Below are 109,137 nucleotides of genomic sequence, written 5' to 3'. Positions count from 1 at the left end.
TGAACCCTTGAAAAAAGAGGTTGATATAGGAAAACTGATTGATAAGTTAATATCGCCTGGATTAGATTGCAGACAAGAAATTATAGATAAATGTCACAGCTTAGGTATCACAAAAGCTAATGCTTTATTTTGGTATGAAGCAAGTGAATTAACACTAAAAAAACCATACAAAGAAAACTATAACGGACTTAAATATATCGGAATATTTAATATTTAAGTTTTATTATTAACATACAAATTATTGATAATAGTTGAGATTATATATAGAAGCCTAAATTATTTTGCTTAGGCTTTTGATTAGAAAATATTTATTATCTGTTTGAATTTATATACAACTATAGTTATTAACCCTCCTCTACTTCAGGCTAAGGACGCTACCAGTACGACAACCTCGACCGACTGGTGAGTAAAAAACATACTCAGCAAGGACAGACCGATTACCACTATGACCGCACCGGCCTAATCGAAAGCTGTCGTAACCAAGCCTATTTGGAAACCTGCAATACGATGCCGAACACCGCCTGACCGAAGTTTGTATCGAAAATTAAACTGTACCGAACGCTACGGCTATGTCTACGATGCCTTAGGCCGACGTATCGAAAAGCACCAGATAGACCGAGCGGGCAAAGCCTGCAACCGTACCCACTTCCTGTGGGACGGGCTGAGAATGATTCAGGAAACCCGTACCGACAGAAGCAAAAGCGTCTATATCTACACGGATGAGAGCGGCGATGAACCCTTAGCCAACCACCGGTACGGAACAAAAAGTGCTGTACTACCACACCGATGTCAATGGTGCCCCAGAAGAACTTACTGATGAAGACGGTCATATTGTATGGGCATGCAGCTATCAGCTGTGGGGCAAACCGATACAGGAAATCGAACACAGCCAGATACAACAGAATCTAAGGTATCAGGGACAATATTTAGACAGAGAAACGGGCTTATATTACAATACTTTCAGTTACTATGACTCGGATATAGGCAGATTTACGCAACCGGATCCGATTGGGTTGTTGGGTGGATTTAATCTGTATCAGTATGCACCTAATGGGTTGACTTGGATTGATCCGTGGGGTTGGAACGGAAAACAAATAGGTACCGAAGATAACCCTTTTAATTCATCGCGTGCAGCGCGACGTGATGCTATGAGGCAAGTAGGTATTCCCACAAGTCAGCAACCAATTAGCCAATCAAAAAATAAGTCAGGACGAGAATATAGTTATATGACATCCAAAAGAATTGGTGGTGGAATAACAATATCTTCTGTCCAAGAACAAACGATGGATATAAGCCATCCAGGTAAACCGCACTGGGAAGCAGGACAGGTTGAAATAAATGATAGAGGAGAACCTATACATAATAGGTATAAAAGACCTCAATTGCGTAATGGAAAAGGTAAAGCATACTATTTGAAATCGAGTAATATATGTAATAGTAAAGGGAAAATGTAAATGAAATTTTCTGAAAATAAGCGCCAATTACTTCATAATAAACGTGAAAAATTATATAGAAAGGCGCAAGGAAAAATATATAAAGACAGTTATTTTAGCAAAATTAGCAAATTTACAAATAAAGAAGTTGTTATTAACAATTTTCTTAGTTTAGAAGAAACTGATATTTTGATTGACAAAATTAATTGCAAAAAAATTTTTTGGATTAAAAAAAAATATAATTGCTCTTATAAAGAAGTCATTGCTTTTATTCAATCGAAAATGAATAATCAGTTTTTTTATTTATTGATTGATACAGAATGGAAGTATTGTGGAGCATATATTGTCATGAATGAGATTGCTGAAGAATATGATTTTGATAAATTAATTTCTGATGAAATAAGAATTTTTCCCAACAACTTATCATTTCAAATTCGAATAGATTATGATTTCAACGAAATAGAATGTGAATATATTTCATATAAATAACTGAATTAATAAACTGTAGCGATAATTTTAAAACGACTACTAAATGTAGACTGCTAAGATTAATAAAAGAAAAAAGTCCAAAATTTCTCTATAAAATAAATATCTATATAGATTTAGTTTTCCAAGTTTTTGGTAAGCATCGATAAAAATTCTCAACACAAAACAAAAAGTGCTGTACTACCACACCGATGTCAATGGAGCCCCGGAAGAACTCACTGATGAAGACGGTCACATTGTATGGGCATGCAGTTATCAGCTGTGGGGCAAACCGATACAGGAAATCGAACACAGCCAGATACAACAGAACCTAAGGTATCAGGGGCAGTATTTAGACAGAGAAACGGGCTTACATTACAATACTTTCAGGTACTATGACCCGGATATAGGCAGATTTACGCAGCCGGACCCGATTGGGTTGCTGGGTGGGTTTAATTTGTATCAGTATGCACCTAATGGGTTGATGTGGATTGACTCTTTAGGGTTAATCAAATGTGGTTTGACAGGAAATGAGGTTAGTAAAGCAAGTAATTTATCTATCATTAAACGCGGTAGCTCAGAATGGAAAATAGCAACTGAAAAAATCAAAGCAGGAGGCAAATCCAATTTTAGAGTAAAAGATAAATTAACTGCTGAACAGTTATTAACAGATGCAAAAGGAAAGTTAGATTACCAGCCTACTTATACAGGAAAACCCTATAAAAAAGGTTATGAACATCATCCAAATGAATCACACACAATAAATGCACCGGATAATGACCTTCCCCATATAAAATGGAAAGATTGGAGTTTAGGTAAAAAATCTGGTGGTACTGGACATATATTTTATGAATAATAAAATTTTTACTATAGATGAAAAAAAATATCCGATTGGTTGGAGATTTAACTCTAAGGATTGCATATTATCTTTTGAAGAAAAAAAGAAGATAATTTTTCTTGATGAAAATGAATCTAGTAGCTTTTGGGATATAATATTTCCATTTGAACATTTAATAAAAATGGAGTCATCATTTTGTTCTATTAAAAAAAAAGTTGATTTAAATTTTGAATATCCAAAAAAATCTTCCCTTTTTTTTGAAAATATATTGAAAGATATATCATTTGTGTTTTTCTTCTGGAGTAAAAAAGCTAGTGCAATTGTCCCAGTAAATATTTTTATAAAGTCATGGAATGATTTTTTTTATCCTAGTGACGAAACAAGTATTCTTTTAATCGCTAATAGAAACCAAATGATATTTTCTTATGAAGAGACATTTTTTTACGTTGATATATTAAATCATGAAAACAAATAGATTGATTAGTTACCAATTTAAAAAACTATATTATTCAATTTAACTTGAGCTAAAACAGAAAATTTAACAAGAGTAGGATAAATAATTCTGCCTTTATATATAAAGATACCATATATACATCATAATATTACTGTAACTTAAAATTATATACATTATCTAAAAGAAATAAATTTCAAACGACCAATTTAACCGAAAAATACTTAATAAAAGTACGTATCGAAAAACACCAGATAGACCGAGCGGGCAAAGCCTGCAACCGTACCCACTTCCTGTGGGACGGGCTGAGAATGATTCAGGAAACCCGTACCGACAGAAGCAAAAGCGTCTATATCTACACGGATGAAAGCGGCTATGAACCCTTAGCCAGAGTAGAGACCACTACCGGTACGGAACAGAAAGTGCTGTACTACCACACCGATGTCAACGGCGCCCCGGAAGAACTCACTGATGAAACCGGTCATATTGTATGGGCATGCAGCTATCAGCTGTGGGGTAAATCTACGCAATTATTAAAATACGCTTAGACAATATAAAAACATCTTAGAAATTGGAAGCACATCAACACATTGAAATGTGTCGTCGCCTACTAATATGTTTAGATTAAAAATGGTGATTAATCCATAAAATATTTGCTCAATAAAAAATACTTGAATTAAAGTGAACTTGAAGTTTTATACTTAATCATCAAAACATTTCAAGATAAAAACCATGAATTTATCATTTAAACAAATCTTTCCACTAGGTGAAGAAAATATTAACTATGCTCAATATTTTATTGGTCAGAGCTATTTAGCTAATCTGGCTGCTATTGATGACGATGTCGATGTAGACGTTAGTAATGTTACTTTCGAGCCCGGCTGCCACAACCATTGGCACAAGCATTTAAATGGCTATCAAATTTTACTTGCTACTGCCGGTCAGGGTTGGTATCAAGAAGCAGGCAAACCGGCACAATTACTTAATCCTGGCGATGTAGTGGTTATTCATGCGGGGGTCAAACATTGGCATGGAGCGACGAAAGATAGTTGGTTCAGTCATGTGGCCATTACCAAAGGTCAAAGCGAATGGCTGGAACCCGTAGCAAGCAGCGATTACAACGCTCTGTAATTTTTAATCTAGAGGAGTACGGCAATGAAAAAACAGACAGCAGGTCATGAACTTTTAGGCGAATTTGCACCTCAGTTTGCTCATTTTAATGATGATGTTTTATTTGGTGAAGTTTGGTCACGAGAACAACAATTGCCAGCACATCAGCGCAGCATGATTACTATTGCAGCATTAATTAGTGCCGGTAATTTCGAGCAATTAAGTGCCCATCTGAATATTGGCAGACAAAATGGCATCACTAAAGATGAAATTGTTGAAATTATTACTCATTTGTCTTTTTATGTGGGCTGGCCGAAGGCCTGGTCTGCATTTAATCTAGCCAAGCAAATTTATCAAGACAATGAAAAGTAATTTGCGCTAAACTTCAAATGTATTCAGGTGTTTGATAATTTTGGATTTTTTCCTTGGTCAAACATAAGCTCAGACACTATAGCTAATTTGCCAGCTAATATTTATATACCTGTCATTTAATCTTAACAAAACAGCAATCGGTGTTTGAGCACTAAACGGAACTAATCAAAGGAGTAAAACATGGCTGTTCAAAATAAAGTAGTCATCATAACCGGTGCATCATCAGGTATTGGCGCAGCAACTGCACGCTTACTAGCTCAAAACGGAGCAAAAGTCGTACTTGCTGCGCGCCGCGAATTACAGCTTCAACAACTACAACAACAGATTACTCAGTCTGGCGGTGAGGCCGTTTATCAAGTTACAGATGTGCGCCAGCCGGAAGAGATGCATGCATTAGTTGAGCTGGCTAAAAAACATTTTCAGGGTGTAGATGTGATATTTAATAACGCCGGTATTATGCCCAACTCCCCTATCAGTGCTCTTCAGACAAACGATTGGAATAATATGATTGATATTAATCTGAAGGGTGTGCTAAATGGAATTGCTGCGGTCATGCCTATTTTCGCGAAACAGAAATCTGGCCATATCATTACTACCTCTTCAATTGCTGGCTTTAAAAGCTTCATGGGCTGTGGTGTTTATGGCGCAACTAAATTTGCTGTACGTAATCTGATGGAAGTTATTCGGCAGGAAAGTGCCACTGAACAAACCAATATCCGTACTACTACTTTGTATCCTGCAGCGATCAACACAGAGCTGTTACAAAGTATTTCTGATGCAAATGTGCTGCAAAGTATGACTCAATTATACAATCAGGTTGGCATCAGCCCTGATGCCATTGCTCGTGCTGTTAACTTTGCCATTGAGCAGCCCGAAGATACTAATATTAGTGAGCTGACTATCTATCCAACTAAACAAGCTTAATCAAATTATCTGGAATACAATATTTGTAGTAAATACGAAAGCAAAAGCTTTATGCTTTTGCTTTTGCTTTTGCTTTTGCTTTTTGTATATCAATTTAATTTGTTACTGCAGAAATCAACAATAATTACTGAATTAGTTTAACTTATTATTTAATAGTGCATTTTACAGATCAATACCATATCAATAAGCTTTTAAAAAGTTTATAGTATTTTTATTACAATTAAATATTTGTTTACTGGTCTCAATGATTTTTTTTGATGTATCAGCTCTTATCATTAATTTATAAATGACATATGCTTTGAAGTTTAAAACATTATACTGAGAAATACTTTCTCATGGTTGAACTTAAGTAATAGAAAAGCCCAAGCAATGCTCGGGCTTAAAACATTTTTTATTACAATCAGATTATTTATCTGATTATATCAATCAATGTTATTTTCGATGAGTGCGCAGGTAATCCAGAGTTTTCAGTTGAGCAATCGCCGCAGCTAAAGCTACATGAGCTTTGGCCAGTGAAACATCATCCTTGGCCTCATGGATACCGGATTCGGCTGCTTTTTTGGCTTCTTCGGCACGCTGCTGATCCATTTCTTCACTGCGAACGGCCACATCTGCCAAAAGCGTAAGCTTATTCGGCTGTACTTCCAGAACACCGCCTGATACTGCTACCAGAATTTCTTCTCTCTGGTCAGGTACGGTCAAACGAAGAGCACCAGGACGCACCAAGCTCATAATGGGTTCATGGCGAGGGTAAATACCTAGCTCACCTTCCAGAGTCGGCACAACAACAAAGCTGGCTTCACCTGAATAGATGTTTTCTTCGTTACTCACCACTTCCACTTGCATGGTACTCATCAAGCGCTCCTTAGTTTAGGGTTTTCGCTTTTTCAGCAGCTTCTTCAATATTGCCTACCATGTAAAAAGCTTGTTCAGGCAGGTGATCGTACTCACCATTCAGAATAGCTTTAAAGCCGGCAATGGTATCACGCAGTGAAACATATTTACCCGGCGCGCCGGTAAACACTTCTGCTACGTGGAATGGCTGTGACAAAAAGCGCTGGATTTTACGTGCGCGGTTTACGGTCAGTTTGTCTTCATCAGACAATTCATCCATACCCAGAATCGCAATGATATCGTTCAACTCTTTGTATTTTTGCAAAGTAGTCTGTACACCACGTGCAACGTCATAATGCTCCTGACCAATTACAGCGGGGTCTAGCTGGCGGGAAGTAGAGTCCAGCGGATCCACTGCCGGATAAATACCTAAAGAAGCAATATCACGGCTTAAAACCACGGTTGCATCCAAGTGGGCAAATGTTGTGGCCGGAGATGGGTCAGTCAGGTCATCCGCAGGTACATATACGGCTTGGATAGAAGTAATGGAACCAGTTTTAGTAGAAGCAATCCGCTCCTGTAGACGACCCATTTCTTCAGCCAGTGTTGGCTGATAACCCACAGCAGACGGCATACGTCCTAGCAAAGCTGATACTTCGGTACCGGCCAGTGTGTAACGGTAAATGTTGTCGATGAACAGCAGTACGTCACGACCTTTACCATTTTCATCTTTTTCATCACGGAAGTATTCCGCCATGGTCAGACCAGTTAAAGCTACACGCAGACGGTTACCAGGTGGTTCGTTCATCTGACCATACACCATGGCCACTTTATCCAGTACGTTGGAGTCTTTCATCTCGTGATAGAAGTCATTACCTTCACGAGTACGTTCTCCTACACCGGCAAACACAGACAAACCACTGTGTGCTTTGGCAATGTTGTTAATCAGTTCCATCATGTTAACGGTTTTACCAACGCCGGCACCACCAAACAAGCCAACTTTACCGCCTTTGGCAAATGGACACAGCAGGTCAATCACCTTGATACCCGTTTCCAGCAATTCAGTTGAGCTGGAAAGCTCATCAAATTTCGGTGCCTGTTGGTGAATGGAGCGGGTAGTACTGGTCTGAATTTCGCCAGCTTCATCCACCGGATGACCCAAAACGTCCATAATCCGACCCAATGTAGCAGTACCAACCGGTACAGTAATCGGTGCGCCGGTATTAACTACGGCCATACCGCGTTTCAGACCATCGGAAGTACCCATAGGGATGGTACGCACGATACCATCACCCAGTAACTGTTCAACTTCAAGAGTCAAATCAGTATCAACCAGTTTAAGAGCGTCATACACATTGGGTATGGAATCATGTGGGAATTCTACGTCCACTACCGCACCAATGATTTGTACGATTTTGCCTTGGCTCATTATCGCATCCTAAGTTTATTTGACCTGTACTGCTTAAACAGCAGCAGCACCGGCCACAATTTCTGACAACTCTGTGGTAATCGCTGCCTGACGCGATTTGTTATACACCAGACGCAATTCTTTAATGGCATTGCTCGCATTATCGGTAGCAGCTTTCATTGCTACCATACGCGCAGCCTGCTCGGCAGCCATATTTTCAGATAAGGCCTGATAAACCACAGACTCTAAATAACGGCGGACTAAAAATTCCAGCACCTGTTGTGGCGAGGGTTCGTATACATATTCCCAGCTGTATTCCTTACTTTCAGATACCTGATCCAGAACATTCTGCCCGATGGGCAGCAGTGTTTCCAGACGCGGTTCCTGACGCATGGTATTGATAAAGCCGGCATAAACCAGATAAATGGCATCCAGTTTACCTTCTGCATAACGCTGAAAAATTTCCGTTAACGGACCCAGCAATGTAGCCACTCTAGGTGTATCACCTAGACCCACAGCACTGGCAATGACATTCAAACCCACTCGGTTACAGGCGGCCAGTCCTTTACTGCCGAGACATACAACTTCGGCCTCAAGCCCCTGCTGATTGCATTTTTGCACTTTACTGAAGAATGCTTTAAGGATATTGGCATTCAGACCACCACATAGTCCTTTATCAGTCGTAATAACAATAAATCCTACTCGCTTACTGTCATTATTACTGCGCAACAGCGGGACGTTGTGATTAGAATGGGTTTGTGCCAGATGGCTCATCACCAGACGAATTTTATCGGCATACGGACGCGCCTGACGCATCCGTTCCTGAGTCTTCCGCATTTTAGAGGTTGACACCATCTGCATCGCTTTAGTGATCTTTTGGGTATTTTGAACACTGCGAATTCGGGTGAGAATCTCTTTTCCTACTGCCATTTCAGACTCCTTTCAATGACACGTTTACGCCTGATAGCCGTAAGACGATTTGAAGGTCTTCATGGCGTTGTCCAATGCTTTGGCATTGTCATCGCTTAATGCACCGGTGGCATCGATGTCCTGTAATACATTTGGACACTGAGTACGCACATAGCCCAAAAATTCTGACTCAAAATTCAATGCCTTGGACACAGGAACATCATCATATGAGCCATTATTGATTGCCCACAGAGTTAGTGCCATTTCACCTGTACTCAACGTGCTGAACTGTTTCTGTTTCATCAGTTCGGTCACAACTTCACCATGACGCAACTGTTTGCGTGTTGCTTCGTCCAAATCAGAAGCAAACTGAGAAAACGCCGCAAGTTCTCGATACTGAGCCAATGCCAGACGAATACCACCACCCAGTTTTTTGATAACTTTAGTCTGAGCAGCTCCACCTACGCGGGATACAGAGATACCAGCATTAATGGCCGGACGAATACCGGAGTTAAACAGGTCGGTTTCTAGGAATATCTGTCCGTCAGTAATGGAAATTACATTGGTCGGTACAAATGCAGACACGTCACCAGCCTGTGTTTCAATAATTGGCAATGCAGTTAATGAACCGGTTTTGCCTTTTACTGCACCTTTGGTCAGCTCTTCTACTTCATGTGCGTTAATACGGGAAGCACGTTCTAGCAGACGTGAGTGCAGATAGAATACGTCACCCGGATAAGCTTCGCGGCCAGGTGGACGGCGCAATAGCAGGGAAATTTGACGATAGGCTACGGCCTGTTTGGACAAGTCATCATAGACAATCAGGGCATCTTCACCATTATCACGGAAGAATTCACCCATACTACAACCAGCATACGGAGCGATATATTGCAGCGCAGCTGCTTCAGAGGCAGTAGCTGCTACAATAATGGTATGATCCATCGCACCATGTTCTTCCAGTTTGCGCACTACGCTAGCAATGGAAGAAGCTTTCTGGCCGATGGCTACATAAATACAGATTACGCCGGTATCTTTCTGGTTAACAATAGCATCCAGAGCCACGGCTGTTTTACCTGTCTGGCGGTCACCGATAATTAATTCACGCTGTCCGCGGCCAATAGGCACCATTGAATCAATGGCTTTCAGACCGGTTTGCATTGGCTGATCAACAGATTGACGTGCAATTACACCCGGAGCAATTTTTTCTACCGGAGCAGTATGTGTAGCATTAATCGGTCCCTTACCATCAATGGGGCGACCCAGTGCATCTACGACGCGGCCTACCAGCTCACGGCCTACTGGCACTTCCAGAATGCGACCAGTACAGGTAACTTCGTCACCTTCTTTAATGTGTTCGGATTCGCCCAGAATCACGGCACCTACAGAATCGCGCTCCAGGTTCATGGCGAGACCAAATGTATTGCCGGGAAACTCGAGCATTTCACCTTGCATCACGTCTGACAAGCCATGTACGCGCACAATCCCGTCAGTTACAGACATTACGGTACCACGGGTACGTAATTCTGTATCTACGTTCAGGTTTGCGATTTTAGCTTTAATCAAATCGCTAATTTCAGCAGGATTAAGCTGCATGAAAACTCTCCTAATTCATCAATGCCGTATGCAGGCTGTTTAATCTACCCTGCACCGACAAATCCAATACTCGGTCACCAACTTCTACTTTTATGCCACCAATTAATTCTGGGGCAACCACCTGATGCGCTTTCAACCGTGTGTTGAAATGGGCTTCCAGATCCACTACTACTTGTGCAAACTGCGCTTTATCAATAGGGTAGGCTGTATATACGGTGGCTTCTTTTATGTCGTTAAGGGACAAAGTATAGTCTTGGAATAACGTATAAATTTCTGGCAAAACTGTTAAGCGTTTGTTCTGCGCCAGCACAAAAATGAAGTTTTTCAAATCTTCTGCGGGCGTAAAATCCACTAAAGACAGGATTTCTTTTGCCTTTTCAGTGTATTCGCATTCCGGCTCATCTATTAGTAACTGCACTTTCGGTTGCAGTATGATTTCAGCCAGTGTTTTCAGTTCGTCCAACCAAGACTCAATCTGATTCTGTTCTTGCGCCAGACTAAACAATGCCTTGGCATAAGGTCTGGCTATGGTTGCGAACTCAGCCATGGGATTACAGCTCCTGTTTCAGGTTCGCCAGTAAATCAGCGTGACGTGAAGGATTAACTTCACTGCGCAGGATAGATTCGGCACCTTTTACAACCAAATCTGCTACCTGCTGCCGCAGCGCTTCACGGGCTCGGTTAGCTTCCTGCTCTACATCAGCTTTTGCCTGAGCCATGATACGGGCAGCTTCTTCGGATGCCTGTGTTTTGGCATCCTCAACAATCTGCGCGGCACGCTTTTCCGCATTGGCCACCATTTCGGAGACCTGACTGCGACCCTCGGCCAAGATATCAGCAACACGTTTTTCCGCCTGAGCAAAATCGTTTTTTCCACGTTCGGCAGCTGCCAAACCTTCGGCAATTTTGTCGGCACGGGCATCAAGTACTTTGACGATGGGTGGCCATACGAATTTCATCGTAAATAGCACAAACATGACAAAAACAAGTACTTGTGCAATTAGGGTTGCGTTGATATTCACGATTAAACCTTTAGAATTTGTGTTTATTAATTAATACAGTTAACAACCAGCAAATCTAAGTTTATCAGCCGCCAATTTTGAGGTAGTACATGAATGAAATGCCCAAAGAAATAATGAACGCAGCATCAATCATACCCATGATAATGAAGAATTTAATCAGCAATGAGTTCATTAATTCCGGCTGACGGGCAGAAGATTCCATGTATTTTGCGCCCAGCATACCGATACCGATAGATGCACCCATGGCAGAAATACCAATCATCAAACCACAAGCGATAGCGATTAAACCACCCATTTACTTCACTCCTTAAATAAAAGAAAAGAATACTACAATAAATAAATTACCCTTAATGGGAATCATGAGCCTGACCCAAATATACGAAGGTCAGCACCATAAAGAGATATGCCTGTAAGGCAATGACCAAAATGTGGAATATGGCCCAAGCCAGACCTGCAATAATCTGGAGAATAAATAAAACTACATCGCTTACACCAGCAGCACCGGACATACCCCAAGCGCCGCCCATCAGGGCGATCACCATAAACAAAATTTCACCGGCATACATATTACCAAACAGTCGCATACCGTGAGATAGAGTTTTGGAAAAAAATTCGATAACGTTTATCAGAAAATTAGGGATGAATAACCAGACTTTGTTACCAAAAGGTGCACTGAATAATTCGTGTATCCAGCCACCCAATCCTTTGATTTTGATATTATAAACAATACACAGAAACAAAACTGATATCGCCATAGCCATGGTGGTGTTCAGATCAGCCGTGGGAACGACGCGGAGAAACGCATGATGGTCACCCGTAGCATGCTGCCATGCCCAAGGCAATAAATCTACAGGTAGCAGATCCATAATATTCATGAACAGAATCCACATGAATACAGTTAAGCCCAAAGGAGCAATGGTTTTTCTGGATTTCTCATTGTGAACCATATCTTTGCAGATACCGCCAACAAATTCAATTAAGAGTTCTACAGCGGCTTGAAAACGGGTAGGCACACCTACTCTCATACGACGAGCAGCTACAAATAGAATAGCTGAGGCGATGATGCCAGTCAGTATGGAAAAAAATAGGGTATCCAGATTCAGAAAGGAAAAATCAACCATATTGGTCTGGTAATCTGGTGATTTCTGAGTGTAATTGATTAAGTGATGGCTAATATATTCGCCCGGAGTCATCTCTGTGCCGCTCATAGTAACAATCTTTTTCTAAATGTGAACAATCCAGCCTGACTGACTAATATAAGCCCAGTCAGGAAAGCAAACCAGTTAACAGCGGAATAGCACACATAAACCAGCAACATCATTAGACAACTCATGAAAATTTTGCTGATTTCGGCCATTAATAGTGTTGCCGGCAATAGCGCCGGTAATTTTTTTGCAGCGATTATGGTTATCAACGCCAGTAAGGTAGGTATCAGGTAACTCAGTCCACCCAATACTGCCGACCAGATAGCAGAATATTTCCATAACCATGCGGACACACAAATTGCGGCAAACAACATGACTGTTTGCCAGAACATGATCCACTTCATTCTGTTACCTTAAAAAACACTGCGGTAAGCTGTCCTAATATAATCAACTAATACTATATCGTCAAGTGATTTTGTGAAATTTTGTTAAATAAATTTTAACTAATTTATTAATTTTTCTATATATTTCTTTAATATTGCCAAATTTGATAACTGAATTAAACAGTTTTGCCACAGTTAATCTGTAATTGCAGGATTTATTCCAGTCCCATTTTTTGTAATATATGACTCAAAGTTTCGGGATTATCAAACTGTAAGATGATACGCCCACTGCGCTGGTTGCGGCTTTGTACTTTCACGGGTACGCCAAAACATTGTTCCAGTGCAGCCTCAATCGATTGAACTTCGCTGCTTTTTTCAGCCGGATGGGGAGTGGCGGTTTCTGGTTTGGCCTGTGCTTGCTGGCAACGGCGCTCCACTTCGCGCACTGACCAGCCATTCTGGGCTGCTTTCTGAGCCAGATCAATCTGCTGGATAACAGGTAAAGTCAATAAAGCACGGGCATGACCCATTTCTAACTGCCGGCTGTACATTAAGTCTTGTACTGGTTGCGGCAGATTGAGTAAGCGCAGACTATTGGAAATACTGCTGCGGCTGCGTCCTACAGCTTTGGCCACTGTTTCATGAGTGAGTCCAAATTCATCTACCAGTCGCTTCAGGCCTTGTGCTTCTTCAATCGGATTGAGATTTTCGCGCTGAATGTTTTCAATGAGTCCCATTGCCAGTGCTGCTTCGTCAGAAATGCTTTTGACGACTACTGGAATTTCCGCCAGTTCGGCTAGACGGGCAGCTCGCCAGCGGCGTTCACCGGCAATCAGCTCATATTGCTGCAGTCCCATTTCCCGTACAATCACTGGCTGAATGACACCTTGCGCGCGTATGGATTCAGCCAGCTCTTGCAATGATTCGTCATCAATTTGAGTACGTGGTTGATAACGTCCGGGAATAATATCGCTAATTGCGACTTTGGTTAAACGGTCGCCACCGGTGATATCACTGCCGGAACCAAGTAGGGCGTCTAGCCCTGCACCCAAACCTTTTGCTTTAACCATGTATCGCTCTTTAATTTATTGGTTGACACTTATTGTTGTGCTGATGTTATTACCATGAAAATGAATAATTCTATGTCTGTTTAGTGGCTGTGCGCTGCAAAATTTCGTCAGCCAGCGCGAGATATGCTTTGGTACCTGTGGCTCGCGGGTCGTACTGCAATGCAGGCATGCCATGACTGGGAGCTTCGGCCAATCGGATATTACGCGGGATAGGGGTACTGAACAGCTGATCAGGAAAATGAGTCATTAACTGTTCATCCACCTGTTTGGCCAGTAGGCTGCGTGGGTCATATAATGTGCGAACAATACCCAGTATTTCGAGCTGAGGGTTGATGGCCTGACGGATTTTACGCACGGTAGCAATAAGATCGGAAATCCCTTCCAGTGCATAATATTCGCATACCATTGGTACTATGATGTGACGTGCAGCTACTAATCCGTTGATGGTTAATAGGGTTAATGTGGGCGGGCAATCAACAATGATGTAATCGTATTTATCGGCCACCTGCGCCAGCGCATTTTTCAAACGCATTTCTCGTGCCAGCTCTTGTACCAGCTCGACTTCAGCACCAGCCAGAGCTCTATTTGCAGGCAGAACATCAAAGCCGCCATGTTGTGCAGTAATTATGGCGTTGTTTATATCTTCATTACCCAACAATACGGCATAGACGCCGTTGGTGACGTTGCCTTTATTGATGCCGCTGCCAGTTGTGGCATTACCCTGCGGGTCGAGGTCAACAATCAATACTGTGGACTTTTTTTCCACCAGTGAGGCTGCCAGATTAACAACGGTGGTAGTTTTCCCCACACCACCCTTCTGATTGGCTACGGCAATAATATGTGCACTCATGCATGCTCTTTCTTGCGGACAATCACCATGTGACGTTCTGCATCCAGATGGGGGACACTGAGTTTGTCCACACGTACCAGCTCAACATTTTCAGGCAAACGTTCGATTTCCTCATACGGATACACGCCTTTCATAGCCGCCCAATATCCACCTTTTGCCATTAGTTGTTTGGTAATGGTGACAAAATCGTTTAATTCGGCAAACGCACGGCTAGTGATTACATCAAACTGTTCACCCACCATGGCTTCTACGCGAGCGGTAATCACTTGTACGTTAGTTAAGCCCAGTTCGATTACTGCCTGTTGCAGAAATGAGGTTTTTTTGCTGTTGGCATCCAGCAAAGCAACAGGCAAATCCGGACGGGAGATAGCTACAGGGATGCCTGGCATACCACCGCCGCTGCCAACATCTATCAGACCACGGGCTTTTTCCACATAGGGCAGTAGCGTCAGGCTATCGAGGATATGATGACTAATAACATCCTGATCATTACGCAACGCGGTGAGGTTGTAAGTGCTGTTCCATTTTTTTAATAGTTCTACAAAAGCAAGCAGTTGTAATTGCTGTGGTACGGTCAGGTTGATATTCATTTGCTGCAAACCTTGTTGCAGCATAGTTTTCATGTCGCTCATGCTGTTTTTGCTCCCTCAAAGCCCCGTTTTAGGTGAACCATCAGTAAAGCAACCGCTGCCGGTGTGATACCGGAAATACGGGACGCCTGTCCTACAGTTTCGGGACGATACTGATTTAATTTTTGTTGTACTTCGGCGGAAAGGCCTTTTACCAATGAGTAATCGATGCTATCTGGCAGTTTCATTTTTTCCAGATTCTGGCGATGGCTGATTTCTTCGTTTTGTCGTTCAATATAACCCTGATATTTTGCCTGAATTTCCACTTGTTCTGCCGCATCACTATTCAGTATTTCCTGTTGTGCATTGGGCAGAGTCATTAAGTCAGCATAGCAAACGTTTGGCCGGCGCAACATGTCCAGCAGGCTGGATTCTTTGCTTAAAGGCTGACCGAGTACGCGTTGTTGCTCAGCTATCGGCAGATTAAGTGGTGTATACCAGACATGGCTCAGGCGTTGGAGTTCGCGTGCGACAGCTTCCTGCTTGTGCTGAAATATTTGCCACTGTTCATCATTCACCAATCCTACGCTGCGCCCCAGCTCGGTAAGCCGCATATCGGCGTTGTCTTCACGCAGTTGTAGGCGGTATTCAGCACGGCTAGTAAACATGCGATAAGGTTCGGTAACGCCTTTAGTAATGAGATCGTCAACGAGTACGCCTAAATAAGCCTGATCACGTTGCAATAATAGGGGTTCAGTTTCTCGGGTATACAATACGGCATTAGCACCGGCAAGTAACCCTTGTGCAGCAGCTTCTTCATAACCAGTTGTCCCGTTGATTTGTCCAGCAAAAAATAGGCCGGAAACAGTTTTGGTTTCAAGACTTGACTTAAGGTTACGAGGGTCAAAATAGTCGTATTCAATGGCGTAACCAGGACGTAAGACATGGGCATTCTGCAAACCGGGCATGGAATGAACCAGTTGCAGTTGGATATCAAACGGCAGGCTGGTGGAAATACCATTAGGGTAATATTCGTGTGTAGTTAGCCCTTCCGGTTCCAGAAAAATTTGGTGACTGTCTTTGTCTGCAAAGCGATTGATTTTATCTTCAATAGACGGACAGTAACGCGGGCCGACGCCTTCAATTTTGCCGGTGAACATCGGGCTACGGTCAAAACCGCTGCGAATAATGTCGTGGGTTGCGCTATTAGTATGGGTAATCCAGCAAGATATCTGTTGTGGGTGCATAGCAAGGTTGCCACGTACAGAAAATACTGGAGCAGGATTGTCTCCTGGCTGTTCCTGCAATTGACTGAAATCAATGCTGCGCCCGTCTATCCGCGGCGGTGTACCGGTTTTCAATCGTCCCTGCGGTAAATTCAAATCTCTGAGACATCCAGATAAGTGTTGTGCTGCGGGGTCTCCGGCACGGCCACCAGCATAATTTTCTAATCCGATGTGAATTTTTCCGGCCAAAAATGTACCCGCAGTCAACACAATAGCGCGGCTGCGAAAGGAAACTCCCATAGAGGTCATAACGCCAACGGCTCGGCCGTTTTCAACAATAATATCTTCTACTTGCTGCTGAAATAATTGCAGGTTAGGCTGGTTTTCCAGCATGGAACGGATGGCCGCTTTATATAGAATGCGATCAGCCTGCGCCCGTGTTGCACGTACTGCCGGCCCTTTTGATGCATTCAGACGTCTGAACTGAATCCCGCTCTTATCTGCTGCCAATGCCATTGCGCCACCCAGTGCATCCAGCTCACGCACCAGATGGCCTTTGCCTATGCCGCCGATAGACGGATTACAAGACATTTGTCCCAGCGTTTCGATATTGTGAGTCAGTAATAATGTGCTTGCACCCATGCGCGCAGCAGCCAGAGCGGCTTCTGTACCTGCATGGCCGCCACCAACCACAATCACATCGTATTCAATCGGATAGTTCATTTTGACAACAGTTGATTCCATAACGTTGTTTTTTCACGGAACAACGCTTAAGCAAAAGTGTATTATTTTACGCGAGCTGCAGCTGTTTGTCAGGCCGATAAATTGATAAACGGATTTTACTTCCAGTAGTTGCCTGCACGGTGCATTGATTTAACGGCTGTGCACAGCCTGCCAAGCCGCATCCAGTCTGGCACCGGCGGCCTGCAATGCTGCATCAGCTTGCTGCCGCTGCACATCGGCCTGATTAAAATCACTTTGCAAGCGGGTAACATTATCCTGTGCATTCTTCAACTGTAGCTGTGCTGACTGCAACTGGGTTTGCAGCTGTAAGGCACGGCTCTGGCTGGCACTTTGCCCAGACAATGCGGCCTGATAGGCTTTCTGTGCGCTGAGCAATTCTACATCTGCTGGAGATTCTGCCCATGCCGATACGGCCAAACCTAAAATTATCCATAAGCTGTATTTTGCTTTCATGCCTGATTACTTTCTATTAGCAAAATTAATGGCTACATACGTGCTGATATTGCTGCTCGGCAGCAGAACCACTGGTGATACCCATCGGACGCAGATCGGTTTCGCCAAAATGATCCTGACGAATCAGCTCACCATGCGCATCCAGCAATTCGACATCAAGCACGCGGAACAATTTGCGGCTGCAGTCTATCTGAGTAGTGCTCAATGCGGTTTTATAGGCTGGTGTGTTGCTGTAATACTGCTGTTTCGGGTCGATAACGGTTTTACGGTCACGAAAGGTTACCATATTACCCTGACGTTTAATGCTGCCGCTATCCAGTGCATATTGAATATTACCGCTGGCTGATACACCCAGCTCAATCCAGCTGCCGCTGGCTTTGGGCACGTTGGTGGTGGTACAGGCAGCCAAAATAGTAGATATAGCCATACTGGCTGTTAGGTGACGGATACTAATGATTTTCATGCTGATTCCTTATAACAGCAATTGGTTGGCTGTCGGAAATAGAGGTAAGTTGCAGTACAATACCCGTTTCAGATTCAGTGTAACAGGTGTTTTGTGACTCATGCCGTGCAAATTCTACACGATGTTTTCGGCTATCCCGAATTTCGCGGGCAACAGGCTGAAATCATCGACACGGTGGCCAGTGGCCATCATGCACTGGTATTAATGCCTACCGGCGCAGGTAAGTCTTTATGTTATCAAATTCCAGCCTTAATGCGCGATGGTGTGGCCATCGTTGTGTCACCGCTGATTGCACTAATGCAGGATCAAGTCACAGCTTTGAATGTAAATGGAATTGCAGCTGCTTGTGTTCACGGTGGTACAAGTGGCGAAGAGATACGGCGTATTGCCGATGATATTGCTTCTGAACACCTGAAATTATTGTATGTAGCACCGGAACGGCTGGTTATGCCACGCTTTTTACAGTTTCTACACCAAACGCCTATCAGTCTGTTTGCTATTGATGAGGCACATTGTGTGAGTCAGTGGGGACATGATTTCCGCCCCGAGTATCAGCAGCTGGCAATACTAGCAGATGAGTTTGCCTTTGTACCACGGATTGCGCTAACGGCTACCGCAGACAGCGCTACCCGTGCTGATATTCAGCATTATCTGGCTTTAAATGATGCACGCCTTTTTGTTTCCAGCTTTAATCGTCCCAACATTGATTATCAGGTTGTGGAAAAAAACAATGGCAAAAAACAGCTATTACAGTTTATCCGCAGCCAGATGCCGGGGGAAAATGGCATTGTTTACTGTCTCTCGCGCAAGCGAGTGGAAGATATTGCTGCTTTTCTGACAGAAAACGGTCTGACCGCTCTGCCCTATCATGCCGGACTGGACTGGGAGACCCGCAGCCACAACCAACGCCGTTTTACACAGGAAGATGGCATTATTGTGGTGGCGACAGTGGCTTTTGGAATGGGTATCGATAAACCTGATGTGCGTTTTGTCGCCCATTTGGATATGCCAGCCAGTATTGAACATTTTTATCAGGAATCGGGCCGCGCTGGCCGTGATGGCCTGCCTGCTACCAGCTGGCTGTGTTATGGCCTGAATGACTGGGTATTACTGCGTGAGCGGATTCAGCTGGCTGAGCGTGATGAAGCGCAAAAACTCATTGATTTGCAAAAACTGGATGCGATGCTGGCTTTCTGTGAAACGGCCGATTGCCGACGCCAGCTGTTATTGCGCTATTTTGGCGAAGACAGCCAGCCATGCGGCCATTGTGACAACTGTACTGACCCACCAACTCGTTTTGACGGTACTGTATTGGCGCAAAAGCTGCTGTCCTGTGTGTATCGAGTGGGACAGCGTTTTGCCACCGGCCATGTGATTGATGTGTTACGTGGGCGTGAATCAGAATGGGTTTTACGCTTTGGCCATCAGCAGTTATCCACTTTTGGAATCGGCAATAAACTGACTGTTAAGGAATGGCGTACGGTGGTACGGCAATGTGTTGCTGCTGGTTACCTAAATGTGGATATAGCCAATCAGGCATTACAGTTAACGGAACAAGCACGCGCGGTACTGAAGAATGAACAACAGGTGTGGCTTCGTCCACTTAAGCATGACAAAATCCGCAGCAGCCGTAATAATGACACATGGCTGCGTACAGAACGTGAAGAGCGTCTGTGGCAAAACCTGCGCCGCTGGCGCAAAGAACGTGCCAGTGAAAATAACGTCCCTGCTTACACCATTTTTGCTGACCGCACCTTGCAGGATCTGGTACGGCATCCTCCGGCAACAATGGCAGATTTAAACCAGATTTATGGACTGGGAGAAAGTAAAATCAGGAATTTTGGTGCTGACATACTTTCCATATGTCGCGAATGGGCACAAATATAGTTCATTCATGAGTACCACCGAACTCACGGTTAAATATCGCTGTTTATACTATCCACCTTCTCTCATACGTTCATCATTCTACCTTTAGTATCTTATCCATATACGAATGTTCGATATTTATGAACTTGACGAGATCGGTGTTTATTTCCTCAATATCTTTTACGCATTAATCGTTGTTTTTTTAATTTGATTATCCGCAGTAATTTCACCTTGCATCCGCCAGCACGCTTTTGGCTTCGTTTAATGCCTATCTGCAACTTAACTGAACAGAATAGTTCTATCACCATTATCTGATTGTTACCCTATCATTTCATTCTTTCTTGGCAGTCTTTTACTTTTTTTAAAGCACTCACGCATCCGACCGGCTGATTCGTGCGCCAATATCCCATAGCTGCAACAACAACTTGAATCACTTTTTCTGCTCGATATCTAGGTACTTTATCCTAGGCCTCTTTCATTATGCAAGAAATGACTATTTTTTACACAGCACTTTCATTTTTCTAAATATATGATTTTTATAAATTAAAAATCAATGTCAACCTTATTTGATGCGCTATATCAAATAACAGTAAAAAATGATGCTTTATTGAACATACCAATCCCATATATAGTAAAAAAAGTGTCTATAAATAAAATTTAATACTAAATATAGTATTTTAAAGTTTATACATTTCAACAGGCCCAATTGTTATACCGGAAAGATAAGCAGTAACTGCTGCCTGATGCTACCGGCAGCAGCAGAAGGACTATCAACATGAAACCCATTGTTATTAAGAGAGATGGTTGCCGCGTTCCCTTTGATGCGGCGCGAATTCAGGATGCCGTAGAGCGTGCCGCCCGTGCCGTGGACATTACCGACATTGCCTATTGCGCGCAGGTAGCTGCACAAGTGGGCAGCCTCATGGCTAACCGTGAATGTGTGGATATTCATGATATTCAGCAGGCAGTAGAAGACCAGTTAATGGCCGGTCAGTATAAAGAACTGGCACGAGCCTATATTGAATACCGTCATTCGCGCGATGTTGCGCGCGAATCTCGCGGACATCTCAATCGCGAAATTCAGGGTTTGGTAGAACAAACCAATTTCAGTCTGCTTAACGAAAATGCGAACAAAGACAGCAAGGTGATTCCCACCCAGCGCGACCTACTGGCTGGCATTGTCGCCAGACATTATGCTCAGCAACACTTGTTACCGCGCGATGTGGTATTGGCACATGAGCGGGGAGAAATTCATTATCACGATTTAGACTACGCACCTTTTTTTCCGATGTTCAACTGCATGTTGATAGATCTAAAAGGCATGCTGACCAATGGATTTAAAATGGGCAATGCTGAAATCGAACCTCCTAAATCTATTGCCACAGCTACTGCTGTTACCGCACAGATTATCGCGCAGGTGGCTAGCCACATTTACGGCGGCAGCACTATAAACCGGATTGATGAAGTGCTGGCACCTTTTGTCCGTACCAGCTACGACAAACACTTTGCCGTAGCTCAGGAATGGCAGATTGCCAATGCTGAAGACTACGCCCGTACTCGCACCGAAAAAGAATGCTACGACGCTTTTCAGTCACTGGAATACGAAGTCAACACCTTGCATACTGCTAATGGTCAGACTCCTTTTGTCACTTTCGGCTTTGGTCTGGGCATCAGCTGGGAAAGCCGGCTGATTCAAACCGCTATTCTGCGCAATCGATTAGCTGGACTGGGCAAAAATGGCAAAACGGCTGTCTTTCCAAAACTGGTTTTCAGTATTAAAGACGGCGTGAACCACAAAGCGTCAGACATTAACTACGACATCAAGCAACTGGCTCTCGAATGCGCCTCCAAACGTATGTATCCGGATATTCTCAACTACGAGCAGGTTGTAGCTGTGACTGGTTCTTTCAAAACGCCGATGGGCTGCCGCAGCTTCCTCAGTCGTTATGAAGAAAACGGTCAGGAAATTCATGAAGGACGGAATAATCTGGGCGTAATCAGCCTGAACCTGCCACGTATTGCCATCGAAGCCAAACACGATGAAGCACGGTTCTGGCAACTGCTGGAAGAGCGCCTGCAACTTTGCCGCAAAGCCCTGATGACCCGCATTGCCCGTTTTGAAAACGTCAAAGCACGAGTGGCACCAATTCTGTATATGGAAGGAGCCTGCGGCGTGCGTTTGCAAGCCGATGAACCCGTAGCACATATATTCAAAAATGGCCGTGCCTCCATTTCTCTGGGCTATATCGGCCTGCATGAAACCATCTATGCCCTGTACGGCAGCAACATCCATGTGTTTGACAGTGACCACCTGCGTCAGAAAGCCATAGCCATTGTCGAGAAACTGCGCCGTACTGCCGACCAGTGGAAAACTGAGACCGGCTATGGCTTCAGCCTTTACAGTACTCCGAGCGAAAACTTGTGTGACCGCTTCTGTCGTCTTGATACCGCTGAATTCGGCGTAATTGACGGTGTAACCGACAAAGGCTACTACACCAACAGCTTTCATCTAGATGTAGAAAAAAAAGTTAATCCATACGACAAAATCGATTTCGAAGCACCCTACCCGAAAATGGCCAGTGGTGGCTTTATTTGTTACGGCGAATACCCTAATCTGCAACACAATCTCAAAGCATTAGAGGACGTATGGGATTACAGCTACCGTCATGTACCTTATTACGGCACCAATACGCCTATCGACGAATGTTATGAATGCGGTTTTAGTGGTGAATTTTCCTGTACCAGCAAAGGCTTTGTCTGCCCCAAATGCGGCAACCATGATCCGGCACGCGTATCCGTCACCCGACGTGTCTGCGGCTATCTCGGTAGCCCCGACGCCAGACCGTTTAACACCGGCAAACAGGAAGAAGTGAAAAGACGAGTCAAACATCTCGGCCAGCAGTGTGGTGCTCTGTAAACATGAATTACCATCAGTACTATCCGGTAGATGTCGTCAACGGTCCTGGTACGCGCTGCACCTTATTTGTTGCTGGCTGCGAACATAAATGCCGCGGCTGCTATAACGCAACCACATGGCGAACCGACTCCGGCAAGCCATTTGACCAGCAGTTGGAAGACCGCATCATCAGCGATCTTAACGACACACGTATTATCCGGCAAGGACTGTCACTCAGCGGTGGCGACCCACTGCATCCACATAACCTTAGCGCTATTTTGCATCTGGTGAAGCGAGTGCGGCAGGAAACAGAGCATAAAGACATCTGGCTTTGGACCGGCTACACACTGGCAGAACTATCAGTAGCGCAACAACAGGTGGTAGCAGAAATAAACACCTTGGTTGATGGTAAATTCATAAAGGAACTGCGAGATCCAGCATTAATTTGGCGTGGAAGTAGCAACCAGCAGATTCATTATCTGCGCCCAGCGTGATTCTTAATTCAGCATCGTTGAGATGCGCATTATTCAGCGCATCTCAACGATGCTTTTAAACAAACACTACAAATAAATTCTATTAATAAACCATCAACTTAGCCTGCAATACCAGTTCCTCCCTGCCAAATGTAGCGGAAATTGGCATAAAATTTGCCTTCGCTGAATAAATTTTTGGGATAATTTACGCTTCATTTTGCTTACAATCGCGAATTTAACTCTACCATAGTGCTATTTCCCTCAATTGATACAGCACATATTTACCCAAATAAACCCTAGCCTACACCGTCTGCTTCTATGCTGTGTCTATAACCGACAACCGACCAGCAACAGAACCCAAACGGTTTTTACGCACAGACACGGACACCACCGATGAGCATAATTGATTTAACCGCCAAACGCGCTGAAACACAGGCCATGCTAGATACAGCAGAGCTGCTGTTTGACCGCAACACCTGTGAAGCGAAACTGGAACAGATGGCTGCGGACATCACAGCCGCACTCAGTGACAAATATCCACTGGTATTACCGGTAATGGGTGGCGCAGTAGTATTTACTGGGAAATTATTGCCATTGCTGCGTTTTCCATTGGATTTTGACTATATTCATATTTCACGTTATGGCGATAAACTGCAAGGTGGTAACTATCAGTGGCTGAGAGCACCACAAAACGCCGTAGTTGGACGCCATATACTGGTACTGGATGATATTCTTGATGAAGGGCATACACTAGCAGCCGTCAAAAAACAGATACAGGAAATGGGTGCAGCCAGCTGCGCCACCGCTGTATTTGCCAATAAACTGATTAATAAAGACAAGCCGATTACAGCTGATTTTGTCGGACTGGATGTCCCCAACCGTTATGTCTTTGGCTATGGCATGGATGCTGAAGGAAAATGGCGTAATCTAGATGAAATTTACGCACTGGCAGAAGATTAGTAACTTTGCTGCAAACAAAAACTCTTCGTTATGATTTGCCACTGTCTGGATATTAGAATTGGAAAATAGAATATTTTGGCTAAAAATATGGTAATAAAATATTAAGTGCTAACAGCCACCAACTCAAATTTTAAAATCATCTTTCTAATCTTTCCCTCAACTAATACCCGTAAATTCAAGCTACTATATTCAATCAGCTTTTCAGGTCTGTGCCTGATAAGCTGCTTGTAATATGTAAAATCAGGCCAGATATAAAATATAAAATCAGCAGCAATCTTTATCCTAAGCGCTAAAATTAATTCTACCGTAGCAGCATGCCAATCAACTGCAAATCAGTTACATGCAAAAAATTGGGCTAATAAAAAATTCTGCAAGCTATCGCTTAAATCTAAGCGTATAGAAGATTCATTTTGATTATTAATAATAAATATATCCAATCAGCATTTACACAAGGAGTATCAAAATAAAAAACCAGTATGGATTATAAAGCCAATATAAAATTGCTCATAAAGTAAATTTTTTTATGCAGATTTAGATAAAAATTTTAATTTTAAATTTTTAGCATATTTCTGCCATATTTATATAATAACATTCACTATTATGCAAACAGCAATACATAATAATCAAATAATATAAATATTTATATTATTCATATTATTTTTTTACATTAGTCAGTCTGCTCAATCTATAATTACATTAATTAGTAAATCATAATATTTACTTAACACATTCTTGACAAATATAAATATCCGACAGTATGATGGCCGAGCCGTATTCAATAGTACGGCCAGCTCTGGAAGGCTGTTTTATCAGACAGATAAACCATTGAATTTTTGCAATAAATGGTTTTTAAATCTGTATACCAAGTCATTGACATACCTTTTCCATGGTAGACAATGGCAGGGAGGCATCATGCCTGCCGGTTCTGATTAACGGTCTTCCAGCCTTGCCATTCTTCTGCCGCCACATGCGTCTGGAAGCGCAAAGCGGTGTTGGTAGAATAATCAGGAAAGGCAGTGTTAATGACTATTTTTTTGGCAGTAAACCGCCATCTGGAGGCGTATATGTTACGCCTGTTTCCGCCAGCGAAATTTACAATAGGCGGAAAACAGGCAGTATTGGGATTTGTCATATCAATTGGCGTAAAAACAACACCTTTGGGTAAGATGAACCGGCAATTTTCAGCATCAGCCTAAAATACCCCAGAAAACCGATTATTTACCTAATGAAACCTGACAACGTAGCAAATTGAGTATTATAATCAATAATGAAGTAGTTAAATTTTAATAACACTAAATTTATTGTATAAAGTATATTTTTTTCATTACTACAATTTTATCTGATTGTAAAAAGGGGTTGAAAAAATGCTTCAGAAAAAAGCTTACCTATCGAATTTCGGATGATGCCAGTATAGCAATAAAATACTGAGCATCTTCTACCGATTAATGTTTATTTGTCTATGTTTCCTGGTTCTTTAGCTTTTAAGGGGCGGAACCAGGCTTTTTGCATTTTGGTACAACGTTATAATTTTAACATATCATCTGCATAATCCACAGTCATTTCAGTGCTTCATGGCTGCATGCCCCTCATCTCGCAACTGCAGAATTTTTCTGCCCTCGGTTTTGGCTTCAGCCAGTTTGCCGGCATTCACCAACTTACCAGTTTTATCAATTTCAGCAATCAACCTATCTATTTCAGACTGATAAACTTTCAGTTTCGGATTATTAGTCGGTGCCTTGGCCAGAGCGGATGGTTTTTGTGCCCGTGCAGCCACGGCCGCCGTACGCATATTAGCTAAAGCCTTCCGCGCATCTACAACGGTCTGAGCAGCATTGAATCGTGCATAGCTCATAGTAATCGCCCCCATATACATATTCACTTCATTCGCCTGTACAGTTACACTGGATACGGTCAGCGATAAACACAATATTCCTACTGACACGAAATCTTTTGTCTTCATTTGATTTTCCCATTATTACAATCATTGGTAGCATTGCATATGCAGCTACATACGCGGAACAACAGAGCAGCTTTATCCACTGTGGTGAATCAGGAAAGCGTACATCTCCTGACAAATTATTTTAACAAGTGCTCATCTTGATACAGAATCGGCCTAAGATATCTCTTTTAATAGCGCTTACATACTTTGTATCTGAATCAGTTTGCGCAGAAAAACATCACAGCGACTAAGCTGCTCTAATTCAATATATTCGTTAGCCTTGTGTGCCACCGTAATACTGCCAGGACCACACACTACGGTATTGATACCACTATTTTGAAACTGCCCCCCCTCAGTAGCGTAAGCTACTTTAGCCTGTTGTTCAACATCCACAAGACCAGCAATCAGCTTATGCAGGTAATGATTATTTGCATCATTTAAAGGAGGAACATTCACGACATGGTTTAGTTTGATAGCAGCTTCCGGCGCCACTTTGCGCATAGCCGGCAAAAGTTGGGTCGAAATATATTGCCGGATAGGCTCAATTAGTTCGTCGACTGTCATATGTGGAAGATTACGGTAATCAAATTCAAAAGCACAGTAATCAGGTACAATATTAATAGCTGTACCACCACGAATTAGGCCAGTAGAAACAGTAGCAAACGGAACATCAAATGCATGATCCAAATCAGCACGTTGCTGCAATTGCTGAGCCAGCTGATTAATAAAGACAATTAAACGAGCGGCATACTCAATTGCGTTTACTCCATCCGGAGTCAGTGAAGAATGTGCGTTTTTACCCTGTACCTCGCAGCAGAATGTATGAATTCCTTTATGTGCCACCACCATCTGCATCGATGTAGGTTCGCCAACAATACACGACTCAGGCTGTAGCCCCCTTCTCTCCAGTTCTGCCAGCATCACCGGTGCACCCAAACATCCCACCTCCTCATCAAAAGACAAAGCAATATGCAAGGGTGCTTTCAGTCTCGCTGTCTGCATGGCAGGCACCGCAGCAAGCACACTGGCAATAAAACCTTTCATGTCACTGCTGCCTCTGCCATAAACACAGCCATCCCGCACATCGGCCACAAACGGGTCTGACAGCCAGTTCTGTCCATCTACCGGTACCACATCAGTATGGCCTGAAAATATCAATCCACCGGAAATACGACCATCTGTGGCAGGGATCGTTACAAACAGATTAGCTTTATCACCAGCAACATTTTGTGCCAGCCAAGGAGACAATTTCCGGCTTTCCAAATAATCTGCTACATAATTAATCAAGGCTAAATTACTCTGACGACTGGTGGTATCAAATGAAATAAGCTGACATAACCAGGAAAGGGTATCCACAAATAAATCTCCAAAAAATTTCCGGCTTAATAAGCCCCTATTTTATGCTTTTAACTTAGCATTGACATCAAACAATACACTGCTTGATGCTGATAATCGCTACAATATACATTTACTGAAAGGCACCACACATGAAACAGCATTTTGATTTAGCAGGACATCCATATGTAGCTTTATGTGATTTACTCAAACTGACCGGACTGGCAGAAAGTGGAGGCCGAGCCAAACAAATGATTGCTGAAGGCCTGGTTCAACGTAATCAGCAGCCAGAGACACGTAAAACGGCCAAAATTATCGTCGGAGACTGTATCGGCGTGGATAACACTGAAATCTACGTGATTAACACTCAGGTATGAATACGCTATCATCATTAACACCACCAGTACCACCGGAAGACTGGGAGTGCTGCAACAGCGATTGTGGCGAGGCCTGCGTCTGGCAGATTTATTATCGTGAAAAAGCCAATTATGAGGCACATCTGGCTCAACTCACCTCATCTTCTTGCGACCAATAATATTTATTCATGAGTATTGATTTACATTGCCATTCAACCATTTCCGATGGGGCGCTGACTCCAGCAGAAGTTGTTCAACGTGCACATTCCAACGGTTGCACGATGCTGGCGCTGACTGACCACGACCACACCGGCGGGCTGGCGGCAGCTCGTAAACAGGCAGAATTATGTGGCATCCAATTAATCAATGGCGTAGAAATTTCCGTAAGCTGGCGCGGGCGAACTATACACATCGTTGGCCTGAATATTGTACCTGAAGATGAGCTGTTGCAAACCTTGCTGCTGCGCCTACGCAGCGGCCGGCTACAACGATTACAGGCCATTGCCAATAAACTGGAAAAAAAAGGTATCAGGGGTGCCTATGAAGGCACACTGGCACAGGCCACTAATATTGACATGGTAACACGCACCCATATAGCTGATTTTCTGGTTAATAGCGGCCATGTAAATAAAAAAGCAGATGCTTTCCGCAAATATCTTGCCGATGGTAAATCGTGCAGTGTCCGTCATCAATGGGCAGAACTGACCGAGGTTGTTGCTGCCATTCGCCATGCAGGAGGCATTGCAGTGATAGCTCACCCCATGCGTTATGAACTTTCGGCTACGGCACGACGTAATCTATTCAGTGAATTCAAAGCTTGTGGTGGAGTAGCTATAGAAGTACACAGTGGACGTTCTGGACTCAACGATCGTCTAAACTATGCCTTAATGGCACAACAATTCGGATTTTTGGCCAGCTGTGGCAGCGATTTTCATCGAGATGGTGATTTCGGCGGAGGCTTACTAGGCTGCTGCCCAGAATTACCACCTATCTGCGTACCAGTCTGGCATCATCTGACAGATTAACGGCATATGTGATTTAATTCAGACAAGTAAAATCTTATAGGCATGGATCACCAAATGCATATTGACGGTTTACTTAGTGCAAACAAAGTTTATCAAGCATTGTGTTATTGCAGCAGAAATACCCTCCGTTTGCTGCCCGCCCAGAGGCACACAAACAATAATGCAAAATTGTTAAACCGTCTTCCCGCTTTTTATTCGATGTCAATACAATTCAAATATTTGTATGCATAAAAACAGCGCATCATTCAACAAAGCAAATAAATTATACCGATGGGCACCCTGACTATCATCAACGCATTACCTCAAAAATAATAAAGCTACATTTCTAACGGATACTGGCATCATTTTTCTGATTATATTTCACAATCCATAGCAGCAATCACAAATAAGATAGCTGTTATACTGAGAGCATTTGGCTGGTTCAGCTAAACTCTCAATATAATCAACCCTGAGGATAAAGAATGAAATCTCGTGCCGCCGTGGCCTTCGCACCGGGTGAAGCATTAAAAATTGTAGAAGTAGATGTTGCACCGCCCAAAGCGGGAGAAGTTCTCGTCAGAATTACCCATACCGGTGTCTGTCATACCGATGCTTTTACTTTGTCGGGTGCCGATCCAGAGGGTGTATTTCCGACGATTCTAGGCCATGAAGGCGCTGGTATTGTGGTAGAGGTAGGTGCAGGGGTAACTTCGGTCAAACCAGGTGACCATGTGATTCCTCTCTATACCGCTGAATGTGGTAAATGCTTATTTTGCCGCTCAGGCAAAACCAATTTATGCACCGCAGTGCGCTCTACTCAGGGTAAAGGACTGATGCCAGATGGCACCACACGTTTTACCTATCAGGGTCAACCCATTTATCATTACATGGGCTGTTCAACATTTAGTGAATATACCGTTGTAGCGGAAGTTTCATTGGCTAAAATCAATCCAGCCGCCAGACCGGAAGAAGTGTGTCTGCTCGGCTGCGGCGTCACCACCGGCATTGGTGCGGTACACAACACGGCTAAAGTACAAGCAGGCGATAGTGTGGCCGTATTCGGGCTGGGTGGTATTGGGTTGGCTGTGGTTCAAGGGGCACGGCAGGCTGGTGCTGGACGGATTATCGCCATTGATACCAATCCGGCCAAATTCACGCTAGCCAGACATTTCGGCGCTACCGAATGCATCAATCCTGATGATTATGAAGAGCCCATCCAGCAGGTTATTATCCGTCTCACCGAATGGGGTGTGGACCATAGCTTTGAATGCATCGGCAATGTGGACGTAATGCGAGCAGCACTAGAATGTGCTCATCGTGGCTGGGGGCAAAGTATTATCATCGGTGTAGCTGGTGCCGGCCTAGAAATCGCCACACGCCCTTTTCAGCTGGTTACCGGACGTATTTGGAAAGGTTCTGCATTTGGCGGCGTGAAAGGACGATCACAACTTCCGCGTATGGTGGAAGAAGCCATGCAAGGCAAAATTGAGCTATCTCCTTTCATTACCCATACCTTGCCACTAGCTGACATCAATCATGCTTTTGAGCTAATGCACAGCGGAGAATCTATCCGCACCGTGATTTACTATTGAATCCACACCTTGCTATGGTTTCAATTTTAATCATAATACTGCGGTAAATCATATTCATCCAACGAGCAGAACGGATAAGCTACCATGACTGAAATCACACTGCTGAACAAACATAAACTTTTTAATGGCGAACAACGGCGCTACCAACATTACAGCCACTTCAACCACTGCAACATGACTTTTTCTATATATTTGCCATCACGTGCATTACAAGGGTACGCGCTGCCCGTAATCTATTGTCTTGCTGGCCTTACCTGCACTGATGAAAATTTTTCCATTAAAAGTGGCGCCCAGCGTTTTGCTGCTGAGTGGGGCATCGTTCTGGTAATGCCCGATACTAGCCCACGCGGAGCAGAAGTTGCCAACGCCGATAGTTACAGTCTGGGACAGGGTGCCGGTTTCTACCTCAATGCCACTCAACAACCTTGGGCACAAAATTATCAAATGTACGATTATGTAGTCACAGAACTACCCGAACTTATTGAAAAGCATTTTCCTGTTACTAGTCAGCGCAGCCTGTGTGGGCATAGCATGGGCGGCCATGGTGCATTAATGATTGCACTGAAAAATCCACAACGCTATCTTGCTGCATCAGCATTTGCTCCCATTGCCCATCCCATGAACAGTGCATGGGGAAAAGAAGCATTTAGCACTTATCTGGGCAATAATCAGGCTGAATGGGCAGCTTACGACAGCACTGAGCTTATTCAGCTATACCCACCATCCTTACCCATTCTGATTGATCAAGGTAGTGTAGATGAATTTTACCCTGAACAATTACATCCGCAGGATTTCATAGTAGCAGCTAAAAGCAAAGGAGCTAATATCCGTTATCACCTACGTGAACATTACGATCACAGCTATTATTTTGTCAGTACCTTTATCGAAAGTCATATCAGCTTTCATGCTGAAGCCTTCGGTCTATAGGTCATCAGGCTTCAATCACAGATTCGCGCGTAAAGGTTTTCTCACAATAATGACAGCGTAAACGGGTTTCGCCATGGCTCAACCGCACTGTAAAACGGCTTTGTACCGGTTCACCATGGCTGGCACAATTGCTGTTCGGACAGCGAAAAACCTCAGTAATGGCTTCTGGCAGCGTGAGCATGCGTTTACGCACCACTTTAAAATTTTCAATATCATTGACAGTTGCTCGAGGTGCAAACAAAGCCAGACGGTTAGCCGCTGCATCATCCAGAAAATGACCAGCTATTTTAATGATATCTTTGCTGCCATTGGACTGGCTACTCAGATTAAAACCCACTGTAACCGCATTACCGGAATGCAGCAACTTGAACTGGCGCAGAATATTCAGCCCCTGCCCTACCGGAATGTGATCAATTACCGTACCGTCTTTAATCGCCTCAATACTTAATCTGGTCTGATTCATCATTGCTTTAACCTCGTCCACTGTCCGCATCAGTTTCTTCATTCAAAATTGCTGCCAAAATCGCCTGACGCGCATACATACCATTATTCGCTTGCTGAAAATAATAAGCATGAATACTCTCATCGACATCCGCATGAATTTCATCTACCCGTGGTAAAGGATGCAGAATTCGCATATTCGGTTTTGCCTGCTTCAACATAGCCGCACAAAGACTAAAATGACCATTAATTCGTGCAAATTCTTGCTCATCAAACCGCTCCCGCTGTATGCGTGTCATATACACAATATCAGCCCAAGCCAGCGCTTCCTCAAGATTATCTGATGTGCGACAGATAACCCCGTCCTCTTCCAGTTGTTCACAGATATAATTTGGCATGGACAGAGTAGGAGGAGATACAAAAATAAACTCACAGCCCCAGCGGCTCATAGCCTGAGCCAGTGAGTGTACTGTGCGCCCATATTTCAAATCTCCAACCATGGCAATCTTCAAATTCTGCAAGGTCCCCTGTGTTTCGTATATCGTCACTAAATCCAGTAAAGTTTGCGACGGATGCTGATTTGTACCATCACCAGCATTAATCACTGGAACATGAGAAAATTCACTAACAACACGTGCTGCACCGTCTTTAGGATGGCGCATAACGATTGCATCAGCATAATTACTGATAATTCGTGCAGTATCAGCCAAAGTTTCGCCCTTTTTGGCACTGGTATTGGCACCATCAGCAAAACCGATAACTTTTCCTCCCAGCCGTTGAATCGCCGTCTCAAACGATAACCGGGTTCGCGTAGAAGGCTCAAAAAAACACGAACCAATTAATCTTCCCTTCAACAACTCAGTCTGCGGCTGCCGCTTTAACTGCAACGCAAGCGTCAGTAAGAACTCCAGTTGCTCTGTGGATAAATCATTTATCGAAATAAAATGTTGACGAAAAAGCGGATTAGCCATAATTTAACTTTCAGCATCTAACAACAGGCATAAAAAAACCCGCTTGGAAACGGGTATACATATGGTCATTAACTGTTCAAAAGTAACAACTGCTTCAGACACAACAATAAGCTGGCTGCATATATTGTCATTTTTCAGTCACTCCATATTAACTAAGTGAATTATCTCATAAACACTCCCACGGTAAAAGCCAGCCACTTTGAGTTACAATAAACAAATCATTGCCCATTTACTCCTGATTACATTGATTTACCATCAACTGGCACTGAACGTGCCCCTCTACCCACTGTTAACATACGCCCATCCAACCACATTGCCGGCAGGAACAAGGGTAGCCGTACGCTTTCGCAACCGATTGGTAGCAGCCATAGTATGGGAAAGTGATATACAGCCAGAAATAGACCTTAGTAAAATACGCCCTATTGAGAACATTTTATCGGATGGCTGGCAATTGCCCGCAGACTGGCGTGCACTACTTAGCTTTACTGCGCGCTATTATCATTATCCTCTTGGACAAGCCGTGATGGCGGCCCTACCCAAAGGTCTGCGTCAGCCTCAAGCCGTGCCATTACCGAAACAAGAACACATTTACAGCCTCAATGCCCTTGGACGCATCCAGCCAGCACCTCCGGCTCGTTATCATAAACAAAATGCATTATGGCAGAGACTATTAGCCGCTCCAGCCACTCTGCACCAGCTTAAAATCATACATACTCAGGCATCACAATATCTTAAACAGTGGCAACAACAAAACTGGATAGAAGCCAGTCACATTCCGGCTTGTGGACCTATACCGACCAGTCGGCATCAGCTCAATCAGCAACAGCAACTAGCCAGTGCAGAAGTACAAACCAGATGCGGGCAATTTGCCCCATTTCTATTGTATGGCATTACTGGCAGTGGTAAAACCGAAGTCTATTTCGACATCATGGCCAATATAATGCAGCAAGGTAAACAGGTACTGTTTTTGCTGCCCGAAATCAACCTCACACCGCAGCTTATGCAACGGGTACGCCAGCGTTTTCCACATACAGTTACTACTGTATTACACAGCCAGACCGCAGCCGGACAACGTACCACCAACTATCTTCAGGCAGCTCTGGGGCAGGCAGCTCTGGTCATCGGTACACGTCTGGCCATATTTACCCCCATGCCTAATCTAGGCCTGATTGTTGTCGACGAAGAGCACGATTATTCATTTAAACAAGAAAGCGAACTACGCTATCAGGCACGTGACCTGGCTGTCTGGCGGGCGCGGCAGACAGCTTGTCCAGTGGTACTGGGTAGTGCCACTCCGTCATTAGAAAGCTGGTATAAAACGCGGCACGGAGATTACCAATTACTGCAACTGAGCGAGCGGGCACACACCAACGCCCAATTGCCACAAATACATTTACTCGATATCCGCCGCTTACCACTGGATAATGGTATCAGCGATATCATCAAGCAAAAACTGCAAACCAATGTCGCTCGCGGTGGTTTAAGCATGGTTTACCTAAACCGAAGGGGTTTTGCCCCAGCTTTATTCTGCGATGCTTGCGGTCATACTTTCGGCTGCCCGAATTGCTCCGCCAAACTGGTTTTACATCAGCATGCAGGTCAGCTACGCTGCCATCATTGTGATTTTCACCAGCCCATACCCCCATCCTGCCCGGAATGTGGCAATCAGGACTTGACCGCCGTTGGACAAGGGACTCAGCGCATTGAAGAATACCTGCAGCATTTGCTCCCTAGTGCACGCATTCTGCGGGTAGATCGTGATAGCACAGCTCACCGACAAGACTGGTCGGAAATCTATCACACCATTATGCGTAAAGAAGTAGATGTACTGGTCGGCACCCAGATGCTGGCCAAAGGCCATGACTTTCCCCATCTCAATCTAGTGGTGGTTTTAAATGCAGACAACAGTCTCTATAGCGCTGATTTCCGTGCTCCTGAACGTTTATTTGCCGAATTAATGCAGGTAAGTGGCAGAGCCGGCAGAGCCGACTGCACTGGTGAAGTATGGGTACAAACGCGTCAGCCGGAACACAAAGTGTACCAAGCTTTGGCGGCACAGAATTATGTAACTTTCGCCACGGCAGAACTGGCAGAAAGACAAGAGCTGGGCATGCCGCCATTTAGTTATATAGCCGCCATCCGCGCAGACGCTCGCACCATGAACGAGGCGCAACAGCTTTTACGGCAAGCGCAACAAGGAATCGAGCAGCAGCATGCCTTACCTGCCAATGTCAATGTCTTCGGTCCAGTACCGATGCTGATGGCCCGACTGGCTGGGTACGAACGCGCACAAGTATTTCTAGAAAGTAAAAACCGGCGCGACCTACACCACAGCATTTCATTATGGCAAAATTGGCTCCTGCATCTGGAAAAAAGCAACCCTCATACACGTTGGCTAATAGATGTCGACCCACTGGAAATGTAGCTATACTCCATATATATCTTTTCCTGAGAATTTGCTCAAGTCTATTCATACCAGACATGCGTTTCAAGTATCGGAACAACTAAACAGTTATTCTAATTTTCACAGTTACTCATAATTTACAAATATAATTATCAAAAAAACGGTCGCTAGCTAGGATAGCAAACGACCAGATTTATTCAAATAATTTGTTTAAGCGCGACCGGTCAGACCGTGCCATGCGCGCGAAAGCCAAGATTTCTGTTTTTTCTGACGCGTCACTTCATTACCATCATAACCAACTTGTGACTCTTTCGGAAATGCACCAAATGGTTTAACAGCATAATTTTCCAGTTTATAACCAGCATCCAGCGCCTCCTGATAATACTGATCAAACAATTCAACCAGATCCTTACGCGGATGAGGCAAAATATCACTGTCAAACCAATGTTTCTGACCAGCAGCGGTTAGACGCGGTATGGAGTATTTATGACTGAACTGCGTACCCATGTCTGAATAATGCAAAATTTTCATCTGTTCAATCGGCATCCCTTCTCCATCGACACAATTCCAAGCCGCCTTATAAGCCTGTACCCATTCCGGATGTTGCTTAAACTTTGCCATCATTTTCTTATGCGAATCAGGGTCAGCGCGCAAACTAGTCAGCTCAGGCAAAATCGATTTAGCTTTGGCGCAATCCCAGACACAAGTACACAATCGAGTAAATCGTTTACCCTTAGCATGATCATGTACTTCTTTAGCCGCAACAATCGCTTCGCCTTCAATCGGATGTGCCCACAATTCCGCTATATCAGCCAATACAATCATATCCGCATCCATATAAATGGCGCGTCCCTCATAATTACAGGCGGCTGGGATCCCCCAGCGAAAACCGGAAAATGGCGTTGCCCACTTTTCTGTATGCCAGCCTGCACCCGTTTGTGGATCAGAATACCACGGACTTTTCGGATCATGACTTAATTGCATCCAGACGATTTCTACCGGCCGCGATGTGTGTTTGTGGATACTGTAATCCACCACCATCATCTGCTCCAGATCACAGTTATTCGGGTCACAACCCACAAAAACCTTAATAACATCGTTGCTCATGCATAGACTCCCGATTTTGCTTACATTTTGAGAATAATTGTAATATTACAGCAAAAAATACCAAGGCAAATGATAAAAATAATCAAATAACACTTGATTTGGAGCAAATAATGCCACAACACTAGACTAAAATTTGCCACATCTGAATCATAACTCGCTACGAAATACTAACTTTCAGCCTACCCAAACCATACTTAACCAACATTATCAGCCACTGTCTTAAAAATATTATAAGACTCAAGCAACTTATCCATATCATAAATATAGCTGACTGCCATCACTTCATCCGGCTGCAAACGCAAGACATATCCTTCTAACTGCTGCCTAACTGTTTCTGGTGCGCCCAATAAAGTACAAGCGGTAAAATTTCGTACGTAGGCTTCTTCTTCAGCTGTCCACAAACCATCCATAGTCGGTACTGGCTGATGCAGCGCTTTCCGATTATTCTGAATCAGCCCCAGCACAGACTGCAACTGCGTCGTTTGTAAATAAAGAGCCTCATCATCAGTAGCAGCCGCCACCAGATTTAGACAGAGCATAAAAAAAGGTGCAGCCAGTTGAGCAGACGGCTGGAATCGCTCACGGTAAATAGCAGCTGCTTCATCCAGAAAACGCGGAGCAAAATGCGCCGCAAAGACATAAGGCAAACCCAGACTGGCTGCAAGATATGCACTGTCAGTGCTAGAACCCAATATATATAAGGGAATATGAGTGCCCATACCCGGATAAGCCTTTACTAACCCCTGCTGTTGCTCATCACCTAGATAACGTTGCAACTGCACCACATCATCCGCAAATTTAAGCGAAACATCGTTCAACTGGCGCCTCAGAGCAGCAGCGGTTACTCTGTCTGTTCCAGGCGCTCGCCCCAGCCCTAGATCAACTCGGTGCGGATAAATTGTAGCTAGAGTGCCATATTGTTCAGCCACCAGCAACGGACTATGGTTAGGCAACATCACACCGCCACTGCCTACACGAATATGATGCGTATGGCTCAGCGTATGGCCGATCAATATCTGTGTCGCCGAACTGACCACCATCGGCATATTATGATGTTCAGCAATCCAGTAGCGTAAAAACCCCAGCTGTTCGGCTACCTGTGCCAGACGCAACATATCCCGTATTGCCGAAGCTGCCGTACCATTGTCTCGACGCGGCACCAGATTCAAAATTGAAACAGGTATCGCCATAAAACTTCCCGTCTTTAAAATACACAACAGAGACTAAGTTATTCCGTTCTTCACCAAATTACAAATATATTCAATTCAAATACAAAAAAACCACTGCAGGAAACATGCAGCGGTTTAAAAAAAACTGATAACAAATTATTCTGGCAGTAGTTCAATTTTACTAGGGTCCCGACCTTGCTGCTTCAACGATACCACTGAAGTAAACAGCATATCACTGGAAGAATTCAGAACAGTTTCGGCAGAATCCTGAATCTCGCTGATAACAAAGCCAATGGCCACAACCTGAGCTGCAATGGCTGGATCAATTCCGAACATGCTACACGCTACTGGAATCAGCAGTAATGAACCTCCCGGTACACCGGAAGCACCAAGTGCACATACTGTAGCCAAAATACTCAGCAATAATGTTTGAATAAAGCTTACATCCATACCCAAAGTATGCACAGTAGCCATCGTCATCGTCGTAATTGTAATAGCTGCACCATTCATACTCATCGTTACACCCAAAGGAATAGAAAGTGAGTATATTTCTTCGGGCAACTGCATACGCTGAGCCAGACGAATATTTACTGGAATATTGGCGGCCGAACTACGAGTAAAAAACGCCGTAATGCCACTATAACGCAGGCATGTAAATACCAGTGGATAAGGATTTTTACGGAAATTCAAAAACACAATCAGTGGATTGATTACCAAGGCCACAAATACCATCAAACCAAGTAATACTCCAATCAACTCAAGATAATTTTTTAATTTAGCCAGACCATCACTAGTAAAATGCGAAGCCACCAAACCTAGAACTCCGTAAGGGGCAATGGCCACCACCAGCCGTACTACCCAGATAGTTGCATCAGACCAGTTTTTAATTACCGATTTAGTTGCTTCACTACTGTAACGTAAAGCAATACCCAATGCCGTCGACCACGCTAAGATACTGAGGAAATTGCCAGTAGCCAATGCATCGATCGGATTATCCACAAACTTAAGGATAATATTCATCAGAATCTCAGCTACACCTTCGGGCGGTTTCTCGGAAGCCGGCGGCACATCCATCACCAAATGCAGTGGATACAAATAACTCACCGTTGAAGCCAGTATTGCAGAAATCAGCACCGTTATAGCATACAGCCAAGCCACCGACTTAATACTGGAAACATTATCAAACTTATTATTGACAATCGAAGATATCACCAGTACGAAAACCAGAATAGGTGCAGCAGCACGCAAAGCCTGAATGAATACCCTGCCAAGAAATTCCAGTTTAACCCCGTATTGCGGTAAAAAAGCCGCGATAAACGCGCCAATAATCATACACACTAACATGCGTACAATCAGATTACTCTTAAACAATATCCATAAAAGTTTCTTCATTTACAATCCTTAGTTACAGCCGGATAAAACATATGTAAAACAGATTAAAAACCATCCAGCCATGCATAAAAATTCATTGCATCAAATCAAGTTTTTGAATCCATTTCCATCCACCTCCACAACAGCCTAAACTTAATAGAAAACCATTACAACTTAGCAGCTGGATAACAAGTTTAGCATTAAAATAGCCTGAACCTACGAATAAACATATAACAACCAAAAGAGTTAAAAAACAGCAGCTCTTAATTAACTCAACTCAAATAGATCAAGCAGCCCAAAATACTAAAATGCTATACTGCAAACCTCAAAATCGCCCGATACAGCAATCAATGAACAAAGCTTCACAAAATTACATATTATGTATGAAATGGGGGCAGAAATATGGCGCGGAATATGTCAACCGACTATATCACATGGTAAAACGTAATCTGACCCTGCCATTTACCATGATTTGCCTGACAGATGACGCGAGCGGCATCCATCCTGCAATTCAATGCCATCCACTGATACCATTAAACTTGCCTGCAGGCTTACCAGAACGCGGCTGGAACAAACTTACCACTTTTAGTGCCAACCTGTTTGGTTTACAAGGCACAGCCCTATTTCTAGATATAGATATCGTTATCATCGATAACATCGATTGCTTCTTCACCCAGCCATCCAGCCGTCCCGATGAAGTCTGGATTATCCGTGACTGGAAAAAACCTTGGCGCAAAGTTGGCAACAGTTCTGTTTATAGATTTCAAATTGGTGCAATACCAGATTTAATGGATTATTTTCGCAATCATTTTCAACAAATTCGGCAACAATTCCGCCATGAACAGGCTTTTTTATCATGGTATGTGCGTGAACATCATCAACTTAGCTATTGGCCAGAAAACTGGTGCCTGAGCTATAAGTACAATGTATTAAAAAAAATGCCTTATGCAATATGGCAAGCACCGGAAAAACCTGATTTTGGTAAAATCATCGTTTTTCATGGCGAAGTTAATCCTCCAGATGCCATCAAAGGTGGCGGAGGTAAATGGTACCGTAAAATTTTACCGGCTCCTTGGCTAAAAAATTATTGGCAATAATAACAAACCACTATGAAAACAGTTCAGACTCACAGTAAATTCTTCATTATTGGTAATGCTGACGAACAAAACTCCATAGCACACCTGATTCAGCATGATGACATCGTAGTCCGCTTTAACAACCCCAATCCAAACTGCACACTTAAAGCAGATTGGATATTCATTGCCAATGGTTACACCCAGATTAGACATCTGGTAATCGAACATCAATTTTTAAAACCCGAAACTCAAATATTTTTCCGCTATAGTAAAAAAGATATTTTCTATAGTCGCTACCAGAACATCCCTATGCATAAACGCATAAAATACCTATGGCGTTTTCCCAAATGGATAAAAAAATCGCAATTGGATCAATATTTCATCAACACCATACCAAGCAACATTTACCGCCACTGTGCCGACTCACTGGGTTTCCGTCAACCTAGTACAGGACTTCTTGCCATTGATTATATTTGCCAGCAGTATCCAAAAAATACCGTATATATTCACAACTTTACTAGTGAAGGCTGGACCGGACATAACTGGGACGACGAAAAACAACTAATCCATACCTGGGTAAAAACAGGGAGAATAATTGCTATTTAAAAAACTTCATTTATGCGTCAAGGCAAATAAAGCTGATTTCAACATCAATTTAGCCGCTTTATCCCACAAATGAGTACGCAGCAACAACAAAATTGTTGTACGAATTGACAAACGTTTCACGACAAAAAGCTCAGCCGCCTTGTGCAAAATTGCCTTTTTTTCTTTTTCTGGCATAGCTGTTTTTGCAAGCTTCCGGCATAAACGAAAATAGTACAAATGAGCCTTATACAGCAAATAAGCACAACATTTCTCATCACCTACAATAGTTTCAGCATAAAATGCTTGAGTGAGATAAGCTTCGATACCATAAACCTGCTTTGGACTCATTTTCTGCACAATAGAATTTGGCCATATACGATAATGCACTAAAACCTGCGGATAATAAAAATAAGTTTGGCATTCATGCAGCAGACTAGGTGTATTCGCAATATCTTCGTAGGCAGGAATAGTAAAACGGCAAACTTTTGTCGCCAACTGGCGTCGGAAAACTTTATTCCAGAAATAATGTTTTCCATCCATAATAGCAAGATGGAACAAGTTTCCATTTTTCTGATGCAGTAAAGTATTGGCCGGAGCAATCGATAAATGCTCCTTCGATTTTAACTTACCAGTATTATCAAAAAATACATCATAATCAAATAGAAGTACATCTGGACGGTATTGTTTCAAAATACCCATAATCTGTTGGACAGCTAGCGATTCAACCTTATCATCCGAATCAATAAACCAAATATACTCAGCTTGAGTTGAATGTAAGAGACATTGGCGTACCTGCGTAATACCTTTATTTTCCTGTCCACACAACACGCGAATAAACGCATCTGGGTAAATTTGCTGATATTTTCGGATAATAGCCAGCGAGTCGTCCTGCGAACAATCATCATAAAAAATCACTTCAACATTAACCGGCAAATTTGGCAATAAAGATTCCAGCAATTCAGGTAGATAAACTCCTACATTGAATACCGGAATCAGAATACTTAACTCTATTTTGCCCATATCAGCGAAAATATCCTTCATCTCCCACAAGCTTATTCTTCAAAATCACTTTGTATAATAGGTACCATTAGTCGTTGCGCACATCTTGATACAGACAGCTGACGACAGCCCATACGTAACTGCGCTGCCAGCCGACGGTATTTAAAACATAAATAATGATAAAAATGGTTAGCCTGTGGTTTAACATTATTTTCAGGTGTTATCGTTGAAACAAAAGAAACAGGAGGGTTCAAACCATAATTAGCACATTGATCCAGTTGAATGGCAGCAGCCGGATAAACCTGCCAGCCATTTAAGTCATAGGACCGGCATAAAAAAGCGTCAGCCAATGCCGGAGCCGCAAACTGTGCTCTGTTTAGCAGCTTACGTGCTCCTGATGGAAATAAAACATAAGCAGCAGCACCTGTTCGATCCTGATATAAACGTCGCAATTCATAACCCGCAATCAAAGCCAAGCTTTTTCGATCCAGCCATTTTCTCCGGTGCCTAGTTTCCAGATTCACATAATCTAACTCACAAGTCAGAGAAGATATAGTTGTCAAAAGTTCAGCCGTTTTATGTGAAAGCAACGCATCATCTTCAAGAATTAACCAAGGCTGACCAGTTTCCAAAACAAATTGCCAGGCTGCTTTATGGCTCAAAAAACAGGCTAATTCTGCCGGACGTAATTTACGCTCCCAACCATTTGCCTGGTGTTCATACTGATCAGATAATATATCTTTCGTATTCACCGCATCCAGACGCCGCATGGGAATCTGTAAATGAGTCAGCTGCTGACGCTGGAATCTCAGTCGCTCGGCAGAATGTTCCAGATTAATTACTAAAGCAGAAATCATCTGTTACTTTCATTACAGATATTTATTACAATGAACCATCAAGTCGGTTTGGGAACAAAATATTCTCAATTTCAAGAATCCTATCCATCCGGCGCTGTACCTTACTTTTTCGAATAGAAAACAATTTTCCATTGGTTCGCAGATTTTCATGAACCACGCGCGCGGCCTGCAACTGCTCTATATAAACCCGTTGTTTGGGGGCGAGTAAATTATCCTCACGATCAAAAATCCAACAAAAGCCCACTGGCAAATGAGCAACTTTATAGCGAGGATGGGCAGAAGCTTGGTCTGCCGCAATTACAGATTGTAATACCTCTTGATCCCATATTGTCGGCTGAGCAATACACTGACGGTTCCATTCGGCCAATAAATGTCTGGCAGCAGCTGTATCCTGAAAAAATAAAGTAGCCGAAACTAAATGACCATCACCCAAATCATAATAAACAGCTATATCACAATCCAGACCAGCCAAATATTTTAACGGTGAAACATGGAAAACCGCATCCACATCGACATACAACATCGGACCACTCACCAAATCGCGCTCATGCATCAAATAGTTCGACTTAAAAGAAGTATTAGCTTCCCATCCCCCCTTACTGGAAATCGTTGTAATTTTAACTTTGATATTTAAACGCTCAGCAGAGGCACACATCCGTTTCGCTTCATGCGTATAAAACTCATCATCCGTATGATAAGCCACCACTGTCACCCCATCAGCAACAGAAGCTTTCATTTCTTCCGTTACCACTTCAGCTAGCGGTACCACAACCCGACGATTCTTCGCACGCCAAGCATATTCCCTACCCAGTTTAACCATTATTGATATTCTCAAACATGAACGAGATTAATTATAACCGCGACCAACCATACATGCGTATTACATCCAGTCTGCGTCGCCAATGTCGCCCCTTCACAAAAAATCTTATAAATTTTTGCCAAAATGTCAATTTAAAGCGCACTCGATAAGGAATATCAGAATCCAGTGACTGAAATGCCAATGGTTCAGCCAGAAATCCCTCTTTTAACAAACCACCACAATAATGCCAAACTTTATCGATCGGATAAAAAAGATTATCACTGGCCAAAAGCATTTGTTTTGCCCCTTGCAAAGAGACAATATAACAACAAGCTAAAGAGGGAGCAAAATCACATTCACAGGCAATCATCCCATTATGCAAAGCATGTAAACGATAAATTTTCCACTTAACAATTGCCTTGACCTCTATCATCCGCCAAGCTTTACGCTTTATCACTTGCCAAAATGCTGGACGAATAAGTTGTTTTTGGGAAAGTGATTTTTTAATTTCCACAGCATCAATATCATAATATGGGCGCTTCAAAGTCAGATTCAAAAAATCAAATGAATGATAATTTTTTTCTTCAGCAATTAAAGAAACCAGCTCAGAGCTCAACTGAACATCATCTTCCAGCACTAAAGCAAAAGGAATACTCTCATCTACCATCCGCTGCCAGACGGCTCGATGAGATAAAGCACAGCCAAACTCTCCGTTAACAGCCTTACGTTTACACTCTAAGGCAAATCTCGGCTGATTTAAAAATACTTTCTGCTCATCCGTTAAACAATTACCATCAACAGCACTGATTCGTTCGAAATCAATCCCCAAATTCCCCAATTGCCGTTTAACGAAAATTAACCTATCTGAACGTCGATCCAGATTTATTAAAAAGGTTTTGAGCATTTATTCAACACCATACCAACTAAATCATAATTTATTCATAAATTATAACCAAAAACCACAAAACAATTCACAGATATTGTTTCTCTTAAAACCACTGAAACCTACATATACTGCTAAAATACGGATCTAACTTAACCAATAACCCCTAACAGATTCACAACAATTTAAAACCACAACTCTCCAAAAGTAATTTAACAATGCCGCAACAAACTATTATTCTAGCTATGTCGAGCTATAGCGACTTCGCCTGTGCCATCAAAACTCATCTAGAATATCATAATTACAAAGTTATCTTTATTGACAGTACTTCAGAAACACTGAAAAAAAAGATTGAAGCTAATTTTCATTATCCCAGTCTGAAAACGCATATCATTAATACTATCCGAAAAATATTTTTGTTCGACTTCACCTATAAAGCTGTACTGAAAGAACAAATCTATCACCAGGAGCTATATGACAAAATCCAGAATACACTAGGAAATCATAATTATGACTATACACTAGTTATACGTCCGGATCTGTTTTCCATCGCAACATTAGAGCTTCTGAAAAGCCATACAAAAAAGAAATTTATTGGCTATCAGTGGAATGGTATCAAACGCTTTCCCAAAACCATTCCAACAATAAATTTGTTCGATCGTTTTTTTGTATTTGATCCTTTAGATGTAAATAATCCAGAATATAGCCAATTTCATTTGAAAGGGATGAGTAATTTTTATTTTGACATGTACCATCCACAACCAGTACCCCATAAAGGGCTCATTGCTTACTTCGTAGGCTTACATGTTGACAACAGAACAAAAGCCCTCCAAACCTGTGCAAAAGCACTGATAGAAAATGGCGTGAATTTAGATTTCAATATCAAATTGCGCCCGTCCGAAGCAAGCAAAGCAGTCCAATATACAGAACAAAACATATGTTTAATTGCTCAAAATATTTCTTTTGAAGACAATTTAAAGCACGTTAATAAGGCTGACATACTTATAGATATCGTTAACCCGATACACAATGGCTTATCATTTAGAGTATTTGAAGCCTTGTACTATAGGAAAAAATTAATTACTAATAATTCATATATAAAGAATTATGATTTTTACCATCCTGATAACATTTTTATCTGGACAGAAGAAAAAGACTTGCAGCAATTAAGTGATTTTTTAGTCAGACCATTAATCAGCATTCATCCTGATATCATATCGAAATACAGTTTTGCCAATTGGATAAAAAATATTCTGGACGATTCACCTTACAAAGAAATATCAGTTATATAACATTGAAGCTACTGCCCAATATAGCTAGGCTAAAACCTTACATGCTTAATTGAAAATGAAAGGATTGAGATACAAAATACAGATACGTAAATCTTTTAAAAACCGTATCTTGTATTTTGTATATACAAACTATTCTCAAAAAATCAGTACAGTTTATTCATTAAAAATTCAATAAACAACATTTGAAAAAATTAGTATTATCAAAATAAAACATGAAATCAATTATTTATAATTACTAAATATTAACATCAACTGAACTTCTGTTTTCACCAAACTGCATACGGTGTAGCACTGCATAACGACCATTTCTGGCTAACAAATCCTTATGTTTACCTTGCTCAACAATTCTACCCTGATGCATCACCACAATATTGTCAGCAGTTTCAATAGTTGAAAGCCGATGAGCAATAACAATTGTAGTCCGATTTTTCATCAAAGTTTCCAGAGCTGATTGAACCAACCTTTCAGATTCTGTATCCAGTGCACTAGTAGCCTCATCCAGAATTAAAATAGGCGCATCTTTCAACAGTGCACGCGCAATGGCTAGTCTCTGTCTCTGACCTCCAGAAAGTTTCATCCCCTGATCACCTACTTGAGTTTGTAAACCTTCAGGCATATTACTAATAAAAGACCAAGCATTAGCAGCCTTTGCAGCCTGAATAATATCAGCCTCTGTAGCCTCAGGACAGCCATAAGTAATATTATTGGCTATAGTATCATTAAACAAAACAACATCCTGACTAACTAGCGCCATCTGGGAGCGGAGACTTTTTAATTCAAAATCTTTTACATCAATTCCACCAATACTTAAGTGCCCACTAGTCACATCATAAAACCTTGGAATCAGATTAACTGTAGAGGTTTTACCGCAACCCGACTCACCAACCAACGCAACAACACTGCCCTGTTTAATCGTCAGACTCAAATGGTCAATCGCGTTTTTATTTGCTTCACCGTAACGTAATGTTACATTATTAAAAGTTATATCACCTATCGGTGAAATAAGCTGTTTTACCCCAAGATCTTTTTCTTCAGGCTCGTCCAGAAAATGGAAAACACTATCTGCAGCCATCAAACCTGTCTGCAACACACTAGACATATTAGTAATTCGCTTTAATGGATCAAACATCATCAGCATAGCTGATAGAAAAGACATAAAATCACCGGCAGTAAATCCTGCATGACTGGCTCTTTTAGCAGCAACATACAAAATAATCGATAAAGAAGTTGCAATTAATAATTGCGTCACAGCACTGCCTATAGAAGTATAGGACTGACGTCTTACTGCAAGGCTTCGTAATGCTTTATTAGTCTTTTCCAAACGATTCTGTTCATAATTTTGACCGCCATAGATACGTACCACACGAGTACCATCAATGGATTCAGACAAAATCTGCATAACCTGACCAAGATCATTTTGACTTCGTGTAACCAACCGACGGATGCGTTTATTAATAATCCTTACACACCACGCAATCAAAGGAATGGTCACAAAAGTAATTAACGTAAGTTGCCAATCAAGATAAAACAACCAGATTAATAAGCCAAGAACGGTAACACCGTCTTTAGCAAATACAGTAATCACATCAAAACCGGCTGCAGTAATCCCTTTGGCGTCATTCGTAATCCGTGACATCATACGCCCACGGCTATTTTCCTGATAATAGCCGATTGGAAGCATCATCATTTTGGCAAACAAATCCCGCTGAATTACCTGAACCATCTGATTCGAAATATATGCACTAGTGTATTCATTAATATAATTAGCAATACCACGAAAAATAAATAAACCGACAATTTCAAATGGAACCCATTTCATGGCTTCCATGTTTTTTTCGACAAATCCATTATCGATGATTGGTTTCAACAAATAAGCAAACAGAGGCCCTGTTACCCCTACCACAACCATAGCCAGCACAGAGATAAAGAAATACTTTACAAGTCCCCGCATATAGGGGAACAACCTCTTATACAGATTCTTCGGTGAATAGGCATTGGTTTCTTTACTTTTTTTCATTCGTTACCTAGAACAATCAAAACATAAATGTTATATAAGTTTAATATAGATCGTTAATACATTGTATTAATCAAAATCTTTCAAATACAAAAACTTTTAAAATATTAAACACCACAAGCAATTATCCAAGCTAATTATCCTATCTAGCCTAAATCATCACATCAATCATAACTAAGTATATTCTACCAAAACAAGAAAATCTTGCATGGAAAGTTTAAAAAGATTCATATTTATTGATAATAAAAATATTGATTAGTTAATATTAAAATTATGAGAACATCTATATTAGATAATAATAAATTTAATTATAAACAAACATATTTATTCTTAGAAAATAAACAATGTCTAGTAATCAATTAAAACTTTCTAAATAAAATTTAATACCAAATAATCTCGCAAGATTGATTAAAAAAAACACAACACTTAAAATAATTAGTTTCAAATTGCCAAAAACTCTAGTTTGAATTTGTTTCATGAGAAATAAAACTATTTTATTAGCCATGCCACCAAGTAATGGTATCGTAGACTTAATTGCAAAAAATTTGCAATTTCATGGGTATGAAGTATTTCGTGTGGATAGCATATTAGATTTTGAATATGCAAGCATCAAAGACCGAATATCCAATTTTTTTATTAAGCATGCCTTACGTAACAATAATTACAAAGAAAAATTGAAAGCGAAACAATGTTTAAATAAAGCAGAATTACTAATTGGAAACAAACAATATGATTACACTATTGTTATCCGACCAGATTTATACCCTAAAAGTGTTTTAGAAATGTTAAAACAGCAAACCAAAATTAAATTTATAGGATATCAATGGGATGGACTTAAAAGATTTCCGGTAATAAATCTTATACATTTATTTGATAAGTTCTATATATTCGATCATACAGATATAATAAATAAAGAATATAAAAAATACCATCTACATAAGACTACAAATTTTTATTTTGATATGCTTACGCCCCAAAATATAAAAAATGATGTGATGCAGGCTTATTATATTGGAGATCATCAAACTTGTCGCGTACAAGCAATTGAGCAATGCATAACAAATCTTACCGCCAATGGAATTAAAACAAAGTTTATTATCCCTACAAGCAAAAGAAAAGATATTAATTGCTATCAATCTAAGCATATCATTTTTGGCAAAGAAAACCGAATTAATTATTTTGAAAATTTAAAAAATGTGAATTCATCAGATATACTGGTCGACTTTGTAGTTGGAGGACATCATGGTCTTTCTTTTCGTCATTTTGAAGCTCTTTATTATCAAAAAAAATTAATTACAACAAATATATATGTTAAAAATTATGATTTCTATCATCCAGAAAATATATATATATGGGAAGATAAAACACATAATGATATTAAAGATTTTCTAAAAGAACCTTTTAAACCAATAAAAGCAGAAATATTCCAAAAATATAGTTTCAAAAACTGGATAGAACAAATCCTTTACTCATAAGCTTAATAAGGTAAACTATTAAAATATAACAAATACCTATAAATTTTTTGTTTTATATGATTTTTTATATACAATTTGCTCGTAAAAAGTTATACTAAAAAATTGATTTAAATAAATTTTACAACTAGCAATTTTTCTGACGCAAAGTAATAAGTAAGCAAAAATTGTGAAATATTGTTATCATGATTATTAGGTTTTTGGTGTGACGCATTATGAATTCAACCGACTTTCAATCTATTCTTACCTCTGCGCAACAATACTATGCGCAAAATTTACAAAACATTGATCAAACATATATTAATAATGTTTTAGAAAAATCTAATGACTTTGAAGTAATATCTTTTGATATTTTTGATACGCTTTTAACTCGATTATTTGAATGTCCTATTGACTTATTCGCTTACGTAGAAAATCAGCTCCAAGTGAATAATAGTAATTTAAAAGATTTTGCTAGAAATAGACTCCTAGCAGAAGCACAAATACGAGATATTTTACATCGGCAGAAAAATAGAGATGAAGTGACATTAGATGAGATTTATGACTATCTTTTTGATATAAATAAATATGATAAAAATTTGCTAAATACAGCAAAAAAGCTAGAGTTGATAGCCGAAACAAATAGCAATATCAGTATAGAAGATAATAAAAAACTAATTTTAGAATTAAAAAAGCTTGGTAAAAAAATTATATTTGTTTCTGATATTTATTTATCTAAACAATTTATTGAAACTCTTCTAGAAAAAAATCATTTGAACTTATGTGACGAATTGTATGTCTCATCTGACTTATTATCATCAAAACATAGTGGAAGAATTTGGAAATATGTTTTAGAAAATAATTCAGGCTATAAAATATTGCATATAGGCGATAATAAAGTTGCAGATGTTGTACAACCTAGAAAATTTCACATAAATACTTATCATTATAAGCGATTTTTAGGACAAAGAAGATTAGGTGCACAGCTTTGTCAAGAAGTAGTCCCTTTTTCATTAATGAATAAGGTGTATCATTTAACTAATGGTATCTACTCTTTGAAAGAGTTTAATGAAGATTCATTCTGGAATGGTTTAGGGGAAACATTTGGAGCTTTAATTTTATATAGTTATACTTTATGGTTAAAAGAACATATTAAAAAAAATAAAATTAATCACATTTATTTCTGCGCAAGAGATGCACAATTAATTCAAAAAGTATGGGAAACACTTGATTTAGATAAAGAATGCCATACAACTTCAAGCTATCTTTATCTTTCAAGGAAAGTATTAAGATTTCCGACATACTATATTGAATTAATAGAAAATGGCAAATTATCTGAAGACTCATTAACGTTTATTGTAAATGAATCTTTAACAGCTAATGATACCTATAAGACTTATTTCAATCGTTTAGGTATTAACGAGCGGGATCTTTTACAAACAAACTTCGTTCACCAGTTTGGTTCTTTTGGTGCTGCCGTTGATTTTAAGAAAACAGATCTAATTAAAAAATTTATACAACAAGAATTATCATCAGTCTTATTGAATGCATTTCAAGAAGAATATAATAATGCAAAAGAATATTATAAACAGGAGGGCTTATTTGATAAAAATAAAAAAATAGCTATTATAGATTTAGGATGGGGCGGAACGATTCAATTCGGGTTAAATGCATTCCGCTCTCATATGGGCATTGATAGTAAATTATACGGATATTATTACGGATTATTTGGAGAAACTGCGAGTGGAAGACTTTTTAAAAATGGCCCCATGAAAGCCGCATTTTTTAATATTTTTTCCAACTCAGAGGAAAGAATAATGTATCAAAACTGTGTTAATATTCTAGAAAATTTGCATTCAGCAGATCATGAAACAACCACAGGTTTCATCAAAGACCAACAAGATGGTGTCATTCGTCCTATATTAAAGCAAACTAATAATAGCTTATATATTCAACAATATGAAAAGAAGTTTTTAATTTTTCAAAAGGGCGTATTACATAGTATAAATAAGTGGAAAAATAATGAATTAGTCTATGGTTTGAATAAATGTTACGTTGGAACACAAATTGCAACGGCAGCTATTTTTCAAGTTTGTATAACACCAAATAAAGATGAGGTAAAATATCTCGGTAATATTAAACACGCTACAATGTTTGACCATAAAATCACGGTTCCTTTAATAAACCAAAGGTTTCCAAGTAATCTTAAGGAAGTTCAACCCTTACTTCAAGCTGGAGGTTGGCAATGCGGTGTATTACAATATTGGAAAGACAATAGAAAAAAAATTAAACCGCATGTATATAATTCTGCGTTGCAATTTGTTAATTTTCTTCCATCCCTAATCAAAAAATTTTACGAAAATTGATATGAATATTTCAGTTAACCAAAGTTTGTATCCAATAAATTATTTAATTAATGAATCTGATAGTAAAATTAAAAATGATGGTTCAGTAGCCATCATTATGCGGACAAAAAACAGACCCATATTGCTAACCCGAGCTATAGAAAGTGTATTACAACAGTCTTATCCTTTCTGGCATTTATACCTAATCAATGACGGAGGCGATGCTGAAGTTGTAAACAACTTAATTGAGTATAATTTACCATATTTAAAAGATAAAATTACTATAATACATAATCCATTATCTTTAGGTATGGAAGCAGCATCAAATTGTGGTTTTAATATAGCTAATGAAGAATATATAGTGATACATGATGATGATGATTCATGGCATCATAATTTTTTGCTGGATACTGTAAATTATTTAAATTCTAATTCAACCGCGGTGGCAGTTGCCACTAATTGTTTGGTAATTCATGAGGAAATACATGGAGATGTAGTAAAACAGATTCATGTTGAAAGTTGGCCACATTGGCAAAATACCATCGATATTAGCTTTTTGATAAGACACAATTTTACGCCACCAATTTCTCTGTTAATTAGAATGAAAGTAGCAAAACAAATAGGAAAATTCAATGAGAACCTACCAGTATTAGGAGATTGGGATTACAATTTAAGATTGTTTAGAATAGGTGAAATACATACAATTAATAAAGTTTTGGCTTTTTATCACCTAAGACCTTCTTCTCAGAATATTTACAGTAATTCAATTGTAGCAGGTGAAAATCTTCATAAAACATATAATATAAAATATAGAAATTCATTAGTAAGAAAAGCATTACTCGAAAATTCTGGAAATTTTGGTATAATTCATATCATTATAAATGAAATGGATAAAAAAACCATTGAATTAACAAATAAAATAAATGAATTAAATCATAAAATAAATGACATCCAAGGCAATGTGTGGTATTTAAGAAGAAAATCATTTCCTTTGAAAAAAATTGCAGCAAAAATTAGGGATACGATAAGAAAATGGAAGAAAAAATAAAAAAATTAATGTAATTAATTTATTGACGTCGTTGTTAGATAAAAAATTTTATTATTGGAGTAATCCAGGCAATCCTGGTGATGCACTGATAGCTCATTCTACTTATTTATTATTTGATTCTTTAAATCTTAATTATGAAATAATAAATGATACATCACTACTTAAAAATCAAACCATATTATTTGCTGGTGGTGGTAATTTAGTTGAAGAAAAATACGATAAAATGTATAAAGAGATTTTAAAATCTGTAAAGAACAATTTATGTATTGTTTTTCCACATACAGTTATAGGGTATTCTAATTTAATGAATGAAACTTTTGGAAATTTAAAGATTATTTGTAGAGAAAATTATTCCTTTAATAGCTGCATTTCTAGCCAAGCTAATATGGATAATATATATTTATCGGATAATATGGCTTTTTATTTTCCGAAATACTATTTTTCACATTTTGAACAAAAGGGAGCAGGCACTGCATATTGCTTTAGAACTGATGCAGAATCAGCAAATCTATTTAATTTATCAAGTAGCAATGTGGATATTTCTTTATCTTGGAATGGAAGTCTATGGTCTAATAAACATCTAGCTAAATATGTTTCTTTTAGTCTAGCTGGCTACTTGTCGAATTTCGAGACTATTGAAACAGACCGTCTTCATATTGCAATACTTGGTTCCATATTAAAGAAAAAAGTAAAATTATTTGCAAATAATTATTTTAAAAATAAAGCCGTTTATGAAAATTCATTATTAGAACAGTATCCTCATACTTATTTTATCGATATTAATCATCTCCATTAAGAATATCTGAAAAAATTGATGTATAACAATTGGTACAAATAGAGTATGTTAAATTTTTAAGATACTCTATTTCAATAATATTAAGTTTTATTATGGCAAGGTAATTTTTTGATATGAATCTAGGTTTAAAATATTTTTTATCCAATTGCCAAAACTATATTTTTGTATGATTTCAGAATCAATTATAACCATCGGTTTTGCAAGAAATTCTGTTAATAAATTGTAATTAGGTTTTTCCCAAATCATTATATTATTGGGGTGAAAAAAATCATAATATTGAACGAATGGGTTATTTGTAATCAATTTTTTCTGATAGTATAATGCTTCAAAAACTCTGAATGATAATCCATGATGTATGGGATTAACTATATCAACTAAAATATCTGAATAATTAATATTAGATATATTTTCATGGAAGCTTAATTTATTTTTAGCTCCAAAAGTAATAAGATTTTTTTGTTTATACTGAGAAATTTTGCAAGGATCGTCTGTTGGAATTATAAATTTTAGTTGAATATTATTTTTATTTAATTCAAATGCACAGCTATCGATTGCACTTACCCGTTCATCTATATGAGATCCAACAAAATAAGCTACCTTTTTAGTATGACTAATAGGTACAGGTTTATTAACATCAAAATAAAAATTTGTTATTCCAACCAAATGGAATTTTTTAAAATCATTGTTTTGGATATCATTAGAATCAAATACAAAAAAACTATCAAATAAATCAATAGCTTGCAAAACTGACGGAAAACGGGTTAAACCGTCCCACTGATATCCTATCATTGATTTAGTAACCTTAGTTTTAATGAGTTGCAACAATTTTAAAGGATAAGTATCAGGTCTTATGATTAAAGCATAATCATACTGTTTAGACGATAAATACATTTTTGTATTATCGACTAACAATTTTTCTTTAAGCAAATGTTTATATGAATTATCCCTAAAAAAGATTTTACGTACTAAATGAAATATTCTATCTAAAACATTTTTATATTTAAAATTTTTAATATATTTAGGGTTGCTGTCTACAAACGTAACATCAAATTGATAATATTCCAAATTTTTTATTATTTCAGCAAAAATATTGTTATGCTTTGGCATAGCAAGAATAATCCGCTTTTTAACCATCCATCAGCCTCAAAAACTTTAATACTTCCCTTTAATTATACTTTAATCAAATTGATAGTGAAAATATTCCCAAAATTTAAACCCCCTATAACACACTTTATTTATAGGGTGCATTCTTAGGTGCAAAATTTTATAATAAGTATATATAAAAGCATTATCCCTTTTACGAGGCCCATTTCAAAATAATTAAATTTTTTTGATTTTCTGAAATAAATGTTGTAGGAATGAAATGAATATATTAGTTACAGGTGGAGCAGGTTTTATAGGTTCTGCCCTAATCAGATTTTTGATCGAACATACAAATCATCAGGTTTTGAACTTAGATAAATTAACCTATGCAGGAAATTTAGAATCTTTATCGTCAATAGCACGAAATCCAAGATATCATTTTTATCAAGCAGATATTATTGACTCCTATGCTTTAGCCAAAATTTTTGATAATTTTCAACCTGATGCAGTAATGAATCTGGCGGCAGAAACACATGTCGACAGATCAATTAATGGGGCTTCAAATTTTATTCAGACCAATATAATAGGAACATTCCATTTACTAGAATCTTCTCGTATATATTGGCAAAAATTAAGTAAAGAAAAACGGCTATCTTTTCGTTTTCATCATATATCTACTGACGAAGTATTCGGAGACCTCAAGGACAGCAGTCTTTTTTTTACAGAAATGACACCTTATGCACCTAGCTCACCATATTCTGCCAGTAAAGCCAGTTCAGACCACCTTGTTCGAGCATGGTACCGCACGTATGGTCTGCCCATTGTACTCACAAATTGCTCTAATAATTATGGTCCTTATCATTTTCCAGAAAAACTTATACCGCTTAGTATCTTGAATGCTTTATCCGGTAAATTATTACCGATATACGGTAATGGTGAGCAGATAAGAGATTGGTTGTATGTTGATGATCATGTAAGAGCACTCTATACCGTTTTGACAAAAGGTAAAACTGGGGAGAGCTACAATATTGGTGGACACAACGAACAAAGAAACATCGATGTTGTAAATCACATATGTGATCTACTTGAAAAATTAGCTCCAAACAAACCCCTTGGAATTAAGAAATATAGAGATCTCATTACATATGTTAAAGATAGGCCTGGACATGACTTTCGTTATGCAATAGATGCTAGTAAAATTAAGAATGAACTAGGCTGGGTACCAAAAGAAAGTTTTACTTCAGGTTTAACCAAAACTGTTAAATGGTATATTGAAAATCCAATATGGGTAAAAAACATACAAACTGGCGAATATAAAAATTGGATAAAAAAACAATATAATAATATTTGAAGTATATATATAACAGTATTTATTGACTATATACTACTTTTAAGTTGAAATTTAGTTAACAACCTAAATAATTTTAATAAGGTTTGCTTTTTATTAATTTGACAAAATAATTCGCTATAAAACAATTTTTAATGCACATGCGAAATTAATATACTTAGTTAAAATCAATCTGAAAAATTTACATTTAGGTTATAATATTCCTCTTTTACATTAGCTTAAGACTTGCCAGAAAGAAAATCATGAAACGGAAAGGTATTATTCTTGCTGGAGGATCTGGTACGCGGCTGTATCCTATTACATTAGGAACTTCAAAACAGCTATTACCGATTTACGATAAACCTATGATTTACTATCCGTTATCTATTTTGATGATGGCTGGAATTAATGAAATACTTATTATTTCTACTCCAGAGGATTTACCAAATTTTCAGAAACTATTTCATGATGGTAGCTCTCTTGGGATTAAAATTGAATATAAAATACAACCATCTCCAGATGGTTTAGCCCAAGCATTTATTTTAGGAGAAGAATTCATCGGAGAAGAAAACGTAGCTTTAGTATTAGGAGATAATATATTTTACGGCCAAAGCTTTGGACAACAATTACAAATTGCTTGTAATCAGACTTTAGGCGCTACTATATTTGGTTATTATGTTAACGATCCTGAGAGATTTGGTGTTGTAGAGTTTGGGGCAAATGGCAAAGTACTTTCAATCGAAGAAAAGCCTTCCCATCCTAAATCCAATTATGCTGTTACCGGATTATATTTTTACGATAATCAGGTTGTTGAAATGGCTAAAACTATACGTCCTTCAGCAAGATCCGAATTAGAGATTACAGATATAAATAATCTTTATTTAAGTCAACAACAATTAAATGTTCAATTGTTAGGAAGAGGTTTTGCATGGTTAGATACAGGTACACATGATTCTTTGATAGATGCCAGCCAATTTGTACAGACTATTGAAAAACGGCAGGGCTTAAAAATTGCATGTTTAGAAGAAATTTCATTCAATAACAAATGGATAACAATTGAACAACTATATGAGCGTGGGAAATTTTTAAATAAAACCAGCTATGGACAATACTTATTAAAATTATACAACGAATATCATAAATAATTGATTATGAATATAATTGACACTCCTATCAAAGATTTATTAATAATTGAGCCTCACGTTTTCGAGGACGAACGAGGCTGGTTTATGGAAAGCTTTAATCAACAACTGTTTGAAGAAGCTTTAAATAAACGTCATCTACATAGTCCTGAATTTGTTCAAGACAATCATTCTTTGTCCCATAAAGGTATTATTAGGGGTCTACATTATCAAATTTCACCACACGAACAAGGAAAATTAGTTCGTGTAGTCCAAGGCAGGGCTTGGGATGTAGCTGTTGACATTCGACCTGATTCTATAACATTTGGGCAGTGGTATGGAGTAGAACTATCGGCTGTCAACCATCGACAGTTTTGGATTCCTGCAGGTTTTGCACATGGATTTTTAGCTCTTGAGGATGATACTCAGTTTCTTTATAAAACAACTGATTTTTATTTTAAAGAATGTGAGCGTAATCTTCGCTGGAATGATCCTGAACTAGCCATTTCATGGCCTATCAGTTCTGATATGGTAGTCAGTTATTCACATAAAGATGCTCAGGCTCATGATTTTGCCCATCTTAAAAATTGTTATAGCTAAAATCTTAAAAAGATAATTTATAAATCAATTTAATTTATATTTTTTAAATATAATTCTATTTATTAATTCTTGTATAGTTACTGCCATGATCCCATTCTGTTACCTTCGTTAAATCGATTTCACGGTTTATTTTATTATGAAGACTGTTTTTACTTTTATTTGGATTGTTTCCATCCTCATTGTTGCAATAATTATATATTTAACATATCGACACAAATCATTACAAGAACATCAGTCCGTAAAGAAGCAGTTATCAGAAGCCTTGAATGAGTTGATTCGTGTACAAACAGAAGTTAATTATCTTAAGCAAAATAAACAGATCAATGATGAAGAATTGATTCGGTGTCGTCAAGAATTACAAGTTGTATACAAACGCTTGAGTGCTGCAGAAGCAGTAAATGTCCAGTTAACTACTGCTCAGGAAGCATTTCAATCAGAATGTGAACAACTGCGGTCTGCCACCATCGATCTGGCTGCAGCAGAACAGCAGTTACAGGACTGGCAACTGCGTTCTGAGGACTGGCATACTCGTGAACAAAAGTATATAAATGCTGCGGAAAAATTAAATCATATACAAATTGAAAACAGTCGTCTTAACACGCAACTTAAGCTTGAACGCGAAGCCTTTGAGGAGAAGCTGGCTTTATTAAACGAAGCGCGTAATAGTCTCAGCAATCAATTCAAGTCATTAGCTAATGATATTCTGGAAGAAAAAAGTAAACGTTTTAGTGAGCAGAATCAGGCTAGTCTTAGTCAGTTGCTGAATCCTTTACATGAGCGTATGCAGGGATTTAGTCAACTGGTTCAGCATACTTATGAAAAAGAGGCAAAAGAACGTACAACGCTGGAAAATGAACTAAAACATCTGCAGCAGCTCAATGCTCAATTGCATTGTGATGCTAAAGCGCTTACCGATGCCTTAGCTGGTACTCAGAATAAAAATCAGGGTAACTGGGGCGAGATGATTCTGGAAAAGGTATTAGAAAATTCTGGTCTTCAAAAAGGACGTGAGTACGTTCTACAGGCGTCTAATACGATTATTGATGAGTTTGGTCGTCAGCGTCGTTTGCAGCCGGATGTGTTGGTAAATTTACCTGAGAATAAACAGATTATTATTGATGCTAAAACTTCACTGACAGCTTATGTCCGTTATACTCAAGCAACAGATGCAGCCAGTGCGGAGAAAGCGCTAGCTGCACATATTCAGTCTGTGCGCCATCATATTAAGGAACTCTCGTCTAAATGTTATGATGAAATAGATGGGTTAAATACACTTGATTTTGTGTTTATGTTTATTCCTGTTGAGCCGGCATATCTACTCGCTCTACAACAGGATAATCAATTGTTCGATGACTGTTTCCAAAAGCGGATTATGCTGGTTGGGCCCAGCACTTTACTGGCAACATTACGTACTATTGCTCATATCTGGCGTAGTGAACAGCAAAATCAGAATGCGCTAACTATTGCAAAAGAAGGCGGTAAGTTGTATGACAAATTTGTTGGTTTTGTAAACACTCTCGAAGGTGTTGGAAAAAATCTGGATCAGGCTCAAGGACAATTTCAGAAAGCCATGGGGCAATTGGTTAACGGGCGTGGTAACCTAGTGAACAGAGCGCAAAAGCTGCGTCAGCTGGGGATACAAAGCAGTAAAAATTTGCCTGAATATTATCAAAAAGGAGAGGAAGATGAAGATGAGCTACTTCTTGCTACCTCAGACTCTCCCTCAGAATGATCTGCCTAATTTCATGAATTTTTCTATACATGAATAATGTTGGCTTACAGCTAAATTAAGCTTTTATTGCAACCTTTGTCTTGTTTAAATCTGGCGTACAATAGCGTTTAATTGTCAGCTTGCTGGCTAGGTAAACTTATACTTCTGCATAAATAATTCGGATTTATGCATTCTCTTAGACATATGTAATTTGCTGTTGGATTATTGCTGTATGACTCAGAACGCTCATCAATCGCCTCCATCTATCTGGCAGCGAATTTTTAGTCAGCATATGCTGATTTGTGTGTTTACAGGTTTCAGTTCAGGTTTGCCACTGTACTTTCTGATAAATCTCGTTCCTGCCTGGCTGCGTAATGAAGGTGTGGATTTAAAGACTATAGGATTGTTTTCTATTATTGGTCTGCCATTCACATGGAAATTTTTATGGTCCCCTCTAATGGATGCTGTGCAATTTCCATGGTTAGGAAGACGGCGTGGATGGATGTTTGTCACACAGTCAGCTTTATTGTTGTCTATTCTCGGTTATATGCTGCTCAGTCCTCAGCAAAATATGAATCTCATTAAAATTTTATCTCTGTTTGTGGCTTTTTTTGCGGCCAGTCAGGATATTGTATTGGATGCATTCCGGCGAGAAATATTACCTGATAGTGAACTAGGACTGGGCAATGCAATCCATGTAAATGCTTATCGTATTGCGGCTCTTGTACCCGGCTCTGTGTCTCTTATTCTGGCAGATATCTATCCTTGGCCGACAGTATTTGCTATTACTGCGTTATTTATGTTGCCGGGTATATTTATGACTTTATTTTTAGCTCACGAACCCACTTTACCGATAACTGTACCCAAAACTTTTAAAGAAACTGTAGTTGAGCCTTTTAAAGAATTTTTTGCACGAAAAGGTGTTAAAAGTGCTTTACTAGTACTGTTTTTTATCTTTTTGTACAAGCTTGGTGACAGTATGGCTACCGCTCTGGCCACACCATTTTATATGGATATGGGCTTTAGTAAGATGGATATTGGTCTGATAGCCAAAAATGCTGGCTTATGGCCAACAATTATCGCCGGAATTCTTGGCGGTATATGGATGATTAAGCTGGGTATAAATCGGGCGCTATGGTTATTCGGTCTAGTTCAGGTTTTTTCTATCCTAGGATTTGCCTGGCTGGCCAGTCAGGGGCCTTTTATCCATATTGGTTCTAAAGAGCTTTTTACTTTGGCTTTGGTTATAGGATTTGAAGCTATTGGTGTTGGTTTGGGTACGGCAGCATTTGTGGCCTACATGGCCAAAGAAACTAATCCTGCTTATACTGCTACTCAACTAGCACTGTTTACTAGTCTGGCTGCTGTGCCTAGAACATTGATTAATGCTACTACTGGATATTTGATTAACTGGCTAGGTTATGTGAGCTTTTTCTGGTTATGCTTTTTTCTGGCCATTCCAGGAATGTTGCTGTTGTTGAAGGTCGCACCATGGAATAAAAAAGTAACAGGCATTTAAGCATAACTAAGATTCATTCTGATAAAAAGTTCATTCGGCAGCAATTTAATATCATATAGATAGTGTTTTTTCACCCAAATTTCTATATATTATTCGCGAAAAAACTTTGTCTATATTATAAATTCATTAGAAAATACGGCTGCTGGTTAGATTAATGCAAAAATGGATTATGCTGCTTTTCGTGACCTATGGTAGTCATGGAGCCATGGCCTGGTAATACGCGGGTATCATCAGGCAAAGATAATAGCTTTTCCTGAATACCGCGGATTAGATCAGAATGATTACCACCAGGGAAATCTGTACGGCCGATAGATTCTCGAAATAACACATCACCTGCTATCAGCAATTTATTAGCCTGACTGTAAAATACAACATGGCCTGGAGTGTGGCCTGGTATGTGAAAAACGATAAATGTATGCTCACCTACTTTTAATGCTTCTCCTTCCTTCAACCAGCGTGTTGGTATAAATGGCTGACTAATGGGAAAACCATAACTGGCAGTCACATCTGGCAACGCCTGCAACCAGTAGTTGTCAGCTTGATGCGGCCCCAAAACGGGTACCGGCTGCAAGGTAGTTAATTCTTCTACGCCGCTTGCATGGTCAAGGTGCCCATGTGTTAACCAAATAGCTTTTAAGTTCAGCTGATGTGTTTCTACTGCCTTCAGTAAGCGTTCAGCTTCACCACCTACATCTGTTAATACGGCTTCTTTGCTGACATCATCCCATAATAATGCAGCATTCTGTTGAAATGGTGTTACGGGTAAGATCTGCACGTTTAAAGCCATTTATTACCTCGCTTATCAGTTATAACAATACAGCTTTGCTCAAAAAATACAGGCTCATGAAGAGCAGCAGACAAGCAAAACATTTTTTCAGCTTTCTAGGTGAAAGATAATGCGCCACTTTAGCACCCTGTCTGGCTGTGATAAAACTCATGAAACTGATGCCAATAAACGCATAAATATGAACATATCCTATGGTATGCTCAATATGAATTTGTTCATGGGCACCAAAAAACATAAAGCCTATGGCACCAGCAAGCGCAATTGGCAGACCACATGCGGCAGAAGTACCTACAGCTTGCTGCATAGCTAGTCCACTTCGATTTAGATAAGGTACCGTTAGACTGCCCCCGCCAATACCAAACAAAGCTGACGCAATACCGATGATTACACCAGCCAACCAGTGCCAGTGAGAATTAACCAACTGAGTTTGCTGTAAATTTTGTTGACTGCAGGCGGTGCGAAACATATTGATACCAACCAAAAGGGTAAAAATACCAATAACCAGTTGAAGCTTTTCTCCTGATAATGCATCTGCGATGGCTGCACCGCCAAACGAACCCAATACAAGACCAGGTGTTAAACGCCCAACAACTGGCCAGATTACTGCATGATTTTTGTTATGCGCCAGCATGGAACTAATAGAAGTAACCATGATGGTTGCTAGAGAAGTACCCAGCGCCAGATGCATCGTGACCGCTTCACCATAACCTGCATGCATAAAGACGATATACAGAATAGGTACAACAATCAAACCACCACCAACGCCAAACAGTCCAGCAGCGAAGCCTGCTACAGCACCTATTAATAAATAAGTAAGCAGTTCCATAAAATTAGCTTAATTACAATTTTTGGTCAGAAGATAAACAAAAATAGTAGCTTTTGTATCAAAGTCATGGAAAAAATTAATGGCGGAAGTGGCGCACGCCTGTGACCACCATAGCAATTCCATGTTCATTGGCAGCAGCTATTACTTCCTCATCCCGAACAGAACCACCGGGCTGGATAATGGCTTTGATACCTTGTGCAGCAATCACATCCACACCGTCTCTAAATGGAAAAAAAGCATCTGAAGCGGCACAGGCACCGTTTAATTCGAAGCCAGCATCCTGTGCTTTTCGCGCAGCAATTCGCGTGGAATCGACACGGCTCATTTGTCCTGCTCCTATACCATACGTCTGCCCGTTTTTACCAAATACAATAGCATTAGATTTCACATACTTAGCTACATTCCATACAAATAGTAAGTCTTTAATTTCCTGTTCGCTGGGTACTCTTACTGTTACGACCTTTAAATCACCTGCATCGATATAGTGCCTGTCTGGTGTCTGCACCAGCAGACCACCACCAACACGTTTTAATTCAAACTGATTTGCTCCGGCAGACAAAGGAATTTCCAGTACTCGGACATTCTTTTTGGCCGCTATGATGACCTTGGCTTCGTCTGTGAAAGCAGGAGCCAATAAAACTTCGAGGAACTGACCGGTTACGGCTTCTACAGTGGCCGCATCTACTTCACGATTGAAGGCAATAATTCCTCCAAATGCACTGGTTGTATCGGTCGCCAGCGCTAATTGGTAAGCGGTTAAAGTGTCACTGGCTACGGCAACGCCACAAGGATTAGCATGTTTGACAATAACACAGGCCGGCTGAGTAAAAGATTTGACTGCTTCCCATGCTGCATCGGCGTCCGCAATATTGTTGTAAGATAATTCTTTTCCCTGCAGTTGCTGATATTTAGCGAGACTGCCTTCAGCAGGCTGCAAATCCCGGTAAAAGGCAGCCTGCTGATGTGGATTTTCGCCATAGCGTAAATCCTGAATTTTCAGCCAACTTTGGTTATATTGCTGGGAAAAGGTTTGTAAATCTGGTATTCCAGATAAATTCTTATCGTCAATGCGTGTCAGATAATTGGCAATCATACCGTCATATTGAGCTGTATGCGCAAAAGCTTTGCGTGCTAGATTAAATCGGGTTTGCTCAGACAGGCCACTTTGCTTTCTGATTTCATCGATTATGGCAGTATAATCATTACTATCAGTTACAATAGCCACATCACGCCAGTTTTTGGCGGCAGAGCGAACCATTGCAGGACCACCGATATCGATATTTTCGATAGCGTCTTCCAATGTACAATCCTGTTTCGCAACAGTTGCAGCAAAAGGGTACAGGTTTACACATACAAGATCTATGGTTCCGATAGCTTGTGCTGCAAGCTGATTCATGTGTTTAGCATTATCACGCCGTGCCAGAATACCACCATGGATTTTAGGGTGTAGTGTCTTTACTCGCCCATCCAGCATTTCCGGAAATCCAGTATGGTCTGCTACTTCAGTCACCGCTATATTTTCTTTGGCCAATAGACTGGCAGTTCCTCCGGTTGACAGTAATTCAACGCCCAGTTGTGCTAACTGACGCGCAAAATCAACCACGCCAGTTTTATCAGACACGCTGATCAGTGCCCGTTTGATTCCCACCATGACATCTCCCTTAGTATTCAGTTGAAACTGCCTTAGTCCAGCAAATGATACTGCATTAATTTTTTTCGCAGAGTATTGCGATTGAGACCCAGAATTTGTGCAGCGCGAGTCTGATTGTGTTCACAAACATCCATCACACAACGCAACAATGGTAATTCCATCTGCTGCAACACCATATCATAAACAGCACAAGGTGTTTCTCCATCCAGATCTGCAAAATATTGCCTTACATTGACCTCTATACATTGAGCGATACTTACTTTGGGTGCTTCACTCATTTATATTATCCTCGTATGACAAGGCAAACAGTTACTGCTGCCGATAGGAGCAAGGCCATACCGATAGTTGTGCTACCTGCCTGTCTAAAAAATCATTAATCAGCTGTAACTGAATCTTCGCATCGTTCACGCCATTGACCTGATTGCGAAAATGCTCGCCCTGCGGTAAGGCAGCGACGTACCAGCCAATATGCTTACGGGCAATACGGACACCCGTTATATCACCATAGAATTGATGCATAGCCACAATATGTCCTATTATAACCTGTGCATGCTGCGCTACCGTCAAAGAGGGGGGCAAACATCCATACTGATGATAATGCACAAGATCTCGAAACAGCCACGGTTGCCCCTGAGCTGCGCGCCCCACCATCACGCCATCAGCCTCAGTCTGCTGCCATACTTTTAAGGCTTTTTGTGGACTGGTTATATCTCCATTAACCCACAATGGCAGGTTTATTTGCTGACGTACCTGAGCAATCAGATCATAGCTCGCTTCACCACGATACATTTGTGTACGTGTACGGCCATGTACAGCCAGAGCGGCAATTCCTGCCTCCTGCGCCAGATGGGCAATGGTTAGTATATTGCGATGCTCATCATCCCACCCAAGCCTTGTTTTCAAAGTTACTGGCACATCTACTGCATTAACTACAGCCTGTAAAATTGCTTCAACCAATGATTCATTCTGTAATAAAGCACTGCCTGACAGTACATTACAAACCTTTTTGGCTGGACAACCCATATTGATATCAATGACGTCTGCACCACGGGCAACATTATAGCGTGCAGCTTCTGCCAGTTGCTGCGGTTCACTTCCAGCTATCTGAACTACCTTGATACCGCTTTCACCCTTATAATCTGCTCGCTGCAAAGTTTTACGAGTATATTGCAGGCTTGGATCACTGGTAATCATTTCACTGACTGCCCAGCCGGCTCCGAACTCACGACACAGCTGGCGAAAGGGTTTATCAGTTATACCAGCCATGGGAGCCAACGCAACAGGGGCTGTCAGCTGATAACAACCTATTTGCATATTCAGTAAACTAATTATGGGAAAACAATATTCAGAGGTGAATTATTGTACATTTTTTAGGCAATCACTCCAAATATAAATACCAATATTTAACCAAAGAGAAGTGATGCTGCATCCTTTCTACTACTTGTAAAATGGAAATTCGTTTTAAGCAGAAGCCATTACAGCAAAGTTTTTGTGTAAGATATTAAATTAAATTTTCAACCAACTAAAGACATCAGTAATAACCAAAAAGCAGCTAATGAAGAAATATTAAAACTGACGAATAACAGATTTAATTATTGAATTGATTCGCATATAACTAAAATTAGCTACTGAAAACTGACTAAAATCACTATAAGAAAACGTCCAACGAAAATAGGTTTTTAAACCATATCATCATATATTAACAATTGAATCAATATAATGTTGAAAAAAAGCATAGCACCTGATTTTTTCTGGCTGTTAGATTAGCTGCTATTTAATTTGCAACTGCAACCATAAGAATTTATGTCAAATATGCTTAGAAGATTTAGAACATTGAAACCAAGCCTAAACCAGAAATTTAGCTAAAAACTAAACAAGCCAATCAAGAATGTGTTGCTGAATTTTGGCAGCACTCAGTCCCATCTGATCTAATAGCTGTGCTGAATCACCATGCTCAGTTACAATATCAGGTATGCCCAGTGTGAGAACCGGTTTGACTAAATTATGCTGTGCCAGCACTTCAAGCACTGCACTACCAGCTCCACCAATCCTACTATTTTCTTCAATGGTCACCAAATAATCATGTTCAGCAGCCAGATGAAGTAAAAGTTCGGTATCCAGTGGTTTAACAAACCGCATATCAGCCACTGTAGCGTCGATAGCATCCGCTACACACATAGCAGCTGATACCATACTTCCAAATGCAATTAAACCAATCCTTTGCCCCTGACGACGTACTACCCCCTTACCAATTGCTACAGTTGCCAAATTCGTACCAGCTGGTACACCTGTACCTGCCCCTCTAGGATAGCGTACAGCAGCTGGCTGATTGAGCTGGTAACAGCTAGATAGCAGTAAACGACATTCATGTTCATCGCTTGGTACGGCAATAACCAAATTAGGCACACAACGAAGATAGCTTAAATCATAAACACCTGCATGTGTCGGACCATCAGCACCTACAATTCCGCCACGGTCAATAGCAAACAAAACTGGTAAATTCTGCAAAGCAACATCGTGAATGAGCTGATCATACGCTCGTTGCAGAAAAGTGGAATAAATAGCTACTACCGGCTTCATTTGCTCACAGGCCAGACCTGCCGCAAACGTGACTGCATGCTGCTCCGCAATTCCGACATCAAAATAACGTTCGGGATAACGACGAGCAAACTCCACCAGTCCACTGCCTTCTCGCATAGCAGGGGTAATAGCCAGCAGTTTTTTATCTGCCGCTGCCTGATCAATTATCCATTGGCTGAAAATCTGGGTATAAGTCGGTTTGGAAGCAATTGCACCAGATGAATACAGGCCCTGAGCCGGATCAAAAGCACTGACAGCGTGAAAAGTTACAGGATCATTTTCTGCCAGTTTATAACCTTGGCCTTTTTTGGTAATGATATGCAATAATTGCGGCCCTTTCCGGTTGCGCATATCCTGAAGCACATCTACAAGCTGAATAACATCATGTCCATCAACTGGTCCAGAATAAGTAAAGCCAAAATTATCGAATAAGGACAGCGTTTCCGAAGTGGTACTTTCTTCAATTAGGCCTTTGATTTTGTTTTCTACCCGCTGGGCTACATCCAGCGCCCCGGGTACCATACCCAAAACCTTTTCTGATTTTTGCTTAATTGATTTCACCAGTCCTTTAACATCATGCAAAGGATTTCTGGCCAGATATTTCGGAAGAGCACCAACATTAGGAGAAATAGACATCTCATTGTCATTTAAAATAACAAGTAAATCCACGTCCATATCACCAGCATTATTCAATGCTTCAAATGCCTGCCCTGCTGTCATAGCACCATCACCAATAATCGCCACACTTCGATTGTTTCTGTGCTGCAATTTATCGGCCACCGCCATACCCAATGCCGCACCGATAGAGGTAGAAGAATGGCCTACACCAAATACGTCGTATTCAGATTCACTGCGTTTCGGAAATCCAGCCAGACCGCCAAACTGGCGCATCGTAGCCATTTTTCCTTTACGTCCGGTCAAAATTTTATGCGGATAACTCTGATGACCCACATCCCATACCAAATGATCCTGTGGCGTCTGGTACACATAGTGTAGGGCTACAGTTAACTCAACTGCACCCAAATTACTCGCAAAGTGCCCCCCTGTCTTGCTTACTGATTCCAGCAAATACGCGCGCAATTCATCTGCCAGTTGGGGTAACTGGCTTTTTTGCAAACGACGCAAATCCTGTGGTAGATCAATTGTATCAAGGAGAGGGGTAGGATTCATGATCAGACTTTACTTATTATGAATAAATTCAGACAATATAGGCTATTAGCATTACCAATCTGATTGCAGCGCAATTATATACTAGCCTACCCCCTGTTCGGGGGTATTCATTCTATGTCAGGACATTATTTCAATCTAGATTAATTATAAATAATTAGCACCTCCAGCCACATAAGCTCTGCTACCAGAGGCAGTAACTACCTTAAGAAATTATTCACGATGGTAGGGATGATTATGCAGAATAGACTGAGCACGATATAGCTGCTCAGTCAGCAACACCCGTACCATTCCGTGCGGTAAAGTCAGGCTCGACAATCGCATCAACATATTTGCCCGCTGTTTCAAATTGGTCGTCATGCCATCAGCTCCACCAATAATAAAACACAGATTGTCGCCCTGCTGCTGCCATTTCTTTAAACTATCGGCCAGTTCCATTGAAGTGGGTGCCTTACCACGCTCATCCAATACAATCAGATAACTATGTGCGGGTATGGCTGCAACAATGCGCTGTTCTTCAGCTGCCATAGCCTGCGCGGCATTAACACCGGCACCTCGTTTTTCAGGTTTGATTTCTTTAAGCTGAAACTGAATTTCTCGGCCAAATCTTTTGCTGTAATCACGCACCGCATGATCCACCCATTGCGGCATCTTCGTTCCTACAGCCAATACGGTAATATTCATTCAATCACAAAAAAAATCAGAATCCGTCAATCAGCAGCCTGCCATGGTTTAGCTGCGCCAGCATGAAAAGAAGGCTTCTCACCACCCCATAATGCTTCTATATCATAATAATCACGCACCGCTGGCTGCATTACATGTACGACAAGATCACCTGCATCAACCAGAGCCCATTCACCACTATCCAGCCCCTCAGTACTGATAATTTCATAACCAGCTTCTTTTAATTCTACAGCCACATTGTTAGCCAGCGCTTTTACCTGACGCGTACTGTCACCACTGGCAATAATCATTCGCGAAAACAGCGAAGTTTGTGCTGAAGTATCCAACACAGTAATATCTTTACCCTTAATATCTTCAAGTGCATCCACGCAAATGGCAACCATATTGTCCCATTGAGCGATAAGATTTTCATCCATACTGTTTATTTCCTAATGTGTAAAAAAGCATTTCCTGCTCGAAAATGCATTAAAACAGGCAAATTATGCCCGATAAAGGTTTTCTTGGTCGATATATTTGGCTACTGCAGCCGGTACATCATCATGCTTTCCTTTTGGCCATTCTGCACGGATTTCATGTGAACTTACCGGTAAAAATGATGCCTGTAATAATTTAGCCCGACCGCCATCCGCACCGTCTGGTGTAGTCAAATTCTTAGCCAAAGCTTCTGGTAGCCAACCCTGTAAATCATTCGGCAACTCAGTTAAACCTTGTTCGCCACGCTGAGCAATAGCTAGATTCACACTTTGCAATAAAGCCTGATAACGATACCATTTAGGCAATTGTAATAATGAATCCATACCCAGCAACCACCATAACTGTGTCTGTGTAAACACCTGTCGAAATAAAGAAACCGTATCAATCGTATAGGTAGGTCCTTTACGCCGCACATCACAATCAGAAACACTGAAACGTTTATCCATAGCAATTACCTGCTCTACCATGTACAACCGTTGTTCTGCGGTTGAATTAGACTGTCTCAGTTTATGATATGGATCACCAGCCGGAATAAATATCACATTATCCAGCTTTAATTCATCTGCAAAAGCCTGCGCAATATGAATATGGCCATTGTGTGGCGGATCGAACGTACCACCAAACAAACCAACTCGCTTCATACTTTATTTCCATTCACCACAATATTCAGTTTTCCCGTAATGGGATGGATCACCAGACCGTGTACCTTTATTTCACTTGGCATCAACGGATGCTTACGTATCATATTAACAGAATGCATAATCGCGTCTTCCACACTATCAAAATCTGTCAACCACTTATGAAAATCCACACCAGCATTCTCCAGTATCTCCAAACGTTCATCACTGATACCACGTGCGCGCATACGATCCAACATATCTGGTACATGTAACTCCTGCATACCACAGTCATAATGCCCAATTACCATGATTTCGTGTACGTTCATTTCAAAGACTGCCACCAGCAACGAGCGCATCACTGAACCCCACGGATGAGTAACCAAAGCACCGGCATTGCGAATCACTTTGGCATCCCCATTTTTCAATCCTAGCGCCCGAGGCAGCAAATCCAGAATTCTTGCGTCCATACAAGACACAATGGCCAGATTTTTTTCAGGATATTTGTCAGTAAAAAACTGCTCGTATTCTTCAGCATCCACAAACTTCTGATTAAAGTCCATAATCTCATCAATTAAAGACATCATTTCTCCATTATCATTTATATAAATCAGTGATTACGAATCATATCGGGTACAATCAGCATTCAAGACCGCGGCTAAAAATATTCAGGCAGCCATAACGGCTGCCTGTTATCAACCAAACTACATTATGCTCCAAGCCATAAAAGTTTAAATGCCCATAAAACCGCAATTATCCATACCATATAAGATACATCTTTAACCCTACCACAGAACAATTTAATCAGGGCATAACTGATAAAGCCCATGGCAATACCATCCGCAATAGAATAAGCGAAAGGCATAAAAATCAGAGTAAAAAATGCTGGCGCTGCTTCAGAAACATCTTTCCAGTCAATCTCAGTCATACTGCGCATCATCAGCACGCCAACATACATCAATGCAGGAGCAGTCGCATAGGGAGGAACACTCGCAGCCAGTTTAGAAAACCATAAACTTGCCAGCATCAAAATACCTACTACAACCGCCGTTAAACCTGTGCGCCCGCCAGCAGCCGCGCCCGCTGCTGATTCCACATAAGCCGTAGTAGAAGAAGTACCTAGTCCAGCTCCCACCACAATGGCCGTAGAATCAGCCAACAATGCTTTTTTCACCCGTGGCAACTTGCCGTCTACTAACAACCCTGCGCGACCAGCTACGCCAATCAGAACCCCTGTACTGTCAAATAAATCGACAAAGAAAAAAACAAAAATAACACTTACCAGACTCATGGTAAATAAATCATGAAAATCCAGCTGTAAGAAAGTAGGAGCTAATGAAGGTACTGGTGCAAACACACCCTGAAACTGATTGATACCCATCAACGAAGCCACAGCCGTAATGGTTAAAATACCAATAATAATCCCGCCGCGTACCCGAAAATGCTCCAATGTGACGATAAAGCAGAACCCAACAATTGTCATCAATACCTGAGGTGAATGAATATCGCCCAAACTAACCAAAGTTGCCGGATTAGAAACCACAACACCGGCACTTTTTAAGGCTACCAGAGCAAGAAACAGCCCAATACCCCCACCAATGGAAAACTTAAGCGAATTCGGTAAAGAATTCACTATTGCCTCGCGCACCTTAAATAAGCTCAGGATAATAAAAATGATACCCGAAACAAAAACCGCGCCCAACGCCACTTGCCATGAAATACCCATACCTTTCACTACTGCATAGGTAAAATAGGCATTCAGTCCCATACCCGGTGCCAGAGCAATCGGATAATTTGCTATTAGTCCCATCATCATGCAAGCAAATGCCGAGGAAATACAGGTAGCCACAAAAACGGCACCGAAATCCATTCCTGCATCCTTCAGAATGGATGGGTTGACTACCAGAATATAACTCATTGCCAAAAAAGTAGTCAGGCCTGCCAGCACCTCAGTGCGCACACTACTGCCACTTTCTTTAATTTTAAAAAAACGATCCAAAAAAGAAATACCCACTGGGCTCATGCCAATTCCTTTTAATACCGAAAAAAGGCCACACAAAACCGGCTAACACAATTAAACAGATAGGTAACCGGACAAAAACACTACCATATTGCAGCTAATCGAATAACCAATACAGCCTTCTTGTTTGTATTTATATGCATATTGATCTGCATTTCCAAACCTCATTAGCGCTTTGCTTTCCTCTGCTTTCCTAATGAATTATTCATTCGGCCAAAACAATTTTTCCGCGTAACGAGAATGTATGTGCCTCAGTAATTTCCAACTCAACCATTTGATTTATCAGACGTGGATGGCCGGTAAAATTTACCACTCTGTTATTAGCTGTTCGAGCCTGCAACTGATCTGGATCCTTTTTGGAGACACCTTCCACCAGACAGCGCTGTACACTTCCAAGCATTGATTGATTAATACGAGCCGTTTCAGCCTCTATCACTTCATTTAAAGCCTCCAGCCGACGTACCTTTTCAGTATGTGGCGTATCATCTGGCAAATTAGCCGCAGGCGTACCTGGCCGCGGACTATAAATAAAGACGAAACTTAAATCAAAAGCCAGATCCTGTACCAGCTTCAACGTCTGCTCAAATTCTCGTTCCGTTTCACCCGGAAATCCTACAATAAAATCTGAGCTCAAACATAAATCCGGACGTATAGCACGTAATTTACGAATAATATGTTTATATTCCAATGCAGTATAGCCACGTTTCATTGCTGCTAGCACACGATCAGAACCAGACTGTACTGGCAAATGCAGATGCGATACCAATTTTGGCAAGTCCCGATAGCACTCAATAATAGCGTCAGAAAATTCACGAGGATGGCTCGTTGTGAAACGCATGCGCTCAATACCAGGTATCTCATGGACAATACGCAGCAAAGTAGCAAAATCACATATTTCACCATTGCCCATATCGCCCCGATAAGCATTTACATTCTGCCCTAGCAGGTTAATTTCCTTAACACCTTGTTGAGCCAATCCGGCAATTTCAGTTAACACATCCTCCAATGGACGAGAAAACTCTTCACCACGCGTGTAAGGGACAACACAGAAACTACAATATTTGGAACAGCCTTCCATAATGGAAACAAAAGCCGCTCCTCCCTCTACACGTGCCGGTGGCAAATGGTCAAATTTTTCTATTTCAGGAAAAGAAATATCTACCTGAGAAAGACCACTCGTCTCCTTATCCAAAATCATTTGCGGCAAACGGTGCAAAGTCTGCGGTCCAAAAACAACATCTACATAAGGCGCCCGCTGAATGATTGCCTCACCTTCCTGAGAGGCCACACAGCCGCCCACTCCGATGATTAAATTCGGATTTTTAGCCTTTAACGGCCGAATACGTCCCAAATCTGAAAATACTTTTTCCTGAGCTTTTTCCCGTACTGAGCAAGTATTAAACAGAATAATATCCGCATCTTCAGCTCTGTCAGTACGCTCTAAAGATTGTCCTTCCGCAAGTACAGACAGCATTTTTTCGCTATCATACTCATTCATTTGACAACCAAAGGTTCGTATAAATACTTTTTTCATAACACCTAACAATATTATTCAACCTGAGGATTATTCGGGCGGATCAACTCATTCTGTTCCTCATCCGTCAACACCCAGATTTCTAGAATCTGATTCATCCTGTCAAAGCGTACCGCTATCGGAGAGTTCTTGAATCTAGACAAATTATTATAAGTAATAAAACGGTTATTGGCATCATGCACTCTTACGGCACGACTCAATTGAAATGTTTTATTACCATTGATTAAGCCCAGACTCAGCGTACGTAACCAGGCCTTTTTCGCAGTTCCCAATACAACCTGTTGCCCCTCAGCATTTTTCAGCACTACAATCTGAACATCGCGAGGTAAAATACGGCCTGCCCATGCAAATGAAGCAGTCAACAAAATCAAACCACATAACGCCAAACGCAAGTACTTCATAGTTTCTCCTTGAATAACAATGGTTAATTTACGGGAAACAATTATACGCAGAAGACGATTTATCAGCAGCCATTCCAGCAAAGCAGTAAAATGAGAGCTGATAAATAAAAATAATGAAATTATTAATCTGCGTTTAAACAATTAGTTACATCATATCGAGCTACAACTAAAAATAAATAAATGGATGGAATATCACCATATACAAAGATTTAGCTAAGAATTAAGAATTTAATAGCGCTACTAAATAATCAGCGTTAACAAATTCACCGAGCAAATTATTCAAGTCATACCATACTTCTTATATTTATAATTATTGCTGTTTATACCCATTAATTATTGCGTAAATCCTCATTTCACTTAGTGACAAAGCGACCAAATCTTCTTTTAATAAAACTTCTCGATACCTATCAAGCATTTAAATAATTTCACAAGTAAAATTTATACACAATCATAATTGTATTAACAAGCAAATAAACAAAATGAAACAAGCCAGCCTAACGGCTGGCTTGTATTTGAAGTCTGATTACTCAGCAACAGCTTCAGTTTCAGGTGCTTTCTCTACTAACTCAACCAGAGCCAATGGAGCATTATCACCTTTACGGAAACCATATTTCAAAATGCGCAGATAGCCACCATTTCGATTAGCGAAGCGCGGACCCAATTCATTAAATAACTTTACAACAACTTCACGATCACGAGTACGATTAAAAGCTAAACGATGATTGGCCAGTGAAGGCTTTTTACCCAAAGTAATCAACGGTTCAGCTACACGGCGTAACTCTTTAGCTTTTGGCAAAGTAGTTACAATCGCTTCGTGAGTCAACAATGAATTAGCCATATTACGCAACATAGCAGCACGATGACTGCTGGTGCGGTTTAATTTGCGGTTACCATTACGATGACGCATGTCATTATCCTTTAATCATCAAACTTGTGGCTTTTCCAGACTGGCCGGCGGCCAGGCTTCCAGTTTTGAACCCAACGTCAAACCTTTGGAAGCCAGGACTTCCTTGATTTCATTCAGAGATTTTCTACCCAGATTCGGAGTTTTCAACAGTTCAGTCTCTGTACGTTGAATCAAATCGCCAATATAGTAAATATCTTCAGCTTTCAAACAGTTTGCTGAACGAACGGTCAACTCCAGATCGTCCACAGGACGAAGTAGAATAGGATCAATAGGTGGTTCTTTTTCTTCCACTACTGCTACCGGCGTACCCTGTAAATCAGCAAAGATTGACATCTGATCAATCAAAATACAGGCCGCACTGCGTACCGCTTCTTCCGGATCAATTGCACCATTGGTTTCAATATCCAAAACTAAACGGTCTAAATCAGTACGTTGCTCCACACGAGCCGGTTCCACTTCAAAGCTGACACGACTGATAGGCGAAAAGCTTGCATCCAGTTGAATAGCGCCGATACGTTTGTGATCGTCTTTATTTCGACGACCAGACACAGCTTCATAACCACGTCCTTGCTCAACCTTGATTTCCATATTAATACTTCCACCTTCTGACAGATGGCAGATAACATGATCAGGATTAACAATTTCGACGTCATGTGGTAACTCGATATCAGCAGCAGTAACAACCCCTGCTCCAGACTTTTTCAGACTTAAAGTTACCTCTGTGCGGCCATGCACTTTAAATACTACGCCCTTCAGATTCAGAAGAATATCAACAACATCTTCCTGAACACTGTCAAGCGTAGAGTATTCATGCAATACGCCTTCAATCGTTACTTCTGTCGACGCATAACCATTCATTGATGACAGTAAGATACGACGCAAAGCATTACCCAACGTATGGCCGAAACCACGTTCAAACGGCTCCATAGACACTTTGGCTCGAGTAGCAGACAAGGTGTCAACGTCAATTTGACGCGGTTTCAAGAATTCGGATGTGTTTTGCATTTAACTGTCCTCACTTAACCAGCTTTATTTAGAGTAAAACTCTACCACCAGCTGTTCATTAATATCGCCACTCAATTCAGTGCGATCTGGCATGTTTTTGAAAACACCTTCCAGTTTGCCTTCTTCAACAGAAACCCAGCTTGGTAAGCCGATCTGACTGGCCAGACTGAAAGCTTCTTGAATACGCACCTGTTTTTTGGCTTTTTCGCGAACAGCAACTACATCACCAGCTTTTACTTGAAAAGAAGGGATATTGACAACTTGGCCGTTCACGGTAATGGCTTTGTGAGATACCAACTGACGGGCTTCAGCACGTGTAGAACCAAAACCCATGCGGTATACCACGTTGTCTAAACGAGATTCCAACAACTGAAGCAGCAATTCACCAGTCGAACCTTTACGACGGGCTGCTTCAGCAAAATAACGGCGGAACTGACGTTCCAAAACGCCGTAAATACGACGAATTTTTTGTTTTTCACGCAATTGCAATCCATAGCCAGACAGGCGAGGTTTTTTCGCACCGTGCTGACCTGGAGCAGAATCCAGCTTACATTTAGAATCCAGAGAGCGACGAGCACTCTTCAGAAAAAGATCAGTACCCTCACGACGGGCTAATTTACATTTCGGGCCGGTATAACGTGCCATACTCGAATACTCCTGTTAGATACGACGTTTTTTAGGTGGCCGACAACCATTGTGTGGCAATGGAGTAACGTCTGTAATACTGGTAATCTTGAAACCAAGAGCGTTGAGCGCACGTACAGAAGATTCGCGACCAGGACCCGGCCCCTTTATACGAACTTCCAGATTTTTTACGCCATACTCTTGGGCAACTTTGCCAGCTGCTTCAGCCGCAACCTGAGCGGCAAATGGTGTGCTTTTACGTGAACCTTTAAAACCAGCACCGCCAGAGGTAGCCCAAGATAATGCATTGCCCTGACGGTCAGTGATAGTAATGATGGTATTATTGAAAGATGCATGTACATGCACAATACCTTCACTTACGGATTTACGTACTTTCTTGCGCACACGAGCTGTGTTTGCTTTAGCCATTATTGTTCCTTATCAATTATTTCTTGCCTGCAATCGCTTTACGCGGGCCTTTACGAGTACGCGCATTGGTACGGGTACGCTGACCACGGCAAGGCAAACCACGACGATGACGCAGACCACGATAGCAGCCCATATCCATCAATCGTTTGATGTTCATGGTTACTTCACGACGCAAATCACCTTCTACATGGTATTTGGCAATTTGTTCACGTAAAGCATCAAGTTGAGCCTCGTCCAAATCTTTAACTTTAGTGCTCGGCACAACGCCGGCAGCTTCGCAAACCAGTTTAGCGCGAGACGAACCAATACCATAAATAGCCTGAAGGCCAATTACGATATGGGCATTGTTAGGGATATTCACCCCTGCAATACGAGCCATATTTTTTCCTTAGGGCAAAAAGTCTGTCACTATAACATAAAGACTTAGGGTTATCCAATTAGCCTTGACGTTGTTTGTGACGAGGGTCGGTACAAATCACACGTACAACGCGGTTGCGACGGATGATTTTACAATTGCGGCAAATTTTCTTTACCGACGGCTGAACGCGCATATTATTTCCTTTCTACTCTTAGCGGGCGCGGAAAACGATGCGAGCACGAGTCAAATCGTACGGAGTCAATTCCACAGTCACCTTATCTCCAGGAGAAATACGTATGTAATGCATACGCATTTTTCCAGAAATATGACCTAAAACGACATGATCGTTTTCAAGTTTAACTTTAAAAGTTGCGTTGGGCAGGGTTTCAAGGATTTCACCCTGCATTTGTATGGTATCTTCTTTAGCCATAATACTTAACGACGTGATGATAATGATTTCATCGCAGAACGCTTCATCAGATGTTCATACTGACTACTCATCACATAAGAAGCAATTTGCGTTTTAAAATCCATGGTCACCACCACCAGAATAAGTAGTGAGGTGCCACCTAGGTAGAAAGGTACATTCATCGCAGAAGTTAATACTTCCGGAATCAGGCACACGATAGCTATATAAATTGCGCCCCAGAAGGTTAAACGCAATACAACTTTCTCCAGATAACGACTGGTTTGTTCACCAGGGCGAATACCCGGCACGAAAGCACCACTTTTCTTCAGATTTTCTGCCATTTCTCTTGGACTGAATACCAACGCCGTATAGAAATAACAAAAGAAGATAATAGTAGCTGCAAATAGCAAAATATAAACAGGCTGACCATGCTGCAAGAGTGTGGCCAGTTTCTGCAACCATCCATCTTGATTAGCTGAACCAAACCAGCTTAATAGAGTAGAGGGAAACAGAATAATACTAGACGCAAAAATTGGCGGTATCACGCCGGCCATATTCAATTTAAATGGCAAATGTGAATTCTGAGCCTGCATAATGCGATTACCTACTTGCCGCTTAGCATATTGCACCGGTACTTTACGTTGTGCACTTTCGATGTATACAACAGCATAAATCAAAGCTAATGCCCCAACAATCAATGCAACAGCCATCAAATAACTGATTGAACCCTGACTAGTCAGTGTTAGTAAGCGACCAATACCGGCAGGCAGACTGGCTGCGATACCGGCAGTAATAATCAACGAAATACCATTACCAATACCACGTTCTGTAATCTGCTCACCAAGCCACATAAGAAACATGGTTCCGGTAACCAGACACACCATGGTAGTCAAATAAAATTCAAACTGGCCAGATACCACTACATTTTGTTGATAAACAAATGCTGCAGCACCGAAACTTTGTAGAGTAGCCAACAATACAGTGCCATAACGCGTATATTTCGTCAAAGTCCGACGTCCAGCCTCACCTTCCTTTTTGAGTGCTTTCAGGGAAGGGATAATTTCAGAAGCCAGCTGTACAATAATTGAAGCTGAAATATATGGCATAACACCAATTGCAAAGATACTGAACCGTTGCAGTGAACCGCCGGAAAACATATTGAGCATGCTCAATATACCTCCGCCGGCACTTTCATACAGTTTGGTCAAAGCAGCACCATCCACACCGGGCACTGGAATATGCGACCCGATGCGGAATACAACCAACGCACCAAGCAAAAATAACAGACGATTTTTTAAATCACCAAACTTTGAAAGTCCTGTTGCGGATTGCGGATTAGCCACTTGTTTCCTTGCCTTATTCTGCTACTTTACCACCGGCAGCTTCAATGGCCTGTTGCGCACCTTTGGTGGCTTTAATACCATTTAAAGTTACCGCCTTATCAATGTTGCCAGATGCAATAATTTTGACATTCAAAGCAGTTGCAGGTACCAATCCGGCCTGTTTCAATACCAGAACATCAATTTCGTTTACTGCAACTTTTGCCAGTTCATCCAGACGCACTTCAGCATTTAGATGAGCTGTCATAGATTTAAAGCCACGTTTCGGCAAGCGACGCTGCAAAGGCATTTGTCCACCTTCGAAACCAACTTTATGATAACCACCTTTACGGCTTTTCTGACCTTTGTGCCCACGGCCACAGGTTTTGCCTAAACCACTGCCGATGCCACGACCCACGCGGCGAGCCGCATGTTTAGCACCTTCAGCAGGCTGAATGGTATTCAAAAGCATGTTACTTCTCCACTTTCAAAAGGTAGCTGATTTTGTTGATCATGCCACGATTTTCGGGGGTATCAAGCACTTCAACAGTATGCTCACGATGACGCAAACCTAAGCCACGTGCGCAGGCACGGTGAGCGGCAATAGTGCCAATCAAGCTTTTAACCAGTGTAATGCGTACGGTTTTCTGCTCACTCATGATCTGCTCCTAAAATTTCTTCTACGGTCAGGCCACGTTTGGCAGCAATTTCAGCTGGTGTATACAGTCTAGACAAACCATCCAATGTTGCACGAACAATATTGTAAGGATTTGTTGAACCATGCACTTTAGCAGAAATATTATGAATACCCATTGCATCAAATACCAAACGCATCGGACCACCTGCTTTAACACCATTACCTTCTTTGGCAGGCTGCATGAATACGCGAGTAGCGCCATGACGACCGATTACTTCATGATGAATTGTACGGCCATTTAATGGCACTTTAATCATGTTACGACGCGCATGATCCATGGCTTTCTGTACAGCAACAGGAACCTCTTTAGATTTACCTTTGCCCATACCGATGCGACCATCGCCATCACCTACTACGGTTAAAGCTGAAAAAGCCATAATGCGGCCACCTTTAACCACTTTGGTCACACGGTTTACGGCAACCATCTTTTCGATCAGGCCGTCACCGCGTTCTTCAGTTTCGTGTTTTGCCATATTTCTGGTCTCCAGTTTATTAGAAGCTTAAGCCGTTTTCACGGGCTGCCTCAGCCAAGGCTTTAACGCGACCATGGTATTGAAAACCTGAACGGTCAAATGCCACAGCTTCAATGCCGGCTGCTTTAGCTTTTTCAGCAATGCGTTTGCCAACCACTACCGCAGCATCTACATTGCTGCCGTATTTGATGCTGGCACGCACATCAGCCTCAAGAGTAGAAGCCTGAGCCAATACTCGATCACCTTCAGCGCTAATAACCTGGGCATAAATGTGATTATTGGTACGAAAAACGCACAATCTCACTTTGTTCAGGGCTGCAATTTTGGCACGGGTTTTACGTGCACGACGCAGTCTTGCTACATTTTTATCCATCAGTGAGCCTCAATTATTTTTTCTTGGTTTCTTTAATAACGACACGCTCATCAGCATATCGTACACCTTTACCTTTATAAGGTTCAGGCGGACGGAATCCACGAATTTCAGCAGCAACTTGCCCTACTACCTGTTTGTCAGCACCAGCAATGATAATTTCGGTAGCTGAAGGTGTAGTAGCTGTAATGCCTTCTGGCAATTCGTAATTAATCGGATGAGAGTAGCCCAAAGAAAGATTCAATACCTTTCCTTGAGCTTGAGCGCGATAGCCTACACCAATCAATTGCAGTTTTTTCTCAAAACCATTGCTTACACCAACAACCATGTTGTGCAGTAACGCACGCACGGTACCAGATAAAGCATTCGCTTTTGTACTGCTGTCGTTGGCAGTGATAACTAATTGTCCATCATTTAATGCTACATTTACTTCAGCATGCTGATGCAGGGACAGTTCGCCGTTTTTACCTTTAACAATGATAGCTTCTGGAGAGAACTTAACGTCAACGCCAGCCGGAACGACTACCGGATGTTTAGCAATTCGAGACATGTTTTCCCCTTAGGCAACCACGCATAACAACTCACCGCCGATACCATTGGCACGGGCTTTGCGGTCAGTCATTACACCTTTAGAAGTGCTCACAATCACAACGCCCAAACCATTCATTACTGAAGGAATGTCGTTGGAACCTTTATACACACGCAGACCAGGACGTGAAACGCGTTGAATGCGTTCAATCACAGGCTGACCAGCGTAGTATTTTAATTGTATTTCCAATGTCGCCTTGGTTTCGGTAGATACGGCAAAGTCTTCTACGTAACCTTCTTCTTTCAAAACTTTGGCAATAGCCACTTTCAGTTTGGAAGACGGCATGCTTACAGATGCTTTGTTAGCACGCTGAGCATTACGAATACGGGTCAACATATCGGAAATAGGATCATGCATACTCATATTTTATACTCCTATTACCAGCTGGCTTTGATTACGCCCGGAATTTCACCACGCATGGCGATTTCACGGATTTTAGTACGGGCCAAGCCGAATTTACGGAAATTACCACGCGGACGACCTGTCAAAGCGCAGCGACGACGTTGACGAATCGGAGCAGCATTACGCGGAATAGCCTGCAGTTTCAATCGAGCCTGAAAATGCTCTTCATCAGTCGCATTGGCATCATTGATGATAGCGAAAATGGCTTCGCGTTTGGCAGCATATTTTTTTGCCAAAGCTTCGCGCTTCAGCTCACGATTAATAAGTGCTTTCTTAGCCATAATTAACCCTTAAACGGAAATTTGAACAGAGACAACAGTGCTTTGGCTTCTGCATCAGTTTTGGCAGTCGTGGTGATGGTAATATTCAGACCACGCAAAGCATCGATTTTGTCGTATTCAATTTCCGGGAAAATAATTTGTTCACGCACACCCATGTTGTAGTTACCACGGCCGTCGAATGATTTACCGTTTACGCCACGGAAGTCACGCACACGTGGTAGGGCAATGGCAATTAATCGATCCAGAAACTCATACATACGGTCACGGCGTAAAGTAACTTTACAACCGATTGGATAGTTATCACGGATTTTGAAACCCGCAATTGATTTACGTGCTACGGTTACTACCGGTTTCTGACCAGCAATTTTCTCTAAGTCACCAACTGCATGTTCCATTACTTTCTTATCGGCAACCGCTTCGCCCACACCCATATTCAGAGTGATTTTTTCAATACGCGGTACTTCCATAATAGATTTGTAACCGAACTGTTTGGTCAACTCAGGAACAACAGTGGTGTTATAAAAGTCTTTTAAACGAGCCATTGATTACTCCTTAAGCTCCCACGACAGCACCGGTAGATTTGTATACACGTGTACGTACTACTTTACCGTCTACAGTTTCTACTTTAATGCCTACGCGGTCAGCTTTTTGGGTTTCCGGATTGAAAATCGCTACATTGGAGATAGCCAATGGCGCATCTTTGGTAATTACACCACCTTCAATTCCACGCATGGGATTTGGTTTTTGGTGACGTTTTACGCGGTTCACACCATCAACAATCACCTTCTCACCGAGAACACGTACGACTTTACCCTGTTTGCCCTTATCTTTACCGGCAATGATGATCACCTGATCACCAGTTTTAATCTTTTTCATTGCAACCTCACTTACAGTACTTCAGGAGCCAATGAAACGATTTTCATGAATCGCTCAGTACGTAGCTCACGGGTTACCGGGCCAAAAATACGGGTACCAATTGGTTCCAATTTAGTATTCAACAGCACGGCTGCATTGTTATCAAACTTAATCAGTGCACCGTCATTACGACGTACACCTTTTGCTGTGCGAACAACTACAGCATTATATACATCGCCCTTTTTTACGCGACCACGAGGAGCTGCGTCTTTAACGGCCACTTTGATGATGTCGCCTACAGATGCGTAGCGACGCTTAGATCCACCTAATACTTTGATGCACATTACACGGCGTGCACCAGAGTTGTCAGCCACATCTAAGATGGTCTGCATTTGAATCATGTTATTACCTTTTAAAATCCAACTTAATTTACCGCTTTCAATCAGCCTATTACCTCTTTATGGCTGTTTGAAACCTTTAACGGTTCTAGTAAACCAGTCTTGGGTCCCGAAGGGAGAGTTCCGGCGAGCGCCGGAAACTTTCAGGAAACTGAAAGTTAAGGAACGAAGTTTACAGACAATATTGGATTGTCGCAATACTTCGTTCCCTAATTGCAGCACTTTGTTGTGTTAATTACACATTGCGTGCTTTTTCAATCAGCTCAGTTACAACCCAGCTTTTGGTTTTTGACATTGGCCGACCTTCGGAAATGACAACAACGTCACCAATACCGTATTGGTTTTGCTCATCGTGGGCATGGATTTTAGTCGAACGACGAATCACTTTACCATACAACGGATGTTTTACTTTGCGTTCAACCAGTACGGTTACGGTTTTATCCATTTTGTCGCTCACGACTTTGCCCTGCAAAGTACGTACGTTTTTAGCTTCAGTCATTATTCACCATCCTTCTGATGCAAAATGGTTTTTACACGAGCAATATTACGACGCACTTTTTTCAGCTCACTGTTTTTACCCAGCTGGCCGGTGGCATGCTGCATACGCAATCCGAATTGCGCTTTCAGCAGGCCAACCAGTTCTTCGTTTAACTGCTCAACAGATTTGTCTTTCAATTCACTGGTTTTCATTATTGACCTACCTGGCGTTTAACAAATACGGTCTGAATCGGCAATTTGGCAGCAGCCAGCTCGAAAGCCTGACGAGCCAAAGTTTCATCTACACCATCCATTTCGTAGAGCATTTTGCCCGGCTGAATTTCGGCAATGTAATATTCAACATTACCTTTACCGCCACCCATACGAACCTGAATCGGTTTTTCAGTAATGGGTTTATCCGGGAATACACGAATCCAGATACGACCGCCACGTTTGATATGACGTGTCATTGCTCGACGTGCTGCTTCAATTTGGCGTGCAGTCAGACGACCACGACCCACAGCTTTCAGACCAAAATCACCGAAGCTAACTTTATTGCCACGAGTAGCAATACCGGTATTGCGGCCTTTCTGCTGTTTGCGGTATTTCATTCTAGTTGGCTGCAGCATTTCGACCACCTGCCTTTCTGCTGTGTTTCTTTTCCTGTTCCGGCTTGGCCTGAATTTCACCCGGTGTCAGTTCACCTTTGTAAACCCAGACTTTAATACCGATGATGCCGTATGTGGTTTTGGCTTCGCTGGTTGCGTAGTCCACATTAGCACGCAGGGTATGCAGAGGCACACGACCTTCGCGATACCATTCGGTACGAGCAATTTCAATACCGTTTAATCGGCCGGAAGACATGATTTTGATACCTTTGGCACCAACACGCATAGCATTTTGCATAGCGCGTTTCATGGCACGGCGAAACATTACACGTTTTTCCAGCTGGGCTGCAATATTGTCAGCAATAATTTGCGCATCAATTTCCGGTTTACGGATTTCTTCGATGTTGACATGTACCGGCACACCCATGATTTTCTGCAAATCACGTTTTAATACTTCGATGTCTTCACCTTTTTTACCAATTACAATCCCCGGACGGGCACTATAAATGGTAATACGTGCAGATTTAGCCGGACGCTCAATAACTACGCGACCAACAGAAGCATTAGCCAGTCGTTTGCGCAGAAAATTACGTACGTCGATATCTTCTTTCAGCACTTTGGAAAAGTCGCCACTTTTAGCAAACCATTTGGAAGACCAATCTTTATTCACTGCCAGGCGAAAGCCTGTAGGGTTAATTTTTTGTCCCATCGCTTTTCCTTAGTTGCCCACAATCACGTTGATGTGACAAGTTTGTTTTTCGATGCGATTACCACGACCTTTGGCACGTGCCTGAAAACGTTTCAGGCTCGGACCTTTGTCGACATAAATGGTAACCACTTTCAATTCGTCAATATCAGCACCCTCGTTATGCTCGGCATTGGCCACAGCAGACTCCAGTACTTTTTTGATCAGCTCAGCACCCTTTTTAGGGCTGAATGTCAGAATATTCAACGCTTGGGCAATATCTTTGCCACGCACCAAGTCAGCAACCAGACGGGCTTTTTGCGCAGAAATGCGGGCATTTTTGTGTTGTGCACTAACTCTCATGTTTTATCCCTTATTTTTTAGCCTTCTTATCAGCCAGATGGCCTTTGAAGGTACGGGTCAATGAGAACTCACCCAATTTATGGCCTACCATATTGTCGCTAATAAACACTGGCACGTGGGTACGGCCGTTGTGTACAGCGATGGTCAAACCGATAAAATCAGGCAGAATAGTGGAACGACGTGACCAGGTTTTAATCGGGCGCTTGTCGTTATTAGCACGAGCCGCATCGACTTTTTTCAGTAAATGCAGGTCGACATATGGGCCTTTTTTCAATGAACGAGCCATATCAGTTAACCTTTATTTGAGTAACGGCGGCGAACAATCATGTTGTTCGTGCGTTTATTACGACGAGTACGATAGCCTTTGGTCGGTGTACCCCATGGGCTAACCGGTTCGCGGGCTTCACCTGTACGACCTTCACCACCACCATGCGGGTGATCTACTGGGTTCATTACTACACCGCGAACGGTCGGACGAACACCGCGCCAGCGTTTGGCACCAGCTTTACCCAGTTTTTGCAGGCTTTGCTCTTCGTTGCCTACTTCACCGATGGTGGCACGGCAGTCAACGTGAATTTTTCGCACTTCACCAGAACGCAGACGCAACTGAGCATATACACCTTCTTTTGCAAGAAGTACGGCAGATGCGCCAGCGGAGCGAGCAATCTGTGCGCCTTTACCCGGTTTCATTTCGATACAGTGCAGTGTAGTACCAACCGGAATATTGCGAATAGGCAGGTTGTTACCTGCTTTGATTGCAGCTTCGGAACCGGAAACCAGCACAGCACCAACCTGTACATTGCGCGGAGCAATGATATAACGGCGCTCACCATCGGCGAAGCACAACAAGGCAATATGCGCGGTACGGTTTGGGTCATACTCAATGCGTTCAACTTTAGCAGCGATACCGTCTTTGTCGTTACGTTTGAAGTCTACAACGCGGTAGTGATGCTTGTGACCACCACCTTTGTGGCGAGTGGTAATGCGACCACCGTGGTTACGGCCAGCAGTTGAAGACTGTTTTTCCAATAATGGTGCATATGGAGCACCTTTGTGCAAGCCTTCTGTTACCACGCGTACCATGCCGCGACGGCCAGCAGAAGTCGGCTTCATTTTAACAATAGCCATAGTGCTTATTCCTTATCTGCAGAAGCGGCAGCAGATTCAATGTCCAGCTCCTGACCAGCCGCAAGACTGACATAAGCTTTTTTCACATCACTGCGCTTACCGATGGTACGGCCAAAACGTTTATTTTTGCCTTTAATGATTGTGGTGGCTACTGAGTCCACTTTCACATTAAATAATAGTTCCACGGCTGCCTTGATTTCAGGCTTAGTGGCATTTGGCAATACTTTAAACGTCATCTGGTTGCGTTTTTCAGCCAGCATGTTGCTTTTTTCAGAAACAACAGGAGCCAAGAGCACTTGCATTAAACGTTGTTGATTCATACCCATTGCTCCTCAAGTTGTGCAACTGCTGCTTTGGTAAGCACTACTTTCTTAAAGCGTAACAGATTGTACGGATCAGTTTGCTGTGCTTCCAGAACCAGTACATTTGGCAGGTTACGGCTGGACAGATAAACGTTTTCATCCAACTGTTTGGTGATGAACAGTACTTGTTCCATACCCAGATTTTTCACCTGTTCGGCAAAGGCTTTGGTTTTAGGTGTAGCAGCAGATAATTCGTCAATTACAAACAGGCGTTCATCACGTACCAGCTGAGACAGAATAGCTGCCATACCCGCACGGTACATCTTGCGATTTACTTTCTGGGTAAAGTTTTCATCTGGTTTATTTGGGAACGCACGACCACCACTGCGCCACAGCGGAGAAGAAGTCATACCAGAACGGGCACGGCCAGTTCCTTTCTGACGCCATGGTTTTTTAGTGGAATGTTTTACTTCAGCACGAGTCAGCTGTGAACGATTACCAGAGCGAGCATTAGCCAAAAAGGCCGTTACAAGCTGGTGAACCAGATCTTCATTGTATTCACGTGCAAACAATGCGTCAGAAGCAGCAACCGCACCTGCAACCTGACCTTGAGCATCAATTAATTTCAGTTCCATTACGCACCTACCTTCACGCTCGGACGCACGACAACGTTGCTGTTAACCGCACCGGGCACCGCACCTTTCACCAGCAGCAGCTGACGTTCGGTATCTACGCGTACGATTTCGAGATTCTGAATGGTGGATTTAACGTTACCGTACTGACCAGCCATACGTTTACCCGGGAATACGCGACCCGGATCCTGCGCCATACCAGTTGAACCAGGTACGCGATGAGAACGGGAGTTACCGTGAGAAGCACGCTGAGAACCAAAATTGTGACGTTTGATGGTGCCAGAAAAGCCTTTACCTTTGCTGGTACCAGTGACATCAATCAACTGTCCTGCTGCAAATATGCTGACATTAATTTCAGCACCTGCAGACAATTCAGCCAGTTTTTCAGCAGAAACAGCAAATTCAACCAAACCGCGTCCGGCTTCAACACCAGCTTTGGCAAAGTGACCTGCCTGTGCCTTGCTTACGCGATTGGCTTTTTTCTGACCAAAAGTCACCTGTACGGCAGTGTAGCCGTCGGTAGCTTCGGATTTGAGTTGAGTGACGCGGTTAGCAGACATATCCAGTACGGTTACTGGAACGGATGCGCCGTTCTCATCGAACACGCGCGTCATGCCTACTTTGCGCCCAACCAGACCTAAAGTCATAGTTATTTCCTTTTATAAAGGGACCAATTACGATTGATTGGCCTCGCACAAATAAAGAATCTTGCCGACGTAAAATCGGCAAGATTGTGATAATATCATGTTTATTCTGCTTGAATCAATTTTTTATGTAACTAAAGCACGGATTTTTAGGTAAAAACAACGATTACGCCTTACTGATAAAGTCTAGATTGGGTTTTGACGTTTTATCGTCATGAAATATCAATCGTTTAGCTACATTTTTTGTTTGTTAGCAGATGTCATTTGCTTAATTCATCTGTGATATTTTGCAGAAAACGCAACCGCTCTGGTTTTAGCTTACCTTCAGCTAATGCTTGCTTGAGAGCGCAGCCCGGTTCCTGACGGTGAGTGCAGTTATGAAATCGGCATTGTCCGATATAAGTACGCATATCAGGAAAGTAATGCAGCAAATCGCCTGTATGTAAATAATGCAGCCCAAATGCCTGCAAGCCGGGGGAATCGATTAACTGACTCTCAGTATTGAGATCATATAACTGAGCATGAGTTGTGGTATGACGTCCGGAATCCAGCGCAGATGAAATTGTACCCACCCGAGCCTGCTCTTTACCCAGAAGGGCATTGGTTAAAGTAGATTTACCCATACCGGACTGTCCTAGCAGGATAGCACATTCACCCTGTAAATGTTCACGCAATAGAGTTATATCATTCAGAGCGCTGATATTGATTACCTTATAGCCGAAACTCTGATAATAAGATAGTTTTACCAACCATTCAGCATTCTGAGGTAAGTCAGCCTTATTTAAGATAATCAGTGGCGTTATGTCCGCCGCTTCAGCAGCCAGCAATGCCCGCTGCAACAGCAATTCACTTGGTGTAGGTACCGCCGCCAGCACTATTAGCATCAGAGTAACATTGGCTGCTATAAGCTTAGTGCGTGTTGCATCCTGACGGTATAGCAGGCTGCGACGGGGTAAATAATCTTCAATCACGGCTTGTTGTTGGTTGATATGCCCGATATGCACAATATCACCGCAAGCAAAATCTATTCTTTTTTTTCGGGTAGTAGCCTCGTACATTTTTCCGGCGGCAGTACGCACCTGAAAACGCCGACCGAAACTGGTAACAATTTGCGCCGTTAATAACTTATCCGTCTGCTGCACCATTCCAAATGTCCTAATGTGCCTTTATTGCTGTCTGAAGTGCCGCAATACGTTCTCGTGCACCAGGATGAGAATCATAAAAGCGAGAATACCAGATATCTGAGACGAGACTGGCAGCATTGCTACGGTAGAGTTTGGTTAGCGCCTGAATTAAATCCTCAGCATGGGCATATTTAGCTGCAAACCGGTCGGCTTCAAATTCATTTTTACGAGACAAAACACTTGCCAGTGGTGAAAATGGGAAAGTAAACAGTGGTAGCACCAGCATAAACAATAATAAAGCCATGGCATGACTGGGTTCATGCACACCCAGCCCCAGATAAAAACCCGCCTGGGGCAATAGCCAACCTAAAACCGCAAATACAATTAAGGCAAGTATAAAAGTAACAATTATTTGCTTGAATACATGCTTGTGAGCAAAATGTCCTAATTCGTGCGCCAGCACGGCTTCAACTTCGTTTACTTGCATATCTTTTAGAAGGGTATCAAAAAATACAATGCGCTTGTGCTTCCCAAGACCTGTAAAGTATGCATTACCATGTCCGCTACGTTTGGATCCATCCATGACAAAAATTCCATCACTGTGAAAGCCTGTACGTTGTAGCAGATTTTCGATACGAGCACGCATGACATCATCTTGTAATGGTTCAAATTTATTAAATAATGGAGCAATCCATTTAGGAAATGCCCACATCAATAACAAAGAAAAACTTACCCAAACCAGCCAAACTACAAGCCACCATGCACCTCCGAACCAGTTTTCTGCAATCAGAATCTGCATGATTAATAATATGATGTATAGCAAAGGTAAGCCAACAATAATAGCTAGCAAACATCCTTTAAATTGATCAGCAATAAACGTAGCTGGTGTCATTTTGTTAAAACCGAATTTAGCTTCAAGGCAAAAGCTGCGATACCATGCTAATGGCCAGCCCAATACCATATTCACCAGTGCAAACAAACCAATTAACAAAATTCCTTGTACTATATCGTGGTGTGTCCACTTTTGACTTATACGTGCCAACAAATCTAACCCGCCGCCAAGTGTAAACACCAATAGCAACAATGCCTGAAACAGTATTTCGTAACGAGCCAGACGTTGTTTGGCTAAAGTGTAATCTGCTGCTTTCTGATGCTCATCCAGTGATACGTTGGCTAAGAATGCAGCAGGTACGCGGCTTCGATGCGCTAATACAGCTTTACTCTGACGTACAGACAGATACAACTGACCACAGGTTGTAGATACGAAAAATAAAAGAAATAGTAGATAGACTGTTTGGGCAGAAAGATAAAACGCCATAAAAACACACTATAGCTTAAAAATAATGATTGTAGCGGAGTTTGTACGTTATGGGTGGATAAAAGCGGCAATCCGAAAATCCCTTTTTTTAAATAGAAATTTACCACGCTTTTAGCCTGTTTAATAAATTTTCATGCCTGTATTTATTAGTTTCTAAACCAGAATAAATTTTCAAATTATCTTTTAATTTACCGTAAAAAAATAAGCTATCAGCCATTAGAGAAAGCAGCTAAAATGATGTTTTGTTATCAATCAAGATTAAGATATGCAAAACGATAAAAATCTTGTCTGGCTGGATATGGAAATGACTGGCTTAAATCCGGATACTGACCGGATTATTGAAGTCGCCATGATCATAACCGATAGTGATCTTAATATTTTAGCTCAGTCTGAAGTACTAGTTATTCATCAGCCAGATAGTATTATTAATCATATGGACAAATGGAATACGTCTACCCACACACGTACAGGTTTGATAGATAAAGTAAGGGCTTCTACCTTGACTGAAGCGGAAGCGGAAGAAAAATTGTTAGCCTTTATCAGTGAGTGGGTACCCGAAAAAGCTTCACCAATGTGCGGTAATTCGATTCATCAGGACCGTCGCTTTATGGTGCGATATATGCCGAAACTGGAAGCTTACTTTCACTATCGCAATTTGGATGTATCTACATTAAAAGAATTGGCTAAACGTTGGAACCCGCCTGTTGCAAAAGGTATAAGCAAAAAAGGCGCTCATCAGGCTCTGGATGATATTAAGGAAAGTATTGAAGAAATGGCTTATTATCGCAAACATTTCTTAACAGTATCTGCCTGATTTTGTATACTCCGCCTTTATTCTTTGCTGAAAAATTTTCCGGTTATGATGAATCCATCTTGTCCTATTAATCAGACAGCCATCTGGGCACAGCTACATCAACATCAGCGCAGTACCCGTTTTTTGCACATGCGTGATCTATTTCGGCAACAGCCGGATCGTTTTGAACAAATGCATGAGCAATTAAATGGCCTATTACTGGATTACAGCAAAAACCGCATTACTGAAGATACTCTGACATTATTAATAGAGCTGGCCAATATTGCCGATGTACGAGGCTGGACAGATAAAATGCGGCGCGGCGAAAAAATCAATGTCAGTGAAAACCGCGCAGTGTTGCACACAGCGCTCCGGCTTCCCCCTCAGGCTGAAGTCTATGTCGATGATCACAATATCGTTCCCGATATTCATCATGAACTTGAACGTGCCTATAGCTTTGCCGAAGCGGTTCGTTGTGGAGAATACACAGGAGCTCAGGGAAACCGTATTACGGATATTATCAACATCGGTATTGGTGGTTCTCATTTAGGGCCGGAAATGGTTACATTGGCATTACGACCGTTTCAGCAATCTGGATTGAATATTCATTATGTAGCCAATGTTGATGGCGCCAATTTGATGCAGGTATTAGAAAAAGTAAACCCTGCTACAACAATTTTTATTATTGCCAGCAAATCCTTTACTACACCAGAAACCTTACTGAACGCACAGACTGCACGAAGCTGGTTTATACAGCATGGCTTGCGTGAAACTGATATCGGCCGCCATTTCATTGCTATTACCAGTGCAATTGATAAAGCACAGGCTTTTGGCATAAAACCTGAGCACATATACGCTATGTTTGAGTGGGTGGGCGGTCGCTACTCTGTCTGGTCAACAATTGGTCTGTCGGTTATCTTTGCCATTGGTAAAGATAACTTTCAAAATTTCCTCGCTGGCGGTCGGGCAATGGATGAACATTTCTTTCATGCGCCATTAAGACACAACATTCCCGTTTTACTTGGTTTGATTGGCCTGTGGTATCACACATTTTATACCACCACCAGCCATGCAATTATCCCGTATGACCACGGATTGCGCCGTCTCGCAGCACATTTACAACAACTGGATATGGAAAGTAATGGCAAACAGGTAAGCCGTTATGGAGAGCGACTGGATTTTGATACGGGGCCAATCATCTGGGGTGAAGAGGGCGTAAACTGCCAGCATGCTTTTTTTCAGCTCCTTCATCAAGGGCCACGTCTGATATCCTCTGACTTTATCATTCCGATTAATAGTTTCTACCGTGTGAGTACGCAACACAAGGTACTTGTAGCCAATGCGTTTGCTCAGACTGAGGCCTTAATGCATGGCAAAACACTGGCTGAAGCCTATGCAGAACTCATGACTTTAGACAATAAACGTCGTGATATCATGGCACCACAGAAAGTATTTCCTGGTAATCAACCATCTAATACCTTGCTGCTAGATGAAATCAATCCTTTTAATCTGGGGATGTTGCTAGCAATGTATGAACATAAAGTCTTCGTTCAGGGCGTGGTATGGGGGATAAACTCTTTCGACCAATGGGGAGTAGAGTACGGCAAAGTTCTGGCGAAACACATAGAACCCGAATTGAGCAACACAGATACGCTTAACCATGATGCATCTACCAATGGCCTCATAGACTACTTTAGAAAACATCACCATGAGACAAACCCTGCATGATATCACCACGAAACTAGAAGAACTTGGACACACTGTAACCTGTGCAGAATCTTGTACCGGTGGCCTACTGGCAGCTGAGTTGACTCATCTTCCAGGAAGTTCCGGCTGGTTTAATATGGGCTATGTAACTTACAGCAATCAAGCAAAGCAGCACTTACTCAATGTTAATGAAGTTACTTTACGACATTATGGTGCTGTAAGTGAAGAATGTGTACGTGAAATGGCTCTAGGAGCACTGATTGACGCCAAAGCTGATTATGCCCTTTCTATTTCCGGTATTGCCGGACCAACTGGCGGCAGTACTGAAAAACCTGTTGGCACGGTCTGGTTTGGTTTAGCTACCAAACAACGCATTTGGGCCAAACAACACCTTTTCAAGGGAGATCGTGACGTCATTCGAGCACAGGCTGTGGAATATGCACTGCGGTTTTTGCGTCATTATTTATACCGCTAAGAAAATAAATCTGTCTAAAAAATAAGAAGCTGGCCGTAAACAATACCGGCCAGCTTGTTTTATTTTCTGCACAAACAAATTAATTATTCAATACGTTCACCATGAATGCTGACATCCATGCCTTCACGCTCAGCATCATGATCGATACGCAAACCACGGCACACCAGTGCTGCTATTTTAAGAATCAGATATGTCATTATTACACTATAAACAACGGTAATTGCAACGTCTTTAACTTGTGCCAGCAGTTGACTGCCAACAGTGGATTCACCTCCGAAAATAGCATTACTGAATAGCATACCGGTTAAGATCGAACCCACTATTCCGCCAAAACCATGAATACCGAAAGCATCAAGCGAATCATCATAGCCAAATCTGCGTTTTAAAAATACAGCAGCAAAATATGCTGCTACCGCCGTTAGAATGCCAATTACCAGTGCAGCCTGAGGACCGACAAAGCCAGCAGCCGGTGTAATCCCAACCAGTCCAGATACGGCTCCGGAAGCCATCCCTAAAGCAGAGGGTTTATGTCCGGCCAATTTTTCACAAAGCATCCATGTCAATGCAGCTGAAGCCGCCGCTACCTGAGTGACCGCCATAGCCATGCCCGCTGAAGCATCCGCCGCACCTGCAGAACCAGCATTAAAACCAAACCAGCCCACCCATAACATCGCAGCACCAGTTAATGTTAACACCATATTATGAGGAGCCATAACATCTTTGCCATAACCGAGACGTTTACCAATTACCAATGCCGCTACCAGACCAGCAATACCGGCATTAATATGAACGACAGTACCTCCCGCAAAATCAAGAACTGGCGTATGTGAGTCAGCCATAAAGCCACCACCCCATACCCAGTGACAAACCGGAGCGTAAACTAAAGTTACCCACAATCCAGAAAAAACCAATAATGCAGAGAATTTAAGACGTTCAGCAAAAGCACCGGTAACAATCGCAGTAGAAATAATCGCAAACGTCATTTGGAAAAACATAAATACGGACTCGGGAACAGTACCACTACCATTTATAATGGTAGTCATTTCTCTGGTTTTATCCAATCCCATGCCAACAAGCATAAATCTGTCTAGCCCGCCAATGAAAGCATTTCCTGGAGTAAAAGCCAGTGAGTATCCTACTATCATCCACAAAACACTGACCAATGCTGCCACAACAAAACTGTGCATCATGGTACCTAACACATTTTTTTTGCGCACCATACCGCCATAAAACAATGCAAGTCCTGGTACGGTCATCAGCAAAACAAGTACGGCGGATGTCATCACCCATGCAGTATTACCAGCATTTATTTCCGATAGTGGCCGCCACCAGCCGGACAAATCGCCTGCTAGCAGCGGCAATGGCATCAGCAAGACTGCAGCTAACAAACATTTATTTATTTGATTCATTTTATTTTCCTTATTAAATAATACGTCTGCATTTACACCGCCGCAGCACCTGATTCTCCGGTACGGATACGCACTACCTCATCGACAGGCGAAACAAAAACTTTACCGTCACCCACCTTACCTGTTCTGGCACAAGTGACAATCACTTCAATAGCACGCTCAACCAGTTCTTCCGTCAGAACAATTTCCATTTTGATTTTGGGTAAAAAATCCACTTCATATTCTGCTCCGCGATAAATTTCAGTATGTCCTTTTTGCCGGCCAAAACCTTTTACTTCACTTACCGTCATTCCTTGTACTCCTATCTCAGCCAATGCTTCACGAACATCATCCAATTTAAATGGTTTAATCATTGCAGTGATTTTTTTCATATAACACCCCATCATCGAATTTCACTATTTATCATCAATCAGGCAGAACCATAATTTATTCGAACCAGTATATTTATCTCAGTAGCGTAGTTTACAGTTATCTACAGTGACTAATCACACCATACATTTTTCTTTTAAATTTGCAAAGATGTATCAAAATTACTGAGGTATCAAATGCCGTGTTCTGTTGATTTGATCTCTATCTTTTGATGAAGCAATCCCCATATAAGGCATGAAACTAAACAATTACAATCAAAAATATAATTATTTAAGCACAACTATCAAAAATATTAATTCAAAACAACAAATGATTGGCGGCTCCCTTTTTGGGAAAATTTCTTTACCTCAATCAGTCTTTTTTCCTAAAGCCAAACCTCAATGTTATAAAACTACATATACCCTTTGAAATTTATAACTATTCTTAGAACAGCCCCACTCAAGTGACATGCATCAGACAGATACAATCAGGTATAATTGCACCCTAATAGCAAAATAAATACATATACGTCATTGAAACGTTTGTTTCTGTTAAGAGGCCAGCATGCTAATTTGCAATCCATACGAAATCGTTATTCAAGGCATGACAAATAATGGTAAACGCTTTCGCCCGAGTGACTGGGCTGAACGTTTATGCGGGGTATTGTCTTCTTTCGATCAAGGGCACAGGCTGTCTTATCACCAATGGGTTCGTCCTATTCTGGTTGATAATATCCGCTGCGTAGCAGTCGATCGCAAGTTAGAACAGATTAGCGCCACAGCCTTTAATTTTATGATGGATTTTGCGCGCGATAACGATCTGCGCATTCTGGATTGCAAAGCTTTATTAGAAGAACAGGAACACAGACAAATCAGCCTGACAGATGCTGTTGCACAGGAAAATATCGTAGCGAAACAAACCAAACAAATCGACTCTTCAACCTCTGTCGAAACAATTTCTCAGATTCCAGTCAGTCAATTACGAGAACTGAAACCAGCCGAAATAAGCTCTGCCTTTGCTGCATTACATATGTTACATCCTGATATTCGGGATATCACACAGTTTCAGGAATTGGTAACTATTCAGCAAGCAGAAGGTTATAGATTGCTGGGAATATTTGAAGAAGGTAAACAAAATGCAGTAACTGTTTGCGGATTTCGTATCGTCACCAACTTCACAGCCGGACGACATTTACATATAGATGATTTGGCCAGCTATCACTTACCGGTTCAGGATCATCAGATCAGCCAAATTTTAGATGCATTGAAAGCCATCGGACTCAAAGAACAATGTAAGTGTATTCATGCAGATTCCAGTGTTTCATCTGATAACACTAATATGCATCACCTATACCTGAAACATGGTTTTATATTAACATGCCATAAATTCAGTTTTACGATTGAATAATAATTAGTAAAATAGCTCAATCAATCATTGTCTCATTAAAAAAAACCGGATTGAATAAATTCTTCAATCCGGTTTTTTTATTCAACTTCATCATTCTGCTTCGGCCAAATAACCACGTAATTTCTGCATTGCTTTAGCTTCAATCTGACGAATACGTTCGGCAGAAACACCATATTCACCAGCCAGATCATGTAAGGTTAATCCGCCATCATCCGCAAGCCAGCGACTTTCCACAATATGACGGCTGCGTTCATCTAATTTGGCCAGAGCTGTTTGCAGACCATCAGTCTGTAACGCGTAATGAGCTTGCTGAGCCAGTACCTGTGTTGGTTCGTTAGAGCTATCTGTTAACCAGTCTATCGGCGCAAAATTGTCTTCATCATCATTTTCAGCCAGTAAAGACATATCCTTACCAGTCATGCGCTGTTCCATTTCCAGCACTTCTGACAATTTTACTCCAAGATCATCTGCAATGGACTGGGCTTCTTTATTACTTAAAGCGGCCATTGATTTACGCATGCTACGTAAATTAAAAAACAGTTTACGCTGCGGTTTGGTGGTAGCTACACGTACTAAGCGCCAGTTACGTAAAATAAATTCATGAATTTCTGCTTTGATCCAATGTACCGCAAACGAAAATAATCGTACGCCCCGGCTAGGCTGAAAACGTTTTACGGCTTTCATCAAACCAATATTGCCTTCCTGAATCAAATCAGCCTGATTCAGGCCATAACCATCATATCCACGTGCAATAGAAACCACTACACGCAAGTGTGACAGAATCAATTTTTTTGCAGCCTCTAAATCTCCTTCGGTCTGGCGTACCGCTAAATCCTGTTCTTCCTCGGGAGAAAGCATAGGAATATTATTTACGGTATGAATGTATTGCTCCAAACTACCATGCCCAGTCGGCACGGGTAATGCAAAAGCTGTATTCATGCCTATCCTTTCTGTTCGTGTTAGGTTATTGCTATTAATGTAACTGCAACACATTGTTTGTTACCTAAAAATCAATCAATAACCCAACTAATAATTTATCATTGTAATTAAAATAAGAATGTACTTCAATCACTATTTATGAATTGTTCATCATTGGTAAAATAATGTATTTTATCAATTTCGATTGTATATTTTAATGATTATACACATCAGGATAATTTATTCAACAACGATAACGACTAAAAACATAGATTATTAATAATAAAATCAAGCTAATAATAGCTAAGGGCCAGCTGCTACCCAGCCACATATAGGGTGTAATGCCCTTGTAGCCGTAAATTTTACCTTCCAGCACACCTGCTGTATCCGGTTTCAGATGTGCGACAATCTGACCTTTGGGATTGATAATGGCTGTCATACCGGTATTAGTGGCTCGAACCATATAACGCCCTGTTTCCAATGCCCTAGCCTGAGATTGCTGCATATGCTGTTCCATAGCATGGGAGTGTCCATACCAAGCCATATTACTTACATTGGCCAGCATACTGGCCTGACTGGCCGAATTAATGATTTCATCACCAAAACCATCTTCATAACATATATTAAAGGCTACACGCTGATTAGCCAGCTTTAAAGGTGCTTGAACAGCACCACCGCGAGAAAATCCGGCTAGCGGCATATCCATCCAGCGATACAACCCGCCCAGTAGAAAAGGTAATGGAATATATTCTCCAAATGGCACTAGGTGATTTTTCGCATAGTAAGGTAATCCACTGACGGATAGTGGGGCTGTAAAATTTACTACCGAATTCAGATAACCTGATCCATCGGCGGTATACTGAGGAATACCAACTGCTAAAGCAGAGCCATTGTTTCGCGCTAGCTGGGTAAATACAGCTAGCTGCTTTGGTGACATATCCTGCCGCATTACTGGAATGGCTGTTTCGGGCAGAATAACAATATTGGCGTGCGTACTGTTTATGAGGTCAAGATAACGCCTAAGTGTTGGCTGTAAAGATCGTTCATCCCATTTAAAAGATTGGGGAATATTACCCTGTGCTAAAGCCACTGATGCATGCGTACCGTCAGGCTGAGTGAACTGACAATGCAATAAAATTGCACCGAGTAGCCACACGCTCAATAAGCTGATACCACACCCTGTTTTAGTCTTAATTGATTTAGCCAGTAACAACTCTGCTAACCATGAACCAGTGGCAACAGTAAACACGGTAACCAGAAAAATTCCGCCTAAAGGTGCAAGACCAGCTAAAGGTGAATCAGCTATCTGGCTATAACCCCATATACCCCAGCCGAAACCGGTCAGTGCCCGTTCCCGTACGAATTCTGCCAACGCCCATAGCAACGGTAAAACTAGTGCATGACGAACGCTACGAGAAATTCTGAATTTTCCGAGTAGCCAGAATACTAGAGCAGGATAAACAGCTAGATAGGCAGGCAGCAGCAAAGTTAATGGCCAGGCCATTATCTGCGGTAAACCAGCTACATCATGCAATGCAATATCTATCCAGTAGAATAAAACAGTATAGGCTGTGAATGCCCAAAGATACGCTGAACGAACACGCCATTGTGGCCGTACTGATTGTAAAATCAGCAATATGGCCAATAAAACAGGTAAGAGCCAGAAATGATAATAGGGGGCATAAGCAAAAGGCACCAGAGCAGCAGATAAGAATAGAAGTGGCCAGTACAGCCAAGGTTTGGCTAAAACAGCACCATATTTGAATTCATAAATAGGCTGTGCCGACTTATCCTTTTGTTTGGTCACTTCTATCTTCTCCAGCGTTTTAACCGGTTTAGTAGATACAGATTTTTATAATCACTACTGACTTTAAGCTCGTATTGTAGCTATAAGCAATAAAGAATAAATATCCGCTTACTATAATCTGTTATGGTGCGTATCAACGCAATCAGACTGGATTTATTATTCCTTCCAATCTTGAAATATATGCAATACAGATAAAGTTTAATATAGTTTAAGCTTTAACCTTATCTGGTTTATGAATGAGTACTATTTTTTACCGTTACCATTAAAGTCTGTAGACGCCTTGCATCGGCACGGGCGACAGTAAAATTTAATTTTCCAATAGTAATTTTTTCGCCACGTACCGGCATATGGCCCAACTCTTGAATCACCAAACCTCCTATGGTATCAACTTCGTCATCTGAATAATCGGTACCAAAAAATTCGTTGATGTCTTCTATTTCGGTTACTGCATTGACGCGAAAACGTTCAGCTGAAACTGCGAAGATATTGTCGGCACTATCATCTTCATCAAATTCATCCTCAATATCACCTATGATTGGTTCAATCACATCTTCAAACGTCACCAATCCAGAAGTGCCACCATATTCATCGACGACAATGGCCATATGATTCCGTTGTTCACGAAATTCCTTGAGTAATGTATTCAGGGATTTTCCCTCTGGCACAAAGACAGCCGGTCGTATTACCTGTTCTAACTGAAAATGTTCGCTTCTGCCCCAGTACTTAAGCAAGTCCTTAGCATGTAGGATACCCAAAATCTGATCTTTATCTTCTCCGATTACGGGGAAACGTGAATGAGTGGTGTCAATAATATAGGCAATTATTTTATCCAGCGGATCTTCAATTTTGATTACATCCATCTGGCTACGCGTTATCATTGCATCACGCACTTCCAGATCAGCAAAATCCAGCACATTTTCCAGACATTGTAATGTATCAGCATCAAAAACCTGCCGTTCATGTGCTTCCCGTAACGTTTGTAAAACTTCAGCTTCAGTCTCTGGAGCCTCTCCAGAGATACGATTTACCAGTCGCTCAAAAAAACCGGGTTTCGACGAACTTTCGTCCATAATCAATATTCATCCTGTGCATATGGATTTGCATATCCTAACTGATGCAGGATACGGATTTCAAGCGCTTCCATAATTTCTGCTTCTTCATCTTCAATATGATCATAACCCATCAGATGCAAGACTCCGTGGACTGTCAGATGAGCATAATGCGCTATCAGTGGCTTTTGTTGTTCAGCAGCTTCTTTCTCAATCACCTGCGGGCAAAAAATAAGATCCCCATTCAGCTCTCCTTTGTCCGGCATAAATATATTTTCGCCCTCATTTAGTGCAAAGCTTAATATATTAGTCGCATAATCTTTATGCCGATAATCATGATTAAACTGGCGTGCTTCTGTTTCATTGCATAAAAGAATAGCAATATTGGCACGTTTAAAACTATTTTTGCAGGTTTGCCATATCCACTGACGCCATTGGCTGAGTGTAGGAATATTTTGTGCATCACTGTGATTATCAAAATGTAAACTGAATACAGCATTTAAATGCTGTAAAAAAAGGCTTTTTTTGGCAACTTTCATTTAATCATTTTTGTATCCTAATACAGATATTTTAGCAATTTCGGCTGGGAAATGCATTACTCTGCAATTTTGATTAGACTGTGAACTGAATCTTTATCAATGAATTCAAGATAGGCTTGCATGTTTTTAAGATAAGAAGATTTCAAAACAAGTTGCCAGTGATATCAAAAAAATTGTTGTCAACTCAGGCTTAGTCTATAAACAATTACAGAAGTAATATCACGTGGTATGTTTTTAATATTGCTGAAAAGAAATCATTTTTTTAGTCTAAATGCAATCTGAGACAACTTTGAATCACTATTATGAATTCATAAACAATATATCCATCTGGATTCAGTGATAAACGCTAAAGTGAAATAATAAATCCATAAGTAGATTCTGCTTTGAGATAGGAAACATGAATCTACTTATGGTTAAAGATATCTAGCAAATTGATTATGCCAGAAGAGGATATGAAGTTATAAATGGGTTACTTCAGACATGAACTTATTTAAAGTATGGCTATAATAGGCTACCGCCCTGTTTAAGCTTTATAAACAGGGCTGTATGCTGAATTTTCTGTTATCGTAAAATATCCACAATGCTGCGGGCAGCACGACGGGCATCCAACAAAATCAAACCTAATTTGGCACCTTCATTAGCTGTCACAGCCAGTACATTGGTATCACCTGCTTGAATCAGCAGAATATAACCATGTTTACCCTTTACCATAACTTGCTCCAGTTCATCACACTGTAATTCACGTGATGTGCGGTTACCCAGAGCAAGCAAAGCTGCCGCCATTGCACCAACGCGATCCGGATCAACACCATTTGGTAACAAGGTTGCTACCGGCAGACCATCGGAGGAAATTACAGCAGATGCGGTAATGTCAGCCGAGGAGCTGTTTAAATCGCTTAATACCGAAACCAGTAATTGTTCTTGCATCTTGATGTCTTTCTATTGATGTTATTCATTTACCACATGAATGTCTTCACCAGCCAATACATACAGGCCACGTACCATAGTGACGAAAGCCTCACTGTTGAGTAATGGCAATCCGGCAGTGACCAAAATATTTTTGGTATTCCCTATATATAAAGGGAAGAATGTTAATTCACTCTGACCGGCAGGATCACATATCCCGATAGCATTGTTGTATATATTGAGGTTATTTTTAATCAGCAGGCTGTGTTTTTCAGTCAGCCGTGTTGCCTCGCTGGCCAGATTGGCCACTTCTTCGGCAGTCTCATGATTAAAACCGACATTAGCAAAATAAAAACCATCCTGATCAACCAGCAATGCCTTATGGCTGTCTGACAATTGACCCAGAATATCTTCGAATCCATCTGATGTTACCTTCACCAGCTGTGAGCTTGGTTTGGCTTCACCATATAAAAATTCCAGACGTTGCAAGCGATATAATAAATTCAATGCAGTATGAACATCATCTGTCTCAGCCCATTGCTTTAAACGCTCTTCAGTTAATTTGGCGTTTATGTCTGCCTGCAGAATGTTAGCCAGTAACATACGGCTTGCACTGTGACTAGGGCTAGACACTGCATAAAATGCACCAGCCGGCATCACTTTTGGATATAAATCATGATGTAACTGTAATGTAGAATCCATACTGACTATCCTTCCAATCCCGGATCAATGGAATACAGCATAGCAGTAACCAGTTGTTTCACGTCATCTTCATTGCGTGCATCAACTTCAAACACAGGTACATTTAGATTGTGTTGTGCCAGATACTGCTGATAAACATCCACACCTGGCTGTGGATTTAAATCCATTTTGGTCACACCCACAACAACTGGTGCATCTTCCAGCAAATCGTGAAAAGAAGTCAGGAAGAATTTCAAATCTTTCAATGGATTCTGGCGAGTATTATCCAGTAACAGAATTAAACCCATACTGCCCTTACTCAGAATACTCCACATGAAATCGAAGCGTTCCTGACCTGGGGTACCATATAGATGAACTTTGGTATTATCGTCCAATCGAATAACACCATAGTCCATGGCGACAGTAGTATAGCCTTTTCTGTCCTGAGTCATGTCCGACGCACTGGCATCTGTCTGTACCGGAGGATCATCCGATAATGCAGCGATAGCAGTTGTTTTTCCCACCCCAACCGGGCCGGTAAAGATAATTTTATTTTCAACCATGATTACTCCCTGCTTAGGTATTAATTGCCACGCAAGCGACCCATCAAACGTGCCAGTAAACCTTTCGGCTTGTCGTCATCGCTTTCATTATACTCTGACGTTGGTGCACCACCATCTGGTTTGGAAACCTTCTGTGGTGCTTTCCGGGTCAGAACCATTTCTTTTTCCTGTTGCGCAGCAGAATGAGTCAGCGGCTGCTCAATAATCAGGGAACCAATTGAATAAGTAGCAGCTATGTAGTTCAGGACATCTTCCAGAGATACGGGCAACAACTTGTATAAAGTGTTGAGTGCTACGGGCGTACGTACCAGAAAAGCGGATAGACGCATAGCTTCAGGTAAAAACGCCAGACGAGTCATATTCGGCCAAGCTTTCAGCTTGATGATTGTATCTGGTGTAATCGGATCGATTAGGCGGCCGCGAGCTGTCCAAATTGATAGCTGCCATATACAGGACTGTAAGGTAAGTTTAGCTTTGTCATGCAACTGTGCGGTAGGTGCGGAAGCTGGGACAGTTTTAGTCTGCCATTCTGCATCAGTCTGCATACACAATTGTTGTAAAGCATCATTATCAACAGCCAGTAATACTTTTTCAACACTTGGAAACACAATCAACACAGGTTTGTTTTCAAACAGAATTGCAGTATCTTCTGATTGCTGTGCCAGCTTTTGCACCATGCCCAGCAATGTTCCTTTTGTGTGAAAACGTACTACTGATACGGCTTGCTGAGTATGTTCAGACGTGTTGTGCTGCTCTAGTCTCTCGGCAGTTACGGTTTCCTCGCTGGCCGTTTCCTTGTGTGCAGCAGCTTTATCAGCCAGCCAAACACCATTGCCCTGCTGTAAATTACGCAGATGTTGAAACAGGGTATCGAATCTGATGGGTTTCATCAGATAAGGAGCAGTAAATGACGGCGCATTACGTCCAAAAAATACGACTACAGCTTCGGGATATTTCTTTTTGGTCTGTTGCCATACTTCTTCACCATCGGCTGTGTCACCATCTACCAGAACCAACTCGGGTTTGAGGTTATCTTCAGGCTGTATCAGCTGATAGTTAACGCTATTGTACATTTTGAATGCCATGCGCAACATGGCTGTCTGGCGATCATCCACATTGACGAGCAAAACATAGGCAGTTTTTACTTTAGGTATTGAATTGTTCATCATTGATTTTGCACACCACCGTGGTTAATACGTTTCAATAATTGACTCATAGCCAGTACAACTTCCTCAGGCGGGGTCTGAATTTCAGCACGGATAACCTGTAACATTTTTTCCAGACGTGTCCATTCTTCTGCACGTTCGTATAAGTCAAATAAAGTAATGTAGAGCTGGGACTCCTGTGGATAAAGCAGAACTGATTTTTCCAGTAAATCCATGGCTTCATCAAATTGACCGAATGTAAGCAATGATTCCACATCACGCAATACGCGTTCGGCCGGTGTTTCAGCCACATCATTATCTGAAGAAGCCTTATCAACCAGTGATAAACGCTTAGCCTTCAGTGCACTGCTATTCATGGGTAGATAACCCTGCGTTACCCCAATATCACGCAGTACGGTTTCACTAGGTCTGGTTTCTAACTGCTCAAACATCGGATGTTGTCCAAGGCTATAGCCCCATCCAAGCATACGCTCTTTTACGACATTACCATATTGACCAAGCGTATAATATAAACGCCATAAATGCTGAGCGAATACATTAATATTATTGTGGCGGTAATCCAGCACCAGAGCATCAATAATCAAACCCGCCGGTTTTTTGGATGTTTTGATGGCTTTATTCAGACAGCGGATAGCAGCATCGTAGGGCAACTGCTCTTTCAACAGTCCGTAGCTGTTTTCCGGTTTAGAGAAGCTTAGCAGTACGTCACGCTCATCCCCTCTAATTTTAAAATTACCAACATTGCCTTCGACTAACAATTCATGCGGCTGTTCGTCGGTGTTTGACCCATTATTGGCTGATTCAACCGCCGGCTGTATATCTTCAGGTTTTTTATCCTGATTGATTCCGACTTCTTTTTCAGTTTCCTTGACATCCCACTGCAGCAAGTCTTCGGCCAGAACACGCAAACCCAGATGATTTTCATCCAGGGCAAGCCCCTGACGAATCAGATTTTCTAGCTCAGTCCGATTTAAACACTTGCGGTACAGATCAATGACTTCGGCAAGTTTGTCGGTATTTTTGGCTTCCAGACACAGTCCAGCCAGCTCGTTGACCAATGTATTGGCCATTGCTGGGCTTAACTGGTCGGCATTCTGTTCCAGATAGGCAGAGAGTGAGTCTGCTGCTTTCTGGAAATAGCCAAACTGTTTGTAAACTTTATATTCAGTCAGGTGATCCACAGTGGCAACAGATACTGTGGCTTTATCCGGCCTAGTTGGCTGCCAGTCCCAATCGTCGCCATCAAGTGCTTCTGCTGTTTCTTGTGCTGCGGGTGCCGTCTGAACATCTACAGTTTTACTTCCAGTTTTTTTCTTACTTTTGGAAGCAGACTGCTTTTTACGAGCAGTATCTTTACTTTTAGCATGGTCGCCCGCTTTCTGACGCTTTTTCAGAATAAGCAATGCAACCAGCAATATGACTAAAAGGGTAATTGGTAAATATAATTCCATAATTTACATCCCTTTTACGATTATCTGCCAGAAGCATGAGCGCATGGTTAAATGCATGTTTTTCATTTACGGTAACGCTTCACATACAATTGTCAATACTGTAACTATTTTACCTTAGCTTGCATTTGTTCGCCAGATTTTTATTTGACCTGGGGCAGCATTCCGTTAGGTAACAGTTGCCATACATAACCAGGGTATTTCATTTTACCAGCTAATGCGCCGGCTTCATCGCCATAACCCCAGAAATAATCCACTCTCACAGCTCCGTTGATGGCACTACCGGTATCCTGTGCCATCAAGAGCCGGTTTAAGCCGAAACCATTAGCTGGATGAGTGGTAGCGACGAACAATGGGGCACCGAGGTTGACAAAATGACTGTCTACTGCGGCGGAATAGCCCTTAGTCAATGGAACACCTAATGCACCGGTAGGTCCGCTAGCCGGCTCTGCTGTAGCTCGGAAAAAAACGTAGCTCGGATTCTGACCCAGCACTTCGGCCAGTTGCTGTGGATGCCGCTGTAACCATGCTTTGATACCTTGCATTGAAGTTTGCGCAAGTGGCAAATATCCCTTGCCGGCCATATATTTACCAATGGAAACGTATGGGTAGTCATTTTTGTCGGCATAGCTGAGACGCAGCATCTGTCCATCTAGTGTTTTTAATTGTCCGGAACCCTGTACATGCAGAAAGAATAATTCTACTGGATCATTAGCGTAACCCAGAATGGGGGCTTTGCCATTGAGGGCTCCGGCATTAATCTGTGCCCGAGTGTAATAAGGTACCAGCTGGCTGCCGCTGATTCGACCTTTTAATGCCCGTGTTTTCTCATTGAGGGGAAAAGCAGCCAGATTGGCAGTGTAATTACCGGTGGGTGTGATGACTCCGCTGTTGGGTCCAGTGAGGCGAATGCGCACTATCCCCTGACGCTGGCCGCTTGTAAGCGGTACGACAATAAAGTCATTGGGGATGCCGTAAATTGGAAACCGTGCCTGAGCTGTTTGTTTAGTATCGCCCTGTAGCATGGGTTCGTAATAACCAGTAACTGTGCCGGCGAGTTGTCCATTCTGACTGACCTGCCATGGCGTGAAATAGCTTTCAAAAAAAGCTTTTGCTTGATGATTGTGTCTGCCTGTTCGGGCAGCTTGCTGACATACCGGCTGCCATGCAGGCTGCATTTGCAGTTTGCCGCAGCTGGTTTTGAATGCTTCTAGGCTGTCTGCAAATGATTGGTCTGACCATTGGGGCAAATCGTGATAATTAACGACGCGATAGCTGACACCAGCTTTCCCCGGTGTGAAGACGTAACTGGGTGGCAATGGCTTGCCGGGTGCAATAGCTGGACCACTGATACCGGACAAAATTTTATCTGTCGGTTTGTGTGTGATGCCACAGGCAGCAAGACATAAAACGCTAAACCATAATAGCCAATGACGTATTGAGCTCAATTTTATTGATGGTTTCATTTGGACATGTTCTTGTGTAATGAATGGTACAGATTCTTACCGTATTTTTATTATTATGACAGTCCTTAGCCCTTTTAAACAAGGGTAGACAAGTGGTGGTAGCTGTTGTGAATATGTGCTAGAGCATCAATTCAGGCTGAACACTCTGTTACAATAGCTTTTTTAGCCAAATCAAATATCTTGCCTACACCATGAGTAAACCTTCCCTGACACCGATGATGACGCAATATATGGCCATTAAGGCCGACCATCAGGACAAGCTGTTGTTTTACCGGATGGGCGATTTCTATGAGCTGTTTCTTGATGATGCAGTGCAAGCAGCTCGTTTACTGGATATTACGCTAACTACCCGCGGGCAGATCAACGGCGAGCCGGTGAAGATGGCTGGGGTGCCTTATCATGCAGTGGAACAATATTTGGCCAGACTGGTAAAGCTGGGTAAAAGTGTGGCGATTTGTGAGCAGACGGGTGAGGTGGGCGCAGGTAAAGGGCCGGTGGAGCGGAAAGTTGTGCGCATCGTAACGCCTGGGACGCTGACTGATTCAGCTTTGCTGGAGGATAAGGAAACCAATCGTATGGTGGCGGTTTCTTTATTAAAAAAACAGCTTGGTGTGGCCTGGCTGTCCCTGCAAAGCGGGGAATTCCGCTGCAAAATAATTGCACCAGAAGCTTTGCCAAATGAGCTGGCACGTCTGCAGGCAGCGGAAATCTTGATATCTGACCAGACACTGGAAAAGCTCAATCTTGATGAACAAAACCGAAAATTGACTCGTTTACACGCGTGGCAATTTGCTGCTGATACTGGAGCACGCCTGATTCAACGTTATTTCGGCAGTCAGGATTTACGCGCTTTTGGTCTACAGATCGGTGACCATGATGCCGCTATTGGTGCGGCAGGAGCGTTATTGAATTATGTTCAGCAGACCCAGATGCAGCTGCCAAAACATCTGGACAGTCTTACGCTGGAGCAGGAAACCACTTATATTGGTATGGATGCGGCTACGCGGCGCAATCTGGAAATAACTCAGACGTTAAATGGACATAAAGCGCCTACTTTGTTTTCGGTATTGGATACATGCGCGACACATATGGGCAGCAGACTGCTCGCACAATGGTTGCATCAGCCATTGCGCAGACGCGGACAGATTGTGGCTCGTCAACAGGCCGTGGCAGCACTCTCTTCTCAGCGTGAGCAAATAGTAGCCATGCTGAATCAGGTGGCGGACATTGAGCGAATTGCAGCTCGTATTGCTATTGGGAGTGCACGGCCACGTGATTTATCAGCTTTGCGTGATAGTCTGGCAATATTGTCGGCATTTAGTTTGCAGGAGTCTGACCAGAGCTCGCTGGTACAGACGCTGCTGGAACAGTTTCCGCCTGCTGCACCGATTGCGCGCCAGCTAAGCAAAGCCATTATGGCCGAACCAGCTGTATGGTTACGTGATGGTGGTGTGATCAATGATGGTTTTGATGCTGAGCTAGATGAGTTGCGCCGTTTACAGAATCATGGCGATGAATTTTTGCAGCAATTGGAAAGCCGTGAACGTGAACGTACGGGATTATCCAGTTTGAAAGTGGAATTTAACCGTGTGCATGGTTTTTATATTGAACTGAGCAAGCTACAGTCAGAACAGGCACCTGCAGATTATCAGCGTCGCCAGACTTTAAAAAATGCAGAACGTTATGTGACGCCGGAGTTGAAGGCTTTTGAAGAAAAGGTATTGAGTGCGCAACAGAATGCACTGGCACGGGAAAAACAGCTATATGATGCTTTGTTGCTGCAATTGCAGGCAGAACTACCAGTATTGCAACGCTGTGCCCGTGCTGCGGCCAGTCTGGATGTGCTGGCTACGTTGGCAAAATATGCGGATGAAGAACATTACTGCTTCCCTGAATTCGTAAATTATCCTTGTTTACAGATTAGTCAGGGACGTCATCCGGTAGTGGCTGCTCAGGTCAGTCAGTTTACTGCTAATGATACCCAGCTGGATGATAAGCGGCGTCTGATGTTGCTTACTGGACCAAACATGGGTGGTAAATCTACGTATATGCGGCAAGTGGCTTTGATTGTCCTGCTGGCGCATATTGGAGCCCCAGTACCGGCAGCCAGCTGCACTCTGGGTGAATTTGACCAGATTTTTACCCGTATTGGTGCTTCGGATGATCTGGCCGGTAATCGTTCTACTTTTATGGTAGAAATGTCAGAAACGGCCTATATATTGCATCATGCAACTGAGCGTTCTTTGGTGCTGATGGATGAGGTAGGACGTGGTACATCTACTTTTGATGGTTTGGCGCTGGCACAGGCTATTGCTGAACATCTACTGCAAAAAAATCGTAGCTATACACTTTTTGCCACGCATTATTTTGAATTGACCCGTCTACCGGAACAGTATGCGCATGCTTTTAACATGCATCTGTCAGCACTGGAACAGGGACAAGATATTGTGTTTTTACACCATATTGAACCAGGGCCGGCCAGTAAAAGCTATGGTATTGCGGTAGCCAAATTGGCGGGACTACCGGTACGTGCGCTGAATGCGGCTTACCGGCACTTGCAGACACTGGAACAGCATGCGTCTCGTGACCAGGCGCAATTAGATATGTTTCAGACGCAGACAACTGAACAAGAGTCAGATGAAGTAACCCAGAGATACACCGGTAAGGATAATACGGCTGTTGTGATGCCAGCCGATTTATCAGTGCTGCTTAATGCTCTTAATCCGGATGAGTTGACC

Annotated in this window: 121 protein-coding genes and 1 pseudogene (1 of these 122 only partly in view); 38 read left to right on the top strand and 84 right to left on the bottom strand. The window is 41.6% G+C overall.

All coding sequences use genetic code 11. The features are described 5' to 3' along the window. The 11 genes and pseudogenes from ACQP6D_RS08060 to ACQP6D_RS08010 form a co-directional block, all read left to right on the top strand. Window positions 1-217: pseudogene (locus tag ACQP6D_RS08060) on the top strand (hypothetical protein); the annotation flags it as partial. A gap of 185 nt (window positions 218-402) precedes the next feature. Beyond that, entirely contained in the window at window positions 403-525 is a 123-nt protein-coding gene (locus ACQP6D_RS08055) for a hypothetical protein (protein WP_427857888.1), read from the top strand. Window positions 526-532: 7 nt separating this feature from the next. Beyond that, complete coding sequence (locus tag ACQP6D_RS08050; protein ID WP_427857887.1) at window positions 533-817, top strand: hypothetical protein; 285 nt, start codon at window positions 533-535, stop codon at window positions 815-817. Next, window positions 768-1,454, top strand: a complete 687-nt coding sequence (locus ACQP6D_RS08045; protein ID WP_427857886.1) for an RHS repeat domain-containing protein — start codon at window positions 768-770, stop codon at window positions 1,452-1,454. The genes ACQP6D_RS08050 and ACQP6D_RS08045 overlap by 50 nt, the downstream gene beginning before the upstream one ends. Next, window positions 1,455-1,922 (top strand): hypothetical protein, encoded by a 468-nt coding sequence (locus ACQP6D_RS08040; protein ID WP_427857885.1) that lies wholly within the window; start codon window positions 1,455-1,457, stop codon window positions 1,920-1,922. It begins immediately after the preceding gene. Window positions 1,923-2,091: 169 nt separating this feature from the next. Continuing rightward, window positions 2,092-2,754 (top strand): RHS repeat domain-containing protein, encoded by a 663-nt coding sequence (locus tag ACQP6D_RS08035; RefSeq protein ID WP_427857884.1) that lies wholly within the window; start codon window positions 2,092-2,094, stop codon window positions 2,752-2,754. After that, on the top strand, window positions 2,747-3,211 hold the full coding sequence (locus ACQP6D_RS08030) for a hypothetical protein (protein WP_427857883.1): 465 nt from the start codon (window positions 2,747-2,749) through the stop codon (window positions 3,209-3,211). Before ACQP6D_RS08035 ends, ACQP6D_RS08030 begins: the two co-directional genes overlap by 8 nt. A gap of 287 nt (window positions 3,212-3,498) precedes the next feature. Continuing rightward, window positions 3,499-3,735 carry an RHS domain-containing protein gene (locus ACQP6D_RS08025; protein ID WP_427857882.1) on the top strand — a complete coding sequence of 79 codons (237 nt, stop codon included), beginning with the start codon at window positions 3,499-3,501 and terminating at the stop codon, window positions 3,733-3,735. Between the two features lie 184 nt (window positions 3,736-3,919). Continuing rightward, a complete protein-coding gene (locus ACQP6D_RS08020) occupies window positions 3,920-4,318 on the top strand; it encodes a cupin domain-containing protein (RefSeq protein ID WP_427857881.1) in 399 nt (132 codons plus the stop codon). 24 nt (window positions 4,319-4,342) lie between these two features. Then, window positions 4,343-4,669 (top strand): carboxymuconolactone decarboxylase family protein, encoded by a 327-nt coding sequence (locus ACQP6D_RS08015; RefSeq protein WP_267408579.1) that lies wholly within the window; start codon window positions 4,343-4,345, stop codon window positions 4,667-4,669. 180 nt (window positions 4,670-4,849) lie between these two features. Continuing rightward, complete coding sequence (locus ACQP6D_RS08010; RefSeq protein WP_427857880.1) at window positions 4,850-5,593, top strand: SDR family oxidoreductase; 744 nt, start codon at window positions 4,850-4,852, stop codon at window positions 5,591-5,593. 432 nt (window positions 5,594-6,025) lie between these two features. Here the strand turns inward: ACQP6D_RS08010 and ACQP6D_RS08005 are convergent, their stop codons facing one another. From ACQP6D_RS08005 to ACQP6D_RS07935, 15 genes are all read right to left on the bottom strand, one after another. Continuing rightward, on the bottom strand, window positions 6,026-6,448 hold the full coding sequence (locus ACQP6D_RS08005) for a F0F1 ATP synthase subunit epsilon (protein WP_427857879.1): 423 nt from the start codon (window positions 6,446-6,448) through the stop codon (window positions 6,026-6,028). 10 nt (window positions 6,449-6,458) lie between these two features. After that, on the bottom strand, window positions 6,459-7,856 hold the full coding sequence (gene atpD / locus ACQP6D_RS08000) for a F0F1 ATP synthase subunit beta (protein ID WP_100100496.1): 1,398 nt from the start codon (window positions 7,854-7,856) through the stop codon (window positions 6,459-6,461). A gap of 33 nt (window positions 7,857-7,889) precedes the next feature. Next, window positions 7,890-8,765, bottom strand: a complete 876-nt coding sequence (gene atpG, locus ACQP6D_RS07995; protein ID WP_427857878.1) for a F0F1 ATP synthase subunit gamma — start codon at window positions 8,763-8,765, stop codon at window positions 7,890-7,892. A gap of 24 nt (window positions 8,766-8,789) precedes the next feature. Continuing rightward, window positions 8,790-10,337 carry a F0F1 ATP synthase subunit alpha gene (gene atpA / locus ACQP6D_RS07990; RefSeq protein ID WP_100151587.1) on the bottom strand — a complete coding sequence of 516 codons (1,548 nt, stop codon included), beginning with the start codon at window positions 10,335-10,337 and terminating at the stop codon, window positions 8,790-8,792. 10 nt (window positions 10,338-10,347) lie between these two features. Continuing rightward, the gene (locus ACQP6D_RS07985) at window positions 10,348-10,884 is read right to left on the bottom strand and encodes a F0F1 ATP synthase subunit delta (RefSeq protein ID WP_427857877.1); all 537 of its coding nucleotides are present in this window, start codon (window positions 10,882-10,884) and stop codon (window positions 10,348-10,350) included. A 4-nt stretch (window positions 10,885-10,888) separates the two neighbouring features. After that, window positions 10,889-11,359 (bottom strand): F0F1 ATP synthase subunit B, encoded by a 471-nt coding sequence (locus ACQP6D_RS07980; protein WP_025331626.1) that lies wholly within the window; start codon window positions 11,357-11,359, stop codon window positions 10,889-10,891. A gap of 64 nt (window positions 11,360-11,423) precedes the next feature. Further along, window positions 11,424-11,654 carry a F0F1 ATP synthase subunit C gene (gene atpE / locus ACQP6D_RS07975; RefSeq protein WP_427857876.1) on the bottom strand — a complete coding sequence of 77 codons (231 nt, stop codon included), beginning with the start codon at window positions 11,652-11,654 and terminating at the stop codon, window positions 11,424-11,426. Window positions 11,655-11,706: 52 nt separating this feature from the next. Continuing rightward, window positions 11,707-12,567: a F0F1 ATP synthase subunit A gene (gene atpB, locus ACQP6D_RS07970; protein ID WP_427857875.1), complete on the bottom strand. Its 861-nt coding sequence runs from the start codon at window positions 12,565-12,567 to the stop codon at window positions 11,707-11,709. Beyond that, window positions 12,564-12,908, bottom strand: a complete 345-nt coding sequence (locus tag ACQP6D_RS07965) for an ATP synthase subunit I (protein ID WP_427857874.1) — start codon at window positions 12,906-12,908, stop codon at window positions 12,564-12,566. Before ACQP6D_RS07965 ends, atpB begins: the two co-directional genes overlap by 4 nt. A gap of 194 nt (window positions 12,909-13,102) precedes the next feature. Beyond that, a complete protein-coding gene (locus tag ACQP6D_RS07960) occupies window positions 13,103-13,957 on the bottom strand; it encodes a ParB/RepB/Spo0J family partition protein (protein WP_427857873.1) in 855 nt (284 codons plus the stop codon). Window positions 13,958-14,027: 70 nt separating this feature from the next. Then, on the bottom strand, window positions 14,028-14,807 hold the full coding sequence (locus ACQP6D_RS07955; protein ID WP_427857872.1) for a ParA family protein: 780 nt from the start codon (window positions 14,805-14,807) through the stop codon (window positions 14,028-14,030). Further along, window positions 14,804-15,439, bottom strand: coding sequence for a 16S rRNA (guanine(527)-N(7))-methyltransferase RsmG (rsmG, locus tag ACQP6D_RS07950; RefSeq protein ID WP_100141179.1), 636 nt, complete (start codon window positions 15,437-15,439; stop codon window positions 14,804-14,806). Before rsmG ends, ACQP6D_RS07955 begins: the two co-directional genes overlap by 4 nt. After that, entirely contained in the window at window positions 15,436-17,346 is a 1,911-nt protein-coding gene (gene mnmG, locus ACQP6D_RS07945; protein ID WP_427857870.1) for a tRNA uridine-5-carboxymethylaminomethyl(34) synthesis enzyme MnmG, read from the bottom strand. Before mnmG ends, rsmG begins: the two co-directional genes overlap by 4 nt. 129 nt (window positions 17,347-17,475) lie before the next feature. Next, window positions 17,476-17,799, bottom strand: a complete 324-nt coding sequence (locus tag ACQP6D_RS07940; protein ID WP_100141177.1) for a hypothetical protein — start codon at window positions 17,797-17,799, stop codon at window positions 17,476-17,478. Between the two features lie 25 nt (window positions 17,800-17,824). Next, window positions 17,825-18,262, bottom strand: coding sequence for a surface-adhesin E family protein (locus tag ACQP6D_RS07935; RefSeq protein WP_100141176.1), 438 nt, complete (start codon window positions 18,260-18,262; stop codon window positions 17,825-17,827). A 93-nt stretch (window positions 18,263-18,355) separates the two neighbouring features. On the opposite strand from ACQP6D_RS07935, the gene recQ reads away from it, so the two are divergent. The 4 genes from recQ (at window position 18,356) to ACQP6D_RS07915 (ending at window position 24,457) form a co-directional block, all read left to right on the top strand. Next, entirely contained in the window at window positions 18,356-20,149 is a 1,794-nt protein-coding gene (recQ, locus tag ACQP6D_RS07930; protein WP_427857869.1) for a DNA helicase RecQ, read from the top strand. A gap of 754 nt (window positions 20,150-20,903) precedes the next feature. After that, window positions 20,904-23,045, top strand: coding sequence for an anaerobic ribonucleoside-triphosphate reductase (gene nrdD / locus ACQP6D_RS07925; protein WP_427857867.1), 2,142 nt, complete (start codon window positions 20,904-20,906; stop codon window positions 23,043-23,045). Window positions 23,046-23,047: 2 nt separating this feature from the next. Beyond that, window positions 23,048-23,518: an anaerobic ribonucleoside-triphosphate reductase-activating protein gene (nrdG, locus tag ACQP6D_RS07920; RefSeq protein WP_267390817.1), complete on the top strand. Its 471-nt coding sequence runs from the start codon at window positions 23,048-23,050 to the stop codon at window positions 23,516-23,518. Between the two features lie 378 nt (window positions 23,519-23,896). Next, window positions 23,897-24,457, top strand: coding sequence for a hypoxanthine-guanine phosphoribosyltransferase (locus ACQP6D_RS07915; protein WP_427857897.1), 561 nt, complete (start codon window positions 23,897-23,899; stop codon window positions 24,455-24,457). A 910-nt stretch (window positions 24,458-25,367) separates the two neighbouring features. Here ACQP6D_RS07915 and ACQP6D_RS07910 read toward each other — a convergent pair. The 3 genes from ACQP6D_RS07910 to argE form a co-directional block, all read right to left on the bottom strand. Next, complete coding sequence (locus ACQP6D_RS07910) at window positions 25,368-25,589, bottom strand: hypothetical protein (protein WP_427857866.1); 222 nt, start codon at window positions 25,587-25,589, stop codon at window positions 25,368-25,370. 429 nt (window positions 25,590-26,018) lie between these two features. After that, window positions 26,019-26,417 (bottom strand): cytochrome b562, encoded by a 399-nt coding sequence (locus ACQP6D_RS07905; protein ID WP_427857865.1) that lies wholly within the window; start codon window positions 26,415-26,417, stop codon window positions 26,019-26,021. Window positions 26,418-26,594: 177 nt separating this feature from the next. Further along, window positions 26,595-27,752, bottom strand: a complete 1,158-nt coding sequence (argE, locus tag ACQP6D_RS07900) for an acetylornithine deacetylase (protein WP_267390820.1) — start codon at window positions 27,750-27,752, stop codon at window positions 26,595-26,597. 131 nt (window positions 27,753-27,883) lie between these two features. Here argE and ACQP6D_RS07895 point away from each other — a divergent pair, with 131 nt between their 5' ends. From ACQP6D_RS07895 to fghA, 5 genes are all read left to right on the top strand, one after another. Further along, a complete protein-coding gene (locus ACQP6D_RS07895) occupies window positions 27,884-28,108 on the top strand; it encodes an RNA-binding S4 domain-containing protein (protein WP_100141168.1) in 225 nt (74 codons plus the stop codon). After that, the gene (locus tag ACQP6D_RS07890) at window positions 28,105-28,266 is read left to right on the top strand and encodes an oxidoreductase-like domain-containing protein (RefSeq protein ID WP_100141167.1); all 162 of its coding nucleotides are present in this window, start codon (window positions 28,105-28,107) and stop codon (window positions 28,264-28,266) included. Before ACQP6D_RS07895 ends, ACQP6D_RS07890 begins: the two co-directional genes overlap by 4 nt. A gap of 9 nt (window positions 28,267-28,275) precedes the next feature. After that, window positions 28,276-29,112, top strand: a complete 837-nt coding sequence (locus ACQP6D_RS07885) for a PHP domain-containing protein (protein WP_367439765.1) — start codon at window positions 28,276-28,278, stop codon at window positions 29,110-29,112. Window positions 29,113-29,573: 461 nt separating this feature from the next. Continuing rightward, window positions 29,574-30,683: an S-(hydroxymethyl)glutathione dehydrogenase/class III alcohol dehydrogenase gene (locus ACQP6D_RS07880; RefSeq protein ID WP_427857864.1), complete on the top strand. Its 1,110-nt coding sequence runs from the start codon at window positions 29,574-29,576 to the stop codon at window positions 30,681-30,683. A gap of 93 nt (window positions 30,684-30,776) precedes the next feature. Beyond that, the gene (fghA, locus tag ACQP6D_RS07875) at window positions 30,777-31,610 is read left to right on the top strand and encodes an S-formylglutathione hydrolase (RefSeq protein ID WP_427857896.1); all 834 of its coding nucleotides are present in this window, start codon (window positions 30,777-30,779) and stop codon (window positions 31,608-31,610) included. 4 nt (window positions 31,611-31,614) lie between these two features. Here fghA and pyrI read toward each other — a convergent pair whose 3' ends face one another. Beyond that, a complete protein-coding gene (gene pyrI, locus ACQP6D_RS07870) occupies window positions 31,615-32,073 on the bottom strand; it encodes an aspartate carbamoyltransferase regulatory subunit (RefSeq protein WP_427857895.1) in 459 nt (152 codons plus the stop codon). Between the two features lie 7 nt (window positions 32,074-32,080). Then, window positions 32,081-33,022 carry an aspartate carbamoyltransferase gene (pyrB, locus tag ACQP6D_RS07865; protein WP_427857863.1) on the bottom strand — a complete coding sequence of 314 codons (942 nt, stop codon included), beginning with the start codon at window positions 33,020-33,022 and terminating at the stop codon, window positions 32,081-32,083. Window positions 33,023-33,266: 244 nt separating this feature from the next. Between pyrB and ACQP6D_RS07860 the strand changes: the two genes are divergently transcribed. Then, entirely contained in the window at window positions 33,267-35,447 is a 2,181-nt protein-coding gene (locus tag ACQP6D_RS07860) for a primosomal protein N' (protein WP_427857894.1), read from the top strand. Window positions 35,448-35,636: 189 nt separating this feature from the next. Here ACQP6D_RS07860 and ACQP6D_RS07855 read toward each other — a convergent pair whose 3' ends face one another. The 3 genes from ACQP6D_RS07855 to sstT form a co-directional block, all read right to left on the bottom strand. Beyond that, entirely contained in the window at window positions 35,637-36,533 is an 897-nt protein-coding gene (locus ACQP6D_RS07855; RefSeq protein ID WP_427857862.1) for a glycosyl transferase, read from the bottom strand. A 194-nt stretch (window positions 36,534-36,727) separates the two neighbouring features. Next, a complete protein-coding gene (locus ACQP6D_RS07850; protein ID WP_427857861.1) occupies window positions 36,728-37,723 on the bottom strand; it encodes an LLM class flavin-dependent oxidoreductase in 996 nt (331 codons plus the stop codon). A gap of 135 nt (window positions 37,724-37,858) precedes the next feature. After that, on the bottom strand, window positions 37,859-39,094 hold the full coding sequence (sstT, locus tag ACQP6D_RS07845) for a serine/threonine transporter SstT (RefSeq protein WP_427857860.1): 1,236 nt from the start codon (window positions 39,092-39,094) through the stop codon (window positions 37,859-37,861). Between the two features lie 329 nt (window positions 39,095-39,423). Here sstT and ACQP6D_RS07840 point away from each other — a divergent pair, with 329 nt between their 5' ends. After that, on the top strand, window positions 39,424-40,170 hold the full coding sequence (locus tag ACQP6D_RS07840; protein WP_267390828.1) for a hypothetical protein: 747 nt from the start codon (window positions 39,424-39,426) through the stop codon (window positions 40,168-40,170). Between the two features lie 12 nt (window positions 40,171-40,182). Next, the gene (locus ACQP6D_RS07835) at window positions 40,183-40,755 is read left to right on the top strand and encodes a hypothetical protein (protein WP_267390829.1); all 573 of its coding nucleotides are present in this window, start codon (window positions 40,183-40,185) and stop codon (window positions 40,753-40,755) included. A gap of 6 nt (window positions 40,756-40,761) precedes the next feature. On the opposite strand, the gene ACQP6D_RS07830 is transcribed toward ACQP6D_RS07835, so the two are convergent. From ACQP6D_RS07830 to ACQP6D_RS07815, 4 genes are read right to left on the bottom strand one after another with little or no spacing between them, the layout of a single operon-like run. Beyond that, on the bottom strand, window positions 40,762-41,775 hold the full coding sequence (locus ACQP6D_RS07830) for a glycosyltransferase family 2 protein (RefSeq protein WP_427857859.1): 1,014 nt from the start codon (window positions 41,773-41,775) through the stop codon (window positions 40,762-40,764). Between the two features lie 11 nt (window positions 41,776-41,786). Next, window positions 41,787-42,590, bottom strand: coding sequence for a glycosyltransferase family 25 protein (locus ACQP6D_RS07825; protein WP_427857858.1), 804 nt, complete (start codon window positions 42,588-42,590; stop codon window positions 41,787-41,789). Between the two features lie 25 nt (window positions 42,591-42,615). Next, complete coding sequence (locus tag ACQP6D_RS07820; protein WP_218966465.1) at window positions 42,616-43,410, bottom strand: putative nucleotide-diphospho-sugar transferase; 795 nt, start codon at window positions 43,408-43,410, stop codon at window positions 42,616-42,618. A 31-nt stretch (window positions 43,411-43,441) separates the two neighbouring features. Then, entirely contained in the window at window positions 43,442-44,293 is an 852-nt protein-coding gene (locus ACQP6D_RS07815) for a glycosyltransferase family 25 protein (RefSeq protein WP_427857857.1), read from the bottom strand. Between the two features lie 197 nt (window positions 44,294-44,490). On the opposite strand from ACQP6D_RS07815, the gene ACQP6D_RS07810 reads away from it, so the two are divergent. Beyond that, window positions 44,491-45,564 (top strand): hypothetical protein, encoded by a 1,074-nt coding sequence (locus ACQP6D_RS07810; protein WP_427857856.1) that lies wholly within the window; start codon window positions 44,491-44,493, stop codon window positions 45,562-45,564. Between the two features lie 235 nt (window positions 45,565-45,799). Here ACQP6D_RS07810 and msbA read toward each other — a convergent pair whose 3' ends face one another. Continuing rightward, on the bottom strand, window positions 45,800-47,581 hold the full coding sequence (msbA, locus tag ACQP6D_RS07805; RefSeq protein WP_427857855.1) for a lipid A export permease/ATP-binding protein MsbA: 1,782 nt from the start codon (window positions 47,579-47,581) through the stop codon (window positions 45,800-45,802). Between the two features lie 473 nt (window positions 47,582-48,054). On the opposite strand from msbA, the gene ACQP6D_RS07800 reads away from it, so the two are divergent. The 4 genes from ACQP6D_RS07800 to ACQP6D_RS07785 all read left to right on the top strand — a co-directional run bounded on the left by ACQP6D_RS07800 (window position 48,055) and on the right by ACQP6D_RS07785 (window position 53,218). Next, window positions 48,055-49,053, top strand: coding sequence for a hypothetical protein (locus tag ACQP6D_RS07800; protein WP_267408604.1), 999 nt, complete (start codon window positions 48,055-48,057; stop codon window positions 49,051-49,053). A 212-nt stretch (window positions 49,054-49,265) separates the two neighbouring features. Further along, window positions 49,266-51,395: an HAD-IA family hydrolase gene (locus tag ACQP6D_RS07795; protein ID WP_427857854.1), complete on the top strand. Its 2,130-nt coding sequence runs from the start codon at window positions 49,266-49,268 to the stop codon at window positions 51,393-51,395. A 1-nt stretch (window position 51,396) separates the two neighbouring features. Then, window positions 51,397-52,422, top strand: coding sequence for a glycosyltransferase family 2 protein (locus tag ACQP6D_RS07790; protein ID WP_427857853.1), 1,026 nt, complete (start codon window positions 51,397-51,399; stop codon window positions 52,420-52,422). 31 nt (window positions 52,423-52,453) lie between these two features. After that, the gene (locus ACQP6D_RS07785) at window positions 52,454-53,218 is read left to right on the top strand and encodes a polysaccharide pyruvyl transferase family protein (RefSeq protein ID WP_427857852.1); all 765 of its coding nucleotides are present in this window, start codon (window positions 52,454-52,456) and stop codon (window positions 53,216-53,218) included. 90 nt (window positions 53,219-53,308) lie between these two features. Here ACQP6D_RS07785 and ACQP6D_RS07780 read toward each other — a convergent pair whose 3' ends face one another. Beyond that, window positions 53,309-54,352: a hypothetical protein gene (locus tag ACQP6D_RS07780; protein ID WP_427857851.1), complete on the bottom strand. Its 1,044-nt coding sequence runs from the start codon at window positions 54,350-54,352 to the stop codon at window positions 53,309-53,311. Between the two features lie 229 nt (window positions 54,353-54,581). On the opposite strand from ACQP6D_RS07780, the gene rfbB reads away from it, so the two are divergent. The 5 genes from rfbB (at window position 54,582) to ACQP6D_RS07755 (ending at window position 60,579) form a co-directional block, all read left to right on the top strand. Then, window positions 54,582-55,652: a dTDP-glucose 4,6-dehydratase gene (rfbB, locus tag ACQP6D_RS07775; protein ID WP_427857850.1), complete on the top strand. Its 1,071-nt coding sequence runs from the start codon at window positions 54,582-54,584 to the stop codon at window positions 55,650-55,652. Between the two features lie 239 nt (window positions 55,653-55,891). After that, complete coding sequence (gene rfbA, locus ACQP6D_RS07770) at window positions 55,892-56,773, top strand: glucose-1-phosphate thymidylyltransferase RfbA (protein WP_427857849.1); 882 nt, start codon at window positions 55,892-55,894, stop codon at window positions 56,771-56,773. 6 nt (window positions 56,774-56,779) lie between these two features. Then, on the top strand, window positions 56,780-57,349 hold the full coding sequence (gene rfbC / locus ACQP6D_RS07765) for a dTDP-4-dehydrorhamnose 3,5-epimerase (protein ID WP_427857848.1): 570 nt from the start codon (window positions 56,780-56,782) through the stop codon (window positions 57,347-57,349). Between the two features lie 262 nt (window positions 57,350-57,611). Continuing rightward, complete coding sequence (gene rmuC / locus ACQP6D_RS07760) at window positions 57,612-59,081, top strand: DNA recombination protein RmuC (protein WP_427857847.1); 1,470 nt, start codon at window positions 57,612-57,614, stop codon at window positions 59,079-59,081. 211 nt (window positions 59,082-59,292) lie between these two features. Then, on the top strand, window positions 59,293-60,579 hold the full coding sequence (locus ACQP6D_RS07755) for an AmpG family muropeptide MFS transporter (RefSeq protein WP_100156672.1): 1,287 nt from the start codon (window positions 59,293-59,295) through the stop codon (window positions 60,577-60,579). A 151-nt stretch (window positions 60,580-60,730) separates the two neighbouring features. On the opposite strand, the gene ACQP6D_RS07750 is transcribed toward ACQP6D_RS07755, so the two are convergent. The 43 genes from ACQP6D_RS07750 to ACQP6D_RS07540 all read right to left on the bottom strand — a co-directional run bounded on the left by ACQP6D_RS07750 (window position 60,731) and on the right by ACQP6D_RS07540 (window position 89,717). Then, complete coding sequence (locus tag ACQP6D_RS07750; protein WP_427857846.1) at window positions 60,731-61,366, bottom strand: MBL fold metallo-hydrolase; 636 nt, start codon at window positions 61,364-61,366, stop codon at window positions 60,731-60,733. A gap of 19 nt (window positions 61,367-61,385) precedes the next feature. Then, window positions 61,386-62,192 (bottom strand): sulfite exporter TauE/SafE family protein, encoded by an 807-nt coding sequence (locus tag ACQP6D_RS07745; RefSeq protein ID WP_427857845.1) that lies wholly within the window; start codon window positions 62,190-62,192, stop codon window positions 61,386-61,388. A gap of 76 nt (window positions 62,193-62,268) precedes the next feature. Further along, window positions 62,269-63,843 (bottom strand): bifunctional phosphoribosylaminoimidazolecarboxamide formyltransferase/IMP cyclohydrolase, encoded by a 1,575-nt coding sequence (gene purH / locus ACQP6D_RS07740; RefSeq protein WP_427857844.1) that lies wholly within the window; start codon window positions 63,841-63,843, stop codon window positions 62,269-62,271. A gap of 32 nt (window positions 63,844-63,875) precedes the next feature. Next, the gene (locus ACQP6D_RS07735) at window positions 63,876-64,121 is read right to left on the bottom strand and encodes a helix-turn-helix domain-containing protein (protein WP_100141142.1); all 246 of its coding nucleotides are present in this window, start codon (window positions 64,119-64,121) and stop codon (window positions 63,876-63,878) included. A gap of 31 nt (window positions 64,122-64,152) precedes the next feature. Further along, window positions 64,153-65,157, bottom strand: a complete 1,005-nt coding sequence (gene dusB, locus ACQP6D_RS07730; RefSeq protein ID WP_427857843.1) for a tRNA dihydrouridine synthase DusB — start codon at window positions 65,155-65,157, stop codon at window positions 64,153-64,155. Window positions 65,158-65,712: 555 nt separating this feature from the next. Further along, complete coding sequence (gene dxs / locus ACQP6D_RS07725) at window positions 65,713-67,593, bottom strand: 1-deoxy-D-xylulose-5-phosphate synthase (protein ID WP_427857842.1); 1,881 nt, start codon at window positions 67,591-67,593, stop codon at window positions 65,713-65,715. A 210-nt stretch (window positions 67,594-67,803) separates the two neighbouring features. Beyond that, on the bottom strand, window positions 67,804-68,274 hold the full coding sequence (gene rlmH / locus ACQP6D_RS07720) for a 23S rRNA (pseudouridine(1915)-N(3))-methyltransferase RlmH (RefSeq protein ID WP_100141139.1): 471 nt from the start codon (window positions 68,272-68,274) through the stop codon (window positions 67,804-67,806). A 26-nt stretch (window positions 68,275-68,300) separates the two neighbouring features. Continuing rightward, the gene (gene rsfS, locus ACQP6D_RS07715; RefSeq protein WP_100141138.1) at window positions 68,301-68,690 is read right to left on the bottom strand and encodes a ribosome silencing factor; all 390 of its coding nucleotides are present in this window, start codon (window positions 68,688-68,690) and stop codon (window positions 68,301-68,303) included. Window positions 68,691-68,753: 63 nt separating this feature from the next. Next, complete coding sequence (nadD, locus tag ACQP6D_RS07710; protein WP_427857841.1) at window positions 68,754-69,389, bottom strand: nicotinate-nucleotide adenylyltransferase; 636 nt, start codon at window positions 69,387-69,389, stop codon at window positions 68,754-68,756. After that, window positions 69,386-69,949, bottom strand: a complete 564-nt coding sequence (locus tag ACQP6D_RS07705) for a beta-class carbonic anhydrase (protein ID WP_100141136.1) — start codon at window positions 69,947-69,949, stop codon at window positions 69,386-69,388. Before ACQP6D_RS07705 ends, nadD begins: the two co-directional genes overlap by 4 nt. 125 nt (window positions 69,950-70,074) lie before the next feature. Continuing rightward, complete coding sequence (locus ACQP6D_RS07700; protein WP_100141135.1) at window positions 70,075-71,388, bottom strand: NCS2 family permease; 1,314 nt, start codon at window positions 71,386-71,388, stop codon at window positions 70,075-70,077. A 202-nt stretch (window positions 71,389-71,590) separates the two neighbouring features. Continuing rightward, complete coding sequence (gene miaB / locus ACQP6D_RS07695; protein ID WP_267408617.1) at window positions 71,591-72,919, bottom strand: tRNA (N6-isopentenyl adenosine(37)-C2)-methylthiotransferase MiaB; 1,329 nt, start codon at window positions 72,917-72,919, stop codon at window positions 71,591-71,593. Between the two features lie 14 nt (window positions 72,920-72,933). Then, window positions 72,934-73,320, bottom strand: coding sequence for a hypothetical protein (locus ACQP6D_RS07690; RefSeq protein ID WP_143558400.1), 387 nt, complete (start codon window positions 73,318-73,320; stop codon window positions 72,934-72,936). 523 nt (window positions 73,321-73,843) lie between these two features. Next, window positions 73,844-74,227, bottom strand: a complete 384-nt coding sequence (gene rplQ / locus ACQP6D_RS07685) for a 50S ribosomal protein L17 (protein WP_100141132.1) — start codon at window positions 74,225-74,227, stop codon at window positions 73,844-73,846. Between the two features lie 18 nt (window positions 74,228-74,245). Continuing rightward, window positions 74,246-75,232 carry a DNA-directed RNA polymerase subunit alpha gene (locus ACQP6D_RS07680; RefSeq protein ID WP_100141131.1) on the bottom strand — a complete coding sequence of 329 codons (987 nt, stop codon included), beginning with the start codon at window positions 75,230-75,232 and terminating at the stop codon, window positions 74,246-74,248. A 24-nt stretch (window positions 75,233-75,256) separates the two neighbouring features. Beyond that, window positions 75,257-75,877 (bottom strand): 30S ribosomal protein S4, encoded by a 621-nt coding sequence (rpsD, locus tag ACQP6D_RS07675; protein WP_025331687.1) that lies wholly within the window; start codon window positions 75,875-75,877, stop codon window positions 75,257-75,259. Between the two features lie 15 nt (window positions 75,878-75,892). Continuing rightward, window positions 75,893-76,285 carry a 30S ribosomal protein S11 gene (gene rpsK, locus ACQP6D_RS07670; protein WP_025331688.1) on the bottom strand — a complete coding sequence of 131 codons (393 nt, stop codon included), beginning with the start codon at window positions 76,283-76,285 and terminating at the stop codon, window positions 75,893-75,895. 16 nt (window positions 76,286-76,301) lie between these two features. Then, window positions 76,302-76,664 (bottom strand): 30S ribosomal protein S13, encoded by a 363-nt coding sequence (rpsM, locus tag ACQP6D_RS07665; RefSeq protein WP_037406984.1) that lies wholly within the window; start codon window positions 76,662-76,664, stop codon window positions 76,302-76,304. Between the two features lie 58 nt (window positions 76,665-76,722). Next, window positions 76,723-76,836, bottom strand: coding sequence for a 50S ribosomal protein L36 (gene rpmJ, locus ACQP6D_RS07660; RefSeq protein WP_003697674.1), 114 nt, complete (start codon window positions 76,834-76,836; stop codon window positions 76,723-76,725). 18 nt (window positions 76,837-76,854) lie between these two features. Next, window positions 76,855-77,073 (bottom strand): translation initiation factor IF-1, encoded by a 219-nt coding sequence (gene infA / locus ACQP6D_RS07655; protein WP_003684714.1) that lies wholly within the window; start codon window positions 77,071-77,073, stop codon window positions 76,855-76,857. A gap of 5 nt (window positions 77,074-77,078) precedes the next feature. Next, on the bottom strand, window positions 77,079-78,395 hold the full coding sequence (secY, locus tag ACQP6D_RS07650) for a preprotein translocase subunit SecY (protein WP_100151547.1): 1,317 nt from the start codon (window positions 78,393-78,395) through the stop codon (window positions 77,079-77,081). Between the two features lie 13 nt (window positions 78,396-78,408). Next, on the bottom strand, window positions 78,409-78,843 hold the full coding sequence (rplO, locus tag ACQP6D_RS07645) for a 50S ribosomal protein L15 (RefSeq protein ID WP_100141129.1): 435 nt from the start codon (window positions 78,841-78,843) through the stop codon (window positions 78,409-78,411). A gap of 1 nt (window position 78,844) precedes the next feature. After that, complete coding sequence (gene rpmD, locus ACQP6D_RS07640) at window positions 78,845-79,030, bottom strand: 50S ribosomal protein L30 (RefSeq protein WP_100100557.1); 186 nt, start codon at window positions 79,028-79,030, stop codon at window positions 78,845-78,847. Beyond that, entirely contained in the window at window positions 79,023-79,541 is a 519-nt protein-coding gene (gene rpsE, locus ACQP6D_RS07635; protein ID WP_367490432.1) for a 30S ribosomal protein S5, read from the bottom strand. The genes rpmD and rpsE overlap by 8 nt, the downstream gene beginning before the upstream one ends. A 19-nt stretch (window positions 79,542-79,560) precedes the next feature. Then, the gene (gene rplR, locus ACQP6D_RS07630) at window positions 79,561-79,914 is read right to left on the bottom strand and encodes a 50S ribosomal protein L18 (RefSeq protein WP_100141128.1); all 354 of its coding nucleotides are present in this window, start codon (window positions 79,912-79,914) and stop codon (window positions 79,561-79,563) included. A 13-nt stretch (window positions 79,915-79,927) separates the two neighbouring features. Then, window positions 79,928-80,461 (bottom strand): 50S ribosomal protein L6, encoded by a 534-nt coding sequence (gene rplF / locus ACQP6D_RS07625; RefSeq protein ID WP_100151546.1) that lies wholly within the window; start codon window positions 80,459-80,461, stop codon window positions 79,928-79,930. A gap of 9 nt (window positions 80,462-80,470) precedes the next feature. After that, entirely contained in the window at window positions 80,471-80,863 is a 393-nt protein-coding gene (rpsH, locus tag ACQP6D_RS07620; RefSeq protein WP_100141126.1) for a 30S ribosomal protein S8, read from the bottom strand. Window positions 80,864-80,877: 14 nt separating this feature from the next. Next, window positions 80,878-81,183 (bottom strand): 30S ribosomal protein S14, encoded by a 306-nt coding sequence (gene rpsN, locus ACQP6D_RS07615; RefSeq protein WP_025331697.1) that lies wholly within the window; start codon window positions 81,181-81,183, stop codon window positions 80,878-80,880. Between the two features lie 2 nt (window positions 81,184-81,185). Continuing rightward, window positions 81,186-81,725, bottom strand: coding sequence for a 50S ribosomal protein L5 (gene rplE, locus ACQP6D_RS07610; RefSeq protein WP_025331698.1), 540 nt, complete (start codon window positions 81,723-81,725; stop codon window positions 81,186-81,188). Window positions 81,726-81,735: 10 nt separating this feature from the next. Next, entirely contained in the window at window positions 81,736-82,059 is a 324-nt protein-coding gene (gene rplX / locus ACQP6D_RS07605) for a 50S ribosomal protein L24 (protein WP_100141125.1), read from the bottom strand. An 11-nt stretch (window positions 82,060-82,070) separates the two neighbouring features. Beyond that, the gene (gene rplN / locus ACQP6D_RS07600; RefSeq protein WP_025331700.1) at window positions 82,071-82,439 is read right to left on the bottom strand and encodes a 50S ribosomal protein L14; all 369 of its coding nucleotides are present in this window, start codon (window positions 82,437-82,439) and stop codon (window positions 82,071-82,073) included. A gap of 232 nt (window positions 82,440-82,671) precedes the next feature. After that, a complete protein-coding gene (gene rpsQ / locus ACQP6D_RS07595) occupies window positions 82,672-82,935 on the bottom strand; it encodes a 30S ribosomal protein S17 (protein WP_100141124.1) in 264 nt (87 codons plus the stop codon). After that, window positions 82,935-83,126, bottom strand: a complete 192-nt coding sequence (gene rpmC / locus ACQP6D_RS07590) for a 50S ribosomal protein L29 (protein WP_025331702.1) — start codon at window positions 83,124-83,126, stop codon at window positions 82,935-82,937. The genes rpsQ and rpmC overlap by 1 nt, the downstream gene beginning before the upstream one ends. Next, window positions 83,126-83,542, bottom strand: coding sequence for a 50S ribosomal protein L16 (rplP, locus tag ACQP6D_RS07585; RefSeq protein ID WP_037394618.1), 417 nt, complete (start codon window positions 83,540-83,542; stop codon window positions 83,126-83,128). Before rplP ends, rpmC begins: the two co-directional genes overlap by 1 nt. Then, window positions 83,526-84,230: a 30S ribosomal protein S3 gene (gene rpsC / locus ACQP6D_RS07580; RefSeq protein WP_100141123.1), complete on the bottom strand. Its 705-nt coding sequence runs from the start codon at window positions 84,228-84,230 to the stop codon at window positions 83,526-83,528. Before rpsC ends, rplP begins: the two co-directional genes overlap by 17 nt. Before the next feature lie 9 nt (window positions 84,231-84,239). Further along, complete coding sequence (rplV, locus tag ACQP6D_RS07575) at window positions 84,240-84,569, bottom strand: 50S ribosomal protein L22 (RefSeq protein WP_037406961.1); 330 nt, start codon at window positions 84,567-84,569, stop codon at window positions 84,240-84,242. Between the two features lie 10 nt (window positions 84,570-84,579). Then, window positions 84,580-84,855: a 30S ribosomal protein S19 gene (gene rpsS / locus ACQP6D_RS07570; protein WP_025331704.1), complete on the bottom strand. Its 276-nt coding sequence runs from the start codon at window positions 84,853-84,855 to the stop codon at window positions 84,580-84,582. Window positions 84,856-84,860: 5 nt separating this feature from the next. Further along, a complete protein-coding gene (rplB, locus tag ACQP6D_RS07565) occupies window positions 84,861-85,697 on the bottom strand; it encodes a 50S ribosomal protein L2 (protein ID WP_100141122.1) in 837 nt (278 codons plus the stop codon). A 5-nt stretch (window positions 85,698-85,702) separates the two neighbouring features. Beyond that, a complete protein-coding gene (gene rplW, locus ACQP6D_RS07560) occupies window positions 85,703-86,017 on the bottom strand; it encodes a 50S ribosomal protein L23 (protein ID WP_180295814.1) in 315 nt (104 codons plus the stop codon). Further along, entirely contained in the window at window positions 86,014-86,634 is a 621-nt protein-coding gene (gene rplD, locus ACQP6D_RS07555; protein ID WP_025331819.1) for a 50S ribosomal protein L4, read from the bottom strand. Before rplD ends, rplW begins: the two co-directional genes overlap by 4 nt. Beyond that, window positions 86,634-87,278 (bottom strand): 50S ribosomal protein L3, encoded by a 645-nt coding sequence (gene rplC / locus ACQP6D_RS07550; RefSeq protein ID WP_427857839.1) that lies wholly within the window; start codon window positions 87,276-87,278, stop codon window positions 86,634-86,636. Before rplC ends, rplD begins: the two co-directional genes overlap by 1 nt. A gap of 257 nt (window positions 87,279-87,535) precedes the next feature. Continuing rightward, a complete protein-coding gene (rsgA, locus tag ACQP6D_RS07545; RefSeq protein WP_427857838.1) occupies window positions 87,536-88,420 on the bottom strand; it encodes a ribosome small subunit-dependent GTPase A in 885 nt (294 codons plus the stop codon). Window positions 88,421-88,430: 10 nt separating this feature from the next. After that, window positions 88,431-89,717, bottom strand: coding sequence for a M48 family metallopeptidase (locus tag ACQP6D_RS07540; RefSeq protein WP_427857837.1), 1,287 nt, complete (start codon window positions 89,715-89,717; stop codon window positions 88,431-88,433). Between the two features lie 265 nt (window positions 89,718-89,982). On the opposite strand from ACQP6D_RS07540, the gene orn reads away from it, so the two are divergent. The 3 genes from orn to ACQP6D_RS07525 are packed head-to-tail and all read left to right on the top strand — an operon-like array spanning window position 89,983 to window position 92,692. Next, the gene (gene orn / locus ACQP6D_RS07535; protein WP_100141117.1) at window positions 89,983-90,531 is read left to right on the top strand and encodes an oligoribonuclease; all 549 of its coding nucleotides are present in this window, start codon (window positions 89,983-89,985) and stop codon (window positions 90,529-90,531) included. A 48-nt stretch (window positions 90,532-90,579) separates the two neighbouring features. Next, window positions 90,580-92,238: a glucose-6-phosphate isomerase gene (gene pgi / locus ACQP6D_RS07530; protein WP_427857893.1), complete on the top strand. Its 1,659-nt coding sequence runs from the start codon at window positions 90,580-90,582 to the stop codon at window positions 92,236-92,238. After that, complete coding sequence (locus ACQP6D_RS07525) at window positions 92,219-92,692, top strand: CinA family protein (RefSeq protein WP_367442328.1); 474 nt, start codon at window positions 92,219-92,221, stop codon at window positions 92,690-92,692. Before pgi ends, ACQP6D_RS07525 begins: the two co-directional genes overlap by 20 nt. 83 nt (window positions 92,693-92,775) lie before the next feature. Here the strand turns inward: ACQP6D_RS07525 and ACQP6D_RS07520 are convergent, their stop codons facing one another. Beyond that, the gene (locus ACQP6D_RS07520) at window positions 92,776-94,092 is read right to left on the bottom strand and encodes an ammonium transporter (protein WP_427857892.1); all 1,317 of its coding nucleotides are present in this window, start codon (window positions 94,090-94,092) and stop codon (window positions 92,776-92,778) included. Window positions 94,093-94,133: 41 nt separating this feature from the next. After that, window positions 94,134-94,472, bottom strand: a complete 339-nt coding sequence (locus ACQP6D_RS07515; protein WP_100141115.1) for a P-II family nitrogen regulator — start codon at window positions 94,470-94,472, stop codon at window positions 94,134-94,136. Between the two features lie 541 nt (window positions 94,473-95,013). Between ACQP6D_RS07515 and ACQP6D_RS07510 the strand changes: the two genes are divergently transcribed. Continuing rightward, the gene (locus ACQP6D_RS07510) at window positions 95,014-95,856 is read left to right on the top strand and encodes a GNAT family N-acetyltransferase (RefSeq protein ID WP_427857836.1); all 843 of its coding nucleotides are present in this window, start codon (window positions 95,014-95,016) and stop codon (window positions 95,854-95,856) included. Window positions 95,857-95,946: 90 nt separating this feature from the next. Here the strand turns inward: ACQP6D_RS07510 and rpoH are convergent, their stop codons facing one another. The 10 genes from rpoH to mltA form a co-directional block, all read right to left on the bottom strand. Then, window positions 95,947-96,795 carry an RNA polymerase sigma factor RpoH gene (rpoH, locus tag ACQP6D_RS07505; protein ID WP_100141113.1) on the bottom strand — a complete coding sequence of 283 codons (849 nt, stop codon included), beginning with the start codon at window positions 96,793-96,795 and terminating at the stop codon, window positions 95,947-95,949. Between the two features lie 223 nt (window positions 96,796-97,018). Beyond that, the gene (gene lnt, locus ACQP6D_RS07500; protein ID WP_427857891.1) at window positions 97,019-98,548 is read right to left on the bottom strand and encodes an apolipoprotein N-acyltransferase; all 1,530 of its coding nucleotides are present in this window, start codon (window positions 98,546-98,548) and stop codon (window positions 97,019-97,021) included. Between the two features lie 263 nt (window positions 98,549-98,811). Continuing rightward, window positions 98,812-99,651: an HlyC/CorC family transporter gene (locus ACQP6D_RS07495; protein ID WP_267390884.1), complete on the bottom strand. Its 840-nt coding sequence runs from the start codon at window positions 99,649-99,651 to the stop codon at window positions 98,812-98,814. Window positions 99,652-99,653: 2 nt separating this feature from the next. Further along, a complete protein-coding gene (gene ybeY, locus ACQP6D_RS07490; RefSeq protein ID WP_100141111.1) occupies window positions 99,654-100,169 on the bottom strand; it encodes an rRNA maturation RNase YbeY in 516 nt (171 codons plus the stop codon). 561 nt (window positions 100,170-100,730) lie between these two features. Next, window positions 100,731-101,096, bottom strand: a complete 366-nt coding sequence (locus ACQP6D_RS07485; protein WP_100091176.1) for a roadblock/LC7 domain-containing protein — start codon at window positions 101,094-101,096, stop codon at window positions 100,731-100,733. 21 nt (window positions 101,097-101,117) lie between these two features. Beyond that, window positions 101,118-101,777 carry a peptidase M23 gene (locus ACQP6D_RS07480; RefSeq protein WP_100141110.1) on the bottom strand — a complete coding sequence of 220 codons (660 nt, stop codon included), beginning with the start codon at window positions 101,775-101,777 and terminating at the stop codon, window positions 101,118-101,120. Between the two features lie 5 nt (window positions 101,778-101,782). Continuing rightward, window positions 101,783-102,319: a GTP-binding protein gene (locus ACQP6D_RS07475; protein ID WP_100141109.1), complete on the bottom strand. Its 537-nt coding sequence runs from the start codon at window positions 102,317-102,319 to the stop codon at window positions 101,783-101,785. Between the two features lie 20 nt (window positions 102,320-102,339). Further along, window positions 102,340-103,488, bottom strand: coding sequence for a hypothetical protein (locus ACQP6D_RS07470; RefSeq protein WP_427857835.1), 1,149 nt, complete (start codon window positions 103,486-103,488; stop codon window positions 102,340-102,342). After that, on the bottom strand, window positions 103,485-104,936 hold the full coding sequence (locus tag ACQP6D_RS07465; RefSeq protein WP_427857834.1) for a hypothetical protein: 1,452 nt from the start codon (window positions 104,934-104,936) through the stop codon (window positions 103,485-103,487). Before ACQP6D_RS07465 ends, ACQP6D_RS07470 begins: the two co-directional genes overlap by 4 nt. Window positions 104,937-105,076: 140 nt before the next feature. Continuing rightward, the gene (mltA, locus tag ACQP6D_RS07460) at window positions 105,077-106,399 is read right to left on the bottom strand and encodes a murein transglycosylase A (RefSeq protein ID WP_427857833.1); all 1,323 of its coding nucleotides are present in this window, start codon (window positions 106,397-106,399) and stop codon (window positions 105,077-105,079) included. Window positions 106,400-106,590: 191 nt separating this feature from the next. Here mltA and mutS point away from each other — a divergent pair, with 191 nt between their 5' ends. Continuing rightward, window positions 106,591-109,137: the 5' portion of a DNA mismatch repair protein MutS gene (gene mutS / locus ACQP6D_RS07455; RefSeq protein WP_427857832.1), read on the top strand. The gene runs 78 nt beyond the window's last position; the window shows 2,547 of its 2,625 coding nt (coding positions 1-2,547); it begins with the start codon at window positions 106,591-106,593; the stop codon falls past the right edge of the window.

This window comes from Snodgrassella sp. CS2, assembly GCF_050310315.1.
GTDB lineage: Bacteria > Pseudomonadota > Gammaproteobacteria > Burkholderiales > Neisseriaceae > Snodgrassella > Snodgrassella alvi_E.
Note: the sequence above shows the minus strand (reverse complement) of the source record. Positions and strands in the feature narration are given on the sequence as shown.

Coding starts and splice junctions, on each gene's coding strand:
- ACQP6D_RS08040 (WP_427857885.1), top strand. CDS start 1,455: ATGAAATTTTCTGAAAATAAGCGCCAATTACTTCATAATAAACGTGAA.
- ACQP6D_RS08030 (WP_427857883.1), top strand. CDS start 2,747: ATGAATAATAAAATTTTTACTATAGATGAAAAAAAATATCCGATTGGT.
- ACQP6D_RS08025 (WP_427857882.1), top strand. CDS start 3,499: ATGATTCAGGAAACCCGTACCGACAGAAGCAAAAGCGTCTATATCTAC.
- ACQP6D_RS08020 (WP_427857881.1), top strand. CDS start 3,920: ATGAATTTATCATTTAAACAAATCTTTCCACTAGGTGAAGAAAATATT.
- ACQP6D_RS08015 (WP_267408579.1), top strand. CDS start 4,343: ATGAAAAAACAGACAGCAGGTCATGAACTTTTAGGCGAATTTGCACCT.
- ACQP6D_RS08010 (WP_427857880.1), top strand. CDS start 4,850: ATGGCTGTTCAAAATAAAGTAGTCATCATAACCGGTGCATCATCAGGT.
- ACQP6D_RS08005 (WP_427857879.1), bottom strand. CDS start 6,448: ATGAGTACCATGCAAGTGGAAGTGGTGAGTAACGAAGAAAACATCTAT.
- atpD (WP_100100496.1), bottom strand. CDS start 7,856: ATGAGCCAAGGCAAAATCGTACAAATCATTGGTGCGGTAGTGGACGTA.
- atpG (WP_427857878.1), bottom strand. CDS start 8,765: ATGGCAGTAGGAAAAGAGATTCTCACCCGAATTCGCAGTGTTCAAAAT.
- atpA (WP_100151587.1), bottom strand. CDS start 10,337: ATGCAGCTTAATCCTGCTGAAATTAGCGATTTGATTAAAGCTAAAATC.
- ACQP6D_RS07985 (WP_427857877.1), bottom strand. CDS start 10,884: ATGGCTGAGTTCGCAACCATAGCCAGACCTTATGCCAAGGCATTGTTT.
- atpE (WP_427857876.1), bottom strand. CDS start 11,654: ATGGGTGGTTTAATCGCTATCGCTTGTGGTTTGATGATTGGTATTTCT.
- atpB (WP_427857875.1), bottom strand. CDS start 12,567: ATGAGCGGCACAGAGATGACTCCGGGCGAATATATTAGCCATCACTTA.
- ACQP6D_RS07965 (WP_427857874.1), bottom strand. CDS start 12,908: ATGAAGTGGATCATGTTCTGGCAAACAGTCATGTTGTTTGCCGCAATT.
- ACQP6D_RS07960 (WP_427857873.1), bottom strand. CDS start 13,957: ATGGTTAAAGCAAAAGGTTTGGGTGCAGGGCTAGACGCCCTACTTGGT.
- ACQP6D_RS07955 (WP_427857872.1), bottom strand. CDS start 14,807: ATGAGTGCACATATTATTGCCGTAGCCAATCAGAAGGGTGGTGTGGGG.
- rsmG (WP_100141179.1), bottom strand. CDS start 15,439: ATGAGCGACATGAAAACTATGCTGCAACAAGGTTTGCAGCAAATGAAT.
- mnmG (WP_427857870.1), bottom strand. CDS start 17,346: ATGGAATCAACTGTTGTCAAAATGAACTATCCGATTGAATACGATGTG.
- ACQP6D_RS07940 (WP_100141177.1), bottom strand. CDS start 17,799: ATGAAAGCAAAATACAGCTTATGGATAATTTTAGGTTTGGCCGTATCG.
- ACQP6D_RS07935 (WP_100141176.1), bottom strand. CDS start 18,262: ATGAAAATCATTAGTATCCGTCACCTAACAGCCAGTATGGCTATATCT.
- nrdD (WP_427857867.1), top strand. CDS start 20,904: ATGAAACCCATTGTTATTAAGAGAGATGGTTGCCGCGTTCCCTTTGAT.
- nrdG (WP_267390817.1), top strand. CDS start 23,048: ATGAATTACCATCAGTACTATCCGGTAGATGTCGTCAACGGTCCTGGT.
- ACQP6D_RS07910 (WP_427857866.1), bottom strand. CDS start 25,589: ATGACAAATCCCAATACTGCCTGTTTTCCGCCTATTGTAAATTTCGCT.
- ACQP6D_RS07905 (WP_427857865.1), bottom strand. CDS start 26,417: ATGAAGACAAAAGATTTCGTGTCAGTAGGAATATTGTGTTTATCGCTG.
- ACQP6D_RS07895 (WP_100141168.1), top strand. CDS start 27,884: ATGAAACAGCATTTTGATTTAGCAGGACATCCATATGTAGCTTTATGT.
- ACQP6D_RS07890 (WP_100141167.1), top strand. CDS start 28,105: ATGAATACGCTATCATCATTAACACCACCAGTACCACCGGAAGACTGG.
- ACQP6D_RS07885 (WP_367439765.1), top strand. CDS start 28,276: ATGAGTATTGATTTACATTGCCATTCAACCATTTCCGATGGGGCGCTG.
- ACQP6D_RS07880 (WP_427857864.1), top strand. CDS start 29,574: ATGAAATCTCGTGCCGCCGTGGCCTTCGCACCGGGTGAAGCATTAAAA.
- pyrI (WP_427857895.1), bottom strand. CDS start 32,073: ATGAATCAGACCAGATTAAGTATTGAGGCGATTAAAGACGGTACGGTA.
- pyrB (WP_427857863.1), bottom strand. CDS start 33,022: ATGGCTAATCCGCTTTTTCGTCAACATTTTATTTCGATAAATGATTTA.
- ACQP6D_RS07855 (WP_427857862.1), bottom strand. CDS start 36,533: ATGAGCAACGATGTTATTAAGGTTTTTGTGGGTTGTGACCCGAATAAC.
- ACQP6D_RS07850 (WP_427857861.1), bottom strand. CDS start 37,723: ATGGCGATACCTGTTTCAATTTTGAATCTGGTGCCGCGTCGAGACAAT.
- sstT (WP_427857860.1), bottom strand. CDS start 39,094: ATGAAGAAACTTTTATGGATATTGTTTAAGAGTAATCTGATTGTACGC.
- ACQP6D_RS07840 (WP_267390828.1), top strand. CDS start 39,424: ATGAACAAAGCTTCACAAAATTACATATTATGTATGAAATGGGGGCAG.
- ACQP6D_RS07835 (WP_267390829.1), top strand. CDS start 40,183: ATGAAAACAGTTCAGACTCACAGTAAATTCTTCATTATTGGTAATGCT.
- ACQP6D_RS07830 (WP_427857859.1), bottom strand. CDS start 41,775: ATGAAGGATATTTTCGCTGATATGGGCAAAATAGAGTTAAGTATTCTG.
- ACQP6D_RS07825 (WP_427857858.1), bottom strand. CDS start 42,590: ATGATTTCTGCTTTAGTAATTAATCTGGAACATTCTGCCGAGCGACTG.
- ACQP6D_RS07820 (WP_218966465.1), bottom strand. CDS start 43,410: ATGGTTAAACTGGGTAGGGAATATGCTTGGCGTGCGAAGAATCGTCGG.
- ACQP6D_RS07815 (WP_427857857.1), bottom strand. CDS start 44,293: ATGCTCAAAACCTTTTTAATAAATCTGGATCGACGTTCAGATAGGTTA.
- ACQP6D_RS07810 (WP_427857856.1), top strand. CDS start 44,491: ATGCCGCAACAAACTATTATTCTAGCTATGTCGAGCTATAGCGACTTC.
- msbA (WP_427857855.1), bottom strand. CDS start 47,581: ATGAAAAAAAGTAAAGAAACCAATGCCTATTCACCGAAGAATCTGTAT.
- ACQP6D_RS07800 (WP_267408604.1), top strand. CDS start 48,055: ATGAGAAATAAAACTATTTTATTAGCCATGCCACCAAGTAATGGTATC.
- ACQP6D_RS07795 (WP_427857854.1), top strand. CDS start 49,266: ATGAATTCAACCGACTTTCAATCTATTCTTACCTCTGCGCAACAATAC.
- ACQP6D_RS07790 (WP_427857853.1), top strand. CDS start 51,397: ATGAATATTTCAGTTAACCAAAGTTTGTATCCAATAAATTATTTAATT.
- ACQP6D_RS07780 (WP_427857851.1), bottom strand. CDS start 54,352: ATGGTTAAAAAGCGGATTATTCTTGCTATGCCAAAGCATAACAATATT.
- rfbB (WP_427857850.1), top strand. CDS start 54,582: ATGAATATATTAGTTACAGGTGGAGCAGGTTTTATAGGTTCTGCCCTA.
- rfbA (WP_427857849.1), top strand. CDS start 55,892: ATGAAACGGAAAGGTATTATTCTTGCTGGAGGATCTGGTACGCGGCTG.
- rfbC (WP_427857848.1), top strand. CDS start 56,780: ATGAATATAATTGACACTCCTATCAAAGATTTATTAATAATTGAGCCT.
- ACQP6D_RS07755 (WP_100156672.1), top strand. CDS start 59,293: ATGACTCAGAACGCTCATCAATCGCCTCCATCTATCTGGCAGCGAATT.
- ACQP6D_RS07750 (WP_427857846.1), bottom strand. CDS start 61,366: ATGGCTTTAAACGTGCAGATCTTACCCGTAACACCATTTCAACAGAAT.
- ACQP6D_RS07745 (WP_427857845.1), bottom strand. CDS start 62,192: ATGGAACTGCTTACTTATTTATTAATAGGTGCTGTAGCAGGCTTCGCT.
- purH (WP_427857844.1), bottom strand. CDS start 63,843: ATGGTGGGAATCAAACGGGCACTGATCAGCGTGTCTGATAAAACTGGC.
- ACQP6D_RS07735 (WP_100141142.1), bottom strand. CDS start 64,121: ATGAGTGAAGCACCCAAAGTAAGTATCGCTCAATGTATAGAGGTCAAT.
- dusB (WP_427857843.1), bottom strand. CDS start 65,157: ATGCAAATAGGTTGTTATCAGCTGACAGCCCCTGTTGCGTTGGCTCCC.
- dxs (WP_427857842.1), bottom strand. CDS start 67,593: ATGAATCCTACCCCTCTCCTTGATACAATTGATCTACCACAGGATTTG.
- rlmH (WP_100141139.1), bottom strand. CDS start 68,274: ATGAATATTACCGTATTGGCTGTAGGAACGAAGATGCCGCAATGGGTG.
- rsfS (WP_100141138.1), bottom strand. CDS start 68,690: ATGGATGAAAATCTTATCGCTCAATGGGACAATATGGTTGCCATTTGC.
- nadD (WP_427857841.1), bottom strand. CDS start 69,389: ATGAAGCGAGTTGGTTTGTTTGGTGGTACGTTCGATCCGCCACACAAT.
- ACQP6D_RS07705 (WP_100141136.1), bottom strand. CDS start 69,949: ATGTCTTTAATTGATGAGATTATGGACTTTAATCAGAAGTTTGTGGAT.
- ACQP6D_RS07700 (WP_100141135.1), bottom strand. CDS start 71,388: ATGAGCCCAGTGGGTATTTCTTTTTTGGATCGTTTTTTTAAAATTAAA.
- miaB (WP_267408617.1), bottom strand. CDS start 72,919: ATGAAAAAAGTATTTATACGAACCTTTGGTTGTCAAATGAATGAGTAT.
- ACQP6D_RS07690 (WP_143558400.1), bottom strand. CDS start 73,320: ATGAAGTACTTGCGTTTGGCGTTATGTGGTTTGATTTTGTTGACTGCT.
- rplQ (WP_100141132.1), bottom strand. CDS start 74,227: ATGCGTCATCGTAATGGTAACCGCAAATTAAACCGCACCAGCAGTCAT.
- ACQP6D_RS07680 (WP_100141131.1), bottom strand. CDS start 75,232: ATGCAAAACACATCCGAATTCTTGAAACCGCGTCAAATTGACGTTGAC.
- rpsD (WP_025331687.1), bottom strand. CDS start 75,877: ATGGCACGTTATACCGGCCCGAAATGTAAATTAGCCCGTCGTGAGGGT.
- rpsK (WP_025331688.1), bottom strand. CDS start 76,285: ATGGCTAAAGCAAACACAGCTCGTGTGCGCAAGAAAGTACGTAAATCC.
- rpsM (WP_037406984.1), bottom strand. CDS start 76,664: ATGGCTCGTATTGCAGGGGTGAATATCCCTAACAATGCCCATATCGTA.
- rpmJ (WP_003697674.1), bottom strand. CDS start 76,836: ATGCGCGTTCAGCCGTCGGTAAAGAAAATTTGCCGCAATTGTAAAATC.
- infA (WP_003684714.1), bottom strand. CDS start 77,073: ATGGCTAAAGAAGATACCATACAAATGCAGGGTGAAATCCTTGAAACC.
- rplO (WP_100141129.1), bottom strand. CDS start 78,843: ATGCTTTTGAATACCATTCAGCCTGCTGAAGGTGCTAAACATGCGGCT.
- rpmD (WP_100100557.1), bottom strand. CDS start 79,030: ATGAGTGAGCAGAAAACCGTACGCATTACACTGGTTAAAAGCTTGATT.
- rpsE (WP_367490432.1), bottom strand. CDS start 79,541: ATGGCAAAACACGAAACTGAAGAACGCGGTGACGGCCTGATCGAAAAG.
- rplR (WP_100141128.1), bottom strand. CDS start 79,914: ATGGATAAAAATGTAGCAAGACTGCGTCGTGCACGTAAAACCCGTGCC.
- rplF (WP_100151546.1), bottom strand. CDS start 80,461: ATGTCTCGAATTGCTAAACATCCGGTAGTCGTTCCGGCTGGCGTTGAC.
- rpsH (WP_100141126.1), bottom strand. CDS start 80,863: ATGAGTATGCATGATCCTATTTCCGATATGTTGACCCGTATTCGTAAT.
- rpsN (WP_025331697.1), bottom strand. CDS start 81,183: ATGGCTAAGAAAGCACTTATTAATCGTGAGCTGAAGCGCGAAGCTTTG.
- rplE (WP_025331698.1), bottom strand. CDS start 81,725: ATGGCTCGTTTAAAAGACTTTTATAACACCACTGTTGTTCCTGAGTTG.
- rplX (WP_100141125.1), bottom strand. CDS start 82,059: ATGAAAAAGATTAAAACTGGTGATCAGGTGATCATCATTGCCGGTAAA.
- rplN (WP_025331700.1), bottom strand. CDS start 82,439: ATGATTCAAATGCAGACCATCTTAGATGTGGCTGACAACTCTGGTGCA.
- rpsQ (WP_100141124.1), bottom strand. CDS start 82,935: ATGACTGAAGCTAAAAACGTACGTACTTTGCAGGGCAAAGTCGTGAGC.
- rpmC (WP_025331702.1), bottom strand. CDS start 83,126: ATGAAAACCAGTGAATTGAAAGACAAATCTGTTGAGCAGTTAAACGAA.
- rplP (WP_037394618.1), bottom strand. CDS start 83,542: ATGCTGCAGCCAACTAGAATGAAATACCGCAAACAGCAGAAAGGCCGC.
- rpsC (WP_100141123.1), bottom strand. CDS start 84,230: ATGGGACAAAAAATTAACCCTACAGGCTTTCGCCTGGCAGTGAATAAA.
- rplV (WP_037406961.1), bottom strand. CDS start 84,569: ATGAGAGTTAGTGCACAACACAAAAATGCCCGCATTTCTGCGCAAAAA.
- rpsS (WP_025331704.1), bottom strand. CDS start 84,855: ATGGCTCGTTCATTGAAAAAAGGCCCATATGTCGACCTGCATTTACTG.
- rplB (WP_100141122.1), bottom strand. CDS start 85,697: ATGGCTATTGTTAAAATGAAGCCGACTTCTGCTGGCCGTCGCGGCATG.
- rplW (WP_180295814.1), bottom strand. CDS start 86,017: ATGAATCAACAACGTTTAATGCAAGTGCTCTTGGCTCCTGTTGTTTCT.
- rplD (WP_025331819.1), bottom strand. CDS start 86,634: ATGGAACTGAAATTAATTGATGCTCAAGGTCAGGTTGCAGGTGCGGTT.
- rplC (WP_427857839.1), bottom strand. CDS start 87,278: ATGACTTTAGGTCTGGTTGGGCGCAAAGTAGGCATGACGCGCGTGTTC.
- rsgA (WP_427857838.1), bottom strand. CDS start 88,420: ATGGTGCAGCAGACGGATAAGTTATTAACGGCGCAAATTGTTACCAGT.
- ACQP6D_RS07540 (WP_427857837.1), bottom strand. CDS start 89,717: ATGGCGTTTTATCTTTCTGCCCAAACAGTCTATCTACTATTTCTTTTA.
- orn (WP_100141117.1), top strand. CDS start 89,983: ATGCAAAACGATAAAAATCTTGTCTGGCTGGATATGGAAATGACTGGC.
- pgi (WP_427857893.1), top strand. CDS start 90,580: ATGAATCCATCTTGTCCTATTAATCAGACAGCCATCTGGGCACAGCTA.
- ACQP6D_RS07525 (WP_367442328.1), top strand. CDS start 92,219: ATGAGACAAACCCTGCATGATATCACCACGAAACTAGAAGAACTTGGA.
- ACQP6D_RS07515 (WP_100141115.1), bottom strand. CDS start 94,472: ATGAAAAAAATCACTGCAATGATTAAACCATTTAAATTGGATGATGTT.
- ACQP6D_RS07510 (WP_427857836.1), top strand. CDS start 95,014: ATGCTAATTTGCAATCCATACGAAATCGTTATTCAAGGCATGACAAAT.
- rpoH (WP_100141113.1), bottom strand. CDS start 96,795: ATGAATACAGCTTTTGCATTACCCGTGCCGACTGGGCATGGTAGTTTG.
- ACQP6D_RS07495 (WP_267390884.1), bottom strand. CDS start 99,651: ATGGACGAAAGTTCGTCGAAACCCGGTTTTTTTGAGCGACTGGTAAAT.
- ybeY (WP_100141111.1), bottom strand. CDS start 100,169: ATGAAAGTTGCCAAAAAAAGCCTTTTTTTACAGCATTTAAATGCTGTA.
- ACQP6D_RS07485 (WP_100091176.1), bottom strand. CDS start 101,096: ATGCAAGAACAATTACTGGTTTCGGTATTAAGCGATTTAAACAGCTCC.
- ACQP6D_RS07480 (WP_100141110.1), bottom strand. CDS start 101,777: ATGGATTCTACATTACAGTTACATCATGATTTATATCCAAAAGTGATG.
- ACQP6D_RS07475 (WP_100141109.1), bottom strand. CDS start 102,319: ATGGTTGAAAATAAAATTATCTTTACCGGCCCGGTTGGGGTGGGAAAA.
- ACQP6D_RS07470 (WP_427857835.1), bottom strand. CDS start 103,488: ATGATGAACAATTCAATACCTAAAGTAAAAACTGCCTATGTTTTGCTC.
- ACQP6D_RS07465 (WP_427857834.1), bottom strand. CDS start 104,936: ATGGAATTATATTTACCAATTACCCTTTTAGTCATATTGCTGGTTGCA.
- mltA (WP_427857833.1), bottom strand. CDS start 106,399: ATGAAACCATCAATAAAATTGAGCTCAATACGTCATTGGCTATTATGG.